Source organism: Mesorhizobium sp. M0496, assembly GCF_040321205.1.
In the GTDB taxonomy this organism is placed as follows: Bacteria; Pseudomonadota; Alphaproteobacteria; order Rhizobiales; family Rhizobiaceae; genus Mesorhizobium.
In genome coordinates this window covers 53392-165131 of record NZ_JAMYRC010000008.1, presented here as the reverse complement: position 1 = coordinate 165131, position 111740 = coordinate 53392, and the positions used below count along the sequence as shown (strand labels likewise).

112 protein-coding genes, 2 tRNA genes and 1 pseudogene (2 of these 115 only partly in view) are annotated in these 111740 nt (G+C 62.2%); 56 read left to right on the top strand and 59 right to left on the bottom strand.

Annotation, left to right across the window (positions count from 1 at the left end; genetic code table 11):
* Together NKI73_RS10815 and NKI73_RS10810 are read right to left on the bottom strand one after the other, a co-directional pair.
* Positions 1–570: the 5' portion of a glycosyltransferase family 4 protein gene (locus NKI73_RS10815; protein WP_352629330.1), read on the bottom strand. Its footprint begins 561 nt before the window's first position; 570 of the gene's 1131 nt are visible here — the first part of the coding sequence; the start codon lies at positions 568–570; its stop codon lies off the left edge, out of view.
* A gap of 10 nt (positions 571–580) precedes the next feature.
* A complete protein-coding gene (locus NKI73_RS10810) occupies positions 581–1144 on the bottom strand; it encodes a polysaccharide biosynthesis/export family protein (RefSeq protein ID WP_352629329.1) in 564 nt (187 codons plus the stop codon).
* 257 nt (positions 1145–1401) lie between these two features.
* On the opposite strand from NKI73_RS10810, the gene NKI73_RS10805 reads away from it, so the two are divergent.
* Positions 1402–3678, top strand: coding sequence for a GumC family protein (locus tag NKI73_RS10805; protein WP_352629327.1), 2277 nt, complete (start codon positions 1402–1404; stop codon positions 3676–3678).
* Positions 3679–3728: 50 nt separating this feature from the next.
* Here the strand turns inward: NKI73_RS10805 and NKI73_RS10800 are convergent, their stop codons facing one another.
* The 6 genes from NKI73_RS10800 to NKI73_RS10775 all read right to left on the bottom strand — a co-directional run bounded on the left by NKI73_RS10800 (position 3729) and on the right by NKI73_RS10775 (position 9549).
* Positions 3729–4565, bottom strand: coding sequence for a GNAT family N-acetyltransferase (locus tag NKI73_RS10800; RefSeq protein WP_352629324.1), 837 nt, complete (start codon positions 4563–4565; stop codon positions 3729–3731).
* Between the two features lie 5 nt (positions 4566–4570).
* Positions 4571–5317 (bottom strand): aspartate/glutamate racemase family protein, encoded by a 747-nt coding sequence (locus NKI73_RS10795; protein WP_352629360.1) that lies wholly within the window; start codon positions 5315–5317, stop codon positions 4571–4573.
* A 2-nt stretch (positions 5318–5319) separates the two neighbouring features.
* A complete protein-coding gene (locus NKI73_RS10790) occupies positions 5320–6138 on the bottom strand; it encodes an ABC transporter permease (protein ID WP_352629322.1) in 819 nt (272 codons plus the stop codon).
* Between the two features lies 1 nt (position 6139).
* Complete coding sequence (locus tag NKI73_RS10785; RefSeq protein WP_352629320.1) at positions 6140–7051, bottom strand: ABC transporter permease; 912 nt, start codon at positions 7049–7051, stop codon at positions 6140–6142.
* 85 nt (positions 7052–7136) lie between these two features.
* Positions 7137–8426, bottom strand: coding sequence for an ABC transporter substrate-binding protein (locus tag NKI73_RS10780; RefSeq protein WP_352629318.1), 1290 nt, complete (start codon positions 8424–8426; stop codon positions 7137–7139).
* Between the two features lie 34 nt (positions 8427–8460).
* Complete coding sequence (locus tag NKI73_RS10775) at positions 8461–9549, bottom strand: ABC transporter ATP-binding protein (protein ID WP_352629317.1); 1089 nt, start codon at positions 9547–9549, stop codon at positions 8461–8463.
* A 263-nt stretch (positions 9550–9812) separates the two neighbouring features.
* On the opposite strand from NKI73_RS10775, the gene NKI73_RS10770 reads away from it, so the two are divergent.
* Positions 9813–10532: a GntR family transcriptional regulator gene (locus tag NKI73_RS10770; protein ID WP_352629316.1), complete on the top strand. Its 720-nt coding sequence runs from the start codon at positions 9813–9815 to the stop codon at positions 10530–10532.
* On the opposite strand, the gene NKI73_RS10765 is transcribed toward NKI73_RS10770, so the two are convergent.
* Complete coding sequence (locus tag NKI73_RS10765; RefSeq protein WP_352629315.1) at positions 10529–11758, bottom strand: GNAT family N-acetyltransferase; 1230 nt, start codon at positions 11756–11758, stop codon at positions 10529–10531. The two genes, NKI73_RS10770 and NKI73_RS10765, sit on opposite strands and share 4 nt — an antisense overlap.
* Before the next feature lie 91 nt (positions 11759–11849).
* Between NKI73_RS10765 and NKI73_RS10760 the strand changes: the two genes are divergently transcribed.
* A complete protein-coding gene (locus tag NKI73_RS10760) occupies positions 11850–12908 on the top strand; it encodes a polysaccharide deacetylase family protein (protein ID WP_352629313.1) in 1059 nt (352 codons plus the stop codon).
* A 22-nt stretch (positions 12909–12930) separates the two neighbouring features.
* Here NKI73_RS10760 and NKI73_RS10755 read toward each other — a convergent pair whose 3' ends face one another.
* Complete coding sequence (locus NKI73_RS10755) at positions 12931–13146, bottom strand: DUF2842 domain-containing protein (RefSeq protein WP_352629311.1); 216 nt, start codon at positions 13144–13146, stop codon at positions 12931–12933.
* A 197-nt stretch (positions 13147–13343) separates the two neighbouring features.
* On the opposite strand from NKI73_RS10755, the gene NKI73_RS10750 reads away from it, so the two are divergent.
* Positions 13344–14435 (top strand): COX15/CtaA family protein, encoded by a 1092-nt coding sequence (locus tag NKI73_RS10750; RefSeq protein WP_352629309.1) that lies wholly within the window; start codon positions 13344–13346, stop codon positions 14433–14435.
* Positions 14436–14539: 104 nt separating this feature from the next.
* Here NKI73_RS10750 and NKI73_RS10745 read toward each other — a convergent pair whose 3' ends face one another.
* The 4 genes from NKI73_RS10745 to speB all read right to left on the bottom strand — a co-directional run bounded on the left by NKI73_RS10745 (position 14540) and on the right by speB (position 17748).
* Positions 14540–14857 carry a hypothetical protein gene (locus NKI73_RS10745; RefSeq protein WP_352629307.1) on the bottom strand — a complete coding sequence of 106 codons (318 nt, stop codon included), beginning with the start codon at positions 14855–14857 and terminating at the stop codon, positions 14540–14542.
* A gap of 84 nt (positions 14858–14941) precedes the next feature.
* A complete protein-coding gene (locus NKI73_RS10740) occupies positions 14942–15784 on the bottom strand; it encodes an aminoglycoside phosphotransferase family protein (protein ID WP_352629304.1) in 843 nt (280 codons plus the stop codon).
* Positions 15781–16707 (bottom strand): N-acetyl-gamma-glutamyl-phosphate reductase, encoded by a 927-nt coding sequence (gene argC / locus NKI73_RS10735; RefSeq protein WP_352629303.1) that lies wholly within the window; start codon positions 16705–16707, stop codon positions 15781–15783. The genes NKI73_RS10740 and argC overlap by 4 nt, the downstream gene beginning before the upstream one ends.
* A gap of 30 nt (positions 16708–16737) precedes the next feature.
* Positions 16738–17748, bottom strand: coding sequence for an agmatinase (speB, locus tag NKI73_RS10730; protein WP_352629301.1), 1011 nt, complete (start codon positions 17746–17748; stop codon positions 16738–16740).
* Between the two features lie 124 nt (positions 17749–17872).
* Here speB and NKI73_RS10725 point away from each other — a divergent pair, with 124 nt between their 5' ends.
* Entirely contained in the window at positions 17873–19081 is a 1209-nt protein-coding gene (locus NKI73_RS10725; RefSeq protein ID WP_352629299.1) for an acyltransferase family protein, read from the top strand.
* Positions 19082–19164: 83 nt separating this feature from the next.
* On the top strand, positions 19165–20223 hold the full coding sequence (locus NKI73_RS10720; RefSeq protein ID WP_352629297.1) for a glycerophosphodiester phosphodiesterase family protein: 1059 nt from the start codon (positions 19165–19167) through the stop codon (positions 20221–20223).
* 183 nt (positions 20224–20406) lie between these two features.
* On the opposite strand, the gene NKI73_RS10715 is transcribed toward NKI73_RS10720, so the two are convergent.
* Positions 20407–21279: an aldo/keto reductase family oxidoreductase gene (locus tag NKI73_RS10715; protein WP_352629295.1), complete on the bottom strand. Its 873-nt coding sequence runs from the start codon at positions 21277–21279 to the stop codon at positions 20407–20409.
* Between the two features lie 92 nt (positions 21280–21371).
* Between NKI73_RS10715 and NKI73_RS10710 the strand changes: the two genes are divergently transcribed.
* Entirely contained in the window at positions 21372–22271 is a 900-nt protein-coding gene (locus tag NKI73_RS10710; protein ID WP_352629294.1) for a LysR family transcriptional regulator, read from the top strand.
* Between the two features lie 256 nt (positions 22272–22527).
* On the opposite strand, the gene rpsI is transcribed toward NKI73_RS10710, so the two are convergent.
* The 5 genes and pseudogenes from rpsI to NKI73_RS10685 all read right to left on the bottom strand — a co-directional run bounded on the left by rpsI (position 22528) and on the right by NKI73_RS10685 (position 24843).
* Positions 22528–23010 (bottom strand): 30S ribosomal protein S9, encoded by a 483-nt coding sequence (gene rpsI, locus NKI73_RS10705; protein ID WP_352629292.1) that lies wholly within the window; start codon positions 23008–23010, stop codon positions 22528–22530.
* A 1-nt stretch (position 23011) separates the two neighbouring features.
* Entirely contained in the window at positions 23012–23476 is a 465-nt protein-coding gene (gene rplM, locus NKI73_RS10700; protein WP_023759853.1) for a 50S ribosomal protein L13, read from the bottom strand.
* Between the two features lie 259 nt (positions 23477–23735).
* A complete protein-coding gene (locus NKI73_RS10695) occupies positions 23736–24134 on the bottom strand; it encodes a type II toxin-antitoxin system HicB family antitoxin (RefSeq protein WP_352629290.1) in 399 nt (132 codons plus the stop codon).
* Positions 24135–24152: 18 nt separating this feature from the next.
* Positions 24153–24347, bottom strand: a complete 195-nt coding sequence (locus tag NKI73_RS10690; RefSeq protein WP_352629288.1) for a type II toxin-antitoxin system HicA family toxin — start codon at positions 24345–24347, stop codon at positions 24153–24155.
* Positions 24348–24394: 47 nt separating this feature from the next.
* Positions 24395–24843 (bottom strand): annotated as a pseudogene (locus NKI73_RS10685) (PaaI family thioesterase).
* A gap of 151 nt (positions 24844–24994) precedes the next feature.
* On the opposite strand from NKI73_RS10685, the gene NKI73_RS10680 reads away from it, so the two are divergent.
* From NKI73_RS10680 to NKI73_RS10650, 7 genes are all read left to right on the top strand, one after another.
* The gene (locus tag NKI73_RS10680) at positions 24995–25816 is read left to right on the top strand and encodes an enoyl-CoA hydratase (protein WP_352629286.1); all 822 of its coding nucleotides are present in this window, start codon (positions 24995–24997) and stop codon (positions 25814–25816) included.
* A 10-nt stretch (positions 25817–25826) separates the two neighbouring features.
* Positions 25827–26249 (top strand): VOC family protein, encoded by a 423-nt coding sequence (locus NKI73_RS10675; protein WP_352629284.1) that lies wholly within the window; start codon positions 25827–25829, stop codon positions 26247–26249.
* Positions 26249–27034 (top strand): AAA family ATPase, encoded by a 786-nt coding sequence (locus NKI73_RS10670; RefSeq protein ID WP_352629282.1) that lies wholly within the window; start codon positions 26249–26251, stop codon positions 27032–27034. Before NKI73_RS10675 ends, NKI73_RS10670 begins: the two co-directional genes overlap by 1 nt.
* Positions 27021–27542 (top strand): CoA-binding protein, encoded by a 522-nt coding sequence (locus tag NKI73_RS10665; protein WP_352629280.1) that lies wholly within the window; start codon positions 27021–27023, stop codon positions 27540–27542. The genes NKI73_RS10670 and NKI73_RS10665 overlap by 14 nt, the downstream gene beginning before the upstream one ends.
* 159 nt (positions 27543–27701) lie before the next feature.
* A complete protein-coding gene (locus NKI73_RS10660) occupies positions 27702–28982 on the top strand; it encodes an O-acetylhomoserine aminocarboxypropyltransferase (RefSeq protein WP_352629278.1) in 1281 nt (426 codons plus the stop codon).
* 351 nt (positions 28983–29333) lie between these two features.
* A complete protein-coding gene (locus NKI73_RS10655; protein WP_352629276.1) occupies positions 29334–30539 on the top strand; it encodes an NAD-dependent formate dehydrogenase in 1206 nt (401 codons plus the stop codon).
* A gap of 144 nt (positions 30540–30683) precedes the next feature.
* Positions 30684–31034, top strand: coding sequence for a cupin domain-containing protein (locus tag NKI73_RS10650; RefSeq protein ID WP_352629273.1), 351 nt, complete (start codon positions 30684–30686; stop codon positions 31032–31034).
* Positions 31035–31048: 14 nt separating this feature from the next.
* On the opposite strand, the gene NKI73_RS10645 is transcribed toward NKI73_RS10650, so the two are convergent.
* Both NKI73_RS10645 and NKI73_RS10640 read right to left on the bottom strand, forming a co-directional pair.
* On the bottom strand, positions 31049–31765 hold the full coding sequence (locus tag NKI73_RS10645) for a transporter substrate-binding domain-containing protein (protein WP_352629358.1): 717 nt from the start codon (positions 31763–31765) through the stop codon (positions 31049–31051).
* Positions 31766–31831: 66 nt separating this feature from the next.
* Positions 31832–33082 carry a cytochrome P450 gene (locus NKI73_RS10640; RefSeq protein WP_352629271.1) on the bottom strand — a complete coding sequence of 417 codons (1251 nt, stop codon included), beginning with the start codon at positions 33080–33082 and terminating at the stop codon, positions 31832–31834.
* Between the two features lie 104 nt (positions 33083–33186).
* Here NKI73_RS10640 and NKI73_RS10635 point away from each other — a divergent pair, with 104 nt between their 5' ends.
* On the top strand, positions 33187–34290 hold the full coding sequence (locus NKI73_RS10635) for an NAD(P)/FAD-dependent oxidoreductase (protein ID WP_352629269.1): 1104 nt from the start codon (positions 33187–33189) through the stop codon (positions 34288–34290).
* 177 nt (positions 34291–34467) lie between these two features.
* On the opposite strand, the gene NKI73_RS10630 is transcribed toward NKI73_RS10635, so the two are convergent.
* Positions 34468–35418 (bottom strand): LysR family transcriptional regulator, encoded by a 951-nt coding sequence (locus tag NKI73_RS10630; RefSeq protein WP_352629267.1) that lies wholly within the window; start codon positions 35416–35418, stop codon positions 34468–34470.
* A gap of 143 nt (positions 35419–35561) precedes the next feature.
* On the opposite strand from NKI73_RS10630, the gene NKI73_RS10625 reads away from it, so the two are divergent.
* On the top strand, positions 35562–36209 hold the full coding sequence (locus NKI73_RS10625; protein ID WP_352629266.1) for an FMN-dependent NADH-azoreductase: 648 nt from the start codon (positions 35562–35564) through the stop codon (positions 36207–36209).
* Positions 36210–36295: 86 nt separating this feature from the next.
* Here NKI73_RS10625 and NKI73_RS10620 read toward each other — a convergent pair whose 3' ends face one another.
* Positions 36296–36883, bottom strand: coding sequence for a hypothetical protein (locus NKI73_RS10620; RefSeq protein ID WP_352629265.1), 588 nt, complete (start codon positions 36881–36883; stop codon positions 36296–36298).
* A 329-nt stretch (positions 36884–37212) separates the two neighbouring features.
* Between NKI73_RS10620 and NKI73_RS10615 the strand changes: the two genes are divergently transcribed.
* The 4 genes from NKI73_RS10615 (at position 37213) to NKI73_RS10600 (ending at position 42704) form a co-directional block, all read left to right on the top strand.
* A complete protein-coding gene (locus NKI73_RS10615; RefSeq protein WP_352629263.1) occupies positions 37213–37842 on the top strand; it encodes an ATP-dependent Clp protease proteolytic subunit in 630 nt (209 codons plus the stop codon).
* 297 nt (positions 37843–38139) lie between these two features.
* Positions 38140–39414: an ATP-dependent Clp protease ATP-binding subunit ClpX gene (clpX, locus tag NKI73_RS10610; RefSeq protein ID WP_013532190.1), complete on the top strand. Its 1275-nt coding sequence runs from the start codon at positions 38140–38142 to the stop codon at positions 39412–39414.
* Between the two features lie 307 nt (positions 39415–39721).
* Positions 39722–42133, top strand: a complete 2412-nt coding sequence (gene lon / locus NKI73_RS10605; protein WP_352629261.1) for an endopeptidase La — start codon at positions 39722–39724, stop codon at positions 42131–42133.
* 298 nt (positions 42134–42431) lie between these two features.
* On the top strand, positions 42432–42704 hold the full coding sequence (locus NKI73_RS10600) for an HU family DNA-binding protein (RefSeq protein ID WP_027143628.1): 273 nt from the start codon (positions 42432–42434) through the stop codon (positions 42702–42704).
* A gap of 93 nt (positions 42705–42797) precedes the next feature.
* On the opposite strand, the gene NKI73_RS10595 is transcribed toward NKI73_RS10600, so the two are convergent.
* Entirely contained in the window at positions 42798–43820 is a 1023-nt protein-coding gene (locus NKI73_RS10595) for an aldo/keto reductase (RefSeq protein ID WP_352629258.1), read from the bottom strand.
* 176 nt (positions 43821–43996) lie between these two features.
* Between NKI73_RS10595 and NKI73_RS10590 the strand changes: the two genes are divergently transcribed.
* Both NKI73_RS10590 and NKI73_RS10585 read left to right on the top strand, forming a co-directional pair.
* Entirely contained in the window at positions 43997–44563 is a 567-nt protein-coding gene (locus NKI73_RS10590; protein ID WP_352629256.1) for an SIS domain-containing protein, read from the top strand.
* 3 nt (positions 44564–44566) lie between these two features.
* Positions 44567–45310: a creatininase family protein gene (locus NKI73_RS10585; protein ID WP_352629255.1), complete on the top strand. Its 744-nt coding sequence runs from the start codon at positions 44567–44569 to the stop codon at positions 45308–45310.
* Between the two features lie 277 nt (positions 45311–45587).
* Here NKI73_RS10585 and NKI73_RS10580 read toward each other — a convergent pair whose 3' ends face one another.
* The 3 genes from NKI73_RS10580 to NKI73_RS10570 form a co-directional block, all read right to left on the bottom strand.
* Entirely contained in the window at positions 45588–46505 is a 918-nt protein-coding gene (locus tag NKI73_RS10580) for a carbohydrate ABC transporter permease (protein WP_023810291.1), read from the bottom strand.
* Between the two features lie 6 nt (positions 46506–46511).
* Entirely contained in the window at positions 46512–47633 is a 1122-nt protein-coding gene (locus tag NKI73_RS10575) for a carbohydrate ABC transporter permease (protein ID WP_352629252.1), read from the bottom strand.
* 88 nt (positions 47634–47721) lie between these two features.
* Complete coding sequence (locus NKI73_RS10570) at positions 47722–49386, bottom strand: ABC transporter substrate-binding protein (RefSeq protein ID WP_352629250.1); 1665 nt, start codon at positions 49384–49386, stop codon at positions 47722–47724.
* 289 nt (positions 49387–49675) lie between these two features.
* On the opposite strand from NKI73_RS10570, the gene NKI73_RS10565 reads away from it, so the two are divergent.
* From NKI73_RS10565 to NKI73_RS10550, 4 genes are all read left to right on the top strand, one after another.
* A complete protein-coding gene (locus tag NKI73_RS10565; RefSeq protein ID WP_352629248.1) occupies positions 49676–50734 on the top strand; it encodes an ABC transporter ATP-binding protein in 1059 nt (352 codons plus the stop codon).
* 27 nt (positions 50735–50761) lie between these two features.
* Positions 50762–51214, top strand: coding sequence for an RbsD/FucU family protein (locus tag NKI73_RS10560; RefSeq protein WP_352629246.1), 453 nt, complete (start codon positions 50762–50764; stop codon positions 51212–51214).
* A 4-nt stretch (positions 51215–51218) separates the two neighbouring features.
* Positions 51219–52148: a ribokinase gene (gene rbsK, locus NKI73_RS10555; protein WP_352629244.1), complete on the top strand. Its 930-nt coding sequence runs from the start codon at positions 51219–51221 to the stop codon at positions 52146–52148.
* A 1002-nt stretch (positions 52149–53150) separates the two neighbouring features.
* Complete coding sequence (locus tag NKI73_RS10550) at positions 53151–53468, top strand: hypothetical protein (protein WP_352629242.1); 318 nt, start codon at positions 53151–53153, stop codon at positions 53466–53468.
* Between the two features lie 124 nt (positions 53469–53592).
* On the opposite strand, the gene NKI73_RS10545 is transcribed toward NKI73_RS10550, so the two are convergent.
* A tRNA-Asp gene (locus NKI73_RS10545) sits at positions 53593–53669 on the bottom strand.
* 216 nt (positions 53670–53885) lie between these two features.
* Between NKI73_RS10545 and NKI73_RS10540 the strand changes: the two genes are divergently transcribed.
* Positions 53886–53961: transfer RNA gene (locus tag NKI73_RS10540), tRNA-Val, on the top strand.
* A gap of 61 nt (positions 53962–54022) precedes the next feature.
* Here the strand turns inward: NKI73_RS10540 and NKI73_RS10535 are convergent.
* The 5 genes from NKI73_RS10535 to NKI73_RS10515 form a co-directional block, all read right to left on the bottom strand.
* On the bottom strand, positions 54023–54793 hold the full coding sequence (locus NKI73_RS10535) for an SDR family oxidoreductase (protein ID WP_352629241.1): 771 nt from the start codon (positions 54791–54793) through the stop codon (positions 54023–54025).
* A 13-nt stretch (positions 54794–54806) separates the two neighbouring features.
* Positions 54807–55802: an ABC transporter permease gene (locus NKI73_RS10530; protein ID WP_352629239.1), complete on the bottom strand. Its 996-nt coding sequence runs from the start codon at positions 55800–55802 to the stop codon at positions 54807–54809.
* 149 nt (positions 55803–55951) lie between these two features.
* Positions 55952–56992, bottom strand: a complete 1041-nt coding sequence (locus NKI73_RS10525) for a sugar ABC transporter substrate-binding protein (protein WP_352629237.1) — start codon at positions 56990–56992, stop codon at positions 55952–55954.
* Positions 56993–57033: 41 nt separating this feature from the next.
* A complete protein-coding gene (locus NKI73_RS10520) occupies positions 57034–57798 on the bottom strand; it encodes an ATP-binding cassette domain-containing protein (protein WP_352629235.1) in 765 nt (254 codons plus the stop codon).
* On the bottom strand, positions 57795–58961 hold the full coding sequence (locus NKI73_RS10515; RefSeq protein WP_352629233.1) for an ROK family transcriptional regulator: 1167 nt from the start codon (positions 58959–58961) through the stop codon (positions 57795–57797). Before NKI73_RS10515 ends, NKI73_RS10520 begins: the two co-directional genes overlap by 4 nt.
* A gap of 224 nt (positions 58962–59185) precedes the next feature.
* On the opposite strand from NKI73_RS10515, the gene NKI73_RS10510 reads away from it, so the two are divergent.
* Both NKI73_RS10510 and NKI73_RS10505 read left to right on the top strand, forming a co-directional pair.
* Positions 59186–60364 carry a M24 family metallopeptidase gene (locus NKI73_RS10510; protein ID WP_352629230.1) on the top strand — a complete coding sequence of 393 codons (1179 nt, stop codon included), beginning with the start codon at positions 59186–59188 and terminating at the stop codon, positions 60362–60364.
* A 515-nt stretch (positions 60365–60879) separates the two neighbouring features.
* Positions 60880–61629 carry a methyltransferase domain-containing protein gene (locus NKI73_RS10505; RefSeq protein ID WP_352629228.1) on the top strand — a complete coding sequence of 250 codons (750 nt, stop codon included), beginning with the start codon at positions 60880–60882 and terminating at the stop codon, positions 61627–61629.
* A 236-nt stretch (positions 61630–61865) separates the two neighbouring features.
* On the opposite strand, the gene NKI73_RS10500 is transcribed toward NKI73_RS10505, so the two are convergent.
* Together NKI73_RS10500 and NKI73_RS10495 are read right to left on the bottom strand one after the other, a co-directional pair.
* Positions 61866–63170 (bottom strand): M23 family metallopeptidase, encoded by a 1305-nt coding sequence (locus NKI73_RS10500; RefSeq protein ID WP_352629227.1) that lies wholly within the window; start codon positions 63168–63170, stop codon positions 61866–61868.
* Positions 63171–63316: 146 nt separating this feature from the next.
* Positions 63317–63784, bottom strand: coding sequence for a peroxiredoxin (locus NKI73_RS10495; protein WP_352629225.1), 468 nt, complete (start codon positions 63782–63784; stop codon positions 63317–63319).
* Positions 63785–63879: 95 nt separating this feature from the next.
* Between NKI73_RS10495 and NKI73_RS10490 the strand changes: the two genes are divergently transcribed.
* Entirely contained in the window at positions 63880–67260 is a 3381-nt protein-coding gene (locus NKI73_RS10490; RefSeq protein ID WP_352629223.1) for a hypothetical protein, read from the top strand.
* Between the two features lie 6 nt (positions 67261–67266).
* Here NKI73_RS10490 and tyrS read toward each other — a convergent pair whose 3' ends face one another.
* A complete protein-coding gene (gene tyrS, locus NKI73_RS10485; RefSeq protein WP_352629221.1) occupies positions 67267–68520 on the bottom strand; it encodes a tyrosine--tRNA ligase in 1254 nt (417 codons plus the stop codon).
* Between tyrS and NKI73_RS10480 the strand changes: the two genes are divergently transcribed.
* From NKI73_RS10480 to NKI73_RS10470, 3 genes are all read left to right on the top strand, one after another.
* Positions 68507–68791, top strand: coding sequence for a hypothetical protein (locus tag NKI73_RS10480; RefSeq protein ID WP_352629219.1), 285 nt, complete (start codon positions 68507–68509; stop codon positions 68789–68791). The genes tyrS and NKI73_RS10480 overlap by 14 nt on opposite strands.
* Before the next feature lie 73 nt (positions 68792–68864).
* Entirely contained in the window at positions 68865–70505 is a 1641-nt protein-coding gene (locus NKI73_RS10475; RefSeq protein ID WP_352629217.1) for an ArnT family glycosyltransferase, read from the top strand.
* Positions 70506–70550: 45 nt separating this feature from the next.
* Positions 70551–71378: a phosphatase PAP2 family protein gene (locus tag NKI73_RS10470; protein WP_352629215.1), complete on the top strand. Its 828-nt coding sequence runs from the start codon at positions 70551–70553 to the stop codon at positions 71376–71378.
* Positions 71379–71399: 21 nt separating this feature from the next.
* Here the strand turns inward: NKI73_RS10470 and NKI73_RS10465 are convergent, their stop codons facing one another.
* Positions 71400–72050: an FMN-binding negative transcriptional regulator gene (locus NKI73_RS10465; RefSeq protein ID WP_352629214.1), complete on the bottom strand. Its 651-nt coding sequence runs from the start codon at positions 72048–72050 to the stop codon at positions 71400–71402.
* 18 nt (positions 72051–72068) lie between these two features.
* Positions 72069–72743 carry an alpha/beta hydrolase gene (locus NKI73_RS10460; protein WP_013532163.1) on the bottom strand — a complete coding sequence of 225 codons (675 nt, stop codon included), beginning with the start codon at positions 72741–72743 and terminating at the stop codon, positions 72069–72071.
* Between the two features lie 237 nt (positions 72744–72980).
* On the opposite strand from NKI73_RS10460, the gene NKI73_RS10455 reads away from it, so the two are divergent.
* The 8 genes from NKI73_RS10455 (at position 72981) to NKI73_RS10420 (ending at position 80628) form a co-directional block, all read left to right on the top strand.
* On the top strand, positions 72981–74144 hold the full coding sequence (locus NKI73_RS10455) for a cysteine desulfurase family protein (RefSeq protein WP_352629212.1): 1164 nt from the start codon (positions 72981–72983) through the stop codon (positions 74142–74144).
* A 243-nt stretch (positions 74145–74387) separates the two neighbouring features.
* The gene (gene sufB / locus NKI73_RS10450) at positions 74388–75905 is read left to right on the top strand and encodes a Fe-S cluster assembly protein SufB (protein ID WP_352629210.1); all 1518 of its coding nucleotides are present in this window, start codon (positions 74388–74390) and stop codon (positions 75903–75905) included.
* 27 nt (positions 75906–75932) lie between these two features.
* Entirely contained in the window at positions 75933–76688 is a 756-nt protein-coding gene (gene sufC, locus NKI73_RS10445) for a Fe-S cluster assembly ATPase SufC (protein ID WP_056562278.1), read from the top strand.
* Positions 76689–76707: 19 nt separating this feature from the next.
* Entirely contained in the window at positions 76708–77976 is a 1269-nt protein-coding gene (gene sufD / locus NKI73_RS10440; RefSeq protein ID WP_352629198.1) for a Fe-S cluster assembly protein SufD, read from the top strand.
* Between the two features lie 4 nt (positions 77977–77980).
* Positions 77981–79225 carry a cysteine desulfurase gene (locus NKI73_RS10435; RefSeq protein WP_352629195.1) on the top strand — a complete coding sequence of 415 codons (1245 nt, stop codon included), beginning with the start codon at positions 77981–77983 and terminating at the stop codon, positions 79223–79225.
* Between the two features lie 21 nt (positions 79226–79246).
* A complete protein-coding gene (locus NKI73_RS10430) occupies positions 79247–79639 on the top strand; it encodes an SUF system Fe-S cluster assembly protein (protein ID WP_352629194.1) in 393 nt (130 codons plus the stop codon).
* Between the two features lie 100 nt (positions 79640–79739).
* Positions 79740–80120: a Fe-S cluster assembly scaffold SufA gene (gene sufA / locus NKI73_RS10425; protein WP_352629193.1), complete on the top strand. Its 381-nt coding sequence runs from the start codon at positions 79740–79742 to the stop codon at positions 80118–80120.
* A gap of 130 nt (positions 80121–80250) precedes the next feature.
* Positions 80251–80628, top strand: a complete 378-nt coding sequence (locus NKI73_RS10420; RefSeq protein WP_352629191.1) for a hypothetical protein — start codon at positions 80251–80253, stop codon at positions 80626–80628.
* A gap of 8 nt (positions 80629–80636) precedes the next feature.
* Here the strand turns inward: NKI73_RS10420 and NKI73_RS10415 are convergent, their stop codons facing one another.
* Positions 80637–81134: a GFA family protein gene (locus NKI73_RS10415; RefSeq protein ID WP_352629189.1), complete on the bottom strand. Its 498-nt coding sequence runs from the start codon at positions 81132–81134 to the stop codon at positions 80637–80639.
* Between the two features lie 89 nt (positions 81135–81223).
* On the opposite strand from NKI73_RS10415, the gene NKI73_RS10410 reads away from it, so the two are divergent.
* On the top strand, positions 81224–81547 hold the full coding sequence (locus NKI73_RS10410) for a TfoX/Sxy family protein (protein WP_352629187.1): 324 nt from the start codon (positions 81224–81226) through the stop codon (positions 81545–81547).
* 214 nt (positions 81548–81761) lie between these two features.
* On the opposite strand, the gene NKI73_RS10405 is transcribed toward NKI73_RS10410, so the two are convergent.
* Together NKI73_RS10405 and NKI73_RS10400 are read right to left on the bottom strand one after the other, a co-directional pair.
* Positions 81762–82679, bottom strand: a complete 918-nt coding sequence (locus NKI73_RS10405) for a pseudouridine-5'-phosphate glycosidase (protein WP_352629185.1) — start codon at positions 82677–82679, stop codon at positions 81762–81764.
* Between the two features lie 75 nt (positions 82680–82754).
* A complete protein-coding gene (locus NKI73_RS10400; RefSeq protein ID WP_352629183.1) occupies positions 82755–83699 on the bottom strand; it encodes a carbohydrate kinase family protein in 945 nt (314 codons plus the stop codon).
* Positions 83700–83980: 281 nt separating this feature from the next.
* Here NKI73_RS10400 and recA point away from each other — a divergent pair, with 281 nt between their 5' ends.
* Positions 83981–85078, top strand: a complete 1098-nt coding sequence (gene recA / locus NKI73_RS10395) for a recombinase RecA (RefSeq protein ID WP_057145834.1) — start codon at positions 83981–83983, stop codon at positions 85076–85078.
* A 296-nt stretch (positions 85079–85374) separates the two neighbouring features.
* Entirely contained in the window at positions 85375–88041 is a 2667-nt protein-coding gene (gene alaS, locus NKI73_RS10390; RefSeq protein WP_352629181.1) for an alanine--tRNA ligase, read from the top strand.
* 421 nt (positions 88042–88462) lie between these two features.
* Here alaS and NKI73_RS10385 read toward each other — a convergent pair whose 3' ends face one another.
* The 3 genes from NKI73_RS10385 to NKI73_RS10375 form a co-directional block, all read right to left on the bottom strand.
* The gene (locus tag NKI73_RS10385) at positions 88463–89089 is read right to left on the bottom strand and encodes a glutathione S-transferase family protein (RefSeq protein WP_352629179.1); all 627 of its coding nucleotides are present in this window, start codon (positions 89087–89089) and stop codon (positions 88463–88465) included.
* 23 nt (positions 89090–89112) lie between these two features.
* Positions 89113–90324: an NADP-dependent isocitrate dehydrogenase gene (locus tag NKI73_RS10380; protein WP_352629177.1), complete on the bottom strand. Its 1212-nt coding sequence runs from the start codon at positions 90322–90324 to the stop codon at positions 89113–89115.
* A 200-nt stretch (positions 90325–90524) separates the two neighbouring features.
* The gene (locus NKI73_RS10375; protein ID WP_352629175.1) at positions 90525–91484 is read right to left on the bottom strand and encodes a right-handed parallel beta-helix repeat-containing protein; all 960 of its coding nucleotides are present in this window, start codon (positions 91482–91484) and stop codon (positions 90525–90527) included.
* 603 nt (positions 91485–92087) lie between these two features.
* Here NKI73_RS10375 and NKI73_RS10370 point away from each other — a divergent pair.
* From NKI73_RS10370 to NKI73_RS10340, 7 genes are all read left to right on the top strand, one after another.
* A complete protein-coding gene (locus NKI73_RS10370) occupies positions 92088–93008 on the top strand; it encodes an RNA methyltransferase (RefSeq protein WP_352629173.1) in 921 nt (306 codons plus the stop codon).
* On the top strand, positions 93001–93789 hold the full coding sequence (murI, locus tag NKI73_RS10365; protein ID WP_352629171.1) for a glutamate racemase: 789 nt from the start codon (positions 93001–93003) through the stop codon (positions 93787–93789). The genes NKI73_RS10370 and murI overlap by 8 nt, the downstream gene beginning before the upstream one ends.
* A gap of 67 nt (positions 93790–93856) precedes the next feature.
* Positions 93857–94045, top strand: a complete 189-nt coding sequence (locus NKI73_RS10360) for a DUF3008 family protein (RefSeq protein WP_352629169.1) — start codon at positions 93857–93859, stop codon at positions 94043–94045.
* A gap of 711 nt (positions 94046–94756) precedes the next feature.
* Positions 94757–95374, top strand: a complete 618-nt coding sequence (rpsD, locus tag NKI73_RS10355) for a 30S ribosomal protein S4 (protein WP_023759539.1) — start codon at positions 94757–94759, stop codon at positions 95372–95374.
* Positions 95375–95543: 169 nt separating this feature from the next.
* Positions 95544–96431: a tRNA 2-thiocytidine(32) synthetase TtcA gene (ttcA, locus tag NKI73_RS10350; protein ID WP_352629167.1), complete on the top strand. Its 888-nt coding sequence runs from the start codon at positions 95544–95546 to the stop codon at positions 96429–96431.
* On the top strand, positions 96421–97248 hold the full coding sequence (locus tag NKI73_RS10345; protein WP_352629165.1) for an inositol monophosphatase family protein: 828 nt from the start codon (positions 96421–96423) through the stop codon (positions 97246–97248). Before ttcA ends, NKI73_RS10345 begins: the two co-directional genes overlap by 11 nt.
* 84 nt (positions 97249–97332) lie before the next feature.
* On the top strand, positions 97333–97740 hold the full coding sequence (locus tag NKI73_RS10340; RefSeq protein ID WP_352629163.1) for a UCP034077 family protein: 408 nt from the start codon (positions 97333–97335) through the stop codon (positions 97738–97740).
* Positions 97741–97799: 59 nt separating this feature from the next.
* Here NKI73_RS10340 and NKI73_RS10335 read toward each other — a convergent pair whose 3' ends face one another.
* From NKI73_RS10335 to purL, 5 genes are all read right to left on the bottom strand, one after another.
* Entirely contained in the window at positions 97800–99068 is a 1269-nt protein-coding gene (locus tag NKI73_RS10335; protein WP_352629161.1) for a multidrug effflux MFS transporter, read from the bottom strand.
* 170 nt (positions 99069–99238) lie between these two features.
* Entirely contained in the window at positions 99239–99574 is a 336-nt protein-coding gene (grxD, locus tag NKI73_RS10330; RefSeq protein WP_006332883.1) for a Grx4 family monothiol glutaredoxin, read from the bottom strand.
* 180 nt (positions 99575–99754) lie between these two features.
* Positions 99755–99988, bottom strand: a complete 234-nt coding sequence (locus tag NKI73_RS10325) for a BolA/IbaG family iron-sulfur metabolism protein (RefSeq protein WP_010909092.1) — start codon at positions 99986–99988, stop codon at positions 99755–99757.
* Positions 99989–100121: 133 nt separating this feature from the next.
* On the bottom strand, positions 100122–100634 hold the full coding sequence (locus NKI73_RS10320; protein ID WP_352629159.1) for a hypothetical protein: 513 nt from the start codon (positions 100632–100634) through the stop codon (positions 100122–100124).
* Positions 100631–102862, bottom strand: coding sequence for a phosphoribosylformylglycinamidine synthase subunit PurL (purL, locus tag NKI73_RS10315; protein WP_352629157.1), 2232 nt, complete (start codon positions 102860–102862; stop codon positions 100631–100633). The genes NKI73_RS10320 and purL overlap by 4 nt, the downstream gene beginning before the upstream one ends.
* 273 nt (positions 102863–103135) lie before the next feature.
* On the opposite strand from purL, the gene NKI73_RS10310 reads away from it, so the two are divergent.
* A complete protein-coding gene (locus NKI73_RS10310; RefSeq protein WP_352629155.1) occupies positions 103136–103300 on the top strand; it encodes a hypothetical protein in 165 nt (54 codons plus the stop codon).
* 77 nt (positions 103301–103377) lie between these two features.
* Here the strand turns inward: NKI73_RS10310 and NKI73_RS10305 are convergent, their stop codons facing one another.
* Entirely contained in the window at positions 103378–104796 is a 1419-nt protein-coding gene (locus NKI73_RS10305; RefSeq protein ID WP_352629153.1) for an aminotransferase-like domain-containing protein, read from the bottom strand.
* 93 nt (positions 104797–104889) lie between these two features.
* Between NKI73_RS10305 and NKI73_RS10300 the strand changes: the two genes are divergently transcribed.
* On the top strand, positions 104890–105141 hold the full coding sequence (locus NKI73_RS10300) for a DUF1127 domain-containing protein (protein WP_352629151.1): 252 nt from the start codon (positions 104890–104892) through the stop codon (positions 105139–105141).
* Positions 105142–105201: 60 nt separating this feature from the next.
* Here NKI73_RS10300 and NKI73_RS10295 read toward each other — a convergent pair whose 3' ends face one another.
* From NKI73_RS10295 to purC, 7 genes are all read right to left on the bottom strand, one after another.
* The gene (locus NKI73_RS10295) at positions 105202–105843 is read right to left on the bottom strand and encodes a Pr6Pr family membrane protein (protein WP_352629149.1); all 642 of its coding nucleotides are present in this window, start codon (positions 105841–105843) and stop codon (positions 105202–105204) included.
* Positions 105844–105847: 4 nt separating this feature from the next.
* Entirely contained in the window at positions 105848–106255 is a 408-nt protein-coding gene (locus NKI73_RS10290) for a hypothetical protein (RefSeq protein ID WP_352629147.1), read from the bottom strand.
* On the bottom strand, positions 106252–106917 hold the full coding sequence (locus NKI73_RS10285; protein WP_352629145.1) for a glutathione S-transferase family protein: 666 nt from the start codon (positions 106915–106917) through the stop codon (positions 106252–106254). Before NKI73_RS10285 ends, NKI73_RS10290 begins: the two co-directional genes overlap by 4 nt.
* A gap of 81 nt (positions 106918–106998) precedes the next feature.
* Entirely contained in the window at positions 106999–107667 is a 669-nt protein-coding gene (gene purQ / locus NKI73_RS10280) for a phosphoribosylformylglycinamidine synthase subunit PurQ (protein WP_352629143.1), read from the bottom strand.
* Positions 107664–107918, bottom strand: coding sequence for a hypothetical protein (locus tag NKI73_RS10275; protein ID WP_352629141.1), 255 nt, complete (start codon positions 107916–107918; stop codon positions 107664–107666). The genes purQ and NKI73_RS10275 overlap by 4 nt, the downstream gene beginning before the upstream one ends.
* 18 nt (positions 107919–107936) lie before the next feature.
* Positions 107937–108179 carry a phosphoribosylformylglycinamidine synthase subunit PurS gene (gene purS / locus NKI73_RS10270; RefSeq protein WP_027028126.1) on the bottom strand — a complete coding sequence of 81 codons (243 nt, stop codon included), beginning with the start codon at positions 108177–108179 and terminating at the stop codon, positions 107937–107939.
* A 44-nt stretch (positions 108180–108223) separates the two neighbouring features.
* Positions 108224–109018, bottom strand: a complete 795-nt coding sequence (gene purC, locus NKI73_RS10265) for a phosphoribosylaminoimidazolesuccinocarboxamide synthase (RefSeq protein ID WP_352629140.1) — start codon at positions 109016–109018, stop codon at positions 108224–108226.
* Positions 109019–109293: 275 nt separating this feature from the next.
* On the opposite strand from purC, the gene NKI73_RS10260 reads away from it, so the two are divergent.
* Both NKI73_RS10260 and NKI73_RS10255 read left to right on the top strand, forming a co-directional pair.
* On the top strand, positions 109294–109614 hold the full coding sequence (locus NKI73_RS10260; RefSeq protein WP_352629137.1) for a DUF1476 domain-containing protein: 321 nt from the start codon (positions 109294–109296) through the stop codon (positions 109612–109614).
* 167 nt (positions 109615–109781) lie between these two features.
* Positions 109782–110555 (top strand): HpcH/HpaI aldolase family protein, encoded by a 774-nt coding sequence (locus tag NKI73_RS10255; protein ID WP_352629135.1) that lies wholly within the window; start codon positions 109782–109784, stop codon positions 110553–110555.
* A 6-nt stretch (positions 110556–110561) separates the two neighbouring features.
* On the opposite strand, the gene NKI73_RS10250 is transcribed toward NKI73_RS10255, so the two are convergent.
* On the bottom strand, positions 110562–111116 hold the full coding sequence (locus NKI73_RS10250; RefSeq protein WP_352629133.1) for an RBBP9/YdeN family alpha/beta hydrolase: 555 nt from the start codon (positions 111114–111116) through the stop codon (positions 110562–110564).
* A 243-nt stretch (positions 111117–111359) separates the two neighbouring features.
* On the opposite strand from NKI73_RS10250, the gene NKI73_RS10245 reads away from it, so the two are divergent.
* Positions 111360–111740 carry the start of a VOC family protein gene (locus NKI73_RS10245; RefSeq protein ID WP_352629130.1) on the top strand. It continues 438 nt past the right edge of the window, so 381 of the gene's 819 nt are visible here — the first part of the coding sequence; its start codon is at positions 111360–111362; its stop codon lies beyond the right edge, outside the window.

Genomic DNA, 111740 nt, shown 5'->3' with positions numbered 1-111740 from the left:
GGTGGCGCGCAGGCCGTTATAGACCAGGGTGTTGGGAATGGGCGGTTCGCCGACCTTCCTGCGATAGGTTTGCCGTTCATAGTCGGAGACAAACAGCAGATAGTCGGTGAAGCGGGCCATGAAGCGCTCGAGCGCGAAGAACAGCTTTCCGGTGGTCGTGTTCTCGTCATAGTGGAGAGAGCCACCATGCGGCGAATAAAGGCGGGCTACGCGAGACCTTGATACCCGCAACAATGAGCCGAACAGACGGGCATAGGCGCCACCCTTGGCGCCGTGCCCGTGCAACACGTCCGGCCGCAATTCCTTGATGATCCTGTAAGTGCGCTTGGCCGAGGCAAGATCGCCCGGCCCGACATGACGCTGCATCGGCGTGCGGTGGATGCCGAGCGCCAGCATGTCCTTCATCTGCTCGAACAGACGTTCCTCGAACTCGCCGCCCGTCGTCGAATCGCAAACGATACCGACGGAATGCCCGGCGGCGACCTGCGCCTCGGTCAGGTCGCGCACATGCCGGAAAATTCCTCCGACGGGTGAGCGAAAGCAGTGGACGATCCTGAGTGTGTCCGCCACGTGGTGTCTGTCAGAACAGGCGTTCGCGGACGTAGACGGTATCGCCGGGCAGCAGCGGGTCGGAGGTGACCACGCGGCCGGTCATTACCTTGCCGTTGATGTCGCGGGTGATGTCGACGCTTTCCTGGTTGGCGCGCGGCGTGAAACCGCCGGCAATGGCGATTGCCTTCTGCACCGTCAGGCCGGGGACATAGGAATATTGGCCGGCGGCACCCACTTCGCCCATGACGAAGATCGGCCGGTAGCGGTCGATCTCGACCGAAACGTCGGGATCGCGCAGATAGCCTTGCCGCAATTTGTCGGCGATTTGCTTTTCCATCTGCTGTGCGGTGTGGCCGCGTGCCGGTATGGCGCCGACAAGCGGGAAGGAGAGGTAGCCGGATTGGTCGACGCTGTAGGTGTTGGTCAGCCCGTCCTGCTCGAACACGGTGACGCGGACGCGATCGCCGGCGCCAAGACGATAGGGCTGGTCGAGCACCTCATGGAAGGCTGCCGGCGTCGGCCGATAGCTGGAACAGCCGGCGAGCATCGATACGGCAAGCAGCGCGCGAAACAGGGAAGCAGTGCTTTTCATGACCGGACAGGTACCTTCGACTGGTCGCTACAACGTCGCAGCAACTCTAGGGATCGAGGTCCGTTATCATCCTGTTAGGGTTAATGGCCGGTAAAGGGAGCGGCCGACACATGGCGCATCGGCAAGAGTTTTACGATTTTTGACGGTTTTGTTTATCGCTCGCCAGTAAACCCTAATGGAAACTTACCGCGATCTTAACGGCTGAGTTACCATAGTTGTTTACGGTGTGTCCTGACCCAGTATCGGAGTAGGGATGCATGTCCGTTCAGTCCGCGGCCGCAGATGTCGACGTCGATCTCAGGCAGCTCTTCGCCAGCCTGGCGAGGAATTGGCTGCGCATTCTCCTCGTCGCGCTGTTGGTGACCGGCACGGCTTTCGCCTTTGCCTCGCTGGCAACGCGACACTACAAGGCTGAGACGCAGGTGGAGATCGCTCCGCGTGAATCCGTTTATACGCGGCCGGCCAGCAATAACAATGATACCGACAAGCCTATTCTCGACGAACAAGGCGTCGCCACTCAGGTCCAGATAATTTCCTCCAACGAAATCCTCAAGCAGGTCGCGCAAAAGCTTGGTCTGGAAAAACTGCCGGAGTTCGACGACGCGCTCGACATGTCGCCGTTGAGCCGCGCTTTGGTCCTCGTCGGCTTGAAAAGCGATCCGATGGAGATTCCGGCGGAAGAGCGCGTGCTCAAGAAAATGCACGAGAAGCTCAACGTCTATGGTGTCGAGAAGACCCGCATCATTGCCATTGAGTTCTCATCGGAAGATCCCAAGCTCGCGGCCGCCATACCAGACGCCATTGCTGCCGCCTATATAGCGGGGCAAGGGGCGGCCAAGCTCGAATCGAACAACGCCGCCGCCGACTTTCTGGCGCCGGAGATCGCCGACCTGTCGAAGCAGGTCAAGGATGCCGAGGCCAAGGTCGCCGCCTACCGCTCACACTCCGATCTTCTGATGGGTGGCAACAATTCGGTGCTGGCCACCCAGCAGCTCTCGGAACTGTCCAGCGAACTGTCGAAGGTGCGCGCTAGCCGCGCCGCCGCGGAGGCGACAGCTGACGGTGTGCGCAGGGCGCTGCAGAATGGCGGTTCGCTGGATGCCGTGCCGGAGGTTTTGTCATCGGACCTGATCCAGCGCTTGCGCGAGCGACAAGTCGAATTGCGCTCCAACATCGCCGATCTGTCGACGACATTGCTTGGCAATCATCCGCGTATTCGAGCGCTGAAATCGCAACTGACCGATCTCGACGCGCAGATCCGCAGCGAGGCCCAGAAGATCATGAAAGGCCTGTTGATGCAGGCCGAGACGGCAAAGGCCCGCGAGAACCAGCTTGTTGCCGACGTCAACACGTTGAAGGCTGCGTCGGCGCAGGCCGGTGAGCAGCAGGTCGATCTCGACGCGCTGCAGCGCGACGCCACTGCCAAACGGCAGCAGCTCGAACTCTATCTGACCAATTACCGCGAAGCGGCTTCGCGCCAGGATCGCAATTATCTGCCGGTCGACGCCCGGATCGCCTCGAAGGCTTCGGTTCCCTCCGAGGCCTATTTCCCGAAGGTCGGGCCGATCGTTGGCGCCGCATTTGCCGCTTCGCTGCTGATCATGGCCATCGTGACGCTTCTGCGGGAGCTGTTTTCCGGCCGTGCGATGCGGCCGGCCACTGGTTCCCGCTTCGAGCGGATCGATGAGGTCGCGATGCCTGATGTGGCGCAGGCCCCTGATTTTGTCGCGAAGCCGGCTGTCCGCCGGGAGCCTGCCATTCTCCAGGATCCCTTCGCTCATCAGGAGATGGCGGAACGTTCGGCTGAAGCGGAGGCCGAGCCCTACACGGCCGCGATGCCCCATAGGGCCGAGGCGCCTGATATGGTCGCAATGGCCGAGGCAGCGGCAGCCGAGCAGACGGCTGTCGCGCCCGAACCGGCGCGTCCGAGCCTGGGCGAGATCGACATCGAGAAGGCTGCCGAGAAGTTGATCGCCGGCGGTGCGGCGCGCGCCATATTCGTCTCGCCGGAGGGCGACGACGCAGCCGCATCCGCGGTCCTGGTGGCACGCGAGGTCGCCGACGCCGGCCTGCGCGTCCTGTTGCTGGACCTCACTGCTTCGGGAGCGGCCTCGCGGCCGATGCTGGACAGCGGCCTTTTCTCCGGCATCACCAACCTGCTCGCTTCGGAAGCGCAGTTCAGCGACGTCATCCACGCCGATCTCTACTCGGACTGTCACGTTATCCCCGTCGGCACCGCCGATCCGGTCCGTGCCATGCGCGCCGCCGACCGGCTGCCGATCATCATGCAGTCGCTGACAACAGCCTATGATCTGGTCGTGGTCGAATGCGGACCGGCCGACGCGCAAGGCATCAGCCGGCTGACCGGCGATGCCACCGAGGTCTTTCTCTCCATGCTGGAGCCGGACGACGAAGTAACACAGGCCGCGGTCAAGTTGATCGAAAGCGGCTATCCCGACCTGACGCTGGTGACGCCGCTCGGCCACGAACCGCCCGGCAATCCGGTGCCGGGACGGCGCACTGCCGCCGCCTGAGAGAGCCGTAGATCGCTTGGCGCGGACCTGTACGGAGGTCCGTCTGATTTCTATCCCAGTTCCAGGGTCGTTATGCCGAACAACCGCTGCAGCCCAAGCTTCGGGGGCGGGCCCTTGTACATGCGCGTGGTGGTGAAGGTCGGCGCAAAGCCGGCCGCCTCAAGCGCCGCAATGAACTCCAGTTTGGTGGCTGGAACGTCGATGCTGAGGTCGCCGCCCTTGCAGGCAGCCGCCAGTCCGTCCAGCAATTGCAGAGCGATTTCCACGTCGTCGGCAAACAGCGGGCCGATCTTGAAGCCGGAGCGGCACTGCCGCGCCACGGCGTAGCCGCGGGTGCCGCGTGAACTGATCGCCGCCAGCCCGTGATGCGGCGTCTGCAGCCAGCGCTGCAGGAAGGCCCGCCGGGGTGCTGGAAAACAATGTGAGTCATAGGCGATGATGTCGGGCACGAGTTGCGTTGTTATCATGCGCAACCCATCGGCCCTTACCGCCGGGCCTGCCATGTGGCCGGTGTAGCGGATGGTCTCGTAGGCCGGGCTGAAGCCCTTGCGCCGGTAATTCGCCTGCTGCTCGGCGACGCCGTCGAGGCCAACGGTCCTGCCTGCAAGCCTTTTCATGCCGGCGTTCCACACCGCCTTGCCGTAGCCTTTGCCGCGCATGTCCGGCCGGCAGATGTAGAGGCCGATGAAGCCGAACTCGCTTCCATAGGCCACTGCCGAGACCGCCGCGACCATTTGCTTGCCGGCAAACGCGCCGATGAAGCCTTCGGCGTCCGCAGCCTGGAACATTGCCGCGTCTTCAAGGCCAGGATTCCAGCCTTCCGCAGCGGCCCAGTCGATAAGAACCGTCAACTCCTGCAGAGACAGCGTGCGGATGATCGGCTTCATTGTGCTCACTCCGCGGCGACTGCTTCGGGCGAGAAGGATTTCAGCATGCCACGATAGTGCTTGGCCAGTGGGCTTGCGTAGGCACCGCGCTTCGATGTCGACAGGCCGAGCGAGATCAGCGCCTCGGCCTGCTTAAGTGCTGCGCCGACGCCGTCGATGACCGGCAGTTGGAACTCTGCTTGCAGCCGGTGTGCAAGGTCGGCCATACCAGCGCAGCCGAGCACGATGGCCTCGGCGCGATCCTCCTCGATGGCTCGGGCGATTTCGTCGCGCAGTTTTCCGACCGCGCCGGATGCCGGGTCCTCCAGGGCGAGCACGGGGATGTCCGCAGCGCGCACGCGGACGCGTCCCGCCATGCCGTAGCGATGCACCAGCCCCTCGACAGGTACAAGCGAGCGTTCGGTGGTTGTCACCACGGTGAAGCGCTGGGCAATGAAAGCAGCGATGGAAAGCGCCGCCTCGCAAATGCCGATGACGGGGATACCGGCCATGGCGCGTGCTGCATCAAGGCCGGTGTCGTCGAAACAGGCGATGATGGCCGCCTGCGCGCCGCTACGCTCGCCGGCGGCGATCTCCATCAGCAGGCCCGGCACGGCCAGGGCCTCGTCATAATAGCCTTCGATCGATACCGGTCCCATGGACGAGGTGACGGCAACCACTTCCGTCCAGGCGCCGGCGACGGCGCGTGCGGCGGCCGCGATCGTCTCGGTCATGCTCGCCGTCGTGTTTGGGTTCACCACCAGTATCTGCACGGTCACGCTCTCGCTCGGCGGCGGCCGACATAGAGGATGGCGCCCAACGTTGCCAGGATCACCAGGAACGAGAACACCGTGGTCACCGTGCCCAGCGCATAGAGGACAGGCGTCGTGACATTGGTGGTCATGCCGTAGATCTCTAGCGGCAGCGTGTTGAAGGTGCCTGAGGTCATCAGCGTGCGCGCGAACTCGTCGTAGGACAGCGTGAAGCCGAACAGGCCGACGCCGATCAGGCTCGGCGCGATCATCGGCAGCACGACATGGGCGAAGGTCTGCCAGGAGGTGGCGCCGAGGTCGCGTGCGGCTTCCTCGTAGGCCGGCGAGAAGCGGTTGAAGACGGCAAACATGATCAGCACGCCGAACGGCAAGGTCCAGGTCAGATGCGCGCCAAAGGCGGACGTGTACCAGGCCGGACGAAAGCCGATCTGCTGGAAGACTACGCCGATGCCCAGTGAAATGATGATAGAGGGCACGACGAGGCTGGCGACAGCCAGGTAGAACAGCGCGGTGGCGCCGCGAAATTTCTGGCGGAAGGCGAGGCCGGCAAGCAGTGACACCACGACGGTGACGATCATCACCATGACGCCCAGCGCGAGCGAGCGCTTGAAGCTGCCGCCGAAATCGCCGACTGCCTGGCGCTCGAACAGATTGGCGAACCAGTGCAGCGACACGCCGTTGAGCGGGAAGGTGAGGCCGCCGGTCTCGCCCTGGAAGGAGAGGATCAGGACCGCCGACAGCGGGCCGTAGAGGAACAGCACGAACAGCGTGAAGAAGACCGCCAGCACGTAGAAACCGACAGTGCGTTTTTCGTGGCTCACGTCAGAGCTCCTTGCGGATGTCGACGATGCGCAGGATGCCGGCGACCATCAAAAGCACCAGCACGAGCAGCACCACCGCATTGGCGGCGGCGGCCGGATACTGCAGCAGCGACATCTGGTTCTTCATCATCAGCGCAACGGAAGCGCTCTGGCCGCCCGACATCACCTGCACGGTGGAGAAGTCGGCCATGACGAGCGTGACGACGAAGATGGTGCCGATCGCCATGCCCGGCTTGGCCAGCGGAATGATGACGTTCCACAGCACCTGCCAACCGGAGGCGCCGGCGTCGCGCGCGGCCTCGACCAGCGAGCGGTCAATGCGCATCAGCGTGTTGAAGATCGGCGTCACCATGAACAGCGTGTAGAGATGCACCATGGCGAGTACGACCGCGAATTCCGAATAGAGCAGCCATTCGATCGGCTTCGGCACCAGGCCCAGATGCACCAGCGTCGAGTTGATCAGCCCGTTGCGGCCGAGCACCGGAATCCACGAGATCATGCGGATGATGTTGGAGGTCAGGAAAGGCACGGTGCAGACCAGGAACAGCACCATCTGCATGGCCGTGGTGCGGATGTGGAAGGCGAGGAAATAGGCGACCCAGAAGCCGATGAACAAGGTCAGCGCCCAGACGATGGCGGCGAATTTGATGGTGTTGAGATAGGTCTTCCAGGTAACCCACGAGCCCAGAACATCGGAATAGTTGGTGGTCAGGAAATCCGGATACATGGCGGCGAAGTCGTAATCCCAGAAGGACACGACGACGATCATGATGATGGGCAGGAGCAGGAATGCGCCGAGGATGATGGCCAGCGGTGCTGACTGTAGGTAGGGCGTGACGGCACTGATGGAGAAGCGTCGTTGTCGGGCTTGTTTCGCGGCGGCGATTACTGGGCGTTCGAGCGCGACTGTCATTAATGCTCTCGGTTTTTCGCGATGCGGCTGAGCCGCGTTCCCTTCTCCCGCAAGGGGAGAAGGGTTGAGAAGGGGCGCTTGTTTCTTACGCCGCGATGAACTCGTTCCAGCGCTTCACCATGTAGCGGTCCTCGTCCATGACCGAGTTCCAGCAGGCGACCTTGCCCATGCGTTCCTCGAACGAGCCGCCGTCGCGCACGGCGCCGGCCTTCTCCATGACGGTGCCGTCCGGTGCCTTGATGTCGCCCTTGGCTGGCTTGCCTTCGATCCAGTAGCCCCACTCGTCCTCGGTCATGAACTTCTTGGCCGAGACCATGTTGGCCGAGTAGTAGCCCTGGCGGTTGAGATAGCCGCCGACCCAGCCCGACGTGTACCAGTTGATGTACTCGTAAGCAGCGTCGAGTTCGGCGCCCTTGAGGTGGGCGGCAAGACCAAGGCCGCCACCCCATGAGCGGTAGCCTTCCTTGAGCGGCTGGAAGCGGCAGGCGATGCCCTTGGAGCGCACTGCGGCGACGGCCGGCGACCACATCGACTGGATGACGACTTCGCCCGACGCCATCAAATTGACGCTCTCGTCGAAAGACTTCCAGAAGGCGCGGAACTGGCCGGCCTGCTTGGCCTTGATCAGGAAGTCGATCGTCTTGTCGATCTCGTCCTTGGTCATGTTGCCCTTGTCGGCATATTTGATGTTGCCCGTGGCTTCCATGATCATCGCCGCGTCCATGATGCCGATGGAGGGGATGTTGAGGATCGCGGTCTTGCCCTTGAAGGCCGGGTCCATGATGTCGGCCCAGGTGGTGATGTCGCGGCCGACGAGGTCGGGGCGGATGCCCAGCGTGTCGGCGTTGTAGATGGTCGGCACCATGGTGAACCAGTTGGTTGGCGCCTTGGCGAAGACCTTGCTGTCCTGCGCCTCGACGAAGCCGACCGTGTGCGGCGCGGTGCCTTGGGCGATGACGCTGTCGGGCGTCAGCTTGCCGGTTTTGAACAGCGGCACCAGCTCGTCGTAATATTTCAGCTTGCTGACATCCATCGGCTGCAGGACGCCGCTCGGGAACACCTTCTTGCAGATCCAGTATTCGATGTCGGCGATGTCGTAGCTGTCGGGCTGGGTCACGGCGCGCTGGGCGGCCGCGTCGGAATCGGTCGCGGTCATCTCCAGCGTGATGCCGAGGTCGGCCTTGCACTTGTCGGCGATGGCGTTGAGGTTCGACACGCCGGTACCGAACTGGCGCAGCGTGATGTTGGATTGCGCCCAGATGGTCGGGAACCCGGTGATGACGCCCGAGCCAGCGACAAGGCCGACGGCAGCGGCACCCGTCTTGAGCAGTGAGCGGCGCGAAATGCCCGCCTTGGTTTGCGTAGTGTTTGTCATGCCTATTCCCCTGTCTTGTTTTGCTTCGTTGAATTCATGAATGCAGGCGCCCGAGGACGATCGCATCCTCGGAATCCCAGGCGAGCGGTACGGCGTCGCCAATGGCGACGGGTTTGGCGAAGAAGTCGGAATCGTCGATGATGACGGTGAAATCGTCGATGCCGGCGCTGGTGATCGACAGCTTCACCGTCGCGCCGCGATACTCGATGTTGGAGACGATGCCGGTGAAGCCGAGGCCGGGCGAGGGCGGCTCGCCGATGCGCACATGGTCGGTGCGGATGGCGATGTCGATCGGCGCTCCCACATCCTGTGGCTGGCCGCTGGCGGCAAGCGAGGCGCCGCCATTGACGTCGAAGACGACCATGGCGTCGCGTTCGCCGGTGACCCGGCCGGAGATGACGTTGTGGTCGCCCATGAAGCGCGCGACGAAGGCGGTGGCCGGCCGCTCGAACACGTCGCGCGGCGGGGCCGCCTGTTCGATGCGGCCGTCATTCATCACCACGATCAGGTCGGCGAGCGCCATCGCCTCCTCCTGGCTGTGGGTGACGTGGACGAAGGTGATGCCAAGCGACGTCTGCAGCTTCTTCAGCTCGGCCCGCATGCGGATCTTCAGGAACGGGTCGAGCGCTGAAAGCGGCTCGTCGAGCAACAGCGCCTCGGGATCGGTGATCAGCGCACGGGCGAGTGCTACGCGCTGCTGCTGGCCGCCGGAAAGCTGTGCGGGCCGGCGCGTCGCATAGGCCTCCATCTGCATCAGCTTCAGCATGTCGAGCGCCTTGGCACGACGCTTTTCCTTGTCGACGCCCTTCATCTTCAGGCTGAAGGCGACATTGTCTATGAGGTCGAGATGCGGGAACAACGCATAGGACTGGAACATCATCGCCGTGCCGCGCTTGGCCGGCGGCAAGTCCGTCACCACCACATTGCCGAGGCGGACATCGCCGCTGGAAATGCTCTCATGGCCGGCGATCATGCGCAGCGTCGAGGTCTTGCCGCAGCCGGAGGGGCCAAGCAAGCAGCAATAGGTTCCCGCCGGGATCTTAAGGCTGATGCCCTCGACGGCGGTCGTCGTTCCATAGACTTTCGAAACGGACACAATGTCGATTTCGGCGGCTTTGGACATCAGGCATCCCCGTTTGCTCGCATTAACCAATGCATCATGCGTGCCAATCGCCATGCTGCCGATCAAGCATTTGAATCGTCGGGGAAATCAGGATTTTCGGGTGACGCCTATCAGATGAGCCGCTTTGTGCATTGCACAAATTATGGGCGATTGTTCGCGATATCCACACAAATCGTATGCAATCTTTTTTGCCTTCGTGTCCACTTTGCCTCTCGTGCTGGCGTCGAGAGTCGCGCTAGAAGGGAACGGAAAGAATTGCCGCCATGAACATTGCCGACCAGATCTATTCCGCCACCGACAGCGCCACGCAGGATCGTGCCCAGGCGATCCGCGACCAGCTGCGCGACGCCATCGTCGACCGCCGGCTCGCGCCGGGCACCAAGCTGTCGGAAGGCGAGGTCGGCACGCTGTTCGATGTCTCCCGTACCGTGGCACGCGCGGCGCTGCAGATGCTGTCCTTCGAAGGGCTGGTGCGAACCGAGCGCAACCGTGGCGCCTTCGTCGCCAACCCATCGCCAGAGGAAGCGCGCCAGGTGTTCGCCTCGCGCCGGCTGATCGAACCGGGCATTGCCATTGCCGCCTGCGGCCGCGTCACCGCTGCCGACATTGCTGCATTCAAGGCGCAGCTCGACGAGGAGGGCCGCTTCATCGCCGAGCGCGGACCCAATGCGCGGCGTTCCGAAATCAAGGCGTCGGGCGATTTCCACTTGCTGCTCGCCGCCGTCGCCGGCAATGCCATCCTGCAGCGCTTCATGGAGGAGCTGGTGGCGCGATCGTCATTGGTCATCGCGCTTTACGGGCGGTCTGGCATATCGGCCTGCGGGCACAGCGAACACACGGAAATTGTCGGCGCGCTGGGGAGCGGCGATTGCGGGTTGGCGAGCCGGCTGATGCTGCATCACATCGATCATATCGAGGCCGATCTCGATTTGCGCGTCAGGGCCGGCCCGGCGCTGAGGGAAGCCCTCAATTCTGAGAGCTAGCTGTCGTCTTCGCCGGCAGTGGATGCCGCCTGTCCCACCGCCTTGCGGCGCAGCATCTTGGTCAGCTTCCAGATCGTCGGGCTGTTCTTGATGAAGGCTTTCAGCCGCGCGCCTTGCCTGAGCGTCAGCGCCAGCACGCGGCCCTTCAGGGTCAGTGGTATCAGCACCTCGAAATGCCGGGTTTCGATATCGCACCACAGGCGCTTGTAAGGCTCGTCGCCGACGGAGAAATCGTAGACCTCGAAACCGCTCTCGCAGGCCTCCTGGATGTTGTCGAAGAACAGGAAGTCGCCGGGGCTGGCGTGGCCGAGATCGTCCTCGGCGATCGCGCCGAACTCGCAGATCAGTCGCTTGCCCGAGCGGCTCGAGCCGGTGATGGCGCGCAGCCTGCCGGCAACCTCAAGCCCGTGCAGCACGAAGGAAGGTTTGTCCTCGGCAAGCGCTTGCGCGAACAGCGCGCGGAAGAAGCTGCGCACCAGCTCGCCGCCGAAGACGTTGGTGATGCCCATCTTGCGGAAGCGGAATTCCTTCATCTCGAAAAAGGCATCGAGCAGCCTGGTGACCTCGTCCGCCGTGCGCGCCTCGATGCGCCGATGGCTGCCGACGGCCTCGAACTTCCGGATCTGAGAACGGTGCTTCTTGCGTTTGCGTTTGCCGCTGGCGCGAGAAAGCAGCGCATCGAAGCCGCCGGCAAGGTCGACGGCCAGCGACAGATTGGGGCTGGCAAAATGGTCGAGCGAGGCGAGCGGATTGGCGACGCCGTCGAGATCGGGCAGCAACCGTTCGAGCGCGACGAGATCGATGTCGGGACGTGCCTTTGCAATGGCCGCCAGCATCGTTTGGATGGCCGGGATATCCGCCCTGGCCAGCCAGTCCGCATCCCCGGCGACGAAGTTGCCATTGGCGTGGCGGCCTCCCATGAAGCGGGCGACACGGAACGGACCGCTGGCGGTGACCTCCAGCGCCAGCGAAAAAACCGGCCTGCCTTCGGCGCTCAGTGTCGCGACGAGCAAATCCGGTCCGACCTCAGCAGCCCAGTTCAGGACCCAGGCAGCACTCTGCGCCGGTGCAAACAGGGCCGAACGGCAGAACTCGGCATAGGCTGCGAGCCCGTCCGTGGACACAACCGCGATCGACAGGCTGGCGCGATCCCGTGGCACTGCGCGCGACGAGGTCTCGGTCGCCGCAAGCCGATTGCCGTCAAATGACGCAGTTGCGTCAACCATACCTCAATCCTTAGGGCGTATTGATCGCGATTTGGGGGTTCGCGTAGGCGCATTCCGTGCTTGGATCAGCCTAGGCGCAAAAGGTGAATGAATGATCGACGGCGGGGAGGCAATCCGGAAACTGGCGCTGAACGTCGCCCGCTATACCGGCCTTGCACCGCTGGCCAAGCCGTTCATCGGCGGCATTGGCGCCATCCTGATGCTGCACCGCGTTACCGCGACGCCGGAAAAGCCGCACAGCGTCAACCGGCATCTGAACATCGCGCCTGGGTTCCTCGATGCCGTGATCGCCGACATGAGGGCGAGCGGCTATGCCTTCGTCTCCATGGACGAAGCCGTCGAACGCATCAAGGCAGGCGGCAAGGGCGGCCAGTTTGCCACCATTACCGCTGACGACGCCTATCGCGACAACATGACCGAGGCGCTGCCGGTGCTGGAGAAGCACGGCGCGCCGATCACCATCTATGTCGCGCCCGGGCTGATCGACGGCACCGCCGATTTGTGGTGGGATGTGGTCGAGGACATCGTCAACGCGCGCGACAGCCTCACTCTGACGCGACCGAACGGTCCCCTGACGATCGATTGCTCGACCCCTGCGAAGAAACTGCCGGCCAATGCACGCCTGCACGCCTATCTCACCTCCGAAGTCCGCGAGGAGAATCTGCAAGCGGTGCTGCGCGACCTGGCTCGCTCAAATGGCGTTGACGCCGACGGCCCGCGCATGCGGACATTGATGAACTGGGACGAGATCCGCCGCATCGCCGCGCATCCGCTGGTGACGATGGGCGCCCATACGATCAACCACAGCAATCTGAAGCGGCTTTCCGAAGCCGATGCGCGGCACGAGACCGGCGCCGTGCGCGCCATGTTGCAAGCCGAACTGGGCGAAAAGCCCAGCCATTTCGCTTACCCCTATGGCTATGCAAGTGCTGTAGGCTGTCGCGAAGTGGGCTTTGCCCGCGACGCGGGCTATGCATCCGCCGTGACGACGCGCCACGGTGTGCTGCGCGCCGAGCATGCCGGGTTCCTGCATGCCTTGCCGCGCATTTCAGTCAACGGCCGCTACCAGAGCCTCGCCCACATCCGCACCATGCTGTCGGGCGTGACGACGCCGCTCGCCAATGCCGGCAAGATGCTCGTTACGATTTGATGGCGGCGGGGCTGGGCTCCGCTTAGCGCTTGGCCCGCGGCTCCAGCATCAGCCATTTGATGATGCCCATCGCCGGCAGCACCCAGAGCAGGCCGCTGAGCAGGAAGAACAGGAAATGGACCCAGGGGCCCGATTCCGAGAGCCGGGCGACCGCGAAGATCGATGCGACCAGGGCATAGATGATGACCAGCGCGATCAGCAGAAACATTCCGATCAGCTTTTTCAGGCGCAGGGGCATGGTTGGTCTCCTGGTCGAGGATGCCGGCAACTCGGACAGGGGACCGGGCAAACTCAGAGTGTTGGCCTCGCATAGGCCTTGGCGCGAAGCTGTGCAACCGGTGAGACGCGGCGCGACGGCGTGCCGCGCCGCATGGCCTTGCCAGCACGGGTGCGATGGTCCACCAATCCGCCAAACCAACCTGCCGGGACAAGATCATGGCTGCCATATCAGCTGCCGCGCCATACGTCGCCCGCACCCGCGACCTCCACAACCGGGCGCTGCTGCGCGGCTGGCTCTATGTGGTGCTGCTGGTGCTGTTTGCGCTGGTGCTGGTCGGCGGCGCCACCAGGCTCACCGATTCCGGTCTGTCGATCACGCAGTGGAAGCCGATTCACGGCGTCATCCCGCCGCTCAACGACGCCGAGTGGCAAGAGGAATTCCAGCTTTACCAGCAGATCCCGCAATATGCCGAACTCAACAAGGGCATGAGCATCGAGGCGTTCAAATCGATCTTCTGGTGGGAATGGGTGCACCGCATCCTGGCGCGCAGCGTCGGCCTGGTCTTTGCCTTGCCGATGCTGTTTTTCTGGGCGACGCGCCGCATCGAGCGCGGTCTGGGGCCGAAACTCATGGGCATTCTCCTCCTCGGCGGCCTGCAAGGCGCCATCGGCTGGTGGATGGTGGCATCAGGTCTGGTCGACCGCGTCTCCGTCAGCCAGTACCGGCTGGCCACCCACCTGACACTCGCCGCGCTGATCTTCACCGCGACCATGGTCGTGGCGCGTGGGCTGGCGCCGCATTCCGAGCCGGCCGCCGATCGTTCGACGCGGAGGCTGGCCGGCTTCATTGTGCTCTTGGCGCTGATCCAGATCTATCTCGGCGGCCTGGTCGCCGGGCTTGACGCCGGCCTGAGCTACAACACCTGGCCGCTGATGGACGGCAAGATCGTCCCGGGCGATCTGCTGATCCTCGAGCCGGTGTGGCGCAACTTCTTCGAAAGCCCGAAGACGGTGCAGTTTGTCCACCGGCTCGGCGCCTATACGGTGTTCATCGTGGCCTTGTGGCACATGATCGCCACGCGCAGGAGGCTGCCAGGCTCAACGCACGCTCGCCGTGCGACGCTGCTGTTTCTGCTGGTGCTGGTGCAGGCCTCGATCGGCATCGGCACGCTGCTGATGCACGTGCCGCTGCATATGGCGCTGACCCATCAGGGATTTGCGCTCATCGTGTTGGGCTTTGCATCAGCCCATTGGCGCGGCACCAAGGGCGCCTATCCCTTGCCGCACGAAATCGCGCTCAGGAGCTGATCCCTGGAGCAATTCCAGGAAAAGTGTGAAACGGTTTTCCCGGGAAAAGCGCATAGCGCTTTCCCTTAGGGAATTGCGTCAAAACAAAAGGATAGATCGGCCAGTCACATCCAGAATTCGTTGGAAGACGTCGTTTTCTCGCCGTCGAATTCCGCCTGGCGCAACGCGGCGGCGGATGGTGCGGACTGGCCCTGATCGGCCTTGGCTGCCTTGTCGGCGGCCTTGAGCGCATCAAGCTTGGCCTGGGCCACGGCGATATCCTGCCGCACTTGCGCGGCCTTAACCTGATCCGTGATCGCCTTGGCCTGGTCTTCCAGATCCTGGATCTGCTTTTCGAGCGCGGCCTCCTGGGCTGCATTGCTCGACGAGCTGGACGAGGAGTACTGAGTTGCCTGGGAGGAACCCGAAATCGCGCTGACCATGACAAATCCCGAAGTGGAGCCGAGGCCAGTCAGTAGCCCATCGTGGTGAACAGGCGGTTACCACCGCGCCGTTGCCCCGTGCGATCAGAAGCTTGCCCGCACCGACCGGATCGCCTCGGCGATCGACAATTCGCGATTCTCCTCGACCGCGTTGTCGTCCTCATGATGCCAGGACGCCGACAGGCAACCATACGCGATGGCATGATCCAGAATGGCTGGCGGTGTCTGGCCCAGTGTTCTGGCAAAGATCTCGGCCATATACGCTGTTCGCTCCGGATCGAGACAGAGATTGTCCCGGTCGAGCGGGTTGTAGAACATGTTGGCGGCGTCGAAGCCGGGATCGCCAAGAACGCCCTTCGGATCGATCGCCAGCCAGCCGCGCGGCCCGTGCAGGATGTTTTCGTGGTGCAGGTCGCCATGCAGTGGCCTGATATCGCGCGGATTGGCCAGCAACCGATCGGCAATGACGGCGGCCTCGACATAGAGGCTGTCATGGCTGGCGTCACGGTCGGTTGCGGCTTTCCTGAACAGGCTTGAAAAACGCTCCCTGAGCGGCTGAAGCTCGGACGGGAAGGGGTCTTTCCCAGGCGAAAACAGCTTTGCCATGACATCCGCCGCAATTGCGGTCGCGGCAAAATCGCCCTGTTCGTCGAGAACCTGCTGCAGCAGGGTTTCACCGGCATATTCGAGCAGCATGCTGTGGCTGTCGCGGCCAAGCAGGCGTACCGCGCCTTCGCCGCGCCGCCAGGCGAGATAATGTTCGCCGCGCAGTTCGTCGGCGACATCGTCGAAGGGTTTCAGCGCCTTGACGATTGCCGGCGAGCCGTCTTCGCGGAAAACCTTCCAGATGCGGCTCGAAAAGGTTTCGGCAATGAGTTCTGGCGTGCTGATCTTCCAGCGCGCCGGAAAGGCTGGCGTCTCCATCAAAGGCCGAGCATCAGGTCCATGTTCTGGACGGCGGCACCCGAGGCGCCCTTGCCGAGATTGTCATAGACAGCCAGCAACAGCGCCTGCGCGCGTTTGTCGTTGGCGAAGACGTAGACCTTCATCCGGTTGGTGCCGTTGTAGATCTCCGGATCGATCTCCGGCATGCGCTCCGAATGCGCATAGGGCGCCACCTCGACCACGCCGCCCTTGATGGCGGCGAAATGGTCGGCAATCGCCGCATGCAGCTCCGCACCCGTCGGCACATGGTCGAGACCGCCCAGCTGCAATGGCACGACCGTGATCATGCCTTGCGCGAAATTGCCGACCGCCGGCTGCATGATCGGATCATGCGACAGCTTGGCATAGGCCCTCAGTTCCGGCACGTGCTTGTGCTGCAAGGTGAGGCCGTAGGGCAGGAATTCCGAGGCGTCCTCGCCCTTGGCGACGTAGTCCTCGATCATCGGCCGTCCGCCGCCCGAATAGCCCGAAATGCCGTTGACGGTGATCGGGAAATCGGCGGGTAGCAGGCCAGCGGTGACCAGCGGCCGCAGCGTCGCGATCGGTCCCTGCGGCCAGCAGCCGGGGTTGGCAACGCGTTTTGCCGAAGCAATTGTCTTCGCCTGCGTCTTGTCCATCTCGGCGAAACCATACGCCCAGCCCTCCGCCACGCGATGCGCGGTCGACGCGTCGATAACCTTGGTGGTGTCGTTGGCGATCAGCGAAACACTCTCCTTCGCCGCATCGTCGGGCAGGCACAGGATCGCGACATCGGCGGCATTGAGGAACTCGGCGCGTGCAGCCGTTTCCTTGCGGCGCTCGGCGGGAACCGAGATGATTTCCAGGTCGCCGCGCTCGGCAAGCAGCGCCCGGATCTGCAGACCGGTGGTGCCGTGTTCGCCGTCGATGAAGATTTTCGGTTTCATGGATTGATTAATTTCCCTGATATTTCAAGATTATATGCCCTGACCTTGATTCACCGCGGCGCCGTTGTGGTTGCCGTTGTTGTTCAGCTCTTCAAGCCGTGCCTTTCGCTCCGCCAGCAGGCCGAGATATTGCATGGCGACCATCGAACCGGCGATCGCCGTTATATCGGCGTGATCATAGGCCGGCGCAACCTCTACGACATCGGCGCCGACAATATCGATCTGGTTGAGCTGGCGCAGCGTCGACAGGATTTTTGCCGAGGACGGTCCGCCGGCAACCGGCGTGCCGGTTCCCGGTGCATAGGCCGGATCGAGGCAGTCGATGTCGAAGGTGAGGTACGTCTTCTTGCCGCCGGTGCGGTCGACGATGGCGTAGGCGATATCGGACGCCCGCATCTCCTCGATTTCATGGCCGTAGAGGATCTTGATGCCGAACGTGTCGGGTGCATGGGTACGGATGCCGATCTGGATCGAACGGTCGGGATCGATGATGCCTTCCTTGACGGCGCGGCCGACGAAGGAGCCATGGTCGATGCGCTTGCCGTCGTCCGGCCAGGTATCCTGATGCGCGTCGAACTGCACCAGGGCGAGCGGGCCATGGATGGCGGCATGCGCCTTGAGCAGTGGCCAGGTGACGAAATGGTCGCCGCCCAGCGTCAGCAGGAAGGCGCCTGTTTTGAGGATCTTCGCGGCTTCGCGCTCGATCGTGCCGGGCGTCTTCTGGTGGTTGCCTGAGTCGAGCAGGCAATCGCCATAGTCGACGACCGCCAGATGCTCGAACAGATCGCGTGAAAACGGGTATTGCGGGTCGTTGTCGAGGATCGCCGAGGCGCGGCGAATCGCCTGCGGCCCGAAACGAGCGCCGGGCCGGTTGGTGACGGCGGCGTCGAAGGGAATGCCCCACACCACCGCATCCGCCCCCTTCACGTCCTTCGTGTATTTGCGCCGCATGAACGACAGCGCGCCGGAATAGGTCGGCTCGAACGCGGCGCCCGTTTTGGAACGGGCGGTGAAGGCGTTGTCGATGTTGTTGTTCGCCATTACGGATCCTCGTTTTTCGTCGGGGTGCAACAACTACAGAACCGGCACGGAAGATGCCAGTCACAGCTTGGGGAGACAAAACGGCGCCGCCCGAGTGCCACGGCAAGACAGGATTTGTATCATCATGACGCAGACCGCGTTTCTTAATCCTCCCCATCCCGCCGTGTCGACCCACACCGGTACGATCGCCGGAGAACGCTTCCTGGTCCTCGATTCGTGGCGTGGCATCTGCGCGCTTCTGGTCACGCTGTTTCACTTCCCGACCGGTTCGACGGTTTCGCAAAGCGCCTTCATCGGTTCGTCCTACCTCTTCGTCGATTTCTTCTTCGTTCTGTCCGGCTTCGTCATCGCCAGCAGCTACGGCAATCGGCTGAGCCGGCCTGAAGAGGCTGCTCGCTTCGCGCTGGTTCGTTTCGGCCGCATCTATCCGCTGCATCTGCTTATGCTGGCCGCCTTTGCCGGCTTCGAACTGCTGCGGCTGATGTTGCCGCAACTGCATGGCACCGGGGCTGCGCCTTTTACCGATGGTTTCGACCCTGGGAGTCTGCTTGCCAATCTTTTCCTGCTGCAGGGTGTCGGCTTCGAGGATCAATTGACCTGGAATGCGCCAAGCTGGAGCATTTCGGCGGAGTTCTTCGCCTATCTCTTGTTTGCCGGCGTGGTGTTCGTCGCCGGCGCGCGCGCCTGGATATGGTTCGTCGCCGCCGCCGTCACCGCGCCGCTGTTCCTGCTTGGCTTCTCGACCCATCATATGGATGTATCCTTCGATTTCGGCTTCATCCGCTGCCTGTACGGCTTCTCGCTGGGCGCCTTGCTGGCCTGGTTTCAGCATGATTCCATTGCAGAGGCGCGACAGGCCCTCGCCGGGAGTGGCCCGCGGATGGACTGGACCTTTGCCGAGATCGTCATGGTGGCCGTTATCGTGCTTTTCGTCTCGCTGGCGGGCGACAATGATTTCGGCATCGCGGCACCCCTGGTGTTCGCGCTCGCACTGTTTCTCTTCGCCCATGAAGGCGGCTGGATCAGCGCCTTGCTGAGGGCTCCGTTCATGCTGACGCTCGGCGCGCTGTCCTACTCCATCTACATGGTCCACATCTTCGTCCAGGCGCGCATGATCAATGTCGCGGGGCTCGTCGAGCGCAAGCTCGGCCTCGGCCTGATCGGTGACTTCATGCTGCGCGGCCAGCCTGCCACAGGCTTCGGCGCAGGATGGACAGGCGCTGCGGCGATCGTCGTCATGCTCGCCGCCACCATTGCCGCCTCCTGGATCACCTGGCGTTTCATCGAAATGCCGGCCATGGCGTGGTTCCGCCGGCTCTCGAAACGCATCTGACGCATTCCGCTAGCCGGCTTCGTTCACCTGGATGTCACGGGCATCGCCTATCCCGATTTCGATCCGGCAAGGAGCGATTCTCGATGCGGACCCTCTGGCTGAGCCTTCTGTTTTCCGCGGCACTAGCGGCGGCCTGTGGCCACACCTTGGCTGGCGAAACCCGCGCCAGACAGATCCTCGACCGCTTCGAGCATGCCAACCAGTGGCGCGACCACATCATGGTGGCCGCGCATCGCGCCGGCAGCATGCAGGCCGGCAAGACGCTCTATCCGGAAAACTCGATTGCCGCCGTCGAAGGCTCGATCGCCATGGGCGCCGAAATCGTCGAGGTCGACATCAGGCGCTCGAAGGACGGCGAATTCGTCGTCATGCATGACAGCTGGCTCGACCGCACCACGACCTGCAAGGGCGAGGTGGTCAAGCGCACGCTGGCCGAACTGAAGACCTGCCGGCTGGTGGTCGAGGGCACAGGCGTCGTCACCGATGAGACGGTGTCGACGCTGCGCGAGATGCTGCTGGCGACCAGGGACAGGATCCTCATCAACCTCGACAACAAGCTCGACGTCGGAGATCTCGCAGGCATGATTGCGGTCGCTCGCGATCTCGGCATGGCCGAGCAGGTCATCGTCAAGGAGAACCTGTGGAACCAGAGCAGGATCACCACGGTCAAGGCCGCCATGGATGCCATCGGCGGCGGCTTCCAGTTCATGCCGATTGTTGCAGACGACGCTGTGCGCGATGCCGGTTTTGCCGAGACGGTCGACCACGCCTTTTCGCCGCGCGCGATCGAGCTGATCAACTGGCGGGCAGGCGCCGAGACGCTGACCGAGACCGGCGGACCGCTGTTCAGCACGCGCATGCGCGCGGCCGCCGTGAGAGGCAACTGGCACATCTGGGCCGATACCTACGCCATCGTCAACAAGCCGGGCGGCTTCCTTGCCGGCGGCCGAGGCGATGAACTGGCGGTCCAGGCCAGCCTGCCGCGCGAAAGCTGGGGTTTTTGGGCCGATCGCGGCGCCACCATCATCCAGACCGATGAGCCGAAAGCGGCAATCGACTGGCTGGCAGCGAACGGTTTTCGTGTTCCTTATGCCGACGAGACGCGGCCGGTTGAGCCGGCGAATACGGCGAGTATCAACTAGGAACGGGGCGTAGAAATTGCGAATCTCCCCCCTTGAGGGGGAGATGGCCGGCAGGCCAGAGGGGGTCACCGCGCACAGAGCGCCAACCTCCATCTGCCGCCGGAGGGCGCGCCCGGTCGTACCGACCCCCTCTGTCGCCTTTGGCGACATCTCCCCCTCGAGGGGGGAGATAGGTTCCGTGCTTTACGCCGCCAGCGCCACGCCATCCAGCTTGCTGAGCGCATCCTGCGGCAGTTCGAGCCCGGCAGCCGCTAGGTTCTCCCTGAGATGCCCGACCGACGATGTCCCGGGGATCAGCAGGATATTGGGCGCGCGGCGCAGCAGCCAGGCGAGCGCGACCTGCATCGGCGTGGCGCCGAGGCGCTTCGCCACATCGGACAGCGTCGAAGACTGCAGCGGGTTGAAGCCGCCGAGCGGAAAGAACGGCACATAGGCGATGCCCTCGCGGGCGAGGTCGTCGATCAGGGCGTCGTCGCCGCGATGCGCCAGATTGTACTGGTTCTGCACACAGACGATCTCGGCGATCCGGCGTCCTTGCGCAATCTGCGCAGCCGTCACGTTGCTCAGTCCGATATGCCTGACCAAGCCCTTTCGTTGAAGCTCGGCCAGCACGGTGAGCGGCGCTTCGATCGACCCTTCGGCGGGGCCATGGGTGTCGAACATGATGCGCAAATTAACCACATCGAGCACTTCGAGCCCGAGATTGCTTAGATTGTCGTGTACCGCCTGGGTCAGGGCTTCGGGAGAAAAGGCCGGCAGCCATGAACCATCCGCACCGCGGCGGGCGCCGATCTTGGTGACGATGATGAGATCGTCGGGGTAGGGTGCCAGCGCCTCGCGGATGAGCCGGTTGGTGACGTGCGGACCATAGAAGTCGCTGGTGTCGATGTGGTCGACGCCTTGTGCGACCGCTTCGCGCAGCACGGCCAATGCCGCGTCATGGTCTTTCGGCGGTCCGAACACGCCGGGTCCGGCGAGCTGCATGGCGCCGTAGCCGAGCCGCTTCACGGTATGGCTGCCAAGGGTGAAGGTGCCGGCCTGTTGAATATTGGACATGGATTGATCTCCTTTGAGGAGGCAGAGATAGTCGCTGCTCGATCCTGTGATAATCGGGTACAATCCACACAGGCTGTACGGAATTGCGAACAATGATGGACCTCAGTGATCTGAACGCTTTCGTGGCAGTGGCTCGCGCCGGCGGCTTCCGCAATGGCGCGCGTGCCAGCGGCGGCAGCGCGTCGGGCTTGAGCGAGGCGGTGCGTCGCCTCGAGACACAGCTCGGGGTCAGGCTGTTCAACCGAACGACGCGCAGCGTTGTCCCGACCGAGGCCGGCCTCAGCCTGCTGGAACGGCTCGGCCCGGCGCTGTCGGAGGTGGAGGCGGCGCTGGACGTGGTGAATGGCTTTCGCGACAGGCCGGCGGGCTCGTTGCGGCTCAACGTGCCGGTGAGTGCGGCGCGGCTGATATTGCCTGACATCGTCCCGGGTTTTCTCGCCGCTTATCCCGGTATCCGGCTGGAGGTGATCGCCGACGAGAACTTTGTCGACGTGCTGGCGGCCGGCTGCGACGCCGGCATCCGCTACGACGAGCGCCTGGAGCAGGACATGATCGCGGTGCCGATCGGACCGCGTGTGCAACATTTCGCCACCGCCGCCAGCCCTGCCTATCTGGATCGCCATGGACGGCCGGAACACCCGAGCGACCTGCTTGGACATTCCTGCGTGCGCGGCCGCTTTGCCAGCGGTGCGATGCTGCCATGGGAATTCGAGCGCGACGGCGAGGTGGTGCGGGTCGATCCGACGGGGCCATTGATCGTGCGGATCGGCGGGGCAACCGACCTTGCCGTCGATGCGGCCATCGCCGGCACCGGCATCATCGGCCTCTTCGAGGGCTGGCTTCGCCCTTATTTCGACAGCGGTGCCCTTGAGCCGGTGCTCGAGCCGTGGTGGCAGAGTTTTCCCGGACCGTTTCTCTACTATCCCGGCCGCCGCCTGGTGCCGGCCCCGCTGCGGGCGTTCATCGATTTCATCAGGGCCGGCAAGTCCTGAAGCCCATCGCGAGCATGAGTTGCGTCGGCGCCATCACCCAACCCGGCGCTCCGCGCCGACCTCTCCATCGAGGGGAGGTAGGGCGCCGCGCTCTTTTACCTCCCCTTGATGGGAAGGTCGCGCCGCAGGCGCGGGTGGGGTGACTGCCGAGACGTAAACAAGAGCCCCAAAAGCAGAAGGCCGCCCGGAGGCGGCCTTTTCGATTGTCTGAAGATCCGGAACGCGTAGCGCTTCGAGAACTGGCCCCAAGCGCTTCTTAACGCTTGGAAAACTGGAAGCTACGACGGGCTTTCGCCTTGCCGTACTTCTTGCGCTCGACGACGCGGCTGTCGCGGGTCAGGAAGCCGCCCTTCTTGAGCACGGCGCGCAGCGTCGGCTCATAGTAGGTCAGCGCCTTGGAGATGCCGTGGCGCACGGCGCCGGCCTGGCCGGAAAGGCCGCCGCCGACGACAGTGGCGACGATGTCGTACTGGCCCGAACGGTTGGAGGCGATGATCGGCTGGTTGAGGATCATCTGCAGGACCGGGCGCGCGAAATAGGTCGCGAATTCCTTGTCGTTGACGATGATCTTGCCCGAGCCGGGCTTCACCCAGACACGCGCAATGGCGTTCTTGCGCTTGCCGGTGGCATAGGCGCGGCCCGACTTGTCGAGCTTCTGGACGTGGACGGGGGCTGCCGGCTGCGTGTTGGTGTTGCCGGTGGCGGCGCCCAGTTCTGCGAGCGAGGAAAGCTCAGCCATCTTATGCGACCTTCTTGTTCTTGGAATTCAGCTTGGCCACGTCGAGAACCTGGGGCTGCTGGGCGACATGCGGATGCTCGGCGCCTGCATAGACGCGCAGGTTCTTCATCTGGCGACGGCCGAGCGGGCCACGCGGCACCATGCGCTCAACGGCCTTCTCGACGACACGCTCGGGGAAACGGCCCTCGAGCAGCTGGCGCGCGGTGCGCTCCTTGATGCCGCCGGGGTGGCCGGTGTGCCAGTAATAGACCTTGTCGGTGAACTTCTTGCCGGTGAACACCACCTTGTCGGCATTGATGACGATGACATTGTCGCCGTCGTCGACATGCGGGGTGAAGGTCGGCTTGTGCTTGCCGCGGAGATGATTGGCGATGACAGTGGCCAGACGACCGACGACGAGACCTTCGGCGTCGATCAGGATCCACTTCTTCACCACATCCGCAGGCTTCTGCGAAAAGGTTGTCATGTTTTCTGCTTTCGGTTCGGACCTTCATAAGGGAAGGCGTTTCTTGTTGCTTGGATTGGCGAAAAGCGCTTGCCCGCCGCCAATAACAAAACGGCGGCCTTTGCGGGCCGCTGCTTCGTGAGGGGCTTATAGGCGAGGGTGGTTGTGGCGTCAAGGCGCACGAGAAGGCTGAATGGCAGGTAAAGCAAAGTAAAAACAACGCCTTAAGTAAAAGGTATTATTTTACCACATCGACCACAGGCGCTTGCCTGGGGCGGCCTCAGTGCTTTGCCTCGATTTCCCTGCGCGCGGCGGTGGAAAGGAACGCTGATCGCGTAATGCCGCGCTCGCGGGCGGCGGCGTCGATCGCCCGCAAAACACCGCGCTCGAAAGTGACGTTCGCCCTGACGACGGCGCTGTCATTGTCGATGAGCGGCACCGAGACCAGATAGCCGCCTTCGGCAAGCGCGTTGCGTATGTCGGGAAGGGCCACAATTGCTTCGTGGCTGGACGGTTCGGGAACAGGCATGTCCTCCGCCCACAATTGCAAGGCCTCAACGGCGTTAGGCACGATGTCTTCCGCTGCGTCCGCGGCCGAAAAGCAGCCGGGAATGTCCGGAAAGCGGATGCCGAACGCGCTGTCGAGATCTTTGTCGACCAAGGCGAAATAGTTCTTCATCACGGCCTCCAGGACGCGTCAACCTATCTTGATCCAACCAGCTTGCTTGGCGATCGCGCGAGCAGTGCCGGTCGGCAGATCCTTCTCGGGATGCGGAACAATCAACACGATCTCGCCCTTCCGGAATTTGTGGTGCGAGCCGCGCACGGAAATCAGCTCGAACCCGTCCTCCCTGAGGCGCTTTACGATCCTGCGGCTGTCACGTTCGAGCAAAAATCACCTATGCGCATATATATACACATCAAAGGAAAATTCAATCGTCAGTTACGTTTCGGCGGGATCGAATAGGTGCCGGTGGCGTGCGCGATTGTGTGTCCGTCCGGGCCGGCGACGATGTCGATGTCGAACACCATCAGGCTCTTTCCGAGTTTCAGGATGCGGCAGTGGCCATCGATCGGTCCGGTCTCGGCCTTGCGGACGAAATTGATGTTGAGATTGGTAGTGACCGAGAGCGCATCCGGGCCGGCATGCGAAAGCACGCAGACATAACCGCCGATGTCGGCCAGCGTGAACAGCGAGGGCCGGACACCGTGCCGCCGGGACGCAGATGCCGCTCGCCGGCATTGAGCCGCACAATACAGCCGCCTGGGAACACGTCGATCGCCTCGTAATATCTAAACTGCTCGTTGAGTTGCGGATAGACGGTCTCCATCAGCGCGTTGATTTGTTGTGCGGTCAGCACCGGCTTGAGATTGGAATGGGCGGGCATGTCGGCCTCTCGTTTTGTGCATGCCGGTATGAGCGCAGCGCGGCATTTCTGGCAACCTTCGTCGCTTGGCGCAAGCGATCGGTGGTGGACGAAACCCGATCCGGTATTAGATACTCTGACAGCCCCGAGCGGAATCGCGGAGACCCTATCCATGGCCGAAATCCTTGCCATCAAGCCTGCTCCCGTTGACGGTCCGGTTGCCGCAAGGCTGGACAAGGGCGTGCTGCGCCTGACGCTCGCCAATCCACCCGCCAACGCGCTGTCGCTGGCAGTGATGGCGGCGCTGACGGCGGAACTCGAGCGCGCCAGGGCCGACAAGGCCGTTCGCGTCATCATTTTGTCGGCGTCCGGCAAGGTGTTCTGCGCCGGCCATGATCTCAAGGAAATGACCGCGCGGCGCGCCGATGCCGATCATGGCAAGGCCTTCTTCGAAGAGACGTTTGCTGCTTGTGCCGCGCTGATGCAGGCGATTGTGCGTCATCCACTGCCCGTGATTGCCGAAGTTGAGGGCCTCGCCACCGCCGCCGGGCTGCAACTGGTCGCCAGTTGCGATCTGGCGATTGCCTCGCATGAGGCGACCTTCTGCACGCCAGGCGTCAACATCGGCTTGTTCTGCTCGACGCCGATGGTGGCGCTGTCGCGCAACGTCTCGCGCAAGCATGCGATGGAGATGCTGTTGACCGGCGAGACGATCGATGCGGCGACCGCCAAGGAATTCGGCCTGGTCAACCGCGTCGTGCCGCGCGAATATCTGAATCAGATTGTCACCAAATACGCGCAAACCATTGCTTCCAAATCATCTTTGGTGGTCAAGACCGGCAAGGAAGCTTTTTACGCGCAGGCCGAAATGGGACTGGCGGACGCCTATGCCTACGCCGGCCGCGTCATGGTCGAGAACATGCTTGCGCGCGACGCCGAGGAAGGCATCGGCGCCTTCATCGGCAAGCGCAAGCCGGAGTGGGCGGACGAATAGGAGCAGCACCATGGAACCCCGCATCTCCATCATCACGATCGCCACCGACGATCTCGACGGCGCCGTGCGCTTCTACGAAGCGATGGGGCTGACCCGTCACACCGGCATCACCGAGGGTGTCGCCTTCTTCCAGATGGGCGGCGTCATTCTCGGCCTGTTTCCGCGCGCCAGCGCCGAGGAGGATTCGGGTGTTGCCTTTTCCGGCGCACCGTCCGCTGTCTATCTCGCCTACAACACCCGTTCCGACACGGAGGTCGATGAAGTCCTCGCCAGGGCCGAGAAAGCCGGCGGCCGCATCGTCAAGCCGGCCGGGCGCGCCTTCTGGGGCGGCTGGTATGGCTATTTCGCCGACGCCGACGGGCATGTCTGGGAAGTGGCGCACAATCCGGCCTTTCCTATCGCGGAAGACGGCACGATCTCGCTGCCCGATTGATGGCCTACCGCAAGCAGCTGACGCGGCTCAAGGCACCCTATCTCAAGCGTATTCTGCTCGACCCCGCGCGGGTCGAGGATTGGGAAAAATACCCCTGGAACCTGCCGCTGTTTCGCGGCCACGACTTCGAACTCGAATTCACCACGCCGATCACCATTATCGTCGGCGAGAACGGCACCGGCAAATCGACGCTGCTCGAGGCGATCGGCGCGCTGGCCGGCTATGACGAAGCAGGCGGCGGCAAGGGCTACCGGCCGGTCGACCATTCCAGCGCCATCGACAAGAGCGGTGCTGCGCTAGCAGACACGTTCCGTGGCCACTGGCTGCCGAAAGTCACCGCCGGCTGGTTCTTTCGCGCCGAGTCCTTTTACTCCATCGCCCGCTACCTCGATCAGGCGGCGCTGGAATCTGGCGGGGCGCCTCCCGATTTCCTGTCCTGGTCGCATGGCGAGGGGTTCATCCGCTTTTTCGAGGAGCGCTGCCGCAGGCAAGGCATCTACATCCTCGACGAGCCCGAGAGCGCGCTGTCTCCCTCGCGCCAGATCGAGCTGCTCAAGATGCTGCGGCGCATGGACCGGTCGGGCACCGCGCAGGTGATCATGGCGACGCATTCGCCATTGCTGATGGCCTGTCCCGGCGCACAACTGTTCCGCATCAGCCGGTTTGGGCTGGAACCCGCCGACTTTCGTGATACCGACCACTTCCGCATGCTGCGCGATTTCAGCAATGACCCCGATGGTTTTCTCGACGAGGCGTTGTATGAGGACGACCATGAACCACGATAGCTACGACAACACCTACATCGCCGGCATCCTCAACTCGGTGAAGACCATCGCCATGGTCGGCGCATCCGCCAATGATGTGCGGCCAAGCTATTTCGTGCTGAAATATCTGCTCGCCAAGGGCTTTTCGGTATTCCCGATCAATCCTGGTCAGGCCGGCAAGGAAATCCTCGGCCGGATGACTTATGCCAGGCTGGCCGATATTCCGGAGCCGATCGACATGGTCGACATTTTTCGCGCGCCGACGGCAGTGCCCGGCATAGTCGATGAGGCGTTGCGGCTCGATCCCTTGCCGAAAGTGATCTGGATGCAGCTTGGCGTGCGCCATGACGAGGCAGCCGCCCGCGCCGAGGCCGCCGGCGTCAAGGTGGTGATGAACCGCTGCCCCAAGATCGAATACGGTAAACTATCCGGCGAGATCGGCTGGACCGGCGTCAACTCCGGCGTACTGTCGTCGAAGAAGCCGCTGATGCGCTCCGGATTCCAGAGTTTCGGCGTGCGCCAGAAGTAGGCGAGGGGCAACAGCGCAAAATTATTCCGGCAAACGCCGTATTTTCCTGCCGCTTGATAGAAGGTCCTGCACGGAAGGGTATTTTCTTCTTTGCATTCGAGGCCGGGGTTCGCCAAGAATGCCCGGCGAATTTCAGAAGGTTTTTCAGGGAGGTTTTCAGTGACCCGCACGCCAGGTTTCAATACGCTCGCCGTTCACGCCGGCGCCAAGCCCGACCCGGCGACCGGCGCTCGTGCCACGCCGATCTACCAGACGACCTCCTTCGTCTTCGACGATGCCGACCATGCCGCCTCGCTGTTCGGGCTAAAAGCCTTCGGCAACATCTACACCCGCATCATGAATCCGACGCAGGCAGTTCTGGAAGAGCGTATGGCGGCACTCGAAGGCGGCACGGCGGCTCTTGCGGTCGCCTCCGGCCACGCCGCGCAGGTGATCGTGTTCCACAATCTGATGCAGCCGGGCGACAATTTCGTTGCCGCCAACAAGCTTTATGGCGGTTCGATCAACCAGTTCGGCCATGCCTTCAAGAATTATGGCTGGGAGGTACGCTGGGCCGATACCAACGACATCTCGACCTTCGAAAGCCAGATCGATGACAGGACCAAGGCGATCTTCATCGAGAGCCTCGCCAATCCGGGCGGCACCTTCGTCGATATCGAGAAGATCGGCGACATTGCGCGCAAGCATGGCCTGCCGCTCATCGTCGATAACACGCTGGCCTCGCCCTACCTGATCCGGCCGATCGAGCATGGCGCCGACATCGTCGTCCATTCGCTGACCAAGTTCATCGGCGGCCACGGCAATTCGATCGGCGGCGCCATCGTCGATGGCGGCACCTTCGACTGGTCGAAGTCGGGCAAGTACCCGATGCTGTCGGAGCCGCGCCCCGAATATGGTGGCCTCATCCTGCATGAAACCTTCGGCAATTTCGCTTTCGCCATTGCCGCGCGTGTGCTCGGCCTGCGCGACCTCGGCCCGGCGATCTCGCCGTTCAATGCCTTCCTCATCCTGACCGGCCTGGAAACCTTGCCGCTGCGCATGCAGCGCCACTGCGACAACGCCGTGACGGTCGCTGCCTGGCTGTCCAATCACCCCAAGGTCGCTTCGGTGAACTACCCCGGCCTTCCCAGCGACAAGAACAACGCGCTGCAGAAGAAGTACTCCCCACTTGGCGCCGGCGCCGTGTTCACCTTCGCTCTGAAGGGCGGCTATGACGCCGGCGTCAAATTCGTCGAGGCGCTCGAACTGTTCTCGCACCTCGCCAATGTCGGCGACACCAAGTCGCTGGTCATCCACCCGGCCTCGACCACGCACCGCCAGCTTTCCGACGAGCAGAAGGTCAAGGCCGGCGCGGGACCGGACACGGTGCGGCTGTCGATCGGCATCGAGAACGTCAACGACATCGTCGCCGACCTCGAACAGGCGCTTGCCAAGGTCTGAGCGCATTACCCTCCCCTGCGCGGGGAGGGCATAGTGATATCGGAAAGAGGCCATTCTTGTCGCGGTCGACGCCGGCATAAAATCAAGCATTTGGTGTCAGCAGACCGTGCGCGCGGTCTGAAATAAAGGAAATTGAACGCTGCACCAGTGCCGCCCGCAGCACTTGAAACCATGCCCGGGTCTTCCATGTAATACGCAATAGCGCACAACTTTCCGAATGAGGAAGCGCCGGCAGATGAGTCTGCTCCACACCAGCAATTCAACAGAGCATCGCCGTGCCGGCCATCGTTGGCCGGCAGCGTTAACAACAGAGCGTTTTCCTCTTCGTTGTCAGACGAAGGGAGATACACAATGGCAAAGGTCGTTTGCGTCCTCTATGACGATCCGGTCGACGGTTATCCGACAAAATATGCGCGGGACGGCCTGCCAAAGCTCGACCGCTATCCCGGCGGCCAGACACTTCCCACGCCGAAGGCCATCGACTTTGAACCGGGGGTCTTGCTCGGTAGCGTGTCGGGCGAACTCGGCTTGAGGAAATTTCTCGAAAGCGCGGGCCATAGCCTGGTGGTGACCTCAGACAAAGACGGCCCCGCCAGCATTTTTGAACGCGAACTCGTTGACGCCGAAATCGTGATCTCGCAGCCGTTCTGGCCGGCATATCTGACCGAAGAACGAATAGCCAAGGCAAGCAGACTGAAGCTTGCGATCACCGCCGGCATCGGATCCGACCATGTCGATCTTCAGGCCGCCATGGACCGCGGCATCACGGTCGCCGAGGTGACTTACTGCAATTCGATCAGCGTGTCCGAGCATGTGGTCATGATGATCCTGGGGCTCGTGCGCAACTACATCCCGTCCTACCAGTGGGTCGTGAAAGGCGGCTGGAATATCGCCGACTGCGTCGCACGCTCCTACGATATCGAGGGAATGCAGATCGGAACCGTCGGTGCCGGCCGGATCGGGAGCGCGGTGCTGCGCCGGCTGAAGCCGTTCGACGTCAAGTTGCACTACACCGATCGCCACCGCCTGCCTGAGGCGGTCGAGAAAGAGCTTGGCGTCACCTTCCACAAGGACCCCGCATCCATGGTCGGCGTCTGCGACGTGGTGACGATCAATGCGCCTCTGCATCCGGAGACGGAAAACCTCTTTGACGAGACGATGATCGCCAGGATGAAACGCGGCGCCTATCTGGTGAACACGGCGCGCGGCAAGATCTGCAATCGTGACGCTATCGCCCGCGCGCTGGAGAGTGGCCAACTCGCCGGCTATGCCGGTGACGTCTGGTTCCCGCAGCCGGCTCCCAAGGACCATCCGTGGCGATCGATGCCGCATCACGGCATGACGCCGCACATCTCAGGATCGTCGCTCTCCGCCCAGGCGCGCTACGCCGCGGGCACCCGCGAAATTCTGGAATGCTGGTTCGAAGGCCGGCCGATCCGTGAGGAATATCTGATCGTCGATGGCGGCAAGCTCGCCGGCGCTGGCGCTCATTCCTACAGCGCCGGCGACGCCACCCGCGGTTCGGAAGAGGCGGCACGCTTCACGCGGCGAATATGATCTACATACGACACAGTGAGGTGCGTTCCCAACGCCACAGATTTCTAGCTGGAGCCTCCGGAAATCGATCCGATTTTCGGGGTTGTGCGCTTGACGACCTTCCTCACAAAGGGAGAGGGTAAGCCCGCTACAGCGGAGCCTTTCATGAGCGCAGCGACTTTCCTTTCCCTCGACGCCAACAGCGTCGAGGCCGAGCCTGGCTCGCCTGCGCCGGATCGCCTGATTTCAGGTGATCCGAAATTCCTCACCTGGAACGTCGAGGAGCGGGAAGGCGGCCTCTACGCCGGCATCTGGGAATCGACCCCCGGCAAGTGGCGCATCGTCTACGACGAGTGGGAGTTCTGCCACATCCTGTCCGGCGTTTCGGTGATCGCGGAGGATGGCGGGCAGGCGCGCACCGTCAAGACCGGCGACAGTTTTGTCCTGAGGCCCGGCTTCAAGGGTAGCTGGGAAGTGCTTGAAACGACTCGCAAGGAGTATGTGATCAAGCTGTAGGCATCGGGAACGGATCAGACGACGCGATCGATATCGCTGTCCGAAAATCCGTATCGCGCCATCATCTGCCGGTGCCAGTCGCTGCCCAGCAACTCATCGAGGCAGGAATCGATACGCCGGAGCAGGGCGCTGTTGCCCTTGGCGATCGCGAAGGCACCGGCCGACGGCTGCTTTTCAATCGGGGGAACCTCTACAAGCCCAAGCGGCATATCGGGCCGCCGGATCAGATAGCCTCGATGCGCCATCGCAACGCTGGCATAGGCGTGCACCGTCCCGATGGCCACTGCGTCCGCCGCATCCGCCTGCGTTGCGAACATCCTGACTTGCTCAGGCGCGATTCCGTTGTGTAACGCCGTAAGATGCTGAACCTGGTCGGTTATGACGCCAATCAACGCCGTCCGGTCACTGGCAATGGATTGGTAGCTGCGAAAGCCGCGCGGATTGTCTTTCACGACCAGCAGTCCGTCCTGCAATGCCCAGATCGGCCGGGTGAAGTCGACAAGCCGCCTGCGCTCTTCGGAGACGAACAGTCCGGTCGTCATGGTCCATCGGCCGTCAACCAACCCTGGCAGCAAGTCGGCGAATTCGGTCTCGATCGGCTTGAAGCTCGCCAATCCGAGCATCTCACCGAGCCTGCGTGCAAGCTCGACGTCACAGCCTGAGACCTCGCCCAATGCATCGGCAAAGCAGAATGGCGGCTCTTCCAGGAAGGCGAATTTCAACTCGGTCATGTCAGGCAAACCGGCGCCATCCTATTTCCCCGGAAACTGACCGAGGCAGCCCTAGGCCCGCGATCGTCAGAAGCCGACGGCGAGCGTTTCCAGCCCATGGAAATGGTAAGTGTCGCGGGAGCGCGCCTCTTCAGCAAGATGGAGCTTTGGGTGCCGCTCGAACAGGGTTTTCAGTGATACCTGCAATTCGAGCCGGGCCAGAGGCGCACCGATGCAGAAATGGATGCCGGCGCCGAAGGATACGTTCTTCTGGTCCGCGCGGCCGGGCCGGAAGGCTTGCGGTTCGACGAAGGCGCGCGGATCATGATTGGCCATGCCGAGCAGCAGCCCGATCGTCTGGCCCGGCTGCACGACGATGCCGGGCGAGACTTCGATCTCCTGATAGGCGTAGCGCGTGAACATGTGCAGAGGCGCGTCGATGCGCAGGCATTCCTCGACCGTGGCAGCGGTCGCTTCGGGTGAGGTGAAGAAGCGGCTGACATCGCCGCCTTGCACCAGGATTGAGCGGACGGCATTGCCGGTCTGATGCACAGTCGCTTCATGGCCGGCATTGAGCAGCAGGATCGCCGAGGACACCATCTCGTCCTCCGACAGTTTTTGGCCGTCCTCTTGCGCCGAGATCAGCAGCGACAGCAGGTCGTCGCCGGGGTTCTTGCGTCGCTCGGTGACGTAACCGCGCAGGAAATCGGCAAATTCGCCTGCGGCGCGGTTGGCCGTCTCCTCGGTTTCGCGCGTGCGGCCATGCATGTACATGGCAACCATCTGGTGCGACCAGCCGAGCAGTTGCGGCCCCATCTCGACCGGCACGCCGAGCATTTCGGCAATGATGGTGATCGGCAGCGGCGCCGCAAAGGCCGGCAACAGGTCGACGGTCTTGCCCGGATCGAAACGGTCGATCAGGTCGTTGGCGAGCGCTTCGACACGCGGCCGCAGCCGTTCGACCTGGCGCGAGACGAAGGCACGGTTGACCAGCGTTCGAAGCCGCGCGTGCACCGGCGGCTCCAGCTCCAGCATCGAATTGGCTTCTATGCCGTCGAAAGCGCTGAGATGGCTGCGGTCTTGACCAATGCCGCGACTGTCCGGAATGCCGGCCGGGTTCTGGCGGCCGAAGCGCCGGTCGCGCAGCAGCCGGTTGACGTCGTCAAAGCCGCCAAAGCACCAGAAGCCGAATTCTTCCCAGAAGAATGCATTCGATGCGTCGTGCAGAAAGGCATAGGCCTCGTATGGGTTTTGAAAAAAGGCCGGCTCGTGCGGGTCAAGCCGCAGGTGGTGAGTGGCTGGATCAAAGGCCAAGGCGGTTGGTGTCAATTTGCTCATGCCAGACCAATAGCGCGGCTTGCCAGCCGGGTTCCAGACCGTATGTTGGCGCCCGCAACCCAATGCGTTGAGCCAGCCGGACCGGCTGCGGAAAGACTGAACTGATGAATGTCATTGTTGTCGGCGCGGGTATTGCCGGTCTCTCCACCGCGTGGTCGCTGGTCAAGGCGGGTCACAGCGTTTCGATCGTCGAGCAGGGACCGATCCCCAATCCGCTGGCCGCGTCGGGTGACCACCATCGCATCATCCGCCGCGCCTACCGGGCGGGAACCGGCTATGGCCGGCTGATCACCGAAGCCTATCAGGCCTGGGACGCGATGTGGGCCGATCTCGGCGAAAGCCATCTCGATGCGCGCGGATTTGTCTGCGTTTCGCGCGAGCCCGGCGATGAGGCCGAGGAATATCGCGAGGGCCTGGAAGAAGGCAATTTTCCTTTCGAATTGCTGGAGCCGGACGCGGCCGTGAAACGTTGGCCGTTCCTCGAAGCCGGTTCGTTCCGCTATGCCTATTTTTCGACCGAAGGCGGCGCGCTGCATTGCCGCAAGATCGCCTCCGGCCTGGCAAAGTGGCTGCGCGCCAACGGCGCCAATGTCTACGAACACAGCAAAGTCACCGCGGTTGACTCCGAGGCCGGCCATATCGTGCTCGAGAGCGGCGAGACCATGCAGGCCGACCGCATCGTCGTCACGGCAGGGGCCTGGGTATTGAAACTGTTCCCGGAGTTGGACGGCGAGCTGAAGACCTATCGAACCGCACTCGCCTATGTCGAACCGCCGGCCGACCTCGAGGCCGCCTGGCAGGCTTCACCCGTTGTCCTCGATGTCGGCGGCGCGGTCGACGGCTATGTGATCCCGCCCTCGGGCGGCGCCGGCATGAAATTCGGTTCCGGGCTGCACAGGGTGCCGACCAGCGATGCCGACTGGAATCGTCAGCCGGTGCCGGGCGAGGGCGAGGCGATCCGCAACCTGTTCTCGCCGCCGATCGCCCGGATCGAGGAATACAGGGTGACCGAGGTCGTCACCTGCGCCTACACCTTCACCGACGACGAGAAGTTCTTCGCCCATGCGCAAGGAAAATGCCTGATCGTCTCGGCTTGCTCCGGCCATGGCTACAAGTTCGGCGCAGCGGTCGGCCGGCGCGTTGCGGCGGCCGTTGGCAATGGCGATATCGCCGGCTTGACGGCATGGCTGCGAGCGGAGGTGGCCTAGTTTAAAACTGAAACCTGGGTCATGGGACCAATCTCCATAACGGGCGCCGGAATGGCAGATTGCGGGTCAACGCTGATCGGCTCCTACGACCAATATTGGTCGGTTCTTGCCATTGTGCTGATGGGAACTAAGCGTGTCGTTTTAACCGCTAGGCAAGGTTAAACCCAATCGAGAATGTCAGCGATGGGTGGAAATTGCTCTGTCCGGTTCTGAGCCATGATGCACTGAAATCGGATTGAACCGAGCCTGAAGATTGTCGAGAAGCCATGCGCCTGCGCGGCCGAGGGGACGGTCTCGCATATGCGCGGCGTAGATTGTCAGAGGGCCGTGAGCGCCGGCGGGATCGTCCTTGATCGGCAACGGGACGAGGCGGCCTTCGGCCAGAAGCGGCGTCACCAGATATTCGGGCATTCGGCACCAGCCAAACCCCGCGAGGAGGAAATCAAGTCGGCGCCCAAGCTCAACGAACCGCCACACCTTGGTTCCAACCACGCCGTAGCTTGGACTGTCCGGTGTAGACGGGTCGGACAGCACGAGTTGTACATGCTCATCCAGGTCCGGGTGGGTGAGGGGCCGGCCGAGCCGGGCAAGCGGATGGGTTGGCGCCACGACCGGGAGCAGCCGCACGCCGAGCAGCGGCAAAGCCACAATATCTTCAGGCGCGCTCGGCAGAAGGACGCAGAAGGCGAGCGCGGCATCACCCCGGCGCAATCGCCGCTCGGCGCCGCCCAGCCCCTCGGTCGAGAAGCTCACCGGCAGGTGAGGAAAGACCTCGCGGAGCGCATGCAGGCTATCGATGAAGGGCGCAGTGGGCACCAATGGATCGATCGCGACCGCAAGCTCGGGCTCAAGTCCATCCCGCGTGCCGGCAGCCATCGCCTCGAAACGCGCCGTGCCTGAGAGGACGATACGAGCCTGAGCGACCAGCGCGCGGCCCACATCAGTCAGGAGCGGGCGATAATTGCTGCGGTCGAAGAGGGTGACCCCCTGTACGTCTTCCAGCGTTGCGATGGTCTGACTGATCGCGGATTGGGCACGGTGGAGCTTACGGCCAGCAGCCGAGAAGCTGCCCGTTTCAACAATCGCCACCAGCACGCGTAGCTGGTCCAAGGTCAAACTGCCGAGCATCCATCATCCAAACTGATAGAGATGATCGGATCATTATCTCTTTTTACGACGGTGTCTACGGCGCAAGCTGCACTCACAGTCGCGCTCTCGGCAAGCCGATTTCCGGCTTCCGCTTCGGCTGATTCAATCCAAGGAGACCATTCATGCCACGCATTCTCGTTGTCGAGTCCAGCCCGCGCGGTGATTATTCGATCTCGCGCAATCTCACCCGCCGTTTTGTCGCTGAATGGCAGGCAGCCCACCCTGATGGGCAGGTGGTTACCCGCGATCTGATGGAAACGGGCCTGTCGTTCGTGAACGCGCCGTGGCTCAAGGCTTATTTCACGCCGCCTGATCAGCATTCGGCCGAAATGAAGGAAGTGCTCCGGCTGTCGGACAGCCTCGTCGCGGAGCTGCTGGCGACCGACCATCTCGTCATTGCCACGCCCGTGTACAACTACAACGTCCCGGCGGCGCTCAAGGCTTGGGTTGATCACATCGTCCGTAAGGGGCTGACGCTCGGGATGGACGGCAAGGGCCTTGTTAGCGGCAAGAAGGCGACTGTGCTTATGGCTTCCGGCGGCGTTTACACCGAGGGTTCCCCAATCCGCGATCGAGACATTGCGACCCAGTATTTGCGGCTGATCCTGAACGTCATCGGCATCACCGACATATCCTTCATTGCGGCAGGTGGAGCGAAAGCTGTTGATATGGGCGAGATCGGGCGAGAGGACTTCTTGGATAAGTTCCAGGGCGAAATCGAGATGGCGGCCGCTGCCTCAGCTTTCAAGGCTGCCTCTGCGGCTGCCTGATGACTGACTTGAGGGTCGAAAGCGGGGGCTTCTGATTGAGTTGGGCCCGCAAACCATTCGGAGAAATGAATCCTGCCGGCCCAAACTTAATCCTGGCAGTGCCTCGGAATATGCACGCGCCGCCAGCCTGAAGACCCTTCACGGACCAGCACGCGGCGCGCCACGGTCCGGTAGGAGGCGGGGATATCGATGATGCGCCTTTGCTCCGGCTGCACCAGCACTTCCTCCGCGATGCTGTCGTACTGTGCCGGGATGACGACACGGCGCGTGCGTTCGGGCTGGATCACCACGGTTTCGGCGACGCGCTCATAGCGCGCCTTGTGCCAGATCTTGCACAGCACCTTGCGGCCATGGATGACGCGCCATTCCCAGGAATAGCCGCCATCGACCCGGACCGTATGGTAGACGGTGCGGGTGATCGCGGGCACGACCTCGTAGGTCACTTGTGCCGGAACCGTCATCACCACGCGTTCGCGCGTACCGTAGATGGGCGGAGTGTAGTCAACCTGCTGGCCGGGCGGACTGATCAGCACGTCTTCATAGACCGTGTCGTAGACGGCCGAGGTGCGGACAGGTTCATAGCATTCGACGGCCCGGCCGCCGGCCGCTGTCTGCGAAATCGTGCCGAGCACGGTCAGCCCGGCAATGGTGAAGCATGCGGTTTTCCCAGACATGACACTCCCCCTGTGAACGGCACAATGACGGTTCAACGTTGGATTGTAGGGGAAGGGACGTCGGGGGGAAGTGGATTTGCCGTATTTCGTTAAGCGATGCGGTTAAGAAATTGCTACGGTGGTGACGCCGCCCCTGAACGATCACGGCACAGGTCGATGAATCCCATGAAATGTAACCTTGATTCGACTTACCCAGATGGCTAGGACGGGTCGGCCTTGCACAAGGATGAGCCGGCATCCTATTTACGGAATAACGATCCAGAACCGATTCTGCCCGATCTGCCAGCATTCCCGGCGCCGGAATCCCACCGCGAGATAAGAGATAGCGAATGAAGAACCCCGTCGAAACCTACATGAACCTCGTTCCGATGGTGGTCGAACAGACCAATCGCGGCGAGCGGGCCTACGACATTTTCTCGCGCCTCCTCAAGGAGCGCATCATTTTCATCACCGGTCCGGTCGAGGACGGCATGGCGACGCTGGTCTGCGCGCAGCTTTTGTTCCTGGAAGCCGAGAATCCGAAGAAGGAAATCAACCTCTACATCAATTCGCCGGGCGGCGTCGTCACCTCGGGCATGGCGATCTACGACACCATGCAGTTCATCAAGCCGGCCGTGTCGACGCTCTGCATCGGCCAGGCGGCCTCGATGGGCTCGCTGCTTCTGACCGCCGGCCACAAGGACATGCGCTTTGCCACGCCGAACGCCCGCATCATGGTTCACCAGCCTTCCGGCGGCTTCCAGGGCCAGGCATCCGACATCGAGCGCCATGCCCTGGATATCATCAAGCTGAAGCGTCGCCTCAACGAGGTCTACGTCAAGCACACCGGCAAGAGCTACGACGAGATCGAGAAGACGCTCGACCGCGACCATTTCATGACGGCCGACGAAGCCAAGGATTTCGGCCTCATCGACAAGGTCATTTCGTCGCGCGAAGCGGCAGAAAGCGCTGTGGCATAAAGGCCAGTTGGCAGTTGGATGGCACCATCACGCGCTTTTGGCGCGTCTTGCGGCATTTCGGCCACAATTGGCTGTTCCCTCGGGGGACAGGATTGCCTACGTTAAGGCTATGTTGAGTTTCGGCGGCTTAGCTTTATGCGGGGTTGTCGCGAATCGTTGCCACGTTTTCTGATTTGTGTTTCGTACGGAATGCGTTGCAGGAGCCGGGACACACTGGCGGCGGCGGATTCCCGCGATAGATAGAGTATGCGCCCTTTCAGCCAGACCATCGGCGGGCGGCCATGAAAGGACATGAAAATGAGCAAGGTCGGCAACAACAGCGGCGATTCCAAGAACACGCTTTACTGCTCGTTTTGCGGCAAAAGCCAGCACGAAGTGCGCAAGCTGATCGCCGGTCCGACGGTCTTCATCTGCGACGAGTGCGTCGAACTCTGCATGGACATCATCCGCGAGGAGAACAAGACCTCGATGGTGAAGTCGCGCGAAGGCGTGCCGACACCGCAGGAGATCCTCAAGGTTCTCGACGACTATGTCATCGGCCAGCCCTACGCCAAGCGCGTGCTGTCGGTGGCGGTCCACAACCACTACAAGCGCCTCGCGCATGCCGGCAAGAACAACGATGTCGAGCTGGCGAAGTCCAACATCCTGCTGATCGGCCCGACCGGTTGCGGCAAGACCCTGCTTGCGCAGACGCTGGCCCGCATCATCGACGTGCCCTTCACCATGGCTGACGCGACGACGCTGACCGAAGCCGGTTATGTCGGCGAGGACGTCGAAAACATCATCCTGAAGCTGTTGCAATCGGCCGACTACAATGTCGAGCGTGCCCAGCGCGGCATCGTCTACATCGACGAAATCGACAAGATTTCGCGCAAGTCGGACAACCCCTCGATCACCCGCGACGTGTCGGGCGAGGGCGTGCAGCAGGCACTCTTGAAGATCATGGAAGGCACGGTTGCTTCCGTCCCGCCGCAGGGCGGCCGCAAGCATCCGCAGCAGGAGTTCCTGCAGGTCGACACCGCCAACATCCTGTTCATCTGCGGCGGCGCCTTTGCCGGGCTGGACAAGATCATTTCGGATCGCGGCCGCAAGACCTCGATCGGCTTCGGCGCGGTCGTCGCTTCGCCGGAGGATCGCCGCACCGGCGATGTCTTCCGCCTGGTCGAGCCCGAAGATCTGTTGAAGTTCGGCCTTATCCCCGAGTTTGTCGGCCGTCTGCCGGTTCTGGCGACGCTGGAAGATCTCGACGAGCCGGCGTTGATCCAGATCCTGACCGAACCGAAAAACGCGCTGGTCAAGCAGTATCAGCGGCTGTTCGAGATGGAGAATGTCGACCTGACCTTCCACGAGAACGCGCTGTCGGCGATCGCCAAGCGCGCCATCGAGCGCAAGACCGGCGCCCGCGGCCTGCGTTCGATCATGGAAGCGATCCTGCTCGACACGATGTTCGAGCTTCCCGCACTCGAAGGCGTGCGCGAAGTGGTGATTTCGGAAGAAGTGGTGACCGGCAGCGCCCGGCCGCTCTACATCTACTCCGAGCAGAAGGAAAAGAAGGGCAATGTCAGCGCCTGACATGAGCCCGCAGCGAAATTCTGAAACGGCGCCGCAAGGCGCCGTTTTGCTGTCGCACAGCGGTTTTGCGCGGCGTACGGGCTGGGCGTCGCAAATGTGTCACTCGCGGACGGGTTGAAAGTGTGGATTTGGACATGCCCCTTGATCTTTGGGGGTCGTGCATCCAACTAACTGGAGAAGGCCGAGGTGCCCGATTTCTGTGCTTGTAAAACTCCCGTCACAAACGGTGGTAGGCGGAACGATCCCCGGTCGTTAATATAAGATTCGCGGTTGGCTGATTGGCGGCCGCGACATGAAAGGTTGGACAATGGCCAAAATATCCAAGGCACCCAGCGACGGCGTCTTCGCAGTTCTCCCACTGCGCGACATCGTGGTGTTCCCGCATATGATCGTTCCGCTCTTCGTTGGGCGTGAGAAGTCGATCAAGGCGCTGGAAGAGGTGATGGGTCAGGAAAAGCAGATCCTGCTTGCCACCCAGATGAATGCCGCAGACGACGATCCCGAGCCCGATGCCATCTTCGACATCGGTACGCTCGCCAACGTGCTGCAATTGCTGAAGCTGCCCGACGGCACCGTCAAGGTTCTGGTCGAGGGCGCTTCGCGTGCAAAAATCGTCTCGTTCACCGACCGTCCCGACTTCCACGAGGCCCGTGCCGCGGCGCTGGTCGAGCCGGAGGAGGAAGAGGTCGAGGTCGAGGCGTTGGCGCGGTCGGTCGTCACTGACTTCGAGAACTACGTCAAGCTGAACAAGAAGATCTCGCCCGAAGTGGTGGGCGCTGCCAGCCAGATCGACGACTATTCCAAGCTCGCCGATACGGTCGCTTCGCATCTCGCCATCAAGATTCCTGAAAAGCAGGAAATGCTGGCCACGCTCTCGGTCAAGGAGCGGCTGGAAAAGGCGATGGGCTTCATGGAAGCCGAAATCTCCGTCCTGCAGGTGGAGAAGCGCATCCGCTCGCGCGTCAAGCGCCAGATGGAGAAGACGCAGCGCGAATACTACCTCAACGAGCAGATGAAGGCGATCCAGAAGGAGCTCGGCGAGGGCGAGGACGGCCGCGACGAAGCCGCCGAGATCGAGGCGCGCATCAAGAAGACCAAGCTCTCCAAGGAGGCCCGCGAAAAGGCGGAAGCCGAGTTGAAGAAGCTCAGGACGATGTCGCCGATGTCGGCTGAATCGACCGTCGTGCGCAACTATCTCGACTGGATACTGTCGATTCCGTGGGGCAAGAACTCCAAGGTCAAGCAGGACCTGGCCTTCGCGCAGAACGTGCTCGACACCGATCATTTCGGCCTCGACAAGGTCAAGGACCGCATCGTCGAGTACCTTGCCGTGCAAAGCCGCCAGAAGAAGCTGAAGGGGCCGATCCTGTGCCTCGTCGGCCCTCCCGGCGTCGGCAAGACCTCGCTCGGCAAGTCGATCGCCAAGGCGACCGGTCGCGAATTCATCCGCATGGCGCTGGGCGGCGTGCGTGACGAAGCCGAGATCCGTGGCCATCGCCGCACCTATATCGGCTCGATGCCCGGCAAGGTCATCCAGTCGATGAAGAAGGCGAAGAAGTCCAACCCGCTCTTCCTGCTCGACGAGATCGACAAGATGGGCCAGGACTTCCGTGGCGATCCGTCATCGGCGCTGCTCGAGGTGCTCGATCCCGAGCAGAACTCGACGTTCATGGACCATTACCTCGAGGTCGAATACGACCTGTCGAGCGTGATGTTCGTAACGACGGCGAACACGCTGAACATCCCTGCGCCCTTGATGGACCGCATGGAGATCATCCGTATCGCCGGCTACACCGAGGACGAGAAGATCGAAATCGCCAAGCGGCACCTGATGCCGAAGGTGATCCGCGATCACGCCCTGCAGCCGAAGGAGTTCTCCGTCGGCGAGGACGCGATCCGCGCCATCATCCAGACCTATACCCGTGAAGCGGGCGTCAGGAGCCTGGAGCGCGAGCTGATGAAGCTCGCTCGCAAGTCGGTGACCGAGATACTGAAGACGAAGAAGAAGACGGTAAACATCACGGCGGAGAATCTCGCCGACTACCTCGGTGTTCCGCGCTTCCGCTTCGGTCAGGTCGAGGCCGACGATCAGGTCGGCGTCGTTACCGGGCTCGCCTGGACGGAAGTCGGCGGCGAGCTGCTGACGGTCGAAGGCGTCATGATGCCCGGCAAGGGCCGCATGACGGTGACCGGCAATCTGCGCGACGTGATGAAGGAATCGATCTCGGCGGCGGCCTCCTATGTCCGCTCGCGCGCCGTCGATTTCGGCATCGAGCCGCCGCTGTTCGACAAGCGCGACATCCACGTGCACGTGCCGGAAGGTGCGACGCCCAAGGACGGACCGTCGGCTGGCGTGGCGATGGCCACCGCGATCATCTCCGTTCTGACCGGCATTCCGATCAAGGCGGATGTCGCGATGACCGGCGAGATCACGCTGCGCGGCAGGGTTCTGCCGATCGGCGGCCTGAAGGAGAAGCTGCTTGCCGCATTGCGCGGCGGCATCAAGAAGGTGCTGATCCCGGAAGACAACGCCAAGGACCTGGCGGAGATTCCGGACAATGTGAAGAACGGGATGGAGATCATTCCGGTCGCACGGGTCGGTGAGGTGTTGCGCCACGCGCTGGTGCGTATGCCGGAGCCGATCGAATGGGTCGAACCGGTCAATCCTCCGGCCACGACCGACACCACGGACGATGCCGGAAAGACGCTTGCGCATTAGAGCTTCACGCGTCCACCTGGACGCGCAAACGGGGCTTTAACACCTGGACTTGCGCATGGTTCCTTCCGGAAACCGACTGCGGTTTTCGGGGCCATGCGTTGGTTTTCGCCAAGGTTGCAGTGCACAAACGGAGAGCCGGGCCTAGCGCCCGGCTTTTTCATGTGAAAAACCCAGCATTTCCGGGCTTTTTCCGCTTTTTTCCTGCCTTTTCGACTTGGTTGCGGCAACGCTTCTTTCTAAAGTCCGTTTCCTGCCGGATGAGTCGATAGTTCCGGTGTTCTCATGGAAGGGAATTTTAATGAACAAGAACGAACTGGTGTCCGCTGTCGCCGACGCCGCGAGCATTTCGAAGGGTGACGCGCAGTCGGCGGTCGATGCGGTATTTTCCGTGATCAGCGGCGAACTGAAGAAGGGCGGCGATGTCCGGCTTGTCGGCTTTGGCAATTTCACCGTGTCAAAGCGTGCGGCTTCGACCGGCCGCAACCCGCAGACCGGCGCCGAAGTCCAGATCCCGGCGCGCACCGTGCCGAAGTTCTCGGCCGGCAAGGGCCTCAAGGACGCAGTCAACTAGGCGCCTTTTTTCTTTTCAGAGACCAGAAAAGCCGGGCTTGCCCGGCTTTTCATTTTTGTGCCCCGTTGGGGACGTGCGGTCGCGCGAAGCAAACTATGCGGTCGGTGCCTCGGGGCGCATGAGGCCTTCCTTCTTGAGATCGGCCCAAAGCGCTGTGGGCAGTTTCGCATCGAGCAGCGAGCGGTTGCTCTCGACTTCGCTCGGCCGCTGGCCACCGGGGATCACCGAGACGACCGACGGGTGCAGCAGCGGGAATTGCAGGGCGGCCTCGATCAGCCGCACGCCATGGCGCTTGCAGACGCTCTCGATACCGGCGACCCGGTCAAGGATGTCCTTCGGCGCTTCGGAATAATTGTAATACGCGCCCGGCTTCGGCCCCGTTGCGAGGATGCCGGAGTTGTAGGGCCCGCCGAGAACGATGCCGATGCCGCGTGCCTGGCAGAGAGGCAGGAAGGATGTCAGCGCGTCCTGTTCTAGCAGCGTATAGCGCCCGGCAAGCAGGAACAGGTCGAAATCGCCGCGCTCGGCCAGCGTCTGCGCAACCTGCCACTCATTGATGCCGCCGCCGAACGCCTTGATCACGCCCTGGTCGCGGAGCGAGAGCAAGCCGTAATAGCCCGAGCGCATGAACTCCTCGATGCGCCGGTCGGACGCTTCCTTGCTGCCATGGGTGAAGATGTCGACATCGTGCACGAACAGGATGTCGATGCGGTCGACGCCGAGGCGCTCCAGCGAGGCTTCAAACGAGCGCATGACGCCGTCATAGCTGTAGTCGTACACCTCGCGGCGCGATGGGGTGTCGAAGAACTTGCCGATGCCGGTGCGCTCTTCCGGTGGGCAGGCGCGCATGATGCGGCCGACCTTGCTCGACAGCACATAGTCGTCGCGCTTCTTGCCGCGCAGGAACGGGTTGAGCCGCGTTTCAGACAGGCCAAGCCCGTAGAGCGGCGCGGTGTCGTAGTAGCGGCAGCCGGTCGCCCAGGCGGCCTCCAGCGTGGCATTGGCATCCTCGTCCGAGACGGCACGATAAAGATTGCCGAGCGGCGCCGTGCCGAAGCCGAGTTCGGTGAAACCGATGCCGCCATTGCCGATGCGGTCGAAATGCCGTGTCTTCATGTCCTGCCGTTTGCCTCGCTTGATTTGTCTGACATGACACTATCATGCCTGCGGCGTGGCAAAAGCATAGCTGCGCATTGGACACGCATTTTCGCGGTTGCTAGCATGAACGAAATCAAGCTGTTCATGGCAGCAAGAGCGGCAAATCCCAGGGTGTTTTCGATGGCAGGTCTGCGGTGAGCGACAAGAGCAAAGGCCTGTTCGAGACCGCCCTTGACGAACTCGGCGGCGTGCTGGCGCGCGTCGACGAGCACCGGATCGATGCTGCCTGCAAGATGCTTGCCGGCGCCCGACAGATCGTCGTCTATGGCTGTGGCCGCGAGGCCTTGCAGGTCAAGGGCTTTGCCATGCGGCTCTACCATCTTGGCCTGCCGGTCGCCGTGGTAGGCGACATGACCACGCCGCCTCTGGGGTCGGGCGATGTCTTCCTGGTCAGTTCCGGGCCGGGAGAAACCTCGACCGTGCTGACCTTGATGCAGGTCGCGCAGGGTGCCGGCGCGACCAATCTGCTGCTGACCGCTCAGGCTGAAAGCGGTGCTGCAAAGCGCGCCGATTTCACGCTGCTCATTCCCGCGCAGACCATGGCCAACGATCAGGGGACGCAGAAGACATCGGTCCTGCCGATGGGCTCGGTCTTCGAAGGCGCATTGTTTCTGCTGTTCGAGGTGATGGTGCTGAAGCTCAAGGTCCTGACCGGCCAGTCGCCGGACGCGATGCGTGCCCGCCACACCAACATGGAATAGATCATGCGTTACGAACTGATGCTGCCACACCAGATCCGCAGGGCGATCGCCGAGAACTGGCCGGTCGCCTTGCCGCTCGGCGTGCTCGAATACCATGGCGAGCACATGGCCGTCGGCATGGACACTCTGGCCGTCATCAAGACCCTGGAGCTGTTCGAAAAGGAGAAGGATGTCGTTGTCCTGCCGCCCTTCTACTACGGTGCTGCGAGCTACGCTGTGGCGCCGCCGGAAGGCAGCGGCTCGGTGCAGGTCGGCGGCAACGCGCTGGCGCCGTTCGGGGAGGAGCTGTTCTACAGCCTGCTGCGCATCGGCTTTCGCAACATCCACGCCATCATCCATCACCAGACCGAGAACTTTGCTGCCGGCATGCCAACCGATCTGGCGTTCAAGACCGCCGGCCGCCAGGCGATCTTCCGCTTCCTCGAGAAGGAACGTGGCGAGGGTTGGTGGGGCTCCGAGGCGATGGCGGACTATTACTCCGGGCATGCCGCGGGTGAAAACTTCTTCAACTGGGTTCAGGTGCATCCGCTGATGTCGGCTGACATGAGCGGCAAGTACCCGTTCGATCATGCCGGCATTGGCGAGACGTCGCTGATGCTGGCGCTATGCCCGGAGGCCGTCGATGCCGCTCACTTCGAAGACAACAAGAGCTGGTACACGGCGACCGCCAAGGACGCTTCGGTTAAGCTTGGAGAAAAGGGAGTCGCCATGATCCTCGATCATCTGCGCACGATCCTGAAACGCTAGCTACGAGATTGTCGGGCGGCTTTGGTATTTCGTCATCCTAGGGCGAAGCAGGAGCGAAGCGACGTCGCGGAGACCCTAGGATCCATGCCGTGACCGCAGCCAACGAGCGCTGCGGCGCAGGATAGAAGCGGTTCGCAGCGGCCTTTCCTGGCGTCAAAAGTTTCTTCACCGTGGCGGAGCGTCGATGCCACGGCATGGATCCTAGGGTCTGCGCTGCGTCGCTACGCTCCTTGCTCCGCCCTAGGATGACGAAGTGATGGAGCCTGGCGCTGCCCTGCTACTTCACCGCTCCCGCGGTCATGCCCATGATCAGATAGCGCTCGAGGGCTATGCCGATGACGGCGAGTGGCGCGATGGCCGCCGTCGCAAGGGCTGCCATGGACCACCAGTTGATGCCTTGCGAGCCGGTCTGGCTCGCCACCATGACGGGAATGGTCTTGGCGTCGGTCGAGGTCAAAAGGGCGGCGAAGAAATACTCGTTCCAGCACAGCACCATCGCCAGGATGAAGGCGGCCACCATGCCGGGCAGCGCGATCGGCATGACGATGCGGAAGAAGGCGCCCCAGATCGACAGCCCGTCGACAAGCGCTGCTTCCTCGAGTTCGACCGGGATCGAATTGAACTGGTCGCGCATGATCCAGATGACGATCGGCAGCACCATCAACGTGTAGAGCAGGATCAGCCCGACGCGCGTGTCGAGCAGGCCGACCTCCCGGTAGAGCACCAGGAAGGGCAGCGCCAGCACCACCGGCGGCAGGATCAGCTGCGACAGGAAGAAGAACGAAATATCCTCGTTCCTGAACCAGGCGAAATGATAGCGATAGCGGGTAAGCCCGTAGGCGGCGAGGCTGCCGATGACGATGGCGAGGCTCGATGCGCCGACCGAGGTGATCACCGAATTCATGAAGCGCTTGAGGAACTCCTCGCGCACCGTCGAGGTCTGGAAGATCGAGTCCGGCGACAAGCCGAGCGAACGCCAGCCTTTCCAGTCCGGCTGGAAGTCGACGAAGGGGATGAGATGGCCTTGGGTGACGTCCACCGCGGTTTTGAACGAGGTCGTAATCGTCCAGTAGATCGGGAACAGGCAGATGAACGCCCAGAAGGCCAGCGCCCCATAGATGAAAACGCGGCTGGCGAGGAAGCTCGCCGGCGAGCGGATCTCCGAGGCGACATATTCGGTGGTCTGAACGCTCATCTTGGCTCAATTCACATTGCGGACAAAGCGGTTGGCAAATTTCAACAGCCACGTGACGAACACGACGATGATCACCAGATAGGCCATCGCCAGCATGGTTCCGTAGCCGACATTCGAGCGGTCGCGGTATTCGCGATAGATGAAGCTCGAGACGGAATCGGTGGCACCGCCCGGGCCCCCTGACGTCACGGTGATGATGATGTCGGCGAGCTTCAGCTTGAAGATGATGCGCAGGACCACCGCCGTCACCGACACCGGCAGCATCAGCGGAAAGGTGACCTGCCAGAAGGTTTGCCACACGTTGGCGCCGTCGACGCGTGCGGCTTCGAGCACCTCGCGCGACATCGCCTGCAGCCCGGCCAGCAGCATGATCATCATGAACGGAATGAAGGTCCAGGCATCCAGCACCATGATCGCGATGCGCGCGATGATCGGGTCGGAGAAGAAGGCCGGATTTTCCCAGCCGAGATGGCGAGCCAGCGTCGCTGCCGGTCCGAACCGGTATTCCATCAGCGACTTGCCGATCATCCACGACACCGCGACAGGCGACAGCATCAGCGGCATCAGGAAGACGACGCGGAAGAATTTTCGTGCCCGGATCTGCGCGTTGAGCAGCAGCGCCAGGCCGAAGGCAATGACATACTCGACCGCTACCGCCAGCACATAGAGCGCCATGTTGAACAGCGCGTTTCGGTAGTAGGGATCGCTCAGCATCTGCCAGAAATTGTCGAGCCCGTTGAACCTGCGGCCGCTGAAGGAACTGAGGTTCCAGTCGGTGAGCGCGATGTAGAAACCGAATAGCGTCGGGAAGATCACCATGGCGATGGTGAACAAGAGCGCCGGCAGCAGGAACAGCGCACGCTGGCCATCCTCGCCACGCGTCAGCACCTGGCCGATGCCGATCGCTACGCCCCACAGCACATAGGCATAGACGACGGGGCGCCATGTCTCGAAGCCGATCGTATCGGCGCTGCCCTTGTAGAGGATTTCCAGCACGATCGTCGCCAGCAGGCCGAGCGTCGCAACGGCCATCACCGCCCAGCCGAGCCGTTTGCGGCCTGGAGAAATCAGATCGGAAGGGCCGGCATCTGCCGGCCACTGGTTTGCGGTCGAAGTCTGGTCAGCCACAAATCTCGCCCGTTTGAAGGTTCTGAAGGAGCCGGAGCCGGTAAAATGGGGCCCGGCGTGGCCGCCGCCCCACGGTTCATAGGCCAGCCTACATGCCGAGCGAAGCCTTGTAGAGCTTGACCTGGTTGTCGCGGCCGATCTGGTCGGTCAGCTTCTCCCAGGCCGCCGCAATAGCGTCGGCGCCTTCCTGCGCCTTCATCTTGCCGGCGAAGGTGTTGGCCAAAATATCCTCGGCGGCGCTGTAGTACTGGAAGATGCCGGGGATGCGTGGCTCGATCGCAGCGTTCGGGTGGTTGTAGCTGTCGGATTCCGACTTGAGGTACGAGGTGATGAAGGCCTCGTCGTAGCCGGCGGCAACCCATTCCGGAATGTCGAAATGCGAGTTGCGGTAGGGCTGGAAGCCCGACGGATACATAGCCGTCCAGATTGACAGATCCTTGCCGCCGAGATGGGCGGCGGCGGACCATGCCGCCTTCTTCTTCTTCTCGTCGGTATCGACGCGAGCCATGACATAGACGCCCCAGCCGAGATAGGCGCAGTTGGGCGCATAGTTCGGGCCGCTGGCGAGCTTGTCCCAGGCACCGGTCTTTGAATTGTAGACATCGTCCGAGCCCGGCAGGATCGAGAAGCCAGTGACATCGCCGACAACCGACGAATCGTTGGTCTTGACGTTGGAACCGACATCGCCCCACCAAGTGACCATCGAGCCGGTGCCGGCCAGGAACTGCTGGAAGGCAGTCGTGTTCGGATCGGCGTTGATCTGGTCGGCGGGTTCGGACGGCAGCGCGTCGATGACGTCCTGGATGGCGCGCACCCAGGCCGGATTGTTGACGCGCGGCTTCATCGTGTCGGCGTCGAACAGCCAGGCCTTGTCGTCCGGATGCTTGGCATAGGCGCTAGCGCGGCTGCCGAGGAAATAGAAGCCGAAACCGCCCCACGCCTTGGGCGCGTCGAGATAGCCGAAGACGTCCTGGTCCTTGAGCTTCTTGCCCTTGAGGAACTTCGTCACCGCCTGCACCTGCTGCCAGGTCTTCGGCACGCCCCACTCGCCTTCACCGCCGCCGTCCTTCCAGGCCTTGGCGAGGTCGGCATCGGCGAACACGTCGGTGCGGTAGTTGAAATTGTGCGCGTCGCCGTCGACTGTCACGCGATATTGCTTGCCGTCCCAGGTGCCGACCGGCGGCTGCAGATAGGCCACGACGTCCTTCATGTCGATCTGGTCCTTGACCCAATCCGGCATCTCCGAGGTCAGGCCCTTGCCGCAGACATCGCCTTCGAATGGTGCACCCATCTCGATGATGTCGAAATCGACGGTGCCGGTGGCGATCGACTGCTGCAGGCGAGCGTTGTAGTCGGCCTGCGCCAGGTCGATCCAGTTGATCTTGGCGCCGGTATAGGTCTCCCATGGCTTCAGGAAGCCGCGGAACAGCACATTGTGCAGGTTCTGGTTGTTGAGGCCCATGAAGGTCAGCTCGACGCCGGCGAATTCGCCTTCCTTGACGTTGGCCTTGGTCGCCTCGAGGCAGAGTTCACCGACCTTCTGGAAATCGGCGTCCGTCGGCTGGCCTTTGCCGACGCCGGGGATCTGCAGGATTTTGGAGCGCAGTTCGCTTGCGGCGGAAGCCGGGCGCGTCAGGGCGCCAAGCCCGGCGCCCGATGCGGCTGCAATCGCGGCCATGCTGGCCGCACCCTTCAATATGTCGCGCCTTGTGGCGCCGGCACGAACCAGTTTCTCGTAAAGACCCGTTCTCATCGCCTATTCCTCCCAGAACTTCAGTGTGAATAAATTGACCAACTGTCGGACGCTGGAGCGCCAACGATGCTCCCGGTTCGGAAACGAATTAGGCAGGACCCCACCCTGCGTCGATTGAAGTTCCGATTGCGGATCGGGTACCGACATTTTTGACCAGCGCCTGCCACTATTCTCACAACCAAACGCCGTGTCAACGAGAACGGTTTTTATCTATAAGAGACCGACTTGCCCTGGCAGGTCGCGTTGGTTAGCTTCTGCGCCTACGGCTAATGGAGCCGATGGGGGAGACATGGCGCAAGTCGCGATCAGCAAGGTGGCCAAAGCCTTTGGAACGGTCAAGGTTCTGCACGAAGTCAGCGTCGATATCGCAGACGGACAGTTCGTCGTGCTGGTTGGCCCTTCGGGTTGCGGCAAGTCCACGCTGCTCAGAATGGTGGCCGGGCTGGAAACCGTCTCCGCCGGCACGATCGCCATCGGCGACCGCGTCGTCAATCATCTGCCGCCGGCCAAGCGCGACATCGCCATGGTGTTTCAGAACTATGCGCTCTATCCGCACAAGACAGTCGAGCAGAACATGGCCTTTGCGCTCAAGCTGCGGAAAACCGATCCGGCCGTGGTCGCCGAGCGGGTCAAGCGGGCCGCCGACATCCTCGACCTCAATCCCTATCTGAAGCGCTATCCCCGCCAGCTCTCCGGCGGCCAGCGCCAGCGCGTGGCGATGGGCCGCGCCATCGTGCGCAATCCGCAGGTGTTCCTGTTCGACGAGCCGCTCTCCAATCTCGACGCCAAGCTGCGCGTGCAGATGCGCACCGAGATCAAGGAACTGCACCAGCGGCTGAAGACCACCACTATCTACGTCACCCACGACCAGATCGAGGCCATGACCATGGCCGACAAGATCGTCGTCATGCGCGACGGGCGCATCGAGCAGGTCGGCGCGCCGCTGGAACTGTTCGACCGGCCGGCCAACCTGTTTGTCGCCGGCTTCATCGGCTCGCCTTCGATGAACCTGCTCAAGGGCGTCATGCGCAAGGGCGCCAGGCCCGGTGTCGACATCGCGGGCACGCTGTTCCCGATTGCATCGGACAATGCCGCGCAGGACGGCCAGGCGGTCGTCTATGGCGTTCGGCCGGAGCATCTCGAGATCCATCCCGATGGCGTGCCGGCGAAGATTTCGGTGGTCGAGCCGACCGGCTCGGAAACGCTGGTGTTCCTGCGCTTCGGCGACGGCGAGATGGTGGCGCTGTTTCGCGAGCGCCACGACTTCAAGCCGGGCGACACGCTTACCCTGAAGCCGCGGCTCGACCAGATCCACCTTTTCGACGCCGAGACCGGCAAGCGTCTCTGATCTCAACCGGACTTCACGAGGACTATCATGCTCAAAGGCATCAACCCGCTGCTCAATGCCGACGTGCTGCAGGCATTGCGGGCAATGGGCCATGGCGATGATCTGATCATCGCCGACACCAATTTCCCGTCCGATTCGGTGGCGCGCCAGACCGCGCTCGGCCGCCTGCTGCGCATCGATGCGTCGGCCGCCGAGGTAGCAAAGGCGGTGCTGTCGCTCTACCCGCTCGATACATTCGTTGACGACTCGGCCGCGCGCATGGAGATCGTCGGCAAGCCGGACGAAATTCCGGCTGTGCAGAAAGAGGTACAAAAGGAAATCGACGCGGCCGAGGGCAAGTCCTGGCCGATGATAGCGGTCGAGCGCTTCGCCTTCTACGAGCGCGCCAAGCAGGCCTACTGCGTCATCCAGACCGGCGAGCGCCGCTTCTATGGCTGCTTCGCCTTCCGCAAGGGCGTCGTGCCGCCGGATGCGGAGTAGCGGCATGGCTTCGGGCAAGCCTATCGTCATCTTGGGTGTGTTCGTCGCCGACACCGCCTACAGGGCGCAGCGGCAGCCGCGCATGGGTGAGACGATCCTCGGCACATCCTTCACGCTGGGTCCGGGCGGCAAGGGCTCGAATCAGGCCGTTGCCGCCGGCAAGCTTGGCGCCGACGTCACCTTCCTTACCCGCCTCGGCGTCGATCCCTTCGCGGATATGGCCAGGCAGACCTGGGCGCAGGCGGGTGTCAAGAATGCCGTCATCGATACGCCGGAAAGCTATACCGGCGCGGCCTACATCTTTGTCGAGGAGACGACCGGCAACAACGCCATCATCGTCAGCCCCGGTGCTGCCATGCTGATCTCGTCAGCCGATATCGAAGCCAATGCCGGGCTGATCAGCGGTGCCGGCGTCTTTGTCACCCAGCTCGAACAACCGATCGAAGCAGCTATGCGGGCGCTGGAGATCGCGCGCGGGGCAGGGGTGACGACGATCCTCAACCCGGCCCCGGCGGCAAAGCTTCCCGACCGCATCTACACGCTCTGCGATTATCTCACGCCCAACGAGACCGAGACGGAGGAATTGACCGGGATGAAGGTGTCCTCGGTTGACGAGGCGCGAGCCGCTGCGGACAAGCTGCTCGAAAAGGGCGTCGGCACGGTCATCGTCACGCTGGGTGACAAGGGCGCGCTTTTGCACTCGAAGAACCGCTCCGACCATGTTCCGGCCATCAGTGCCGGACCGGTGGTCGAAACCACCGGCGCGGGTGACGCCTTCAATGGCGGGCTGGCCGCAGCGTTGTCGCGAGGCGTGGAGCCGTTGCAGGCGGTGCGCTTCGCCTGCGCCGTCGCCGGCATTTCGGTGACGCGACCAGGCACCGCGCCATCGATGCCGACGCTGCAGGAGGTCGAGGCGCTGCTGGCGAGGGGATGAGGTTAGGGCAGCGCATGGCAAGATTGTCAAAGAGCGCTTGGTGGTAGCCATATTCTGGAGGCGGAGTCCCGTCTAATGTCGCCCTCTTGGCCCGTAAATCCGAGTCCAATGAGAAATCGGTCAAGACCAATCCGCGGATAGGCTTCCGCCACCGTGTCTAAATGCGCCAAACCACCTAGCCCGCGATTGCCATCCCAAGGCAAGCCCAGGCCGATAGCGAGGCCCAGGACGAGCTTGCTGGCAAGATCGAGTGCGATGGCGCGGACAGGGCGCCATGCGTCCAGGCGGGGCGCTCTGAGGGCGTTCGAAAGGCCATCGAAGGTGGCTTCTATGCTCTGCTTCTAGATCAGAACGTGGCGAATGTGAATCTCCCGCCCGTTGCATCAAAGTCTAACGAGCTGGAAAGCGCACTGGAAAGCACGTGCGGTAACAGTTGATTCAACCATCGCTGGTATATTAGCTAGTGTGAGTAGCGGCTCCGACAGTGGGCGGGCGCTGAGTGCCGGAGCCGCCAGCGCAGTCCGGTTGGGGTTTGACCGCGCCGTCCTATTGTGGGACAGCGCGGTCAACGATTCGTTAAAATGCTCCGGGACTAATTAAGCGCATGCTAATTGAATCGCGGTTTCGCGAGTCAGTGCACGGCTTGTTCGGCTGCTCGGATTGCAAGGCTGGGGCACGCGACCGCCAACCGATGTCTTCACCTTCATTCCTGACTGCGAAGGCCGTGATCAGGCTCGCAATCGCTGTAGACGCCGGGCCGTTTAGGCCAAGCCCGCTGCCTCACGGTGGCGGGCTTTTGTCAACGCGACACGGTGCTGTGACAACGAACGATTTTCAAAGCTGCCCTCGGGTGCTCCCGGTGGCAGGACAGCTCCGCGGAGCGTGATTATATTAGCAATAAACGATATATTAACAGCCGTGATGCAGCCTTCCACATCACGGGGGGAAAACACCTCCTCGTCGACGTTTCCGGTGGACGGTCGACCAATGCGGAGCAAACGCATGAGTGTCGGAGCAGCTCTCGAACAATTGCTGCGGTTGATTCATCGCCGAGCCATGAAACTAGCGGCGATGCCGGAGGATGAAAGGGATTCACACTACGATCTCATCCGCCTGTCATGTTGCGCAGCCGCCGAACGCATTGGGCAAAGTCCCGACAAGGCCGCCATTACGGCAAACGATATGGTTGAATTTGTTCGCGCACTGGTTGGAATCATCGAGGTAGGCTGCGGATCAGACCAAAGGCCAAGTGACGATCGACCGGCCGCATCACCGGCACGGCATTTTGGCAGCCGGGAGAATGGCGCTGCGCGCATCTAGGGGACGCGCGCTTCAAGCGGCAGCAGTCGTCCGCGAATTCTTCGCAACCTGCCTACTGGTCCGATTGCCTGACATGGCCGAAGCCTACTTAGCGCGAAAACCATTTAACTATCAGTAAGTTAAATGGCGCGAGTGACGGGGCTCGAACCCGCGACCTCCGGCGTGACAGGCCGGCACTCTAACCAACTGAGCTACACCCGCGCATGGCGAACACGTGTCAGCCGTGTTCGTCGTTGGGGCGCTGGATAAGGGGTTCGCCACCGGGTGTCAAGCGTGACAGGACAGCATAACAGCAAACAGGAGAAGGTTTTTTGACAGCCAGCGTTTTGTTGGCAAAACCGGCATCCAACCAGGGCGTCCTGCGCTCATTTGGCCTTGCGAAGCCGACCCTGACCGCTTAAAGGTCCGGCCCGGAGCGGGCGATTAGCTCAGTTGGTAGAGCGCTTCGTTTACACCGAAGATGTCGGCGGTTCGAGCCCGTCATCGCCCACCATTCATCCCCTGTCTCAAGCGATTGCCAAAACGCGAAGCCGCGTCACTCGCGAGCGCAACGCTCAAGGCGGCAGAAGCCGAAAATCATTGCCTTCGGGCAGCAACTGCCCACCATCGACAACAATGGTCGTGCCGGTGATGTAGCTGGCGTCGTCGGAGGCGAGGAACAGGAAGGCGTTGGCGACGTCGCGCGGGCTGCCGAGGCGGCCGAGCGGGATGGAGTCTTCCATGTTCTTGATGTAGGCCGCGCCGCGATGCAGCTCGATCGCTTCGGTCAGGATGTTGCCAGGCTCGACGCCGTTGACGGTGATGCCGTAGCCGGAAAATTCCAGCGCTGCGGCCCGGATGAAGCCGTTGATGCCGGCCTTGCTGGCCGAATAGTGGCCATGGCCCGGGCTGGTGACATGCGGGCCAGTGATGGAGGAGGTGTAGAGCATGCGGCCGAAGCCTTGCGCTTTCATCGGCGCCAGGGCCGCGCGGCTGGCATTGAAGGTGCCGCGCAGATTGACCGCCATGACACGGTCCCAGTCGTCGGCGCTGGTGTTTTCGATCAGCTGCCAGGGATAGATGCCGGCATTCTGCACGATGATGTCGAGGCGGCCATGTTGTTTGAGCGCCAGCGCTACGGCGGCCTCGGCGTCGGCCATCAGCGAGATGTCGGTGCGGATGAAGGCGACGCCCAGTTCATCCGCGGTCGCTTGCCCGGCCTCGACCTCGGTGTCGGCGAGCACCAGCCTCGCACCCTCTTCGGCAAAGCGCAGGGCGATGCCCTTGCCGATGCCGCGGGCGCTGCCGATGATCAGCGCCACCTTGTCTTGCAGCCGATTGGTCATGCGAGCCGTCCTGTCATGCGAGTCTTTGGCGAATGGTTTGCTTGAAAGCGTCGAGCAGCACGGCGGCCAGCACCAGCAGGCCATGGATGACCTGGGTGAAATTGGCCGGCAGGCCCATCAGGTTGATCGCCGTGTTGATGGCCGAGAGCAAAAGCACGCCGGCATAGACGCCGGGCAGGGTGCCGACGCCGCCTTTCAGGCTGACGCCACCGATGACGACGGCGGCGAAGGCGTTGAACAGCAGGCCGACGCCGAGATTGGCGGTGGCGCCCGAGGTGCGGATCGCCAGCAGCCAGCCGGCAAGCCCGGCGATGGCGCCGGCGAGTACGAAAGCGATGACGAGATTGCGGTTGACGCGGATGCCGGCACGGAAGGTTGCGGTCTCGTTGCCGCCGATCATCACGAGATGCCGACCAAACGGCGTCTTGGCCATGATCAGTGAAAAGACGACGAAACAGGCGACAGCGATCCAGGCGGTCAGCGGCAGGCCGATCAGGCGCTGGATGCCGAACCAGCGGATGGCCGGCGCAAGATCCTGCGCCGAGCGGCCGCCCGAAATCACCAGCACAAGGCCGCGCACCCAGATGTAGGAGGCCAGCGTAATGATGAAGGCGCTCATCTTCACCTTGACCACGAGGTAGCCGTTGAAGGCGCCGATGATGCCGCCGACGGCCAGCGCAACGAGCAGCGAAACCGGAACCATCAGCCATTCCGGATGCAATTTCACGCCCATGCCGATGCCCGACGAGCAGAACAGGATGCCGACCGCCATGGCGCTGAGCGCGGCCACGGATTCCACCGACAAGTCCATGTGACCGGCGATGATGACCAGCGCCAGGCCGATCGACATGACGCCGAGAACACTGGAAGCCTCGATGATGTTGGCGAAGATGCCGAGCTGGAAATAGTTCGGGACAAAGATGGAAAAGACCACCAGCACGAACAGCAGCATGAACCAGACGAGGTTATCGAGAACGAACTCCAGGGCTTTGCGTGTGCGCGGGTTCATGGGCTGATCCGGTTGGCGCATGTCCCGCGAAATCAATTCGATTTCGTCAGGTTCAGGCGCGGATTCAAATTCGCCACGGCGTCCTTTCGGACGCGGCGTTGTGAAAGGGCAGGCTCCGGGCCGTAGCGGCCCGGAGCGCTTTCAAATGACTATTCGACCGACTTGACGGTGTCCGTCGGCGGCTTCTGGTTGCCCCAGAAGGCCGGATTGTCGACGTTCTCCTTGGTGATCGCGGCACCGGGGATCTTGATGTTCGGGCCCCAGGCTTCCTTGGTGACGGTCGATTTCAGGCCGAGCACGTCGTATTCGCCGGGCTTGATCTCTTCCTTCTTGGCGATCTTGTCCATGAACATGGCGACAGCCGCGGCCTGCGCGTAGAGCGGCTGCTCGACCTCGACGTTGAGCCAGCCCTTGCGGATGAGGTCGAGGCCGACCGGCGCGCCGTTCGAGCTCATCAGCATGACGTCGCCCGGCTTCTTGCCGGCGGCCTCGAGCGAGGCGACGGCAGCGACCGACAGGTGCGCGGCATGGCTGAAGATCAGGTCGATGTCTGGGTTTGCCAGCATCTGGTCGGCAACGATGGTGCCGGCATTGCTGGCTTCCCACTGCATGGCCGGAAGCGAGATGATCTTGACGTCCGGAAACGCCTTCATCTTCTCCTCAAAGCCCTTCTGGATGTCGAGCGTGTAGGGGTCACCCGGATCGCCGAGCACCTGCAGCACCTTGCCCTTCACCGAGCCGTTCTTGGCTTTCAGAAGCTTCTCGGCCTGGTCGGCGGCGACGTAGCCGATCTCGATCGTTCCGGCGACCGAGGTGAAGTCGGATGGTGTCGAGGTGATCTGGCGGTCGAATTCGACCACCGGGATGCCGGCCGCGCGGGCAGCCTCGATGGACGGTTTCAGCGCATTGAAGTCGACCGCGGCAAGGATGATCGCCGCCGGCTTCAGCGCGATGACGTCGTTCATCTGCGATTGCTGGGCGTCGGTCTTGTTGTCGGCGTTCAGCGTCTTCATCTCGTAGCCGGTCTGCTTCAGGAACAGCTCCAGCGCGCTCACCGAGCCGGTCTGGAACTCATCGAGCAGTGTCGGCACCATGTAGTAGACAATACCCTTGGACTGGGCGAATGCCGGCGTGAGCGTGGCAAAGGCCAGTGCAAGGATACCGAAGACAGCAAGAAGTATTCGCTTCATGTCGTTCGCTCCTCTTTTACGCCGGACCCCTCTTTTGTCCCTCAGCCCGCCGGTCCGGCACCGGCAAGCGTCTCTCCGGTGATCATGTTGATCACCGCGTCGGGACTTGTTTTGTTGCGTGCGACATCGCCCGCCACGACGCCTTGCCGGATCACCACGATCCGGTCGGCGACCTGGAAGGCCTGCTGCATGATATGGGTGATGATGACGACGCCGATGCCCTGGTTCGCCACCTGGCGGATCATGTCGAGGCCGCGCCGCGTCTGTTCGACGCCGAGGGCGGCAAACGGCTCATCGAGCAGCACCAGCTTGCCGCCCCAATGCACGAAGCGGTTGAGCTCGATGGCCTGCCGCTGGCCGCCCGAAAGGTGCTCGACATTGGTGCGCAGCGAGGGAATGCGGGTGCCGGCACTGGCCAGCGCCTTTCCGACGACGGCTTCCATGGCGCGCTCGTCGAGCACGGGAATGCCAAGAACCTTCCTGGTGATTTCGCGGCCCATGAAGAAATTGGCCACAACGTCGACATTGGTGCACAGCGACAGGTCCTGGTAGACGGTCTCGATGCCCGCCGCCTTGGCCTCGGCGGGTGATCTGGCAAGGAACTCCTTGCCTTCGAACAGCATGCGGCCCGAGGTCGGCTCCAGTCCGCCTGATATGATCTTGACCAGCGTCGATTTGCCGGCGCCGTTGTCGCCCAGCAGCGCCACGACCTCGCCCTTGCCGATCGAGAAGCTGATCCCCTTGAGCGCTTCGATGGCGCCATAATTCTTGGTGACGTTGTCGAGCACCAGCAGGGGTTCGTTCATGCCGCAATCTCCCTGCCTTTGATAAGGTCGCGCTCGCGCTCGCGTTCGGCAGCGAACATCTGCCCGAAGCGGGGTGACAGCACCCCCGAAACCGCAAGGGCGGCGGCGCCGCGCAACACCGAATGTTGCCCGCCGCGCGCGACGATGATTCGAGGCGTCGTGCGGTCCTTCCGCGCGGAAACGGAATTGTGCAGGCCGGCAGCCGAACCGGCAAGCAGTTCGAGTAGATCGGTGGACGCCAGCCCGCCGAGGATGACCGTTTCAGGGTCGAACAGGTTCTCGATGATGGCGACGGCATTGTGGAAGATCGGGGCGACTTCGGCGACCCAATCGGCCTCACTGCCGTTCCAGCGCAGGAGCGCCTCGAGCGAGAGGTATCTTTCGAGACAGCCGCTGTTGCCGCACGGGCAGACCTCACCACCGGGAATGACGGGAATGTGCCCGATCTCGCCGGCATTTCCCCATGCACCGCGCAACGCGCTGCCGTCGTGAACCATCACCCCGCCAAGGCCGACGCCGAAATAGAGATAGTAATATTCGGAAAACTGGGCCCCGAGGCCGTATAGGCGCTCGCCCATGGCCGCGGCCGCCATGTCGGTTTCAAAGAAGGCCGGCAGCCCGGTCGACGCCGCCAGCCGCTCACCCAGCGCCACATCCTTCCAGCCGCTCATGGTGGTCGGACCGACGAAACTCATGGATTCGACGTCGAACGGGCCGGGCAGGGCCATGCCGACGCCCAGAACCCGTCCTCCAGCCCGGAGTCTGGTCAATTCAACCACCATCGCCCCGATCAGATCGAAGGCATGGTCCGGCGTCGCGTTCGGCGCTTCGCGGTAGGTGCTCTCGATCACGTCGCCGCTCAGATTGATCAAGGCGGCATTGATACCAAGCGGGGTGAGGTGGACGCCGACGGCATAGCCACCCTCGGGATTGATCCGCAAGGTCGCCGGAGGCAGGCCGCGCCCCTTCGGCTCTTCGCGCAGCGACAGGATGTAGCCCTGTTCTTCCAGCTCTCGAACGATGGTCGATACCGTCTGGACGGTAAGCCCGACACGCCTGGCGATCTCGCCGCGTGCGATCGGCCCATGGAGGCGGATGGACTCGAGCACGATGCGCCGGTTGTACGGCCGCCCGAACTCCTGATTGGTCCCCCGCAGTGCCATGATTTGCGCCCCTTAGGAGAGGGTAGCTTCGCATCACTTATTTATTCAGTCAAATGGAATTCAAAAATAAATTGATGGCGAAGTCCAGATCGAAAGTCGGCTGTGGAGGACGTATCCGGTCCAGGACCTGCTCACGCGCCGGCCTGGCCGATTGCCGCGATGTCGAAACCGCTTCATGGGTTAGCGAACCCGCGACCGTTGATCCAACAAAGCATGGAGCAAAGATGATCGAATTGCCGTTTGCCCGCGACGAGTACCAGATGCGGCTTCGCAAGATACGCACGGCGATGGCAAAACGCGGTCTCGAGTTGCTGATCGTCAACGACGTTGCCAACCAGCATTACATCACCGGCTACGATGGCTGGTCGTTTTATACGCCGCAGGTGGTGCTGGTTCCAATCGAGGATGTCGAGCCGGTCTGGATCGGGCGCGCCATGGATGCGGCCGGCGGTCTTCTGACAGCCTGGATGAAGCCTGAGAACGTGGTTGGCTTCCCGGAGGACCATGTTCAGCGCGGCGATCGCCATCCCATGGACTGGATCGCGAACTGGATCGTGGCGAAGGGCTGGGGGAACCGCCCTATCGGTATCGAGCTGGAAGCCTACTATTTCTCTCCGAAAGGGCATGCCCGGCTTGTCGCCGGACTTCCCAATGCGAAATGGCATGATGGCGATCTGCTGGTGAACTGGATCCGCGCGGTCAAATCGGCGCCCGAGATCGCCTATTTGCGCAAGGCCTCGACGCTCGCCGAAGCGGCGGTCACGCGGGCCTTCGAGGTGATCGCGCCAGGTGTTCGCGAGTGCGATGCCATCGCGGCCATCCAGGCGGCGCAGATCGGGGGCAGCCCGGACTTCGCGGGCGACATCACCGCGCTTCCGCCGACGATACTCGGCGGCGAGAACGCTTCCGCGCCGCACATCATGTGGAGCGACAGGCGGTTCGGGGACAATGAGACGATTGCCTTGGAGCTTGCCGGTGTCTGCCGTCGCTATGCCGCCGGACTTGCAAGAACCCTGCAACTCGGCAAAACGCCGACAAATGTCTCGGATACGGCAAAAGCGGTGATCGAGGGCATGGACGCGGTGCTCGATGCGGTCAGGCCGGGAACATCAGCCGAAGCCGTCGAGGGCGCCTGGCGCAAGGTCATTCAACGCTACGGACTGAAGAAGGAGTCGCGCATCGGCTATTCCATCGGCGTCGCCTATCCGCCGGATTGGGGCGAACACACGATCAGCCTCAGGCCGGGCGACAAGACTGTGCTTGAACCAGGCAACGTCGTTCATTCCATCCTCGGCATGTGGATGGACGGCTGGGGCATCGAGATCAGCGAGACCATCCTGGTCACCGAAACCGGCAATGAGACGCTGACGAAGTTCCCGCGAGAGATCCATGTTAAATCCTGAGGCTGCGGTTGCCGCTAACGCCGAGGCCTGCATCGACCCGACAATGTTTTCGACACGCCCGGATGGACCATCGCCGACGACTTTGGCTACAACAGCGAGAAGCGCCCGTCGGTCTATTTTCACTAGGAATCCGCAACGAGGCGGTCGGATCGGTCTTTCCGCTCCATCATGCCCGGTTTCGTGTTGACGAGGCCGCGTTGAAAGTTGGCGCGGCCACCCTGGTTTCGGCCGTGACCTCATTTCTGTCGATGCACTCGCGACGGTAAACGGTTTCGAGTTGGCCTGCGTGATGGCGCGGAGTCCGGTCTTCGTTCCGTTCGGCTTCAGGTATCGGCGGAGGGGCTGCCAGGGTAACGCCATTTTCAGCGCGCGCGAAATTGCGGTCCATGGCTCTTCCTCACATCTTTTGCGCAAGGTGGAAGAAGGCAGTGCGAAACTCTAAGGGGCTTGATTTTCACCGTCGCCCGCGCACTCGGATTCTAGTATAGGACCAATTTTGGAGGGGGGGAAATTTTGTGAGCAAAGATTTAAGCAAGGAGTACGGCCCGGCATTCTTTGAATCTCGCAGCCGGGAGGTTGGTATTGCTGAAACGGTCCTGCGCCCTTTGATTAGCCTGCTACGGCCGAAATCCGTCGTCGACTTTGGAACAGCTACAGGATCGTGGCTCGCCGCGTCAAAACGCCTTGGCGTGCAGAAAATAGGAGGTATCGACGGACCTTGGGTGCCCGCAGAGCAGAGGCTCATCGCGCCACACGAATTCACCGAAGCGAATTTTGAAGAAGAGTTGCCCGACCTTGGCCGATTCGATCTGGCGATTTCGGCGGAAGTGCTGGAGCATATCTCGGGCCCGGCATCTCTCAGAGCCGTCGAGTGGCTGTGCCGCAGTGCGCCGGCAGTGCTGTTTTCTGCCGCTATTCCCTTTCAGGGCGGCATGCACCACATCAACGAACAATGGCAAAGCCATTGGGCAAATGCCTTCGAAACATACGGTTTCAAAGCCTATGACATAATCCGACCGGTGATTTGGACTGATACGTCAATCCCCGTTTATTACCGGCAAAACCTGATCTTGCTGGCTGACGACGAGACCGCAAGAAATCATGGTCTCGTCCCGGTCGCCCCTGCGTTCCTTGATCGCGTTCACCCTGAAGAGTACTTTTCAAAGCTGACAAAGCTAAAGCGGCGCACAATCACCGGGCGCATCAAATGGCTGCTTGCCGGAATGCATCGGCCGGAACGGTCCACGCTCCCGCGAAAGAGCTAAGCGGCAAAGACGGCGATGAACACGCCGGGCATATCGACGCCGGTGCCATTTGAGGCTGAGGTGGAACACGTCGGATGCCGACCACTAGATGGGCTTCGACAATCTGCGTTCGCCTTGCAAGGGGAAAGCCCCGCACGGCGACGAGAGTCCGAAAAAGGAATGGGGTCTGCGCGAGATAGAGGTTGTCCGAACGGCTCGGTTGCCTGAGACCGGGATTCAGCTCCCGGCCTGCGCGCTCAGAGATATTGTGCGACCTTCTTGCCGACCGTGAGGAAGCGCAAGGGATCGATCGCTTCGCCATTGTGGCGGACTTCGTAGTGCAGATGCGGGCCGGTCGAGCGGCCGCTGCTGCCGGTCTTGCCGATGACGGCGCCGGCATCCAGTTTCTCGCCCACGGTCACGTCGATCTCGCTGAGATGCCCGTAGCGCGTCGCAAAACCATTGCCGTGGTCGACTTCCACCATGCGGCCATAGCCGCCATTCCAGCCCGCCTTGGTGACGATTCCGGGCGCGGTGACCTTGGCGGCCATGCCGATCGGCGCCCTGAAATCCATGCCGGAATGGAGCGCGGCGGTGCCGAGGAGGGGATCGGTGCGCACGCCGAACGGGCTGGTGACGGAATGACCGGGGGCCGGATTGGTCAACGGGAGCTGGCGTGCTTCCTTCTTGAGGTGGTCGAGCGCGTCCAGCGCCTCGTCGAGTTCCTTGACCTTGCTGTCGAACATCATTGAGGAGTCGAGCGGGATCAGTGGTCCACCGACATCGCTGTTGTCCTTGCCGAAATCGCTGTCGACCGGCAGTCCTGCCGCCTCGAGCGCCTGGGTGATGGCATCGGCGCTCTTGTAGGCGTTGTCGGCAAGCGTGCTGATGCGGGTCAGTTGCTCGTTCTCGATGGATTTCAGCGACTGGTTGATCGAGACGAAGAGCTTGTCGGCACGATCGGCGGCTGAATCGTTGGGCAATGGATCGGAGCGGGTCGACCACAGCGAGAACGGCCTGGTGTCGCCGGCGCCGAGGTCGGCGCTCAGGCTGGCGACCGTATAATTCGGCGCGGGTTCCTTGATGCTGCCGGTCACTTCGGCGCGTTTGTCCGGCTTCGCAACCGCAGCCGGATCTTCGGCCGGCGCCGCGCCGGCTTCGTTCTCGGCGCGTTCGAGCAGCGGGCCAAGCCGACCGTGACGCTGGCTCAGCTGGCTCTGGCGTTCAAGCAGTTCGCTGACCTTGGTTTCCATCACTTGCTGGTCGAGCAACTGGCGGCTGGTGATGCGGTCGACCTGGGCGCGAAGCGCCGAAATGCGATCTTCATAGGCTTGCTGCATGCGCGCCTGCCGCGCCGTGGTGGCGCCGATCAGGTCGTCGCGCAGCACAAGATAGGAGGTGGCCATGAGGTAGCCGATAGCAATGGCGGCCAGCGCCGAGCCGATAAAGGCCGCGAACCAGGGTCGGATCGTAAAGTGCCGGATCTCGTTGCCCCGCGCGATGATGACCGTATGGGGCTCCTTGCGCCTGCCGAAGACTGCTGACTGACCGGTTGCGTTCACGGGACCAAGCTTTCGTTTACGACACAACGACAGCTTGACTACACATTATTAAGGTTAACAAAGGCTTGTGGTGCCGGCTTGCCGGCGGCGATTGCCCGTCAAGCGGGTATAAGGTTGTGGGGGCGCGCCAGCCGTGCCGGTAAACCTTAAAGCGCACGAACGGCCTCGAGCACTTCCTCGGCATGGCCCTTGACCCGAACCTTGCGCCAAATCCCAGCGATCCGCCCGTCGCGGCCGATCAGGAACGTCGCGCGCTCGACGCCCATGTATTTGCGGCCATACATCGATTTCTCGACCCACAGATGATAGGCTTCGATCACCTTGCGCTCCTCGTCGGCGGCAAGGTCGATGGTGAGATCGTATTTCGACTTGAACTTGTCATGCTTCTTGGCGCTGTCGGGCGACAGGCCGATCACCACGGCTCCGGCCTTCTCGAACTCCGGCTTCAGCTGCGAAAAACTGATCGCCTCTTGCGTGCAGCTTGTTGTGTCGTCCTGCGGATAGAAATAGAGCACAATGGGCTTGCCGGAGGATGCGGCAAGGCTGAGTGATCCGCCGCCGTCCCGCGGCAGATCGAATTGCGGCGCAAGATCGCCTACGTCGAGGTCAGCCATACCGATGCCCTTGTTTGTGGTTACGCGCGAAGCCTCACCGATATAGTGTCGAGCGGGGATTCGTCCACGATCGAGTTCGTACAACGGAAAATTGCGTGGATCAGGAGCAACCGCAGCACGAGAAGATCAGGTTCAGGCGTGATGAGATCACCGACCTGGGGGCCTTTCCGTCCGCCTGCCGCGTGCCGCCGCTCGGCCAGGCGCGGATCGGACGCGGCTTTCGTATCCTGGCAAGGGCATTCGCCGGTTTCGCCAGCCTCGTCTTGTTGGCGGCAGTCGTCGTCTATCTCATCGGTGCGTCAGGCGTCGGCTCCGAACGGCTTCGGACGGAAGCGGAAGCGGCTCTCGAGAAACTGGCCGGTGTCGATGTCAATGTCGCGGTCGGGCCTGCCCGCATCACCCTTGACGGATCGAGCTTCATTGCCTTGCAGGTCAGCGACGTCAGCCTGAAGACCTCTGACGGCAAGCCGATGGCCGATGCCGGCCGGGTGCGTTTCGGCGTGCGTCTGTTTCCGCTGCTGTGGGGGGAGGTGCGGCTGACCAGCGCCAGGATTTCCGATGCCCGCATCGTCGTGGCGGCGATGCCATCCGGCGGCGACTGGACCACGACCCTGCGCAATGCGGACGGCCTCATCGATCCGGAGAAGCTGTCCAATGCGGTGTTCGGAAACGTCAACCGCGCACTCGATGCCGTGCGGGAAGATTCGCTGCGCCAGATCGATCTTCGCAATGTCGAATTCGTGCTGCCCGAAACCGGAACGATCAAGCTCGTCAAGATAACCGACGCCACCGTCGTGCAATCGGGACCGGGCGGCATGCAGTTTTCATCCGAGGCGGATGTCGACGGCAGGACGGTTACAGTTGCTGCCTCAGCCACCCGCGATATCGCGGCACACCGCGTCACGGCGCTGGATGCCAGCATCGATCTGGCGGATGCCGGCGACCTCACGGCCGCTGCCGGCAAGTTGGGCGCGGTCGCGCTGAAGCTGACGGGATCGGAAGGATCGGGGGTGAATGCATCGCGGCTGATGGCCCTTTTGTCGTCGACGGGTTCCATCCTCGATCTCGGCACACGCGGGCTGTTGCCGGCTGACGTCGATCTCAATGCTACACTTGTTGCCGGCAGCAACAAGGTCCAGGTCGACAGATTGCTGCTGAAGACCGGCCGGTCGACATTCGATTTCGCCGGTTCGATCGGGCCGAAGCCGGCAACCGGAGCGTCGGGTGAGGAACCCTCCTATCGCTACGACCTGACCAGCGACGGTTCGTCGCTTGCACCTTCGGAGTCGCCTGAGCCGGCGCTCACCTTCCTTGCGCGGATTGCCGGTGTCTACAACACGGTGAGCCACAGACTGGTCGCCGAGCAGATCGCGCTTCGGTCCGCCGCCTCCGGCGAGGTGCTTGGCACCGCTGCCGTGGCCTTCGTCGAGGGCAAGGCGCCGGGGATCAATCTGGCGTTCAACATCCACGATATGCAGGTTTCTCACGTCAAGCAGCTTTGGCCGTGGTTTTCAGCGCGCAACGCCCGGCTGTGGGTGCTGGCCAATCTGTTCGGCGGCCGCGTCGTCGACGCCAACCTCCAGTTCCAGGTCGTGCCGGGCCGCTTGGGCAACGGCGTGCCGCTTTCCGCCGACGAGGTGTTCGGCCGCTTCCAGATCGAGGGATCGCGCTTCGACACGGCCGGCCGCATCCCGCCGATACGCGACGCGGTTGGCGTCGTCGGATTCCACGGCAACGATGTCGACATCTCCCTGTCCTCGGGCACCGTCTATATGCCCAGCGGTCGCACCGTGGCAGCCAGCAACGGCACGCTGACGGTCAAGGCGGCCAACCGCCCGCCGGTCGTCGGCGCGCTCGACATCGACGTCGACGGCGACGCGTCCGCTGTTGCCGAACTTGCATCCTACGAGCCGATCAACGCCATGCGCCATGTCGGCATTCTGCCGGAAGAGCTGTCGGGCAGCGTTACCGGCCACGTCAAGGCGGACATTCCGCTGCAGACCGGCGTCGACTCCTCAAAGCTCGATTGGCTGGTGTCGCTCGACTACACCGGCATGTCCTTGGCCAAGCCGTTCGAGGGGCAGACGGTGACTGATGCCGACGGTTCGATCACCGTCGACCCGGAAAAGGCGGTGATCTCCGCCAAGGCATCGCTGAACGGGATTCCGGCCGAACTCGATCTGATCGAGCCGTTGAGGGACGACGGGCCGGCACGCAGCCGCAAGGTGGCTTTGGTGCTCGACGACAAGATCCGTGCCGCCGCAATGCCCGGCCTGAAGCCGCTGCTCGGCGGAACGGTGAAGGTCGCGATCGACAAGAACGGCAGCGGCGACCAGAACGTCTCGGCCGACCTGACCAATGCCAGGTTGGACATTCCCTGGGCGGGTTGGAGCAAGGGGGCAGGGGTTCCCGCCAATGTCACCTTCGTGATGACCAAGTCCGGCGACACGACGACGCTGTCCGACTTCGACCTCGACGGAAAGACGTTCTCCATCGACGGCAGCATCGTACTGGTCAATGGCGCCTTGTCGTCGGCACGGTTCAGCAAGGTCACCTTGAACAGGGGCGACGACGTCGCGGTGTCGGTGAAGCGATCCGGCAAGGGCTATGCGGTCGACATATCGGGCAACGCGCTGGATGCCCGCTCTCTCATCAAGCAGTTCACCTCGGACGTCGACACGGCGACCAAGACCACCGGTTCCGACGCCATTTCCGTCAGCGCCGATGTCGATCAGCTGACCGGTTTCCACGACGAGCAATTGTCCAACTTGAAGCTCGACTACAGCGCGGCCGGTTCGCGGGTGAACGGGCTGAAAGTCAGCGCCACGGCAAGTTCGGGCGCCGCCATAAGCATCAGCAATACCACCGGTGCCGGCCGACGCGCGCTCAACATGCAGTCCGCGGACGCCGGCGCCATTCTGAGGTTCCTCAACATCTACGAGCACATGGAAGGCGGAACGATCACGCTGGCGCTGGCGGGGCCGAGCGATGGATCGCTGAAGGGCAAGGTCGACACCAGCAACTTTTTCGTGGTCAACGAACCGAAGCTGGCTTCCATCGTCTCGACCACGCCGGCCGGCGACAGCCGCAGCCTCAATCAGGCGGTCAAGGGCAAGCTGGACACGTCGCGGGTGAAGTTCGAACGCGGTTACGCCGAGATCGACAAAGGCAGCGGCTATCTGAAACTGGCCAATGGCGTGTTGCGCGGCCCGCGCATCGGCACGACGTTCCAGGGCACGCTCTACGACCAGAACAACAACATGGACATGACCGGCACATTCATGCCGGTCTATGGCCTCAATCGCATCTTCGGCGAATTGCCCATCGTTGGCGCGCTGCTCGGCAATGGCCGAGACCGCGGCCTGATCGGCGTCACCTACCGGCTCAAGGGCAATGCCAACAAGCCGCTGCTCGACATCAATCCGCTGTCGGTGATCGCGCCTGGAATATTCAGGTCGATCTTCGAGTATCGGTAAGAGGCCTCAAGCTGGCCGCACCAGAATGTGTTTTTTCTTTCCCAAAGAAAGCTTTACGACGTTTTCCGGACTCAAATCCTCTGAAGTCACCAGCCGGCGCTCGTCGCTGACCGGCTCGTCGTTCAGGCGCACGGCACCGCCTTGCACATGCCGCCGCGCCTCGCCGTTCGACGCCGCCAGTCCGGCGGTGACGAGCAGCGACAGGACGCCGACGCCGGCTTCGAGCGCTGCCTTGTCAACCTCGACGCTCGGCAATGTTTCGGCGAGCGCGCCTTCCTCGAACGTCTTGCGTGCCGTGTCGCTGGCTTGCTCAGCGGTTGCGCGGCCGTGCAGCAAGGCGGTGATCTCGGTGGCGAGGATTTTCTTCGCCTCGTTGATTTCGGACCCGCCGAGCCGCTCAAGCCGTGCGACCTCGTCCAGCGGCAATGTCGTGTAGAGTTTCAGGAAGCGGGCAACGTCGGCATCCTCGGTGTTGCGCCAGTACTGCCAGAATTCATAGGGGCTCAGCATCTCCGCATCGAGCCACACCGCGCCCGAGGCAGACTTGCCCATCTTGGCGCCCGACGAGGTGGTAAGCAGCGGCGTGGTCAGCGCATAAAGCTGCGCGTTCTCCATGCGGTGGCCGAGATCGATGCCGTTGATGATATTGCCCCACTGGTCGGAGCCACCCATCTGCAGGCGGCAGCCAAGACGCTTGTAAAGCTCGACGAAATCATAGGCTTGCAGGATCATGTAGTTGAATTCGAGGAACGACAGCGACTGCTCGCGATCGAGCCGGAGCTTGACGGAATCGAAGGCCAGCATGCGGTTGACGGAAAAGTGACGGCCGACGTCCCGTAGGAAATTGACGTAGTTGATCTCCATCAGCCAGTCGGCGTTGTTGACCATGATGGCGTCGATCGGACCGCTGCCGAACTTGAGATACGGCATGAAGTTGCGGCGGATGCCGGCGAGATTGTCGTCGATGTCCTGCGGGGTCAGCAGCTTGCGCGCCTCGTCCTTGAAGGACGGGTCGCCGATCATCGAGGTGCCGCCACCCATCAGCGCGATGGGCCGATGACCGGTCTGCTGCAGCCAGTGCAGCATCATGATCTGGATCAGCGAGCCGGCATGCAGGCTTTTGGCGGTCGCGTCGAAGCCGATATAGGCGGTCACCGTCTCCTTGGCGAAGATATTGTCGAGGCCGGCATCATCCGAAGTCTGGTGGATGAAACCGCGCTCGCTCATCGTGCGCAGGAAATCGGATTTGAAGGCGGACATTGTTTCTTTCCCGAAAGCGCCCGGCCGCTGTGGCTCGGATGTGCATGAACGCGGGCGTTTAGCATCCAAGCGCGATCAGCAAAAGTGGTTTCCGGTTTTGCGTCTGATCGCGCTTCAACAGAGAACTCGCGATCAGCAAAAGTGGTTTCCGGTTTTGTGTCTGATCGCGCTTCAACAGAGAACTCGCGATCAGCAAAAGTGGTTTCCGGTTTTGCGGCCCAAGCGGATGGCGTTGCGAATCCTTGCTTCGCCGTTTTGGCTGGCGTATTGAGGCGCCGCGCAGGGGGCAGGGCCGAAGCGCCGCGACGGGGCCATCCCGCAGATCAGATCCGGAAAGCTCCGCGATGAACAGGAACTATATCTTTCTCTTTCTGTTCAGCGTGCTGATGACTTTCAGCGGACTGGCGAGCCTTCCGCCCGTCGACCGCGACGAATCCCGTTTTGTCCAGGCCACCAAGCAGATGGTCGAAACCTCCGACTATGTCGACATCCGTTTTCAGGATGCCTCGCGCTACAAGAAGCCGATCGGCATCTACTGGCTGCAATCGGCGGCCGTGGCGCTGAGCGGCGAGGGCGCGGCGGCGCCGATCTGGGTCTACCGCCTCGTCTCCATGCTTGGCATTGCCCTGGCCGTCGTCGGCATCGCCTGGACGGGCACGAAGCTCTTCGGGGCCAATGCGGGTCTCGCCGCCGGCCTGATGATGGCGGCGATCTTCGCCACCGCCTTCGAGGGCCGCGACGCCAAGACCGACGCCATGCTGCTGGCCTGCTGCGTGGCGGCCCAAGGCGCGCTCGCCCAGATCTACCTGGCAGCGCGCCGCAAGGAACCGGTAGCCGCCCACCTGCCATGGATCTTCTGGGCAGCTCAAGGGCTGGGAATTCTTATCAAGGGGCCTGTCGCCCCGCTGTTGTCGGTGCTCACGGTTGCCGCGCTGTTCGCCTTCGAGCGCGACTGGCGCTGGCTTCTGAAGCTGAAGCTCGTGCGCGGTGTCGCTCTGGTGCTTCTTATCGTGTTGCCCTGGGTCGCCCTCATCACCTGGAAGAGCGGCGGCGCCTTTCTGCAGGATGCCGTCGGCAAGGACATGGTGGCCAAGGTCGCGTCGGGCGAGGAATCGCATGGCCTGCCGCCCGGTTTCTACATGCTGACCTATTCGCTGTTCATGTGGCCCTTCGGCCTGATCGCGGTCGGCGCCGGGCTCCAGGCCCTTAACCGCTTGCGCGACGATCCCCGGCTGCGCTTCTGCCTCGCCTGGTACATTCCGTTCTGGCTGGTGTTCGAACTGATCCCGACCAAGCTGCCGCACTATGTCCTGCCGGCCTATCCCGGCATGGCGCTGCTGATCGGCTGGCTGCTGACATTGTCGCCGCAGGAGGCGAATGCGCCGCTCAGACGCTGGCAGAATTGGTTGTGGTGGTCGACAGCATTCGGTCTTGCCGTGGTCAGCCTCGGCCTGGCGGCGGTCTGCGTTGGAGCGCCGCTCTACCTCACCGGCACCTTCTCCTGGAGCATCCCGGCCGCCGCGGCAGCACTGGCGGCGGGCTACTTCGCTTTTTCCAGGGAGCTGCAAGTGCCGCTGCGCCGCATCGGCGCCATCGCGGTCTGCGCCGGCATCACCTATGGCTTGCTGTTCGGCGTCATCGCGCCTTCGCTGAAGCCGATCTGGCTGAGCCCGGCAATCGAGGCGGCGGTCCGCGCCAACCGACCTTGCGACACCACGGTGCTCGCCTCGGCGGAATATCACGAGCCGAGCCTGGTGTTCCTTGTCGGCACGAAAACGGTTCTGACCGATGTCGATGGCGTCGCCAGACATCTGCTTGGCGACCCGGCCTGTGCGCTGGCCCTGGCGCAGGTCGGCGACGAGCAGAAATTGAATGGGCTGCTGGCGGCACAAGGCAAGTCGGCGAACCGCGTTGCCCAGATCGACGGGCTCAACTATTCGTCGGGAGACAAACTGTCGCTCGGCCTCTATCGTGTGGCCAAATGATCGCTCGTCGATGCCCATGACGGCAACAATGGGGTCGAATTTCCAATGCTGGTGAAATCGCGCCCCTGCGTTTCCAGCCTGCTCCTTGGGATAGGGCGTCGATCCCTGGACAATTTTCGCGATACGATACAGATCGCCAAGAGGCGCTTTGCCATCCGTCCGGCCAGATACCCGAACATTTTGTGGTCGGTCTGGGTGCTGGTCTGGGTTTTGCTGACGGCAGCAGCGTTTGTTCGCCTCGACACACCGGCTGGATTGCTGCATGGCCAGTGGTCAGCGAGATTTGCTCGTCTTGCCGACTTTTTCACGCAATTCGGCCTGGGCGGCTGGTATCTCATTCCGTCGGCGATTGTGCTCGTCGCCGCCAATTTGACGGATTGGCGAAGCCTTTCAAGGCGCTCGCTGATGCTCGCCTACAACTGGACCTGCCTGGCTTTCCTCGTGCTGAGCGCCGCAGGCCTATCCGGCCTCGCCGTCAATCTGCTGAAATACGCGATCGGTCGGGCTCGTCCGCTCTATTTCGGCGATTTTGGTGTGCTGGCCTTGCATCCTTTCGCCTTTGATGCGCGCTTCGCCGGCTTCCCGTCCGGCCATGCTACGACGATGGGTGCGGTGTTCGGGGTCGCTCTGCTTTTGTTTCCAAGGCGCTGGTACATCGCATTGGCGATCACGGCCTGCATCGCCTCGACGCGGGTCTTCGTCGGCGTGCATTATCCCAGCGACACGGTAGCAGGCTTCGGCCTTGGCTGCGCCTTCGCGCTGGCCTGCGGGCTGGTCTTTGCCCGGCTCGGCTTCATCTTTCGCCCGATGCCATCGGGATTGCCGGCGCGCAAAGCAACGTTTCGGCTGGTCGGGCCGAGACGGAAGGCCTGAGCGCTCGGTTTTGGCCGAAGCTTAATTTCCTTCCAGACCGCCGTAGGATCTCACCAGGCCGGCCATGTCGGGCGACGAGCGCTCTTCGCTTTCGAGCCCCTGCGCAACGCCGACGCGATCGGCCACAGGCCGGTTCTGGCTGACCTTCCACTTGCCGTGGATTTCGCTGATCTCGATTTCCAGCCCGATAATGCCCTTGATCTGCGACTGGATGAACGGCTCCGGCGCGTCGGTCACTGCCCAGGGCGCTTGGCGAGCGCCTTCCTGGGACGCCGTCAGATCGGCGATCTGCTGCGCCAGCCAGTCCTGGTCATCGATAACCTTGACGGTGCCGCGAACCTGCACGGTGGCATAGTTCCAGGTCGGCACCACCTTGCCGGTCTCGCGCTTGGTCTCGTACCAGGACGGCGTCACATAGGCATCGCTGCCCTGGAAGACGATTAGCACCGGTGAATCCGGATTTTCGGCCAACAGGCGCCATTGCGGGTTGGCCCGCGCCAGATGCGCGCGCAGCCTGCCGTTCGGCTCAACGTCGGCGTCGAGCAGGAACGGGATGGCGTTGGCGACCGGCCCCTCGGGCCCGTTGGAAATCAACAGGCCCAGCGGATGCGCCCGGATCAACCCGTGCAGGATCTCCGGCCGCGTTTCCCTGAAATGGGGAGGCTCGTACATCGCCGCTTCGTCCTTTGCTCATCTCAGCCGCTTTGGCCGCGGATCCGACAATTCACCGGCCAGCCGGCGGTCGAGATAATCAGCGCATTCCTCGAGCAACAGGTCGGCGTCATTGGAGAAGAAATGGTTGGCGCCGGGCAGAGTCTTCTGCGTGATGGTGATGCCTTTTTGCGTGTGCAACTTGTCGACCAGGCCCTGCACATCCTTCGGCGGCGCCACCTTGTCGGCATCGCCATGGATGATCAGGCCCGATGACGGGCAGGGCGCCAGGAACGAGAAATCATAGGTGTTGGGCTGCGGCGCGATCGAGATGAAGCCTTCGATCTCCGGCCGGCGCATCAGAAGTTGCATGCCGATCCAGGAGCCGAAGGAGTAGCCGGCGACCCAGCAGCTCTTGGAATCCGGATGCAGCGACTGCACCCAATCCAGCGCCGCGGCGGCATCCGACAACTCGCCGGTGCCGTGATCGAACTCGCCCTGGCTGCGGCCGATGCCGCGGAAATTGAAGCGAAGCGTGGTGAAATCCCGCTTCTGGAACATGTAGAAGAGGTCGTAGACGATCTTGTTGTTCATCGTGCCGCCGAACTGGGGGTGCGGGTGCAGGACGATGGCAATCGGCGCGCTCTTTTCCTTGGAAGGCTGGTAGCGACCCTCCAGGCGGCCGGCAGGACCGGTGAAAATGACCTCAGGCATAAAATACTCCACTTGCGTACGAATGCGCGGCGCCCGGAACGTGTCTTCCTCTGGCCTTGACGCAGGGCGAGCGTCTTCTTAGAAGCTAGTTTAGAATTGTTCAAAACTGAGTGGCAAGACACCGAGCCGGGCCACCCGCGCCGCAAGCCGCGTAAATAGGACGGCTCGCCTTGGAATTTCAAGGAAATAACGCGATACGTCGGCGGAATGGCTTCTAACGGGACCAACTGGACGAAAATGGCCGCAATACGCGCCTATCTCGACTATAATGCCAGTGCGCCGCTGCTTGCCGCGGCGCGCGAGGCTATGGTCGCGGCGCTCGATGTCTCTGCCAACCCGTCGTCGGTTCATGCCGAGGGGCGCGCTGCACGGCGCCTGATCGAGAACGCAAGGCGTGACGTGGCGGCGCTGGTCAACGCCAAGTCAGAGCATGTCGTGTTCACCTCCGGCGCGACGGAAGCCGCGTCGACGCTGCTTTCGCCCGACTGGCAGATGGGACGCGGTGCTGTGCGCATGAGCCGGCTCTACGTGTCCGGGGCCGACCATCCCTGCCTGTTGAACGGCGGGCGCTTCCCGGCAGCACAGGTGACGCGGATCGGTGTCGATGCCAACGGCATCGCCGATCTCGGCCCCTTGGCGGCTGCGCTTGGCGAGCATGACAAGGCCGACGGCCTGCCGCTGGTCGCCATCCACGCCGCCAACAACGAGACCGGCGTCATCCAGCCGATCGATCGTATCGCCGAAATTGTTAAGGCGGCGGGCGGCATCCTCGTCGTCGACGCCGTCCAGGCTGCGGGGCGCGTTTCAATCGACATGTCAGCGGGTTACGCCGATTATCTGATTCTGTCCTCGCACAAGATCGGCGGCCCCAAAGGCGTCGGCGCCATCGTCGCCGCTTCCGACCTGATGATGCCTAGGCCGCTGATCAATGGCGGTGGCCAGGAAAAGGGCCATCGCGGTGGCACCGAAAACCTCGCCGCCATCGCCGGTTTTGGCGCGGCTGCACGCGAGGCGCTTGTCGGATTGCAGGCCATGGATGCGGTGCGACATCGCCGCGACGAGATAGAAACCATCGTGAAAACGCTGGTGCCGGACGCGGAAATCTTCGGAACTGGTGCGCCAAGGCTTGCCAACACGACATTCTTCGCTATTGCGGGCGTCAAGGCCGAAACCGCGCAGATCGCCTTCGATCTGGCGGGTGTGGCGCTATCGGCCGGCTCCGCTTGTTCGTCGGGCAAGGTCGGACCGAGCCATGTGCTGAAAGCCATGGGATACGGTGACAGTTTTGGCGCCTTGCGCGTGTCGATCGGTTCAGCGACCGGCGCGCAGGACATTGAATTGTTCCGCGCCGCGCTTGCGGGAATTGCCGCACGTAGGGCGGATAGAGAACAGGCCGCGTGAGCGGTTGGGAGCATCGGACCGAAAAGTGCGTAGCGGTTTTCGGGAAAATCCGATGCTTCAGGAAAATGTACTTGGGCCATTCGGCCTGGTAGAGCCGTGCGTTTTCATGTTGGCCGGGTGAATTTCCGGTCGCGACGCACTATATGGAACTTACGCTGCCGCGAGCGCTTCCTGGCGTTCATTCGGCGGTGCCATAGTTTGAAAACTGTCGGGCCTTGACCCCGGCGTGGATGGAGAACGCATATGCCTGCTGTGCAGGACACGATCGATCGGGTCCGAAAGATCGACGTCGACCAATACAAATACGGATTCCAGACCGAAATCGCGATGGACAAGGCCCCCAAGGGCCTCAGCGAAGACATCATCCGTTTCATTTCGGCCAAGAAGGACGAGCCGTCCTGGATGCTGGAATGGCGTCTGGAAGCCTATCGCCGTTGGCTGACGCTGGACGAGCCGACCTGGGCGCGCGTCCACTATCCCAAGATCGATTTCCAGGACATCTACTATTACGCGGCGCCCAAGAGCACGCCCGGCCCGACGTCGCTCAGCGATGTCGATCCAGAACTGCTGAAGGTCTACGAGAAGCTCGGCATTCCGTTGAGGGAACAGGAAATCCTCGCTGGCGTGCAGAAGACCGACGCTTCCGAGCTCGAGGAAGTCAGCGACAATGTCTACAAATCGGGCCGCGTCGCCGTCGATGCCGTGTTCGATTCCGTATCGGTCGTCACCACCTTCAAGAAAGAGCTGGCGCAGGCTGGAGTCATCTTCTGCTCCATCTCGGAAGCCATCCGCGAGCATCCCGAGCTGGTGAAGAAATACCTCGGCTCGGTCGTGCCGACCTCCGACAATTACTACGCCACGCTGAACTCCGCCGTGTTCACCGATGGCTCCTTCGTCTTCGTGCCCAAGGGCGTGCGTTGCCCGATGGAGCTGTCGACCTATTTCCGCATGAACGAGAAGAACACCGGTCAGTTCGAGCGCACGCTGATCATCGCCGAGGAGGGGGCTTACGTCTCCTATCTCGAAGGTTGCACGGCGCCGCAGCGCGACGAGAACCAGCTTCACGCTGCCGTCGTCGAACTGGTGGCGCTCGACGATGCCGAGATCAAATATTCGACGGTTCAGAACTGGTATCCCGGCGACGCCGAGGGCAAGGGCGGCATCTACAATTTCGTCACCAAGCGCGGCGACTGCCGTGGCCATCGCTCGAAGATCTCGTGGACGCAGGTCGAGACCGGTTCGGCGATCACCTGGAAATACCCGAGCTGTATCCTGCGCGGCGACGATTCCAGCGGCGAATTCTATTCGATCGCCGTGTCGAACGGCTATCAGCAGGTCGATAGCGGCACCAAGATGATCCATCTCGGCAAGAACACGTCGAGCCGCATCATCTCCAAGGGCATCGCCGCCGGGTTCTCGCAGAACACCTATCGCGGCCAGGTTTCGGCGCACCGCAAGGCGACCAACGCCCGCAACTTCACCAACTGCGACAGTCTGCTGATCGGCGACCAGTGCGGCGCGCACACCGTGCCTTACATGGAAGCCAAGAACTCGACGGCACAGTTCGAGCATGAAGCCACGACCTCGAAGATTTCCGAGGATCAGAAATTCTACGTCATGCAGCGCGGCATCCCCGAAGAAGAGGCGATCGCGCTGATCGTCAACGGCTTCGTCAAGGACGTCATCCAGCAGTTGCCGATGGAATTCGCGGTCGAAGCGCAAAAGCTGATCGGAATTTCGCTTGAGGGCTCGGTCGGCTGACCGGATAAATATTCAGGAAACAAAAGAATGCTTGAAATCAGAAACCTGCATGCCCGCATCGTCGATGACGGCACCGAGATCATCCGCGGCTTGAACCTGACGGTGAAAGCCGGCGAAGTCGCTGCCATCATGGGACCGAACGGCTCGGGCAAATCGACGCTGTCCTACATCCTCGCCGGCCGCGAGGACTATGAGGTCACCGAGGGCGACATCCTCTACAACGGCCAGTCGATCCTCGAAATGGATCCGGCCGAGCGTGCCACGTCGGGCATCTTCCTCGCCTTCCAGTATCCGATGGAGATACCGGGCGTAGCGACCATGGAATTCCTGAAAGTTGCGATGAACGAGCAGCGCAAGGCGCGTGGCGAAGAGCCGCTGAAGATACCCGAATTCCTGAAGCGGGTGAAGGAAGCCGCCGCCTCGCTCAGCATGGACATGGCGATGCTGAAGCGGCCGCTCAATGTCGGCTTCTCCGGCGGCGAGAAGAAGCGCGCCGAGATCCTGCAGATGAAGCTGCTGGAGCCGAAGCTGTGCGTGCTCGACGAGACCGATTCCGGCCTCGACATCGACGCGCTGAAGATCGTGTCCGACGGCGTCAATGCTTTGCGCGCACCGGATCGCGCGTTTCTGGTCATCACCCATTACCAGCGCCTGCTCGAACACATCGTGCCGGACAGCGTGCACGTGCTCTACAAGGGCCAGGTCATCAAGTCGGGCGACAAGTCGCTGGCGCTTGATCTTGAGGCCAATGGCTATGCCGGCGTGATCGGCGAAGCCGCGTGAGATGCCAGAGGGCAGATTGATGAATATGCACACACAACCGCAGCGGACGCAGGCCGAAACAGCGTTGATCGACGCGTTCGGCGACCGGCTGTCGCTGCTGCCGGGCGATGGCGCGGTGATGCTGAAGCGCGACGACGCTATCGAGGCGATCAAGCACGGCCTGCCGACGCGGCGTGTCGAATCCTGGCATTACACCGACCTGCGCCGGCTGTTGAATGCGGTGCCCGACTTCGACCCGGCCGCCATGGCCAAGGCCATTGCACCGATCGTCGACGGTTCTGCTGTGGTGTCGATTCTGAACGGCAAGTCCGACGCGAAGATGCCGGCGGTCGAAGGCGTCGCCTTCCAGCCTCTGTCGGAGAAGCTGCTTGATGGCAGCATCGCGCCAGGGCTCGATCCCTATGGCAGCGATGACGCCATCGGCGCGCTGAACACGGCGTTCGTCGCCGACGGATATTTTGTCGACATCGCCGATGGCACTGAACTGGAAAAGCCGATCGAACTGCAGAATTTGCAGGCTGGTGGCCAGACCCATGTGCGCCTGCCGGTGCGTGTCGGCGCTGGCGCCAAGGCGGTCATCGTCGAGCGTCAGGCGGGTGACGGCGCTGCGCTGGTCAGCTCGGTCAGCCAGCTGGTGCTGGGCGAGGGCGCCGAGGTGACATGGCTGATCGTCCAGGAGCAGCCGGAAACCGCAACGCATCTGGCGCAGTTCAAGGCCCATATCGGCAAGAATGCCAAACTGACCCTGTTCGTCATGAACGCCGGCGGTAAGCTCGTGCGCCAGGAGATCGTGGTCAGGACTATTGGTGAAGGCGCCGATTTCAAGCTGCGCGGCATCAACCTGCTTGCCGGAGACACCCACACCGACGTGACCATGGTGCTCGACCATGCCGTGCCGCATACGACCTCGACGGAAGTGATACGCAACGTGGTGACGGGCAAGGCGCGCGGCGTCTTCCAGGGCCGCATCAACGTCCACCAATACGCGCAGAAGACAAACGCCAAGATGGCCTGCAACACGCTGCTGCTGTCGGACGACGGCGAGTTCTCGACCAAGCCCGAGCTTGAAATCTTCGCCGACGACGTCATCTGCGGCCATGGCGCGACCGTCACCGAGATCGACCACGACCATTTGTTCTACCTGATGGCACGCGGCGTCGACGAGAAGACCGCGCGGGGGTTGCTGGTCAAGGCATTCGTCGCCGAGGTGATCGAGGAACTGGACGACGAGACGATCGTCGAGGCGCTGGAAGCGCGGCTCGACGGCTGGTTTGTGGCACACGGGTGAAGTGATGAACGCGCCGGGCAAGATCGGAGATTTCTACGACGTCGAAGCGATCCGCCGCGATTTCCCGATCCTGTCGCGGGAAGTCTATGGCAAGCCGTTGGTCTATCTCGACAATGGCGCCTCGGCACAGAAGCCGCAGGCGGTGCTGGATACGATCCAGCACGCCTATTCCCAGGAATACGCCAACGTCCATCGCGGCCTGCATTTCCTCTCCAATGCCGCGACTGACGCGTATGAAAAGGCGCGGGAAACGGTGCGCCGTTTCCTCAACGCGCCAAGCACCGACAACATCGTCTTCACCTCGAACACGACCTCGGCCATCAACACGGTCGCCTATGGCTTTGGCATGCCCAACATCGGCGAGGGCGACGAGATCGTGCTGTCGATCATGGAGCACCACTCCAACATCGTTCCCTGGCATTTCATCCGCGAGCGGCAGGGCGCCAAGCTGGTCTGGGCGCCGGTCGACGATCTCGGCGTCTTCCAAATCGAGGAATTCGAGAAGCGGCTGACCAGCAAGACAAAGCTCGTCGCCATCACGCAGATGTCGAATGCGCTGGGCACAGTGACGCCGATCAAGGAGATCGTACGGATCGCCCATTCGCGTGGAATTCCCGTCCTCGTAGACGGCAGCCAGAGCGCCGTGCACATGCCGATTGACGTGCAGGATCTCGACTGCGACTTCTTCGTCTTCACCGGCCACAAGGTCTACGGCCCCTCGGGCATCGGTGTGCTCTACGGCAAGAAGGACATTCTTGCGGGCATGCGCCCCTTCATGGGCGGTGGCGAGATGATCGAGGAGGTGACGGAAGACATCGTCACCTACAACGAGCCGCCACACCGCTTCGAGGCCGGCACGCCGCCGATCGTGCAGGCGATCGGACTGGGCGCCGCGCTCGACTATATGGAAAAGATCGGCCGCGAGCGCATTGCGGCCCATGAGGCCGACCTCAAGAACTATGCGCATGAGCGGCTGCGCGCCATCAACTCGCTGCGCATCTTCGGCGACGCACCGGATAAGGGCGCCATCATCTCGTTCGAATTGCAGGGTATTCACGCGCACGATGTGTCGATGGTCATTGATCGGCAAGGCGTTGCAGTCCGCGCGGGCACCCATTGCGCCCAGCCGCTGTTGAAACGCTTCGGCGTAACCTCCACATGCAGGGCATCGTTCGGCATGTATAACACCAGGGCCGAAGTCGACGCTTTGGCCGAGGCGCTTGAAAAAGCGCGCAAATTCTTCGGATGATGATTTTTTTGGGTGACGACCATGGATGATGTGAGCCACACCACCGAGACCGCACCGGAAGCAGCCATCAATTCGCTGGTTTCCGCCTCGGCGATTCCCGCCGACGAACTGGCGCGGCTGACCGACGATATCGTCTCGGCGCTGAAGACCGTCTACGACCCGGAAATCCCGGCCGATATCTACGAGCTTGGCCTCATCTACAAGATCGACATCGAGGACAATCGCGCGGTCAAGATCGACATGACGCTGACCGCACCGGGCTGCCCGGTGGCCGGCGAAATGCCCGGCTGGGTGGAAAACGCCGTCGGCGCCGTCGAGGGCGTGTCCGGCGTCGAGGTCAACATGACCTTCGATCCGCCCTGGTCGCCCGATCGCATGTCGGAAGAGGCGCAGGTCGCGGTGGGTTGGTACTAGTGTCGAGCCTGGCACACTTGCGCCAGTCATAAAACTTCACCATTTTAGGTGAGGAATCATTCGGCAGGCCTCGAACCTGCATGGAATGGAAGGAAAAAGAATGGGACGCTTCGCCGTCATCACGATGACCGAAAAGGCCGCCGACCGGGTGCGCGAGATCGTTGCCACCCGCGATAACGCGCATGGCATCCGCCTTGGCATCAAGAAGGGCGGCTGCGCCGGCATGGAATACACGGTCGATCTGGTGACCGAACCGAACACCAAGGACGACCATATCGAGCGCGACGGTGCCCATGTCTATGTCGCGCCGGAAGCAGCCCTTTTCCTGTTCGGCACCGAGATGGATTTTGAGCAGACGACGCTGCGCACCGGCTTCACCTTCAGCAACCCAAACCAGAGTTCGGCCTGCGGTTGCGGCGAGTCTGTCGAATTGAAGCCGGCCGATCTGAAGGCGCTGGCAGAGGCACGCGCCTCGGCCTGATGCGCGGCCGAGATTCCGACATCGTTGGATAAATCAAAAGGTCGTGGCGCAATTCACACTAAATAGAGCGTCGCCATTATATAATTTTTCGGTGTCTAGCGCTTGATGACCTTTGAAGCGGAGTCTTTCCGTGAACAGCCAGATCGCACCATTGGTTCTCGCATCGACATTGATTATGTCTTTTGCCATTTTTGCATATTACCGTGTCTATCGGTATGTGAAGGGTAGTCTGGTTTTGCCGATGAATTTAAGCGACCGTCAGATACGGATGTCTCTTGATTTTCATGTATTCGGTAAGTCGATACCGAACAATATAAAGCTACTTTATCTCGCGTTCGAATTTTGCATCCCGGCTGCTGCCGCTTTATTCGGAGTTTGTGCGTTCGAGGTGCATAGAGTCGATATGGTTGTACTCCTTGGTCTTGTAACCATTTTCAGTTTGATGGCCGCCTTTGGCGGAGTTTACAAAATGATCAAAGCGCATCGGGAGTCTGCTCCTTTCGCGTAGCGAAATCGCTAATCCACCCACATACCCGTCCGTTTGTGCCAGTCGGCGATCGATTCCTCGGGATAAACGTCGAAGACCTTGTCGTGCTTGCCAACCACCGGCTCGACCCAGTTCGCCTTGTATTTCAGCATCAAATGCACCCGGCTAGGCGGAATGGGCAGGTCGTTGTCGATCGCCGAAGCGAAGGGATGCACCAGTTCCGGCCAGGTCGGATCGTAGAGCCACAACGCCGATCCGCATTTGCGACAAAAATTGCGTTCGCCCGACGATATCTCGCAATTCGGATGCTCATCGTCCTGGATGCTGGCGCGGTAGACGCCGAGGCTCCTTTTGCCCCTGATGTTCAAGGTCTCGTAGTCGGCGCCGAGATTGATGGCAAAACCGCCGCCGCCTTGCTGCTTGCGGCAGATCGAACAGTAGCACAGCATGAATGGCGCCGGCGTGTGGCTCTCCACCTCGAAACGCACGGCATTGCAGCGGCAGGACCCTTTGAGCAAAAGCGGCATGGCAAAACTCCAACGGATGGCTCTCAACCTGTCAGCATGATTTTGGTTGCGGCGATGACAAGGCCAAATGCCGGTGACATGATCGCGGCATGGACAATGAACGTATCGCCGAACTGTTCGAGGGCCTCGGCCCGGTCAGCATCCGAAAACTGTTCGGCGGCAAGGGCATCTATTTCGACGGCGTCATCGTCGCCATCGTGCTGCGCGGCGAATTGATGCTGAAGGCAGACGACCAAAGCGTGCCCGAATTCGAGGCCGCCGGCTGCACGCAATGGACCTATACCGGCTCCCGCCACGGCAAGCAGGTCTCCATGCCCTATTGGAGCGTTCCCGACAGCGCCTTCGATGATCCCGACGAAATGACGGTCTGGGCAAGGCGGGCGTATGAGGCGGGACGAAGGGCGGGGAAGTGACGCCAGCCTTGGGACGGTCGAGGGACAGCACCCCCCTCTGGCCTGCCGGCCATCTCCCCCGCAAGGAGGGAGATTGGCAGCTTTGGCGCTTCGCTCACTTTCTTCACCGTTGAAGATTTGCGAAGACCGCGATGACATCCAATCTCCCCCCTTGCGGGGGAGATGTCCGGCAGGACAGAGGGGGGTGCTGTCCCGCCGACCTTGGCGGCACTCCCTAAAGCGCCTTGGCAATCCTCGCCGCCAGCCTTGCATTGTTCTCCACCAGCGCGATGTTGGTCTTGAGGCTCCGGCCGCCGGTCAGTTCGAGGATTTTCGACAGCAGGAACGGCGTCACCGCCTTGCCGGTCACGTTGAGCGCTTCCGCTGCCTTCTGCGCGGCTTCGATGTAACCTGCCATCTCTTCGGCCGGTATTTCGTGGTTCTCGGGCACCGGATTGGCGATCAGCATGCCGCCGGTGAGCCCCAGCGAAGCCCGAGTCTGGTAGAAATGCGCGATCTCTTCCGGTTTGTGCAGGGTTAGCGGCGCGCGGAACGGCGAATGCCGCGACCAGAAGGCCGGCATCGTCTCGCAGCCATGGCCGATCACCGGCACGCCGCGCGTTTCCAGCACTTCCAGCGTCTTTTCGATGTCGAGGATGGCCTTGGCGCCGGCCGACACGACGATGACCGGCGTGCGCGCCAGTTCGTCGAGGTCGGCGGAAATGTCAAAGCTCTTTTCGGCACCCTTGTGCACGCCGCCGATGCCGCCGGTGGCAAACACCTTTATGCCGACCATATGCGCCGCGATCATGGTGGCGGCGACCGTGGTGCCGCCGGTGCGCCCTTGCGCGACCGCGAAGCCGAGGTCGGCGCGCGACAGCTTCATGGCGTCGCCGGTCATCGCCAGCGATTCGCGCTCGCCGTCCGAAAGCCCGATCTTGATGCGGCCGCCGACCACGGCGATCGTCGCCGGCACGGCGCCGCCGTCGGTAATGATCTTTTCGACATCGGCCGCCATGGCGCCATTGTCGGGGTAGGGCATGCCATGGGTGATGATGGTGCTTTCCAGCGCCACCACCGGCCGGCCGGCGGCCAGGGCCTGCGCCACCGGCGCGTGGATGTCGATGAAGGGGCGGGCTGTCTCTGGGGTCATCTGGATCTCCAATCCGGAGTGAAGCGCATCTGGTTGGGCGCGCGAAAAAACTCCGGCACTATGAATTTGCCGGTCTCATGCCACTTCCTGCGCATCCGGCACAAGAGCCAACGCTTCCGCGAAGGTCGCCGCGGTGAAATCCGGAACGGCGTCGGCGCTTTCGATGGCCAGCGTCGCCGCGGCAATGCCCTCGCGCAGGGCCACCCGCAGCGGCAGGCCGCGCAGCAAGGCAGCAACCGTTGCGCCCGCCAGCGCATCGCCGGCGCCGGTGACGTCAGCGACCTTTCTTGGCGGCGGCGGCAGGATCGAGAAGACGCCGGCGTCATCGAAGCCCAGCATGGCACCGCCGCCCGCCGTCACCACGCCGCTCTTGAGCCCCGCGCGTTTCAGCCCGGCGACGATGTCTTGCGGGGAAGCCGCCGCGTCCAGGTCTGCCAGCGCGATCGCTTCGCGCCGGTTCATGAAGACGACGGCCAGATTGCCGAGCACCGGCTTCAAACGCACGATCTTGGCCGGCGAAATGGCAATGGCGAAGACGGGTTTGCCGGCAGCAAGCGAAACCAGCCGCTCCAGTGCCGCCGTCGGCAGGTTGGCATCGCAGAAGATGGCATCGGCGGCCGCGATTACCTCGCGCACCCTGGAGCGTCTGATCTGCTTGGGAAACGCCAGGTCATAGAGCGCCATGTCGGCAAAGCCGACGATCAATTCGCCCTCGCTGTCGATCAGCGCCGTATAGCTCGGCGTGGTGCGATCGAGGAACACCGCGGACAGGTCGGCAATGCCTGCCGCGGCGATGGCTCGTGAAACGGTATCGGCAGCGGCATCGCCGCCGCGCACCGAGAGCAGCGACGCGGAGACGCCACGCAGTACGGCACTGCGCAGGGCGTTGAAGACGCCGCCGCCGACATCCTCGCGCATCGTGCCCGGATTGGATGCGGCGGGCACGTAAGCGCCCGACACCTGGCCACGCCGGTCGATATGGGCGCCGCCAACGGCCAGTATTTTCGCGGATCTCAGCATGCCGGCGATATGACCTTTGTTATTCCAGCCGCACAAGCGCTAGACTGCGTGACTGAACTTCGCTTGCAAGGCAGCGATTCGGCAGACCGAAACACTCGAGCCGGCTGGCCCAATGCGGGATGCGGTCCTGCACGAGGTCCTGGTACGAAAAAAGAACAAATCCGGATATTGGTTGTTTTTCAGATATTTGACCCCTCTTGCCAAACGAGAACAAAAAAGGTACAAATAGGCAGGGATTACGGATTGTCCGGCCTTCATTGACGACCAAGGGGTGATGTATCATGGCTCAGAATTCTTTGCGGCTTGTAGAGGACAAAGCGGTGGACAAATCAAAGGCTCTGGATGCGGCGCTGTCGCAAATCGAGCGGGCTTTCGGCAAGGGCTCGATCATGCGGCTCGGCGCGAACGAGCAGGTCGTCGAGATCGAAACGGTGCCGACCGGCTCGCTTGGCCTTGACATCGCGCTTGGCGTCGGTGGCCTGCCGCGCGGCCGCATCGTCGAGATCTACGGGCCGGAAAGCTCGGGCAAGACGACGCTGGCCCTGCACACGGTGGCCGAAGCCCAGAAGAAGGGCGGCATCTGCGCCTTCGTCGATGCCGAGCATGCGCTCGATCCGGTCTATGCCCGCAAGCTTGGCGTCGATCTGGAAAACCTTCTGATCTCGCAGCCCGACACCGGTGAGCAGGCGCTGGAAATCTGCGACACGCTGGTGCGCTCCGGCGCCATCGACGTGCTGGTGGTCGATTCGGTCGCGGCGCTGACGCCACGCGCCGAAATCGAAGGCGAGATGGGCGATTCGCTGCCCGGCCTGCAGGCCCGCCTGATGAGCCAGGCGCTGCGCAAGCTGACCGCCTCGATCTCGCGTTCCAACACCATGGTCATCTTCATCAACCAGATCCGCATGAAGATCGGCGTCATGTTCGGTTCGCCCGAAACCACGACCGGTGGCAACGCGCTGAAATTCTACGCCTCGGTGCGCCTCGACATCCGTCGCATCGGCTCGGTCAAAGACCGCGATGAGGTCGTCGGCAACCAGACCCGCGTCAAGGTGGTCAAGAACAAGCTGGCGCCGCCCTTCAAGGTGGTCGAGTTCGACATCATGTATGGTGAGGGCGTGTCCAAGACCGGCGAACTGGTCGATCTCGGCGTCAAGGCCGGCGTGGTCGAGAAGTCGGGCGCCTGGTTCTCCTACAATTCGCAACGTCTCGGCCAGGGCCGCGAGAATGCAAAGCTGTTCCTGCGCGACAACCCCGACACCGCGCGCGAGATCGAATTGGCTCTCAGGCAGAATGCCGGGCTGATTGCCGAGAAGTTCCTTGAGAATGGCGGCTCCGAAGGTGGCGACGACGGTTTCGAGGAAGAATCCGGCGCGATGTAACAGCTTCGTGCGCGATACCGGCCGGAGTTCGGCCATAATCGCGTTCTATTATCTCGGGCTTATGTAATCGAGTTCCGCGTTTATTGCGTTTTGAAACCGCCGGCCCAGCGCCGGCGGTTTTGCGTTTCGGCTGCGAAGCCAGGCGGGTTCGAACTGCCCGCAAAGGCTGCGCATTGGACCAATTCCGTGTTTCTGGACAGGGTGCGGCGCGGCGGCTAAAAGGCCAAGTCTTATCTTCTAAGACGCAGCCCATTTTCCGCCGGTTTGCCGGCGGCTCTCTCGAAAAGGCAGCATTCATGAGTGGCGTGAACGAAATCCGGTCGACATTTCTCGACTACTTCCGCAAGGAGGGTCACGAGATCGTCGCGTCGAGCCCGCTTGTGCCGCGCAACGATCCGACGCTGATGTTCACCAACGCCGGCATGGTGCAGTTCAAGAACGTCTTCACCGGATTGGAGAAGCGGCCCTATTCGCGCGCCTCGACCGCCCAGAAGAGCGTTCGCGCCGGCGGCAAGCACAACGACCTCGACAATGTCGGCTACACCGCGCGCCATCTGACCTTCTTCGAGATGCTCGGCAATTTCTCCTTTGGCGACTACTTCAAGGAGCGCGCCATCGAGCTTGCCTGGAACCTGATCACCAAGGAGTTCGGGCTGAACAAGGACAAGCTGCTGGTCACCGTCTACCACACGGACGATGAGGCGGCCGGCTTCTGGAAGAAGATCGCCGGGTTTTCCGACGACCGCATCATTCGAATCGCTACCTCGGACAATTTCTGGGCGATGGGCGACACCGGGCCGTGCGGACCGTGCTCGGAGATTTTCATCGACCGCGGCGAGCACATCTGGGGCGGTCCTCCCGGCAGCCCCGAAGAGGACGGCGACCGTTTCCTCGAATTCTGGAACCTGGTTTTCATGCAGTATGAACAGGTGACGAAAGAGGAGCGCATCGATCTGCCGCGCCCGTCGATCGACACCGGCATGGGCCTGGAGCGCATGGCGTCCGTCCTGCAAGGGGTGGAAAGCGTCTTCGAGACCGATCTGTTCCGTCATCTGATCGAGGCGGCGTCGTCCGCTATCGGGCACGGGCCCGACAAGGAGACGGGCGCGTCCTTCCGCGTCATCGCCGATCACCTGCGCTCGTCTTCTTTCCTGGTGGCAGACGGCGTGCTGCCGTCAAACGAAGGCCGCGGCTATGTCCTGCGCCGCATCATGCGCCGCGCCATGCGTCATGCGCAGCTGCTCGGTGCCCGCGATCCCCTGATGTGGCGCTTGGTGCCGGCGCTGGTGCGCGAGATGGGCCAGGCCTATCCGGAACTTGTGCGCGGCGAACAGTTGATCACCGAGACCCTGAAGCTCGAGGAGACCAGGTTCCGCAAGACATTGGTGCGCGGCCTCGGCCTGCTCTCGGAAGCGACGGAAACACTGCATGCCGGCGACATGCTAGACGGCGAGACGGCCTTCAAGCTCTACGACACCTACGGTTTCCCGCTCGATCTGACGCAGGACGCGCTGCGCCAGCGCAGCATCTCGGTCGATCTTGCCGGCTTCACCAATGCCATGGAGCAGCAGAAGGCCGAGGCTCGCAAGCATTGGGCTGGCTCCGGCGATGCGGCCACCGAGACCATCTGGTTTTCGGTACGCGAGAAGGCGGGCGCCACCGAATTTCTGGGCTACGAGACCGAGCAGGCGGAAGGCATCATCCAGGCGCTTGTCCGGGACGGCAAGACCGTCGACAGCGCGGGCAAAGGCGATGCGGTGGCGATCGTCGTCAACCAGACGCCGTTCTATGCAGAGTCCGGCGGCCAGATGGGCGACACCGGCGTCATTTCGGGCGAAGGGTTCTCGATCGAAATCTCCGATACGCAGAAGAAGGCCGATGGACTGTTCGTCCATATCGGCAAGGTGACCAGCGGCACGGTCAAGGCCGGCGCGGCGGTCGAGCTTAAGGTCGACCATAACAGGCGCTCCAGGCTGCGTGCGAACCATTCCGCGACGCATCTGATCCATGAGGCGCTGCGCGAGGTGCTGGGTAGCCATGTCGCGCAGAAGGGCTCGCTGGTCGCGCCGGAGCGTCTGCGCTTCGACATCTCGCACAACAAGCCGATTTCACCGGAGGATATCGAAGAGGTCGAGCGCATGGCCAACGAGATCGTCGTGCAGAACGGCCCGGTGAACACGCGCCTGATGTCGGTCGACGATGCCATCGCCGAAGGCGCCATGGCGCTTTTTGGCGAGAAGTATGGTGACGAAGTGCGCGTCGTTTCGATGGGCACGGGCGTGCATGGCGCCAAGGCCAACCGGCCCTATTCGGTCGAGCTATGCGGCGGCACGCATGTCAGGGCGACCGGCGATATCGGCCTGGTGCGTGTCGTGTCGGACAGCGCGGTCGCCGCCGGCGTGCGCCGCATTGAGGCGCTGACCGGCGAGGCGGCACGCAAGCATCTCGACGAGCAGGATCGGCGTCTGAAATCGGCCGCCGCGACGCTGAAGATATCGCCGGCCGACGTGCCGGCGCGTGTCGAGGCGCTGCTCGACGAGCGCAAGAAGCTCGAAAAGGAACTGACCGAAGCGCGCAAGAAGCTGGCGCTGGGCGGCGGTGCAGGGGCGGGTGCGCCAGCCGAGAACGAGACGGTGGCGGGGGTCGGCTTCCTTGGCAAGGCGGTCTCCGGTGTCTCGCCGAAGGATTTGAAGCCGCTGGCCGATGCCGGCAAGACCTCGCTGGGTTCGGGCGTCGTCGTCTTCGTAGGCGCCGGTGAGGACAACAAGGCGAGCGTCGTGGTTGCCGTCACCGACGATCTCGTCGGCCGTTTCAGCGCCGTCGATCTGGTGCGCGTGGCCTCCGCCGCGCTCGGCGGGCAGGGCGGCGGCGGTCGGCCAGACATGGCCCAGGCCGGTGGTCCGGATGCGTCCAAGGCCAATGATGCGATCGCCGCGGTAAGGGCTGCACTCGAAGCCGCCTGACTAACGGCCGTCACGGCGGGGAGCCCTATCTTGCTGGGTAGTGCTGCCCCTCATCTGGCTGCCGCCATCTTCTTCCCGTGAACGGCAGGGCTAACGCATATGGAATTCGTCAGATGTCTGCCCGGCACGGACCCCCACCCCTAACCCCTCCCCACAAGGGGGAGGGAGACTTCCGTTGGCGCTGACGCAGGAGGATCGCCTGTCTTTTCGGCGCCAAGAGGAATTAAGGCACGCGGCAGCGTTCCCTCCCCCTTGTGGGGAGGGTTAGGGTGGGGGTTCTTCTTCGCAAGAATTCATATGCGATAGCCCTGCCGTGAACGGGGAGAAGGGCGCTTTCGCGCACGATTTCGCTAATTGCCAGTGTTGAAGGGTAGCCGCAGAGATCGCGGCCAGCGCCACATGGGTACGGCGAAACCGAAGATCACTCGGTCTTTTCGGTTCTGACAAAGCTTGAACGAGCTGAAATCCGCTCCCACCAAGCCTGGATCTCGGGAAATTCGGCCAGCAGGCTTTGCCCTTCGGCGACCTTGACGAAATAACCCATGATTGGCGCCGCATAGAAATCGGCCAGGGTCAGCTGGTCGCCCAGCAGCCACGGCCCTGGCGCTTTCAGCGAGGAAAGCGTCTGAAGCGCCTTGCTTGCCTGCGAAAGCCCGCTGGCGATCAGTGCCTCGTCGGGGGCTTCTTTCTCCAGCCGCTCGACGGCGACATCCCAGACCATCGATTTGTAGGCATAAGCGTCAAGCATGCCGAGGATCTGGTTCGTGGTCGCGCGGCCGCGCGGATCCTTCGGCTGAAAGCTCGGCCCGTCAAACGCCTCGTCGATATATCTGGCAATCGCGCTCGTCTCGAACAGCCGAAACCCATCATGCTCGAAGGCCGGGATGCGGCCGAACGGGTGGTGCTCGAAATACCAGGCGGGAATGCCATCAGTGGCAAAGACATCGACCGGCACAAGCGCGTAGTCGATGCCTTTTTCCGCGAGTACGAGGCGGACGATGCGCACATAGACGCTGTAATCCGCCCCGTAGACGACGGGCTTGCCCATGGTAGCCTTCCGGGGCTCGCTCCTCAGGCCATCGCCTTCTGCAGGTTCTCGTCGATCTTGTCGAGGAAGCCGGTGGTCGAAAGCCAGGGCTGGTCGGGGCCGATCAGCAGCGACAGGTCTTTGGTCATGAAGCCGGACTCGACGGTCTGGATGCAGATTTTTTCCAGCGTCTCGGCAAAGCGCTTCAGTTCGGCATTGTCGTCGAGCTTGGCGCGGTGGGCGAGGCCGCGCGTCCAGGCGAAGATCGAGGCGATCGAATTGGTCGAGGTCTCCTCGCCCTTCTGGTGCTGGCGATAGTGGCGTGTGACGGTGCCGTGCGCGGCTTCGGCTTCCACCGTGTTGCCGTCCGGCGTCATCAGCACCGAGGTCATCAGGCCGAGCGAGCCGAAACCCTGCGCCACTGTGTCGGACTGGACGTCGCCGTCATAGTTCTTGCAGGCCCAGACATAACCGCCCGACCATTTCAGGCTGGAAGCCACCATGTCGTCGATCAGCCGGTGCTCGTACCACAGCTTCTTCGCCTTGAACTCGGCTTCGAATTCGGCCTCGTAGACTTCCTGAAAAATGTCCTTGAAGCGGCCGTCATAGGCCTTGAGGATGGTGTTCTTGGTCGACAGATAGACCGGATAGTTGCGCAGCAGGCCGTAGTTCAGCGACGCCCGTGCAAACTCGCGGATCGAGTCGTCCAGATTGTACATGGCCATGGCGACGCCGGCGCCCGGTGCGTCATAGACGTCATGCTCGACCACCTTGCCGTCCTCGCCGACGAATTTGATCGTCAGCTTGCCCTTACCGGGAAAGCGGAAATCGGTGGCGCGGTACTGGTCGCCGAAGGCATGACGGCCGACGATGATCGGCTTGGTCCAGCCGGGCACCAGGCGCGGCACGTTCTTCATGATGATCGGCTCGCGGAAGATCGTGCCGCCGAGGATGTTGCGGATGGTGCCGTTCGGCGACTTCCACATCTTCTTCAGCTTGAATTCCTCGACGCGCTGCTCGTCGGGCGTGATGGTCGCGCATTTCACGCCGACGCCGTATTTTTTGATGGCGTTTGCCGAATCGATGGTCACCTGGTCGTTGGTCGCGTCGCGATGCTCGATGCCGAGGTCGTAATATTCGAGCTTCAGGTCGAGATAAGGGTGGATCAGCTTGTCCTTGATGAACTGCCAGATGATGCGGGTCATCTCGTCGCCGTCGAGTTCGACGACCGGGTTCGCCACCTTGATCTTCGCCATGGAAAAAATGCCTCGTCGTTCAGGGAAATAGGGCTGCCGCGCGAGCGGAAAGAGTCGAGAGGCCTATAGCAAAGGGATTTTTACCGCGCAAACGACATGTTTGTGCGGAGGCGTCATATGCGAATTTCTGGTCTGTATGAATTGGCCGCTAGCCAGTGATACTGTGTCGCGCGGACATTCCGCGCGACACAGCGTGTAGGCTATTTCAGCCCGACTGCTGTCGGCGCGGTTCCGGCAGATACATTGCCGTCGATTTGGTTGTTGCCGTAAGATTCGATTTGGCCGCTGGTGACAGCGCCAAGGGCGGTCCCGTTGCCGCTCACGGTTGAGCTTCCAATGCGGACGATCGAATTTGCATTAGCCGAACGGACCCCCGTATCCGCATTATTTGCCGCCGTGACTCGGTTCAACATCATTCGTAGTGCTCCGGTTCCGGCAGCTGCCGAGAAGCCCTGCGCCCCACCTCCCGCTGCGGAAGTGTCCGTAACAGTGATATCGACAGCACCGGTTGTTGCGGCAGTGGAGCCGCGCACTCCGACAAAGTTGTTCGACAGAACGCTGTCTTTAACGAACAGCATAGAACCCCCGCTGCCACTGGGTTCGATCGAAATGCCATTCCTGGCGTTGCCAGTTATGTTTGTGTTGCTGACGTGAATCTCGGTCACAAGTGAAGTGTTGTTGACAAGGATGCCGTTGCCGTTGGGTGACGCTCCAGTGAAATCGCGGATTATGCAATCCTCGACGATGAGAGATGCACCTTGCAGGAAGCGGATGCCATTGACCCCAGGTAAATTGGGCGGGCTGCCGTCGATATCGAGGCCGCGAAGTACGACATCGATTCCGGCACCGTTAATGATTATGCCGGTAGTGCTAGAAGCCAGCGCCGAGCCTTCGACATGCTTGCATGAAATCGTCATCGACTTGGTTATCGTCACCGTGCCGAAACCGCCGGGGTCGATGCAGTTTATGATGCCGCCTGCCGCCGTCTTGGAAATCGCACCGGCCCAAGTCTTGCAAGGTGCCGTTCGGCTGCACGGATTGGCGTCGTCACCAACGCCGGAAACCCACGTCCGTGTCGCTTGCGCTGAAGCTGGCGCAATCAGCAAGACTGACGCCACAAGCAAGACAGCGATTGAAAGAAAAAACCGTAACACTTTCATTTGCCCCTCCTAGATCATGGCCAACGCCTCGTCGGCCGTTGAACCCGTGTCGAAATGCCTGGGGGACAAATAAATGACGGGCGCATGCAAGACGCACTCCGCCTTCCAATACCATTCGTCGATACACATTGAACCCCAAGCGGGATGGATATTACCTCGTTCTAATTTGATTTTCCAGTGACGCGGTGCATCATCGTAAATAAATAGGCATGCGGATCGTAGATGATTTCCAAGACGGGAAAACATCGTCAATGCTGACAGCGAGCACGGGCCGGTACATTTTGTCGGCGGTTTGGGACACATGGTGGCGCAACAAGGCAATAAATAAGATGGGATGTCTTACGTTATGGGCAGGGAGCGGTCGCGTCTCACCTTTTGTATGCGCGGCGCAGCGATTGGTCTGTGTGGCCGCGCATGCAGCCATTTTGCGAGTCCGCCAGTCAGGTGCATCAAGAGCGCGATCGCCAGATCCTTCACACAAATCAGAGAGGCGGCAGGATTGTGCACGATGGCTATTTGTCAGTCAGGCGGCCTATAACTCTTCAAAAAGCCGTATCGATATGGCAGGACGCTGCGACTCCGCAGCGCAATCATCTGGAACACATGGCAGGAACGGACTTTCAGCGCGGCCCTATGACCGCCGGCCCGGCGATCATCCTCGTCGAGCCGCAACTCGGCGAGAACATCGGCATGGTCGCCCGCGCCATGGCCAATTTCGGCTTGGTCGAGTTGCGCCTGGTCAACCCTCGCGACGGCTGGCCGAGCGAGAAGGCGCGGGCCGCCGCCAGCCGCGCCGACCATGTCATAGACGCAGTCACCGTCTTCGACGATCTGGCCTCGGCGCTGGCCGACCTGAATTTCGTTTTCGCCACCACGGCCAGGCAGCGCGACGGCTTCAAATCCGTGCGTGGGCCAGTGGAGGCGGGCAGGCTGCTGCGGGCGCGTCACGCAATGGGTCAGCGCACCGGCATACTGTTCGGACGAGAGCGCTTCGGCCTCTACAATGACGAGGTCGGCCTTGCCGACGAGATCGTCACTTTTCCGGTCGATCCTGATTTCTCCTCGCTCAACATCGCCCAGGCCGCGCTGCTGATGTCCTACGAATGGATGAAGTCCGGCCTCGAAGACGAGACGAAGACCAATTTTTCGGGCCCGGACATGAAGCCGGCAAGCAAGGAAGAGCTGCACGGCCTGTTCGCCTATCTGGAAGGCGCCTTGGAAGCGCGCGGCTATTTCAGGCCGGCACCGAAGAAGCCGAAGATGGTCGACAATCTGCGCGCAGTGTTGACACGCCCCGGCTTTGCCGAACCGGAGCTCAAGGTGCTGCGCGGCATCATCTCGTCTCTCGACCGGTTTTCGCCGGCGATGCCGCGCGGCGATGGTTCCCCGGGCGACGATCCACGGCGTTTGCCCGCGGCCGCCGCGCGCGCGCACAAGGCGGAAATGGGTCGCCGCGCGCCCGACGCCAATGGCGACGACAATGACACGCCGCCGCTGGGCGGCAAGGGAACCGACAATGACTGAGCGGCCGATCCTGATGTTCGATTCGGGCATAGGCGGGCTGACCGTGCTGCGCGAGGCGCGCGTGCTGATGCCTGATCGCCGCTTTGTCTACGTCGCCGACGACGCCGCGTTCCCCTACGGCGCCTGGGAGGAACCGGCGCTCAACGCTCATATCCTTGGCCTGTTCGGCGCGCTGCTGGATAAATTTCGACCCGAGATTTCGGTTATCCCCTGCAACACGGCATCGACGCTGGTGATCGACGCACTGCGCGAGAAATTCCCCGGCCATCCCTTTGTCGGCACGGTGCCTGCGATCAAGCCGGCGGCGGAGCGTACGCGCTCCGGGCTTGTCTCGGTGCTGGCGACGCCCGGCACGGTCAAGCGTCAATACACGCGCGACCTGATCAGCAAATGGGCGCAGAAATGCCACGTACGGCTTGTCGGTTCGGATCGGCTGGCACCGCTGGCCGAGATTTACATGCGCGAGGGGTTCGTCGACGAGGAGATCGTGCGCCAGGAGATCGCGCCGTGCTTTGTCGAGAAGGACGGCGCCCGCACCGATATCGTCGTGCTCGGCTGCACGCACTATCCGTTCCTGGCCAATCGCATGCGCAAGACCGCACTCTGGCCGGTCGACTGGATCGACCCGGCCGAAGCGATCGCCCGCCGCGCCATGTCGCTGCTTGCACCGGTCGACGGACCGCTGCCGGTGGGTGAGCCTGACATTGCCGTCTTCACCTCCGGCAAGGTGGACTTCGCCACCAGCCGGCTCATGCAGGGTTTTGGCCTGACGGTCGCCTGACATCCGGAACATTGGTTGGCGCGTCGCGTTTTCTCTCAGGCAATCAGGCAATGAAGGAGAAACAGCCATGCCAGCCACCTCGAAAGCCCAGCAGAAGGCCGCCGGCGCAGCCTTGTCGGCCAAGCGCGGCGAGACGAAGAAGAGCGAACTCCAAGGCGCTTCCAAGGGAATGTACGAATCGATGAGCGAAAAGCAGCTCGAGGAATTCGCCGAGACGAAGCGCAAAAGCCTGCCGGAGAAGAAATCGAAACATTAGGGACCAGGGCATCCGCGCTTCGCCATCGATAACAAGCTCGTCCATAAGAAACATGAGCCGGAATGAAAAAGCCCGCGGCCAAAACCGCGGGCTTTGAGATGATGTGGCCGCCTGAGGCCGAACCGGAACTTACCAGCGCCCCCGGCAGTGCCGCACCTTGTAACGAACGACGTGTCTGTGGCCGTGCCGCCAGACCACCTTTTTCTTCACCACGATGCGGCAAACCTGGTGGTACCGGTGTCCTTGCCAATGCCTGGCCTCCGCCGGCTCTGGTGCAACTGCCATCGATCCGGCTAGTACCGCCGCACCTGCCAACGTAAGGAAGAATTTCTTCATGTAGTCATGCTCCTCTAGCTCCGGTCACTTCCTGGTGCCGTTGGCGCACAACCTCCCACCACATCCGGCATCGCATCGACATCGGGAACGGTATACAGTCGCGTTCCGCCGCGCCATGCAAAAGCTTGACACCGGTTAAATCTCAGTTTAACCAGCCGCCACCACCGGGCAGCGATGTCCGGTGTTTGTTTTGTATGCGCAAGATCAGGCAGCCTAATCGTTTCCGATCTTGTTTGAAATGACGTGTCCCGTGGGTTTTCCGCCGCGTTGCGTGGGAAAACCCTGTCAGGTCTCGAAAACGGAGGCCAGAGGAGGGCGCGTTTCCTTCACCCGGACCATGAGGTTCCGGGTGTGTTGTTTTGAAAAGGGAATGCGATGAGCAAGCGCGAATCCGCGAAGTACAAGATCGACCGCCGTCTCGGCGAAAACATCTGGGGCCGCCCGAAGTCCCCGGTCAACAAGCGTGAATACGGCCCCGGCCAGCATGGTCAGCGCCGCAAGGGCAAGCTTTCCGATTTCGGCCTGCAGCTGCGCGCCAAGCAGAAGCTGAAGGGTCACTATGGCGACGTTTCGGAAAAGCAGTTCCGCAAGGTTTATGAAGAGGCGGACCGCCGCAAGGGCGACACCTCGGAGAACCTGATCGGCCTGCTCGAGTCGCGTCTCGACGCGGTCGTCTACCGCGCCAAGTTCGTGCCGACCATTTTCGCCGCCCGTCAGTTCGTCAACCACGGCCACGTCAACGTCAACGGCAAGCGCGTCAACATCGGCTCGTATCGCTGCAAGCCGGGCGATGTCGTCGAAGTGCGCGAAAAGTCGAAGCAGCTGGTCATCGTTCTCGAAGCGGTCGGCTTGGCCGAACGCGACGTGCCGGACTACATCGAAGCCGATCACAACAAGATGGTCGCGACCTTCTCGCGCATCCCCGGCCTGGCTGACGTTCCGTTCGCCGTGCAGATGGAACCGAACCTGGTCGTCGAATTCTATTCGCGCTAAGCGACGAATTCCATTCGCGCTGAGCGAACGCGTTTTGCGATACCAAGCAAAGGCCGCCCGTCGAGGCGGCCTTTTCTTTGTCTGCCTTTTCTTTGTCGGCCATCTCCGCTAATCCCGGGCGCAACGAAGTGCCGAACCGTCGTTGCTCCCGGATTTTGGAACCGACGCCATGAACATGCTGCCGGACGCCGAATCGCTCGAACCAGCCAGCGAAATCGAAGGCGGCTTTCATCCGCTGTTTGCCGATGTGCCGTCGTCGGTCGAGTTCAACAAATTGCGCAAGCGGCTGCTGCGGCTGACCCGACAGGCGATCGAGGATTTCTCGATGGTGAAGCCCGGCCAGCGCTTGCTCGTGGCGCTGTCGGGCGGCAAGGATTCCTACGGTCTGCTCGCCGTGCTGCTCGACCTCAAATGGCGTGGACTGCTGCCGGTCGAATTGCTGGCCTGCAATCTCGATCAGGGCCAGCCGAATTTCCCCAAACACATCCTGCCGGATTATCTCGACAGATACGGTATTGCGCACCGGATCGAATATCAGGACACCTATTCCGTCGTCACCGACAAGCTGCCTCAGGGCAGCACCTATTGCTCGCTGTGTTCGCGTCTCAGGCGCGGCCATCTCTACCGCATTGCGCGCGAAGAGGGATGCTCGGCGCTGGTGCTCGGCCACCATCGCGAGGACATTCTCGAAACCTTCTTCATGAACCTGTTCCATGGCGGCCGTCTCGCCGCCATGCCGCCAAAACTGCTCAACGACGACGGTGACGTCATGGTGCTGCGGCCACTGAGCTACTGCGCCGAGGTCGATCTCGAAAAATTCGCTGCGGCGATGCAATTCCCGATCATTCCCTGCGATCTCTGCGGCAGCCAGGAAGGTCTTCAGCGCAACGCCATGAAGGCCATGCTCGAGGATTTGGAAAAGCGCATGCCCGGCCGCAAGGACACGATGCTGCGCGCATTGTCCAACAGCAGGCCATCGCATCTGCTCGACAGAAACCTGTTCGATTTCGCGGCGCTCAATGAGGCCCTCAGCACAAGGCAAGCCGATGACATTTGACGACACCGCGATCGACTGGCTCGCTGGCCTTCTGTCCGACGCCGCAAAAGCCGAAATCATGCCGCGCTTTCGCCGGCTGGGCGAAGGCGACATCCGCCAGAAGACCTCTGCCGCCGACCTGGTGACGGAAGCCGACGTCAGTGCCGAGCGGCTCATCACCGCGCGGCTGCGCGAGCGTTATCCCCAGGCGATGGTCGTCGGCGAGGAGGCCTGTTCCGACGATCCAGCGCTGCTAGAGGGTCTGGGCGAGGCCGATCTGGCTTTCGTCATCGACCCGGTGGACGGCACTTTCAACTTCGCCTCCGGTGTGCCGCTGTTCGGCGTCATGCTGGCGGTCGTGGTCAAGGGCGAGACCGTCGCCGGCATCATCCACGATCCGGTCGGCAAGGACTGGCTGATCGGCGCCAGGGGGGCCGGCAGCCATATCAGGCACGCGCATGGCAGCGTCGAGAGAGTACATGTCGCGGCACCCGTGCCGATCTCGGAAATGACCGGCTCGGTCTCCTGGCAATACATGCCCGAGCCGGAGCGGTCGCGGCTGGCGCGCAACCAGACGAAGATCCTGTCGCAATTTGCCTATCGCTGCGCGGCGCACGAATACCGCCTGCTGGCCAGCGGCCATGCCCACTTCGTCGTCTACAACAAGCTGATGCCGTGGGATCATCTGGCCGGCGTGCTGATCCATACCGAGGCCGGTGGTCATGCCGCGCGTTTCGATGGCAGCGCCTATCTGCCCTCGCATGTCGGCGGCGGCCTGCTTGTCGCGCCCGATCGGGAAAGCTGGCAGGAATTGCGCCGCGAGCTTTGGGCGCAATAGGATCAGGTCCTGCGGCCAGTGTCCGAACCGGCGGTGTCCGGCTGAAGGAACTTTGCAATCTCACGCAGATCCGGAGGCTCTCGAATGAAACTTCGGTTCGCAATCGTCGCGGCGGCTCTTGCCGCCGCCTTGTTTGCCAGCTCCCACGAAGCAAGATCGCAAGAGCGCAGCTGTCGCAGTCCCGATCCCGTCGACACGATAAAAGAGATGTCCGACGCAATCTACGCCTGTTGGAAGCCGCCGCCCGGAACCGCCGGCATGTCCCTGACGCTGCGGTTCTCGCTTCGTCGCAACGGCACACTGATCGGCAAGCCTCGCGCCACATATTCCGATCTGGGGACCGATGCCCGGCTCAGCCGGGCCTTCGTGACTTCAATCCTCAGGGCACTCGACGACGCCCTGCCATTGCCCTTTTCGGACAGCATGGGCGAAGCCATCGCGGGGCGTATGCTTGCCCCTCGCTTCACGGCAGCCCTTGAAGGTGCGTCCTGATGCATGTCGCCCAAAAGTGGTTCCGGTTTTGGGACAACGACATGCGCAAAAACAACAAATTAGTGCAAGTCGGTGATGTGCCCTGAAACGGGTGGATTCTGCGGCTGGAACATCTTGCCGCGCTCGGCGATGAAAATCATCAGCAGCGCCGCGACCGAGACGCTGCAGAAGCCGGCGGCCAGCGGCGTCACCGTGCCATTGAAAGCCTGGCCGATCAGCGTGCCAAGAATGCCGCCGAGAAACGTCTGCATGAATCCCAGGATTGACGACGCCGTGCCGGCCAGTTGGCCGAGCGGCTCCATGGCCAACGCATTGAAATTCGCGCCAAGCGCGCCAAACGGAAGCATGGCGCAGGCAAAGAAGGTGATGAACAGCCAGAGCGGCATCTTCATTTCCAGCGAAACGACCAGCCAGGCAAGGCTAATGACCAGGAACAACAGCAGCGCGCTCTGCGACAGGCGGCGCATGCCGATACGGCCGACAAGGCGCGAGTTCAGAAAGTTGGAGAAGGCAAGCACGCCCGCAACCCCGGCGAAGATGACCGGGAACATCTCGCCGACATTGAATATGTCGACATAGATCTGCTGCGCCGAGGCGATGAAGCCGAACATGGCGCCGAAAATGAAGGTGCTGGCGAAGGCATAGCAGATTGCAATGCGGTTGGTGAGCACGATGCGAAACCCGCCGACAATGGAGTTGACGGTCAACGGCCGGCGATGTTCGGGATGCAATGTTTCAGGCAGGCGCAGCAGCGACCAGGCCGAGACAATGAGCGCACCGACGGCCATGGTGACGAAGATCCAGTGCCAGGTTGCAAACAGCATGATGAACTGGCCGATGCCGGGAGCAATGACCGGGATCGCCATGAACACCATGAAGATCAGCGACATCACCTCGGCCATGCGCCGGCCGTCGAATGTATCGCGCACGATCGAGACGGCAATGACGCGGGTGGCGGCAGCACCGATGCCTTGCACGGCCCGGCACAAGAGAAGTGTTTCAAAGCTTGGTGCAACGGCGGCCGCCGCAGCCGCGGCGACATAGATCACCAGCCCGGCGACAAGCGGTGCGCGACGGCCGAAGCGATCCGAGATCGGCCCGAAGAACAGCTGGCCGCCGCCGAAGCCCAGAATGTAGGCCGTTATGACGTACTGCCGGTGGTTTTCATTTTCGACGCCAAGCGACGCGCCGATCTGCTGCAGAGCCGGCAGCATGATGTCGATGGCCAGCGAGTTCAGCGCCATCAGCGCGGCGCACAGCGCGATGAACTCCCAGCGTGGAATGGGCAGTTTGCTTGCCGATTGCGGCGCTGATTTTGGCTGGTCCACGGCAAGTCCGATCTCTCAAACGAAAATGCGCCGGCGGGCCGGCGCATTGGCTCGTCTCGGTCCTGAGTTCAGGACATAAAAATTGCCGAGGTGGGGCCGCCCTGGCGTTTCATGCACGTCGCCCAAAACTGTGCGGCGGTCTTAGCGGGCGACAAGCACGAAAACAGAAGTCAGGCGGCGCCTTTGACGCTGACGCCCTTTTCGACGAGGAATGTCTGGAGTTCGCCCGCCTGGAACATCTCGCGGATGATATCGCAGCCGCCGACGAATTCGCCCTTGACGTAGAGCTGTGGGATCGTCGGCCAGTTGGAATATTCCTTGATGCCCTGGCGCAGCTCGGCGGAGTCCAGAACATTCACGCCTTTGTAGTCGGCGCCGATATAGTCAAGAATCTGGACGACCTGGCCGGAAAATCCGCATTGCGGGAAACCGGGCGTGCCCTTCATGAAAAGGACGACGTCGTTGCCCTTCACTTCGTTGTCGATGTAGTCGTTGATACCGCTCATGGAATATCCTTTCCCGCCTGTGGGAGTCAGGCTCGAAACATTTCCCTTCAAATAAACCCAACGATTGCTCGAAACAAGACTTTAGCCGTGCCGTGGCTGAAATGGCGCAAAGGATGGGCTGTGTTGGGCCAAGCGGCTTGAGGCGCGTCCTGGCCGTCCCTACGTGTCGGGTGGACTGCCTTAGTCCGGAACGCTGGTCTGTAGCGCCAGCGCGTGCAGCACGCCGCCCATATTGCCCTTCAGCGCGTCATAGACCATCTGGTGCTGCTGCACGCGGCTTTTTCCCCGAAAGCTTTCGGCCACCACCTCGGCCGCATAATGGTCGCCATCGCCGGCAAGATCGCGAATCGTCACCTTGGCGTCCGGAATGCCGTCCTTGATCAGTTTTTCGATGTCGTGGGCATCCATTGCCATGGCAGAATCCTGTTTCGAGCAGCCGGTAGCCGGCCATGAGATGAGAGTCGGGCGAGCCTAAAGCCTTTCCGGTCCGGATTGAAGCCGTTCTGTCCCGCCAAGGGCAAGACGGTCCGAGAACCACAGGGAAGACCTAGGCCGGTGTGCTTGGTCCGTCCCCCTGGATGTCGTCACGCGTCGAAAACGCGCGGCCAAGGCTGAAGGCCAGCACATAGAGGGGAACGTTGATAACCAGGCTGACAATGGGAAGATAACTCGTCATTCGCCAGAGCGGCGAGAAGAACGGTTGGCCGTAACCGTCGCAGACAAGCGACGAGCCGTACTCCCACGCCGCCCCTATGACGACCGCGCAGGCAAAAAGCTTGATGCAATTGACGATATGTCTTGCCCGTGCCGGATCCGGCGCAAGGCGGCCCCACAGCACCAGGCAGATGATCGGGATCGCGTAGATGAGGTTCTGCGCGACGAGCATCGGGATGGCGCCGTTGGCCGCGGCAAGAAACTGCGAGCGCGTTTCCAGCCGGGCGCAAATCTCGCTCGAGGTCGTCGACAGCAGGAAAAAGACGAACGGCCCGAGGAACCAGAAGAAGAACAGCGACGGCCAGAAGACGACTGCAAGCAGCGCCCGGGCAGCCAGTTTGCTCAAATGGCCTGATCCATGAAGCGGGGGAACCAGCCTTCGTGGGCCCCGGTCAATTCGCTGACCGGGATTGCCCGCGCCTCGCCAAGCTTCAACGCGCTGCCGCCGGTCGAGCCGATCCATGGCGCGAAAATGCCGAGTTCGCCCTGCTGCTTGCGGATGGCGTCCCATTCATCGCCATGCGGGTCGATCGACAGCGTCAGGAGATAGCGGCCCTGATCCTCGCCGAACCAGACCGGAATGGGATCGGTGCCGACAAGCCCGGGGACGGAGGCACCGATGCCTGATGCCATCGCCATTTCGGCGAGTGCAACGGCGATACCGCCATCGGACACGTCATGGGCCGCCGTGACGATGCCGGATGCGATGAGAGCGCGCACATGGTCACCGACGCGCTTTTCATGATCGAGGTCGACCGGCGGCGGCGGGCCATCCGTGCGGCCGTGGATGTCCCTGAAATAGACCGACTGGCCGAGATGCGTTCCCCAGGCTGCCGGCGCGCCGACCAGCAGGATCATCTGGCCTTGCGCGGCAAAGCCGGTCCGCACCATCTTCGACCAGTCGGCGATCAGTCCGACGCCGCCGATGGTCGGTGTCGGCAAAATGCCCTGGCCATTGGTTTCGTTGTAGAGCGAAACATTGCCGGAGACGATCGGGAAGCCGAGCGCGCGGCAGGCCTCGCCGATGCCTTTCACCGCGCCAACCAGCTGGCCCATGATCTCGGGCCGCTCCGGGTTGCCGAAATTGAGATTGTCGGTGGCAGCCAGCGGCAGGGCGCCGGTGGCAGTCAAATTGCGCCAGCATTCGGCCACCGCTTGCTTGCCGCCCTCATAGGGGTCCGCCTCGCAATAGCGCGGCGTCACGTCCGACGAGAAGGCGAGCGCCTTGGTGGCATGGCCTTCGACCCGGACCACGCCGGCATCACCGCCGGGAAGCTGCAGCGAATTGCCCTGGATCAGCGTGTCGTATTGCTCCCAGACCCAACGGCGCGAGGAAAGATCCGGTCCGCCAAGCAGCTTCAACAGCGCATCGGCCACATCGGCCTGCGGAATGTCATTGGCGCCCAGCGGTGCCGGCTTCTTCGGCTCGACCCATGGCCGGTCATATTCCGGTGCCTTGTCGCCAAGATCCTTGATCGGCAGGTCGGCGACCTGATCCCCTTGGTGCAGCACGCGAAAACGCAGATCGTCGGTGGTCTTGCCGACGATGGCGAAGTCGAGCCCCCATTTGTGAAAGATCGCTTCGGCTTCCTTTTCCTTCTCGGGGCGCAGCACCATCAGCATGCGCTCCTGGCTTTCCGAAAGCATCATTTCATAGGCGCTCATGCGCTCTTCGCGCACCGGCACCTTATCGAGATCGAGTTCGATGCCGAGATCGCCCTTGGCGCCCATCTCGACCGCCGAGCAGGTGAGGCCGGCAGCACCCATGTCCTGGATGGCGATGACGGCGCCCGAGGCCATCAGTTCGAGGCAGGCCTCCAGCAGGCATTTTTCGGTGAAGGGGTCGCCGACCTGCACGGTCGGGCGCTTCTCGTCGATCTTGTCGTCGAATTCAGCCGACGCCATCGTGGCGCCGCCGACGCCGTCGCGGCCGGTCTTGGCGCCGAGATAGACGACCGGCAGGCCGACCCCCTTGGCCTCGGACAGGAAGATCGCGTCTGTCTTGGCTATGCCGGCCGCAAAAGCGTTGACCAGGATGTTGCCGTTGTAGCGGGCGTCGAAATTGACCTCGCCGCCGACCGTCGGCACGCCGAAGGCGTTGCCATAACCGCCGACGCCGGAAACCACGCCGGAGACGAGGTGCCTGGTCTTGGGATGGTCAGGTGAACCAAAGCGCAGTGCATTCATTGCCGCGATCGGCCGCGCGCCCATGGTGAAGACGTCGCGCAATATGCCGCCGACGCCGGTCGCCGCACCCTGGTAGGGCTCGATGTAGGACGGGTGGTTATGGCTCTCCATCTTGAAGACGACGCAGTCGCCGTCACCGATGTCGACCACGCCGGCATTCTCGCCCGGGCCCTGGATGACTTGTGGACCGGTGGTTGGCAGCGTGCGCAGCCACTTCTTCGAGGATTTGTAGGAGCAGTGCTCGTTCCACATCGCCGAGAAGATGCCGAGTTCGGTAAAACTCGGCTCGCGCCCGACAAGATCGAGAATGCGCTGATACTCGTCGGGCTTCAGCCCGTGCGCGGCGATGAGTTCGGCGGTGATCGGCACGGAATTGGAAATGGTCATGGGCGGCGATTTTTATCCGGGGCGCGTTGGGATTTTGAGTTTCGTCTTATCGCAAGCTTGGGAGCCAATACACCCCATCGGATGCTGAAAAACAGCGGAAAGCTACAAGGTGACGACGGGTGCGACGAGATCGCGGCTTTGGCGCGCCCATCGATCGGCACGTAGCGGCAGTGGGGAACGTTGTTGTTCGTTCGTGAACCGCTTCTGCACCGCCATTTGGGAACGGGATGACATCCCGGCCGTTAGGTCTCCAACCAATCAGGAGATTTGGACATGGCCACCAAGCAAGGCAAGAAAGACAATCGCCTCTCGGACAAGGAGGCTATGCATATCGCGGAGACCACCGACGTTTCGCCTGGGCAGGCCAAGGAGTTGGCTGAGAAGCACGGGAAAGAAAAGGCCGAGAAGGAAGCCAAGAACTTCAAGGCAGAGGGCTGATCCGAGCTAGGATTTAGGGGCCGCTCGGCGCCAAGCCGACGCTTCAGAAATGAAGGGCGCGTCAGTCGCGAATTGGCTCAGGAGAAGCTGTCGTAGCCGGCACGGCCTTCCTCGAGAAGTCGCCGGATGACCGCAACGCCTTCGGCGATGTCCTTGCGTTGTCTTGGCTGCGAAACGCCGAAGCGAACGCCGTGGAAAACCTGCTCGGAACGGCCGGCCTTGAATTCGTCCTCGTCGTCGATCAGCACGCCATGCTCCAGGCAGGCATTCTTGAAGGTGCCGGAGAGCCAGGGGTCGGGCAGGGTCAGCCAGACAAAGGGCACGCTGTCGTGTGACTTGAACGCGAAACCGGCCAAAGTCTCGCGCACGATGGCGATGCGGGCGCGGATTTCGGCGATGCTGCGCTTGCGTATCTCATCCGCCTGACCCGACAGCACCAGCCTTGTATTCACCTCCGCCAGCAGGAAGGGCATGCCGCCGGTCATCATCTTGTGGGCGACGCGGATGCGGTGGCGGTAGGCGGGCGGGCAGGAAAGCCAGCCGCCGCGCACACCGGCTGCGACCGACTTCGACAGGCCGCCGGCGACGATGGTGCGTTCTGGGGCATATTCGGCCAGCAACGGCGTCGGATCATCGGTCAAATTGCCGTAGAGATCGTCTTCGATGAGGACGACATTGTATTCGCGTGCGACACGCGCGATTGCTTCGCGGCGCGCCGCCGACAAGGTCACCAGCGTCGGATTTTGCGCCGTCGGCATCAGGAAGATCATCCTGGGATGCTTTTGCGCGCAGACGCGCTCGAAATCCTGCGGGTCGAGGCCCTCGTCGTCAGACGCCACCAGCGCGGTGCGCCGTCCGATCAGGCCGGCGCTGCGGGAAATCTGCGAGTAGGTGAGGTGCTCGAAGGCGACATAGTCGCCAGGGGTGGTGAGCGCGGCGATCGCCGCCATCACAGCGGCATGGGTGCCGAGCGTGGGGACGATGGCGTCGGCATTCGGGCGAAACGAATTGCGCGACAGCCAGCGGGCCCCGGCTTCGTACCAGCGGTCGGGGAAATCCCGCGTGTAGCTCGAAATCTCATGCGGATGGTCCTGCGCCGTGCGCGACAGAACATCGGCGACATCAGCGCCCTGGCCGATATCTGGTGCTGCCGTGCTGTCGAAACGCAGTTTGCCGCGCGGCGCGTCGATATGGCGTGTGCCTTCCGCGCTGAGGTCTGGAGCCAGCAAGCTCGGTTTCGCCCCATCGGCGCGTTGGCCGAGCACATAGGTTCCACGCCCGACTTCGCCGCTCACCAGCCCGCGCTCGCGCAGCAATTGATAGGCCCGGCCGACCGTGCCGACAGTGGTGCCGATGTCGTAGGCGAGGTCGCGTTGCGGCGGCAGCTTGGCGCCGACGTCGATCACCCCCCGGTCGATGTCCGTTTCGATGGAATCCGCCAGGCGCTGATACAGCGGGCCGGAGCCGGAACTGAGATCTGGAAGCCAAGTTGTCATGGTGACAATTTTCTATATTGCACCGAATTGTGAGTCAATACATATCAGCATTGCGCCAAAAAAGGTTCAATTTGGAATTCTGGCAGAAATAAAATGAACACAATCGCTACAATCCGTCATTCGAGCGCCAAACTATCAGGCCAATCGGCACGCCCATCGGACCGGAGCGGCTTTGTCAGCCGCCTGGTACGCGTGCTCAGGTCGCTGGCAAAATGGATCGACCATCTGCTGGAGCGCCGCCGTAGTCGGTTGGTGCTGCTGGAGATGACCGACGATCAGCTCAAGGATATCGGCGTCTCGCGCTGCGATGCCCACCGCGAGGGTATCAGGCCGTTCTGGGACTGACCCGGTTTTTGGGAAGATCATGGCCCAAAAAGGAAATGCGGACCGTAGGTCCGCATAGCCCTATCGGACGCTTGATGCCCTGGTGCGCGCAATGCCTTGGTCGGCAAGGACGACGATCATGCACAGCACGAGAAAAAGCCCGGTGACGGCCGCCGCCGAGATGGCGACGCTGGCTGCGCCGTTCCTGGCGACATCCAGGAACGGGTAGGGCACCTCGCCGGCAAGCGGCGCCCGTATCAGCGCATAGATCAGATAGGCTACGGGATAAAGCACCCACCAGGAAATGTCGCTCCACCGCGTCCGACCGTCGGCGCCTGATATCAGCCACCACAGTACGAACAGCGCCGGCGTCACATAGTGCAGCAGGACGTCGCAGAGCAGGAACAGTCCCTGCGGCTGCCAAAGCTGTGCCAGAACCGTGGCGTAGATGATGAAGACCAGGGCGATCGAAACAGCAACGCCGGCCCGTATGCGCGTCCCGGCGAATGCCGGCAGCCACGCATAGCCGGTGGGCGACAGCAGCGAGGTGTACACCAGCACCGCGCCGATATTGGTCAGGATGGTGAAGAAGCTGAAAACGAAAATGATGGAGCCGAGCAGGCTGCGGCCCGCTTCCATCGACGCCGGAATGCTGATGCAGAACTGCAGGACGAGCCCGGCCAGACCAATGACCAGACCCGCGACCTGCAGGAAACGGCCCATGGCCCTATGCGGTCGCCGCGCAGGCCGGATTGCCAGCTTGCCAGCGGGCAATGTCCGAACCGATGCGCGCGCCGAGCGGATCGTTCATCAGCGGGCCGAACACGTCGACGCGGCTCGAATTGCCTTGCGCCTGCACGACCAGCAACGGTTTGCCGCCGTAGTGCTTGGCCGGCACCAGCAGGAAACGCGGCGTGCCGCTGAACGAATTCAGTTCATTGGCCATCTGATACTGTTTGAAGGCCGGATCCTTGCTGGCGATCCAGCATTTATGGGCTGATATCGCCACCTGTTCCATGGCCAGCAGCGCTGCACTCTTGCCCGAGGGCACAGGCGTGCTCTTCGGGGTCGATTGGCAGGATGTGAGAGCGAAAGCCGCCGCGGCAACCAGCGCGATCGTCTGGCCCCTGGTCAAGCGGCACCCATCTCAAGCTCGGACAGAAATATCTTCAGGCCGTCGGTCATCTCGCCCCACACCCGCGACAATGCCGGATGCTGCGAGGCGATCTGCTCATAGGCGTCGAATTTGGGATAGGCGTCGAGCAGGTCGTGGCGTCCTGTCATGGCGCGGAAATTGTTGAAGATGAACCGCGTCGGCGTCAGCCAGGCGTCGGCGAAACTGATATCGTCACCAAGCGCGAAGGGCCCTTGCGCCATTCGGGCTTCGATCGCTGCCAGCCCGCGGTGCAGGCGGATGAATTGGGCGTCGATCTCGGCACTGTTTCGCTTCGGCATGGAATGAAGCTCGAAAAGCTTCATCATCGGGGTCAGCACATCGAGATCGGTGATGCGGGCGAACATGCGCACCAGCGCGCGGTCCTTGGAATCGGGCGGCAGCAGTGCCGGTTCCGGAAACCGTTCTTCGAGATACTCGGCGATGACCACCGATTCGACGATCGTTTCGCCCGAGCCGGTGATCAGCACCGGAATCCGGTTCATCGGTGAGATGGCGCGAAATTCTTCCGGGATGGGAAAGCCGGGCGGCGGCGCGATGATCTTGAGCGGCACGTCCTTGATGTAGGCCAGCGCCCGCACGATCGACGAGTAGGGCGACAACGGTCGCGAATAGAGTTTCATGACCGTTTTTCTCCCCCATAAAGCGGACTTGCCCCAAAGAGACAGGAATGTCCGGCTGTTTTCAAGACGCCCGCCTCGATTTCAGGCGGCAATGCCAAGCGCACTTTCGAACAGTCCACGGCCGTCAGTACCGCCATGGGCTGCTTCGATCAGGTTTTCCGGGTGCGGCATCAGGCCAAGCACATTGCCGCGGTCGTTGATGATGCCGGCAATGTCGTTGATCGAGCCGTTGGGATTGGTGCCGTCCGCATAGCGGAACACCACCTGGCCTTCGCCTTCGAGACGGGCAAGCGTGTCGGCGTCGGCGAAATAGTTGCCGTCATGATGCGCAACCGGCGTGCGGATGATCTGGCCTGGCTGATAGCGGCGGGTGAACATGGTGTTGGCGTTGGTGATCTCAAGCTTCACCTGACGGCAGACGAATTTCAGCGAGGTGTTGCGCATCAAGGCGCCCGGCAGCAGGCCGGCCTCGACCAGGATCTGGAAACCGTTGCAGACGCCGATGACCGTCACGCCCGCGGCTGCCTTTTCGGCCACCGCCCGCATGACCGGCATGCGCGCGGCGATAGCGCCGCAGCGCAGATAATCGCCAAAGGAAAAACCGCCTGGAATGGCGATCAGGTCGACATCGGGGATTTCGGTGTCGGTCTGCCAGACAGTGACCGGTGGCTTTCCCGAAATCTTGGTCAGCGCCGCGATCATGTCGCGGTCGCGGTTGAGGCCGGGCAGAAGGACGACAGCTGATTTCATTTCGGTTCGTAAGGCCTCTGTGCTTCGGCAAGTTCTCGCAGGTCGAGACGACGTTCTATGCGTTCGAGGCGGTCGTCGTGACGGGCGAGAATGCCATAGATGTTATGAATATCGCTTTGTATTGCGACCATATGGCCTCGAAGCACGTTCAACTCACGCTTCACCTCGGACACATCCTGACGAAGTTCACCAATTTCATGATGCACGCGCTTCAGAAGCTCGAACATCAAGTCATTCGTGGCTTCCGACATAGTGCCTCCGACACAACCTCAGGTAAGCGTCACACTATAATTCTCAATTACCGTGTTCGCCAGCAGCTTGTCGCACATCGCCTTGAGGTCCGCCTCCGCCTTGGCCTTGTCGCTTTCCGCCAGCTCGACGTCGAACACCTTGCCCTGCCGCACCGCGCCCACGCCGCCAAAGCCCAGGCCCGACAGCGCGTGTTCGATCGCCTTGCCTTGCGGGTCGAGCACGCCGTTCTTGAGTGTGACGGTAATGCGGGCCTTGATCACGCTGGACATGCTCCTGTTCTGACTATCGGGTTGCAAGCCGCTATTCAGTGCGGCTTGCCTTTGAGGCCGTCGGTCGAGGCGACAAGCACCGGGCCGGTGGGGCGCGGCGGCTCGTTCTCGTTCATGATGCCGAGGCGGCGGGCAACTTCCTGATAGGCTTCGACGAGGCCGCCCATGTCGCGGCGGAAACGGTCCTTGTCGAGCTTGTCATGCGTCGCCACGTCCCACAGGCGGCAGGAATCCGGCGAAATCTCGTCGGCGACGACGATACGCATCATGTCGCCCTCGAACAGGCGGCCGCATTCGATCTTGAAGTCGACGAGCTGGATGCCGACGCCCATGAACAGGCCGGAGAGGAAGTCGTTGACGCGGATGGCCAGCGCCATGACGTCGTCGATCTCCTGCGGGCTCGCCCAGCCGAACGCGGTGATGTGCTCTTCCGACACCATCGGATCGTCGAGCGCGTCTGCCTTGTAGTAGAATTCGATGATCGAACGCGGCAAAACGGTGCCTTCATCGATGCCGAGGCGCTTGGACAGCGAACCGGCGGCGACATTGCGCACGACGATTTCGAGCGGAATGATCTCGACTTCCTTGATCAGCTGCTCGCGCATGTTGAGCCGGCGGATGAAATGGGTCGGGATGCCCATGCGGTTGAGATGGTTGAATATGTGCTCGGAAATACGGTTGTTGAGCACACCCTTGCCGTCGACGACTTCATGCTTCTTCTTGTTGAACGCGGTTGCGTCGTCCTTGAAGAACTGGATGAGCGTACCCGGCTCGGGTCCCTCATAGAGGATCTTGGCCTTGCCTTCATAAATGCGGCGGCGATTTTTCATCTGATTTTTTCTCTGGGGTTCCGGACAGGCGGTATCAGACCATTTCCTGTCCGTCTGCCTGAAATAGTGCGGCTACGGTAGGGTTCAATGCCGGGTCTATCCCAATCACATCGTTTGCTCAATCGGCAAATCCTTCCAATCAACCGCTTTCGGGACTGAAATGCCGCAGCGCAGCATGCAACGAAGCGTATTGACCGGCCCGCGACCTTTTGGTTTGTGCATCTGCAACACACATATTCACTGCCGACGAATCGAATTTGACCCGGAGGGACGCCATGAACAGCATGAAAGACCGCGAAGAGGGCTTCGAGCGCAAGTTTGCTTTCGACGAGGAACTTCGGTTCAAGGCCTCGGCGCGCCGCAACAAGGCGCTCGGCCTGTGGGCCGCCGAAAAGCTCGGAAAGTCCGGCACCGACGCTGACGCCTATGCCAGGGAAGTGGTTGTTTCCGACATCGAGGAAGCCGGCGATCACGACGTGTTCCGCAAGATCCGCAAGGATTTCGATGCGGCCGGCATCGACCAGTCGGACCATCAGATCCGCCGTACCATGGACGAGCTGATGGCGCAGGCGATCGAGCAGATCAAGAACACCTGATCCGACCGAAGCAGGTTCCGCAAAAGTGTCCCACGGTTTTGCGATAAAGAAGCTGCGACAGACGAAAGAATGATTGGACCAATCGACCGCCCGGCCTATCCGGGCGGTTTTTCTTTGCCTTTGCCGCGGTTTCCGGCTGAACTGCGATCGTTAACAAGGAAAGTGTCATGTCCCTGAAGTCCCGCCTCGCGGCCGATGAAACGCTGTTCACCGCATGGTCCGGCGTACCGGATGCCTTGACCGTCGAAATCGTCGCCAAGCAGGGCTTTGATGCCGTCACGCTCGACATGCAGCATGGCGGCCATCACGAGGACAGCGTGCTGCGCGGTCTGGTGCCGGTGCTCGCTGCCGGCAAGCCGGCGCTGGTGCGCATTCCCGTCGGCCGTTTCGACATGGCAAGCCGCGCGCTCGATTTTGGCGCCGAGGCGGTCATTGCGCCGATGGTGAATTCGGTGGCTGACGCAAAACTGTTCGCCGCCGCCATGAAATACCCGCCGCTCGGTGAGCGTTCCTGGGGCCCGACCTACGCTTTTCCACGCCACGGCAAGGGCGACCAGGCCGAATGGCTGCGCGACACCAACCAGCGCACCATGGCCTTCGCCATGGTCGAGACGCGCGCCGCCCTCGATGCCCTCGACGGCATTCTCGACACGCCCGGCATCGACGGCATCTTCCTTGGCCCGTCGGATTTCTCGATCGCCTGGAGCAATGGCGCCACGGTCAATTCGACGCTGGAAAGCATGATGGAGACGGTGGCGTCGGTCGCCGTGCGCACACGCAAGGCCGGCAAACATGCGGCGATCTATGTTGTCGACCCGGCAATTGCCGGTCGTGTCGTGGCGATGGGCTACCGCCTGCTGGCCATGGGCTCGGAACACGCGCTGATCGGGCTTGGTGCAAAAACCCTGATCAACAGCGTCAGGGATTCGATCGGGTCCTGAGGGAGCTCAGGCCTTCAGGTCCGTCAGGAATTTGGCGAAGGTCATCGAGCCTTCGGGCCACGGACCAAAGCCCGAATCCGCGTTGAGGTGACCGGTTTCGCCGGCATCGACGAACAGCGAACCCCACGCTCCGGCAATGTCCTCGGCGACATCGAAAGCGCAGAACGGATCGTTGCGGCTGGCGATCACGATGGACGGAAAAGGCAGCGGCTCGCGCGGGTAGGGGCCGAAGGTCATCAGATGCCTCGGCCTGATCTCCGGATTGGCGACATCGGGCGGCGCCACGAAGAAGGCTCCGGCAACCGGCTTGCGGAACTGTGGGATGGCTTGCACCGCCGTGGCCACGCCGAGCGAGTGCGCGACGATGACGACCGGACGCTCCGCTTCGTTGACCGCCTTGGCAACATTGTCCGTCCAGTCCTCGCGCACCGGCTTCGACCACTCCGCCTGCTCGACCCTGCGCGCCGTCGACAGCTTCGACTGCCAGCGACTCTGCCAATGGTCGGGGCCGGAGTTGGTGTAGCCCGGCACGATGAGAATATCTGCTTCCTTGACCTTCATGGCGCTGAGATAGCGAGGGGCGTCGCTTCATGCAATGGCCATGAACGGCGTTCTTGATAGTGAACACGATGTTCGCTTCTTCGCGTCTTGTGTGAACGATGCCGATGGACGATCTGTGGTCACGAAAAGAAACAGCCGTGTGCGGGAACCCTGACTTTGGAACTGACACGACGTATGATGATTGGCGGCGCGGGGCTTCTCACCTTGGGAGCTTCATCACAGGCCGGTCGAACGGAGCATTTGATGAGTGAACTGCCCTTTGCCGCCACCACGCCGGTCAGCGTTGCCCGCGTTGGGTTGAAAGCGCGCGATGCCGAAAGTCTTGCCGCATATTACCGCAGCGTCGTCGGTCTGCAGGAATTGAGCCGTGCCGACGGTGCGATTACGCTGGGCGCCGCCAACCGTCCCTTGCTGGTCATCGAGGCCGATCCTTCGGCAAAGCCGGATGATCCGCGCAGCGCCGGGCTGTTCCACACCGCCTTCCTGCTGCCCAGCCGCGCCGATCTCGGTCGCTGGATCAACCATGCCATCGCCGACAAGATCGCTATCGAGGGTGCCTCCGACCATCTGGTCAGCGAAGCGCTGTATCTGACCGATCCCGAGGGCAACGGCATCGAGATCTAT

What these genes read in the sequence shown, in the direction of transcription:
- purQ (WP_352629143.1), bottom strand. Translation starts at nt 107,667, where the DNA reads ATGAAATCAGCTGTCGTCCTTCTGCCCGGCCTCAACCGCGACCGCGAC.
- NKI73_RS10780 (WP_352629318.1), bottom strand. Translation starts at nt 8,426, where the DNA reads ATGACAAACACTACGCAAACCAAGGCGGGCATTTCGCGCCGCTCACTG.
- NKI73_RS10400 (WP_352629183.1), bottom strand. Translation starts at nt 83,699, where the DNA reads ATGCTGAGATCCGCGAAAATACTGGCCGTTGGCGGCGCCCATATCGAC.
- NKI73_RS10585 (WP_352629255.1), top strand. Translation starts at nt 44,567, where the DNA reads ATGCGTTACGAACTGATGCTGCCACACCAGATCCGCAGGGCGATCGCC.
- NKI73_RS10255 (WP_352629135.1), top strand. Translation starts at nt 109,782, where the DNA reads ATGTCCCTGAAGTCCCGCCTCGCGGCCGATGAAACGCTGTTCACCGCA.
- NKI73_RS10560 (WP_352629246.1), top strand. Translation starts at nt 50,762, where the DNA reads ATGCTCAAAGGCATCAACCCGCTGCTCAATGCCGACGTGCTGCAGGCA.
- NKI73_RS10340 (WP_352629163.1), top strand. Translation starts at nt 97,333, where the DNA reads ATGAAACTTCGGTTCGCAATCGTCGCGGCGGCTCTTGCCGCCGCCTTG.
- NKI73_RS10405 (WP_352629185.1), bottom strand. Translation starts at nt 82,679, where the DNA reads ATGACCCCAGAGACAGCCCGCCCCTTCATCGACATCCACGCGCCGGTG.
- rplM (WP_023759853.1), bottom strand. Translation starts at nt 23,476, where the DNA reads ATGACAACCTTTTCGCAGAAGCCTGCGGATGTGGTGAAGAAGTGGATC.
- lon (WP_352629261.1), top strand. Translation starts at nt 39,722, where the DNA reads ATGGCCAAAATATCCAAGGCACCCAGCGACGGCGTCTTCGCAGTTCTC.
- NKI73_RS10430 (WP_352629194.1), top strand. Translation starts at nt 79,247, where the DNA reads ATGGATGATGTGAGCCACACCACCGAGACCGCACCGGAAGCAGCCATC.
- NKI73_RS10765 (WP_352629315.1), bottom strand. Translation starts at nt 11,758, where the DNA reads ATGGTTGACGCAACTGCGTCATTTGACGGCAATCGGCTTGCGGCGACC.
- NKI73_RS10375 (WP_352629175.1), bottom strand. Translation starts at nt 91,484, where the DNA reads ATGAAAGTGTTACGGTTTTTTCTTTCAATCGCTGTCTTGCTTGTGGCG.
- NKI73_RS10725 (WP_352629299.1), top strand. Translation starts at nt 17,873, where the DNA reads ATGACGCAGACCGCGTTTCTTAATCCTCCCCATCCCGCCGTGTCGACC.
- NKI73_RS10565 (WP_352629248.1), top strand. Translation starts at nt 49,676, where the DNA reads ATGGCGCAAGTCGCGATCAGCAAGGTGGCCAAAGCCTTTGGAACGGTC.
- NKI73_RS10570 (WP_352629250.1), bottom strand. Translation starts at nt 49,386, where the DNA reads ATGAGAACGGGTCTTTACGAGAAACTGGTTCGTGCCGGCGCCACAAGG.
- NKI73_RS10360 (WP_352629169.1), top strand. Translation starts at nt 93,857, where the DNA reads ATGCCAGCCACCTCGAAAGCCCAGCAGAAGGCCGCCGGCGCAGCCTTG.
- NKI73_RS10525 (WP_352629237.1), bottom strand. Translation starts at nt 56,992, where the DNA reads ATGAAGCGAATACTTCTTGCTGTCTTCGGTATCCTTGCACTGGCCTTT.
- NKI73_RS10550 (WP_352629242.1), top strand. Translation starts at nt 53,151, where the DNA reads ATGAGTGTCGGAGCAGCTCTCGAACAATTGCTGCGGTTGATTCATCGC.
- NKI73_RS10595 (WP_352629258.1), bottom strand. Translation starts at nt 43,820, where the DNA reads ATGAAGACACGGCATTTCGACCGCATCGGCAATGGCGGCATCGGTTTC.
- NKI73_RS10310 (WP_352629155.1), top strand. Translation starts at nt 103,136, where the DNA reads ATGGCCACCAAGCAAGGCAAGAAAGACAATCGCCTCTCGGACAAGGAG.
- speB (WP_352629301.1), bottom strand. Translation starts at nt 17,748, where the DNA reads ATGGCGAACAACAACATCGACAACGCCTTCACCGCCCGTTCCAAAACG.
- NKI73_RS10305 (WP_352629153.1), bottom strand. Translation starts at nt 104,796, where the DNA reads ATGACAACTTGGCTTCCAGATCTCAGTTCCGGCTCCGGCCCGCTGTAT.
- rpsD (WP_023759539.1), top strand. Translation starts at nt 94,757, where the DNA reads ATGAGCAAGCGCGAATCCGCGAAGTACAAGATCGACCGCCGTCTCGGC.
- purC (WP_352629140.1), bottom strand. Translation starts at nt 109,018, where the DNA reads ATGAAAAATCGCCGCCGCATTTATGAAGGCAAGGCCAAGATCCTCTAT.
- NKI73_RS10670 (WP_352629282.1), top strand. Translation starts at nt 26,249, where the DNA reads ATGGCCTACCGCAAGCAGCTGACGCGGCTCAAGGCACCCTATCTCAAG.
- NKI73_RS10680 (WP_352629286.1), top strand. Translation starts at nt 24,995, where the DNA reads ATGGCCGAAATCCTTGCCATCAAGCCTGCTCCCGTTGACGGTCCGGTT.
- NKI73_RS10285 (WP_352629145.1), bottom strand. Translation starts at nt 106,917, where the DNA reads ATGAAACTCTATTCGCGACCGTTGTCGCCCTACTCGTCGATCGTGCGG.
- NKI73_RS10345 (WP_352629165.1), top strand. Translation starts at nt 96,421, where the DNA reads ATGACATTTGACGACACCGCGATCGACTGGCTCGCTGGCCTTCTGTCC.
- NKI73_RS10535 (WP_352629241.1), bottom strand. Translation starts at nt 54,793, where the DNA reads ATGACCAATCGGCTGCAAGACAAGGTGGCGCTGATCATCGGCAGCGCC.
- NKI73_RS10800 (WP_352629324.1), bottom strand. Translation starts at nt 4,565, where the DNA reads ATGAAGCCGATCATCCGCACGCTGTCTCTGCAGGAGTTGACGGTTCTT.
- NKI73_RS10600 (WP_027143628.1), top strand. Translation starts at nt 42,432, where the DNA reads ATGAACAAGAACGAACTGGTGTCCGCTGTCGCCGACGCCGCGAGCATT.
- NKI73_RS10275 (WP_352629141.1), bottom strand. Translation starts at nt 107,918, where the DNA reads ATGTCGGAAGCCACGAATGACTTGATGTTCGAGCTTCTGAAGCGCGTG.
- rbsK (WP_352629244.1), top strand. Translation starts at nt 51,219, where the DNA reads ATGGCTTCGGGCAAGCCTATCGTCATCTTGGGTGTGTTCGTCGCCGAC.
- NKI73_RS10465 (WP_352629214.1), bottom strand. Translation starts at nt 72,050, where the DNA reads ATGTACGAGCCTCCCCATTTCAGGGAAACGCGGCCGGAGATCCTGCAC.
- NKI73_RS10655 (WP_352629276.1), top strand. Translation starts at nt 29,334, where the DNA reads ATGGCAAAGGTCGTTTGCGTCCTCTATGACGATCCGGTCGACGGTTAT.
- clpX (WP_013532190.1), top strand. Translation starts at nt 38,140, where the DNA reads ATGAGCAAGGTCGGCAACAACAGCGGCGATTCCAAGAACACGCTTTAC.
- NKI73_RS10615 (WP_352629263.1), top strand. Translation starts at nt 37,213, where the DNA reads ATGAAGAACCCCGTCGAAACCTACATGAACCTCGTTCCGATGGTGGTC.
- NKI73_RS10630 (WP_352629267.1), bottom strand. Translation starts at nt 35,418, where the DNA reads ATGCTCGGCAGTTTGACCTTGGACCAGCTACGCGTGCTGGTGGCGATT.
- NKI73_RS10495 (WP_352629225.1), bottom strand. Translation starts at nt 63,784, where the DNA reads ATGGCTGACCTCGACGTAGGCGATCTTGCGCCGCAATTCGATCTGCCG.
- NKI73_RS10665 (WP_352629280.1), top strand. Translation starts at nt 27,021, where the DNA reads ATGAACCACGATAGCTACGACAACACCTACATCGCCGGCATCCTCAAC.
- sufC (WP_056562278.1), top strand. Translation starts at nt 75,933, where the DNA reads ATGCTTGAAATCAGAAACCTGCATGCCCGCATCGTCGATGACGGCACC.
- rpsI (WP_352629292.1), bottom strand. Translation starts at nt 23,010, where the DNA reads ATGGCTGAGCTTTCCTCGCTCGCAGAACTGGGCGCCGCCACCGGCAAC.
- NKI73_RS10530 (WP_352629239.1), bottom strand. Translation starts at nt 55,802, where the DNA reads ATGAACCCGCGCACACGCAAAGCCCTGGAGTTCGTTCTCGATAACCTC.
- purL (WP_352629157.1), bottom strand. Translation starts at nt 102,862, where the DNA reads ATGACCATTTCCAATTCCGTGCCGATCACCGCCGAACTCATCGCCGCG.
- NKI73_RS10435 (WP_352629195.1), top strand. Translation starts at nt 77,981, where the DNA reads ATGAACGCGCCGGGCAAGATCGGAGATTTCTACGACGTCGAAGCGATC.
- NKI73_RS10810 (WP_352629329.1), bottom strand. Translation starts at nt 1,144, where the DNA reads ATGAAAAGCACTGCTTCCCTGTTTCGCGCGCTGCTTGCCGTATCGATG.
- NKI73_RS10695 (WP_352629290.1), bottom strand. Translation starts at nt 24,134, where the DNA reads ATGAAGAACTATTTCGCCTTGGTCGACAAAGATCTCGACAGCGCGTTC.
- NKI73_RS10745 (WP_352629307.1), bottom strand. Translation starts at nt 14,857, where the DNA reads ATGGTCAGCGCGATTTCGGGTTCCTCCCAGGCAACTCAGTACTCCTCG.
- NKI73_RS10645 (WP_352629358.1), bottom strand. Translation starts at nt 31,765, where the DNA reads ATGACCGAGTTGAAATTCGCCTTCCTGGAAGAGCCGCCATTCTGCTTT.
- NKI73_RS10720 (WP_352629297.1), top strand. Translation starts at nt 19,165, where the DNA reads ATGCGGACCCTCTGGCTGAGCCTTCTGTTTTCCGCGGCACTAGCGGCG.
- NKI73_RS10640 (WP_352629271.1), bottom strand. Translation starts at nt 33,082, where the DNA reads ATGAGCAAATTGACACCAACCGCCTTGGCCTTTGATCCAGCCACTCAC.
- NKI73_RS10760 (WP_352629313.1), top strand. Translation starts at nt 11,850, where the DNA reads ATGATCGACGGCGGGGAGGCAATCCGGAAACTGGCGCTGAACGTCGCC.
- NKI73_RS10625 (WP_352629266.1), top strand. Translation starts at nt 35,562, where the DNA reads ATGCCACGCATTCTCGTTGTCGAGTCCAGCCCGCGCGGTGATTATTCG.
- NKI73_RS10755 (WP_352629311.1), bottom strand. Translation starts at nt 13,146, where the DNA reads ATGCCCCTGCGCCTGAAAAAGCTGATCGGAATGTTTCTGCTGATCGCG.
- NKI73_RS10775 (WP_352629317.1), bottom strand. Translation starts at nt 9,549, where the DNA reads ATGTCCAAAGCCGCCGAAATCGACATTGTGTCCGTTTCGAAAGTCTAT.
- NKI73_RS10805 (WP_352629327.1), top strand. Translation starts at nt 1,402, where the DNA reads ATGTCCGTTCAGTCCGCGGCCGCAGATGTCGACGTCGATCTCAGGCAG.
- NKI73_RS10710 (WP_352629294.1), top strand. Translation starts at nt 21,372, where the DNA reads ATGATGGACCTCAGTGATCTGAACGCTTTCGTGGCAGTGGCTCGCGCC.
- NKI73_RS10260 (WP_352629137.1), top strand. Translation starts at nt 109,294, where the DNA reads ATGAACAGCATGAAAGACCGCGAAGAGGGCTTCGAGCGCAAGTTTGCT.
- NKI73_RS10470 (WP_352629215.1), top strand. Translation starts at nt 70,551, where the DNA reads ATGCTGGTGAAATCGCGCCCCTGCGTTTCCAGCCTGCTCCTTGGGATA.
- NKI73_RS10510 (WP_352629230.1), top strand. Translation starts at nt 59,186, where the DNA reads ATGATCGAATTGCCGTTTGCCCGCGACGAGTACCAGATGCGGCTTCGC.
- NKI73_RS10325 (WP_010909092.1), bottom strand. Translation starts at nt 99,988, where the DNA reads ATGGCAATGGATGCCCACGACATCGAAAAACTGATCAAGGACGGCATT.
- sufD (WP_352629198.1), top strand. Translation starts at nt 76,708, where the DNA reads ATGAATATGCACACACAACCGCAGCGGACGCAGGCCGAAACAGCGTTG.
- NKI73_RS10620 (WP_352629265.1), bottom strand. Translation starts at nt 36,883, where the DNA reads ATGTCTGGGAAAACCGCATGCTTCACCATTGCCGGGCTGACCGTGCTC.
- NKI73_RS10635 (WP_352629269.1), top strand. Translation starts at nt 33,187, where the DNA reads ATGAATGTCATTGTTGTCGGCGCGGGTATTGCCGGTCTCTCCACCGCG.
- alaS (WP_352629181.1), top strand. Translation starts at nt 85,375, where the DNA reads ATGAGTGGCGTGAACGAAATCCGGTCGACATTTCTCGACTACTTCCGC.
- sufA (WP_352629193.1), top strand. Translation starts at nt 79,740, where the DNA reads ATGGGACGCTTCGCCGTCATCACGATGACCGAAAAGGCCGCCGACCGG.
- recA (WP_057145834.1), top strand. Translation starts at nt 83,981, where the DNA reads ATGGCTCAGAATTCTTTGCGGCTTGTAGAGGACAAAGCGGTGGACAAA.
- NKI73_RS10455 (WP_352629212.1), top strand. Translation starts at nt 72,981, where the DNA reads ATGGCCGCAATACGCGCCTATCTCGACTATAATGCCAGTGCGCCGCTG.
- NKI73_RS10370 (WP_352629173.1), top strand. Translation starts at nt 92,088, where the DNA reads ATGGCAGGAACGGACTTTCAGCGCGGCCCTATGACCGCCGGCCCGGCG.
- NKI73_RS10415 (WP_352629189.1), bottom strand. Translation starts at nt 81,134, where the DNA reads ATGCCGCTTTTGCTCAAAGGGTCCTGCCGCTGCAATGCCGTGCGTTTC.
- NKI73_RS10650 (WP_352629273.1), top strand. Translation starts at nt 30,684, where the DNA reads ATGAGCGCAGCGACTTTCCTTTCCCTCGACGCCAACAGCGTCGAGGCC.
- ttcA (WP_352629167.1), top strand. Translation starts at nt 95,544, where the DNA reads ATGAACATGCTGCCGGACGCCGAATCGCTCGAACCAGCCAGCGAAATC.
- sufB (WP_352629210.1), top strand. Translation starts at nt 74,388, where the DNA reads ATGCCTGCTGTGCAGGACACGATCGATCGGGTCCGAAAGATCGACGTC.
- NKI73_RS10380 (WP_352629177.1), bottom strand. Translation starts at nt 90,324, where the DNA reads ATGGCGAAGATCAAGGTGGCGAACCCGGTCGTCGAACTCGACGGCGAC.
- argC (WP_352629303.1), bottom strand. Translation starts at nt 16,707, where the DNA reads ATGAAACCGAAAATCTTCATCGACGGCGAACACGGCACCACCGGTCTG.
- NKI73_RS10675 (WP_352629284.1), top strand. Translation starts at nt 25,827, where the DNA reads ATGGAACCCCGCATCTCCATCATCACGATCGCCACCGACGATCTCGAC.
- NKI73_RS10410 (WP_352629187.1), top strand. Translation starts at nt 81,224, where the DNA reads ATGGACAATGAACGTATCGCCGAACTGTTCGAGGGCCTCGGCCCGGTC.
- murI (WP_352629171.1), top strand. Translation starts at nt 93,001, where the DNA reads ATGACTGAGCGGCCGATCCTGATGTTCGATTCGGGCATAGGCGGGCTG.
- NKI73_RS10520 (WP_352629235.1), bottom strand. Translation starts at nt 57,798, where the DNA reads ATGAACGAACCCCTGCTGGTGCTCGACAACGTCACCAAGAATTATGGC.
- NKI73_RS10750 (WP_352629309.1), top strand. Translation starts at nt 13,344, where the DNA reads ATGGCTGCCATATCAGCTGCCGCGCCATACGTCGCCCGCACCCGCGAC.
- tyrS (WP_352629221.1), bottom strand. Translation starts at nt 68,520, where the DNA reads ATGTCCGCCTTCAAATCCGATTTCCTGCGCACGATGAGCGAGCGCGGT.
- grxD (WP_006332883.1), bottom strand. Translation starts at nt 99,574, where the DNA reads ATGAGCGGTATCAACGACTACATCGACAACGAAGTGAAGGGCAACGAC.
- NKI73_RS10250 (WP_352629133.1), bottom strand. Translation starts at nt 111,116, where the DNA reads ATGAAGGTCAAGGAAGCAGATATTCTCATCGTGCCGGGCTACACCAAC.
- NKI73_RS10460 (WP_013532163.1), bottom strand. Translation starts at nt 72,743, where the DNA reads ATGCCTGAGGTCATTTTCACCGGTCCTGCCGGCCGCCTGGAGGGTCGC.
- NKI73_RS10295 (WP_352629149.1), bottom strand. Translation starts at nt 105,843, where the DNA reads ATGGGCCGTTTCCTGCAGGTCGCGGGTCTGGTCATTGGTCTGGCCGGG.
- NKI73_RS10300 (WP_352629151.1), top strand. Translation starts at nt 104,890, where the DNA reads ATGAACACAATCGCTACAATCCGTCATTCGAGCGCCAAACTATCAGGC.
- NKI73_RS10770 (WP_352629316.1), top strand. Translation starts at nt 9,813, where the DNA reads ATGAACATTGCCGACCAGATCTATTCCGCCACCGACAGCGCCACGCAG.
- NKI73_RS10475 (WP_352629217.1), top strand. Translation starts at nt 68,865, where the DNA reads ATGAACAGGAACTATATCTTTCTCTTTCTGTTCAGCGTGCTGATGACT.
- NKI73_RS10580 (WP_023810291.1), bottom strand. Translation starts at nt 46,505, where the DNA reads ATGAGCGTTCAGACCACCGAATATGTCGCCTCGGAGATCCGCTCGCCG.
- NKI73_RS10515 (WP_352629233.1), bottom strand. Translation starts at nt 58,961, where the DNA reads ATGGCACTGCGGGGGACCAATCAGGAGTTCGGGCGGCCGTACAACCGG.
- NKI73_RS10385 (WP_352629179.1), bottom strand. Translation starts at nt 89,089, where the DNA reads ATGGGCAAGCCCGTCGTCTACGGGGCGGATTACAGCGTCTATGTGCGC.
- NKI73_RS10785 (WP_352629320.1), bottom strand. Translation starts at nt 7,051, where the DNA reads ATGACAGTCGCGCTCGAACGCCCAGTAATCGCCGCCGCGAAACAAGCC.
- NKI73_RS10715 (WP_352629295.1), bottom strand. Translation starts at nt 21,279, where the DNA reads ATGTCCAATATTCAACAGGCCGGCACCTTCACCCTTGGCAGCCATACC.